108 protein-coding genes, 1 tRNA gene and 2 pseudogenes (1 of these 111 cut by a window edge) are annotated in these 114,520 nt (G+C 66.2%); 61 read left to right on the plus strand and 50 right to left on the minus strand.

What is annotated here, in order from left to right; genetic code table 11:
• Positions 1-123 precede the first annotated feature (123 nt).
• Positions 124-261: pseudogene (locus H7J93_RS21980) on the plus strand (DUF427 domain-containing protein); the annotation flags it as partial.
• Here H7J93_RS21980 and H7J93_RS21985 read toward each other — a convergent pair.
• Entirely contained in the window at positions 254-784 is a 531-nt protein-coding gene (locus H7J93_RS21985; RefSeq protein ID WP_267308420.1) for a PadR family transcriptional regulator, read from the minus strand. The pseudogene H7J93_RS21980 and the gene H7J93_RS21985 overlap by 8 nt on opposite strands.
• A gap of 90 nt (positions 785-874) precedes the next feature.
• Here H7J93_RS21985 and H7J93_RS21990 point away from each other — a divergent pair, with 90 nt between their 5' ends.
• A complete protein-coding gene (locus H7J93_RS21990; RefSeq protein ID WP_267308421.1) occupies positions 875-1,702 on the plus strand; it encodes a DUF3159 domain-containing protein in 828 nt (275 codons plus the stop codon).
• A 12-nt stretch (positions 1,703-1,714) separates the two neighbouring features.
• On the opposite strand, the gene H7J93_RS21995 is transcribed toward H7J93_RS21990, so the two are convergent.
• Positions 1,715-2,134, minus strand: coding sequence for a hypothetical protein (locus tag H7J93_RS21995; RefSeq protein ID WP_267308422.1), 420 nt, complete (start codon positions 2,132-2,134; stop codon positions 1,715-1,717).
• Between the two features lie 172 nt (positions 2,135-2,306).
• On the opposite strand from H7J93_RS21995, the gene H7J93_RS22000 reads away from it, so the two are divergent.
• Positions 2,307-3,764 (plus strand): serine hydrolase domain-containing protein, encoded by a 1,458-nt coding sequence (locus H7J93_RS22000; protein WP_267308423.1) that lies wholly within the window; start codon positions 2,307-2,309, stop codon positions 3,762-3,764.
• A gap of 66 nt (positions 3,765-3,830) precedes the next feature.
• On the opposite strand, the gene H7J93_RS22005 is transcribed toward H7J93_RS22000, so the two are convergent.
• Positions 3,831-4,232 (minus strand): hypothetical protein, encoded by a 402-nt coding sequence (locus H7J93_RS22005; RefSeq protein WP_267308424.1) that lies wholly within the window; start codon positions 4,230-4,232, stop codon positions 3,831-3,833.
• Positions 4,233-4,439: 207 nt separating this feature from the next.
• Here H7J93_RS22005 and H7J93_RS22010 point away from each other — a divergent pair, with 207 nt between their 5' ends.
• Both H7J93_RS22010 and H7J93_RS22015 read left to right on the plus strand, forming a co-directional pair.
• A complete protein-coding gene (locus H7J93_RS22010; RefSeq protein WP_267308425.1) occupies positions 4,440-5,636 on the plus strand; it encodes a glycosyltransferase family 4 protein in 1,197 nt (398 codons plus the stop codon).
• Positions 5,633-7,753: an amylo-alpha-1,6-glucosidase gene (locus tag H7J93_RS22015; RefSeq protein WP_267308426.1), complete on the plus strand. Its 2,121-nt coding sequence runs from the start codon at positions 5,633-5,635 to the stop codon at positions 7,751-7,753. Before H7J93_RS22010 ends, H7J93_RS22015 begins: the two co-directional genes overlap by 4 nt.
• Positions 7,754-7,768: 15 nt before the next feature.
• Here the strand turns inward: H7J93_RS22015 and H7J93_RS22020 are convergent, their stop codons facing one another.
• Complete coding sequence (locus H7J93_RS22020; RefSeq protein WP_267308427.1) at positions 7,769-8,785, minus strand: AbrB family transcriptional regulator; 1,017 nt, start codon at positions 8,783-8,785, stop codon at positions 7,769-7,771.
• Positions 8,786-8,960: 175 nt separating this feature from the next.
• Between H7J93_RS22020 and H7J93_RS22025 the strand changes: the two genes are divergently transcribed.
• Complete coding sequence (locus H7J93_RS22025) at positions 8,961-9,890, plus strand: TauD/TfdA family dioxygenase (protein ID WP_267308428.1); 930 nt, start codon at positions 8,961-8,963, stop codon at positions 9,888-9,890.
• Between the two features lie 59 nt (positions 9,891-9,949).
• Here the strand turns inward: H7J93_RS22025 and H7J93_RS22030 are convergent, their stop codons facing one another.
• From H7J93_RS22030 to H7J93_RS22050, 6 genes and pseudogenes are all read right to left on the minus strand, one after another.
• Entirely contained in the window at positions 9,950-10,342 is a 393-nt protein-coding gene (locus H7J93_RS22030; protein WP_267308429.1) for a hypothetical protein, read from the minus strand.
• A gap of 67 nt (positions 10,343-10,409) precedes the next feature.
• Positions 10,410-11,549: a BTAD domain-containing putative transcriptional regulator gene (locus H7J93_RS22035; protein ID WP_276022297.1), complete on the minus strand. Its 1,140-nt coding sequence runs from the start codon at positions 11,547-11,549 to the stop codon at positions 10,410-10,412.
• Between the two features lie 13 nt (positions 11,550-11,562).
• Complete coding sequence (locus H7J93_RS22040; protein ID WP_372507997.1) at positions 11,563-13,068, minus strand: serine/threonine-protein kinase PknD; 1,506 nt, start codon at positions 13,066-13,068, stop codon at positions 11,563-11,565.
• 113 nt (positions 13,069-13,181) lie between these two features.
• Positions 13,182-13,511, minus strand: a pseudogene (locus H7J93_RS29475) (protein kinase domain-containing protein); the annotation flags it as partial.
• A gap of 242 nt (positions 13,512-13,753) precedes the next feature.
• A complete protein-coding gene (locus H7J93_RS22045) occupies positions 13,754-14,296 on the minus strand; it encodes a cupin domain-containing protein (RefSeq protein WP_267308431.1) in 543 nt (180 codons plus the stop codon).
• A 21-nt stretch (positions 14,297-14,317) separates the two neighbouring features.
• Positions 14,318-14,968, minus strand: a complete 651-nt coding sequence (locus H7J93_RS22050; RefSeq protein WP_267308432.1) for an HD domain-containing protein — start codon at positions 14,966-14,968, stop codon at positions 14,318-14,320.
• 86 nt (positions 14,969-15,054) lie between these two features.
• Between H7J93_RS22050 and H7J93_RS22055 the strand changes: the two genes are divergently transcribed.
• The gene (locus tag H7J93_RS22055; RefSeq protein ID WP_267308433.1) at positions 15,055-16,047 is read left to right on the plus strand and encodes a GlxA family transcriptional regulator; all 993 of its coding nucleotides are present in this window, start codon (positions 15,055-15,057) and stop codon (positions 16,045-16,047) included.
• Between the two features lie 55 nt (positions 16,048-16,102).
• Entirely contained in the window at positions 16,103-17,323 is a 1,221-nt protein-coding gene (locus tag H7J93_RS22060; RefSeq protein WP_267308519.1) for a peptidoglycan DD-metalloendopeptidase family protein, read from the plus strand.
• Here H7J93_RS22060 and H7J93_RS22065 read toward each other — a convergent pair.
• Positions 17,313-18,344 (minus strand): hypothetical protein, encoded by a 1,032-nt coding sequence (locus H7J93_RS22065; RefSeq protein WP_267308434.1) that lies wholly within the window; start codon positions 18,342-18,344, stop codon positions 17,313-17,315. The genes H7J93_RS22060 and H7J93_RS22065 overlap by 11 nt on opposite strands.
• A gap of 120 nt (positions 18,345-18,464) precedes the next feature.
• Here H7J93_RS22065 and H7J93_RS22070 point away from each other — a divergent pair, with 120 nt between their 5' ends.
• Positions 18,465-19,415, plus strand: coding sequence for a dTDP-glucose 4,6-dehydratase (locus tag H7J93_RS22070; RefSeq protein ID WP_267308435.1), 951 nt, complete (start codon positions 18,465-18,467; stop codon positions 19,413-19,415).
• A 10-nt stretch (positions 19,416-19,425) separates the two neighbouring features.
• On the opposite strand, the gene H7J93_RS22075 is transcribed toward H7J93_RS22070, so the two are convergent.
• From H7J93_RS22075 to H7J93_RS22090, 4 genes are all read right to left on the minus strand, one after another.
• Positions 19,426-20,190, minus strand: coding sequence for a class I SAM-dependent methyltransferase (locus H7J93_RS22075; RefSeq protein ID WP_267308436.1), 765 nt, complete (start codon positions 20,188-20,190; stop codon positions 19,426-19,428).
• A gap of 5 nt (positions 20,191-20,195) precedes the next feature.
• Positions 20,196-21,422, minus strand: coding sequence for an MFS transporter (locus H7J93_RS22080; RefSeq protein WP_267308437.1), 1,227 nt, complete (start codon positions 21,420-21,422; stop codon positions 20,196-20,198).
• Between the two features lie 186 nt (positions 21,423-21,608).
• Entirely contained in the window at positions 21,609-22,634 is a 1,026-nt protein-coding gene (locus H7J93_RS22085) for an ABC transporter substrate-binding protein (RefSeq protein WP_267308438.1), read from the minus strand.
• A 173-nt stretch (positions 22,635-22,807) separates the two neighbouring features.
• A tRNA-Gly gene (locus H7J93_RS22090) sits at positions 22,808-22,878 on the minus strand.
• A 58-nt stretch (positions 22,879-22,936) separates the two neighbouring features.
• Here H7J93_RS22090 and dcd point away from each other — a divergent pair.
• The 4 genes from dcd (at position 22,937) to H7J93_RS22110 (ending at position 28,292) form a co-directional block, all read left to right on the plus strand.
• Entirely contained in the window at positions 22,937-23,509 is a 573-nt protein-coding gene (gene dcd / locus H7J93_RS22095) for a dCTP deaminase (RefSeq protein WP_267308439.1), read from the plus strand.
• 130 nt (positions 23,510-23,639) lie between these two features.
• Entirely contained in the window at positions 23,640-24,956 is a 1,317-nt protein-coding gene (locus tag H7J93_RS22100) for an ammonium transporter (RefSeq protein ID WP_267308440.1), read from the plus strand.
• Between the two features lie 247 nt (positions 24,957-25,203).
• Entirely contained in the window at positions 25,204-26,844 is a 1,641-nt protein-coding gene (locus H7J93_RS22105; RefSeq protein ID WP_267308441.1) for a DUF7159 family protein, read from the plus strand.
• 98 nt (positions 26,845-26,942) lie between these two features.
• Entirely contained in the window at positions 26,943-28,292 is a 1,350-nt protein-coding gene (locus H7J93_RS22110) for a UDP-glucose dehydrogenase family protein (RefSeq protein ID WP_267308442.1), read from the plus strand.
• Here H7J93_RS22110 and H7J93_RS22115 read toward each other — a convergent pair.
• Positions 28,270-28,890, minus strand: a complete 621-nt coding sequence (locus H7J93_RS22115) for a TetR/AcrR family transcriptional regulator (RefSeq protein ID WP_267308443.1) — start codon at positions 28,888-28,890, stop codon at positions 28,270-28,272. The two genes, H7J93_RS22110 and H7J93_RS22115, sit on opposite strands and share 23 nt — an antisense overlap.
• 87 nt (positions 28,891-28,977) lie before the next feature.
• Between H7J93_RS22115 and H7J93_RS22120 the strand changes: the two genes are divergently transcribed.
• From H7J93_RS22120 to rfbA, 4 genes are read left to right on the plus strand one after another with little or no spacing between them, the layout of a single operon-like run.
• The gene (locus H7J93_RS22120) at positions 28,978-30,300 is read left to right on the plus strand and encodes a cytochrome P450 (RefSeq protein ID WP_276022302.1); all 1,323 of its coding nucleotides are present in this window, start codon (positions 28,978-28,980) and stop codon (positions 30,298-30,300) included.
• 4 nt (positions 30,301-30,304) lie between these two features.
• Positions 30,305-31,057, plus strand: a complete 753-nt coding sequence (locus H7J93_RS22125) for a maleylpyruvate isomerase family mycothiol-dependent enzyme (protein WP_267308444.1) — start codon at positions 30,305-30,307, stop codon at positions 31,055-31,057.
• 35 nt (positions 31,058-31,092) lie between these two features.
• The gene (locus tag H7J93_RS22130) at positions 31,093-31,440 is read left to right on the plus strand and encodes a nuclear transport factor 2 family protein (RefSeq protein WP_267308445.1); all 348 of its coding nucleotides are present in this window, start codon (positions 31,093-31,095) and stop codon (positions 31,438-31,440) included.
• Positions 31,440-32,303, plus strand: coding sequence for a glucose-1-phosphate thymidylyltransferase RfbA (rfbA, locus tag H7J93_RS22135; protein ID WP_267308446.1), 864 nt, complete (start codon positions 31,440-31,442; stop codon positions 32,301-32,303). The genes H7J93_RS22130 and rfbA overlap by 1 nt, the downstream gene beginning before the upstream one ends.
• Here rfbA and H7J93_RS22140 read toward each other — a convergent pair.
• Both H7J93_RS22140 and H7J93_RS22145 read right to left on the minus strand, forming a co-directional pair.
• Positions 32,257-33,513 (minus strand): YibE/F family protein, encoded by a 1,257-nt coding sequence (locus H7J93_RS22140; protein WP_267308447.1) that lies wholly within the window; start codon positions 33,511-33,513, stop codon positions 32,257-32,259. The genes rfbA and H7J93_RS22140 overlap by 47 nt on opposite strands.
• 21 nt (positions 33,514-33,534) lie before the next feature.
• Positions 33,535-34,029, minus strand: a complete 495-nt coding sequence (locus tag H7J93_RS22145) for a DUF4383 domain-containing protein (protein ID WP_267308448.1) — start codon at positions 34,027-34,029, stop codon at positions 33,535-33,537.
• Between the two features lie 163 nt (positions 34,030-34,192).
• On the opposite strand from H7J93_RS22145, the gene H7J93_RS22150 reads away from it, so the two are divergent.
• Positions 34,193-35,134 (plus strand): NAD(P)/FAD-dependent oxidoreductase, encoded by a 942-nt coding sequence (locus tag H7J93_RS22150; protein WP_267308449.1) that lies wholly within the window; start codon positions 34,193-34,195, stop codon positions 35,132-35,134.
• Here the strand turns inward: H7J93_RS22150 and H7J93_RS22155 are convergent.
• From H7J93_RS22155 to H7J93_RS22180, 6 genes are all read right to left on the minus strand, one after another.
• Entirely contained in the window at positions 35,122-35,796 is a 675-nt protein-coding gene (locus tag H7J93_RS22155; RefSeq protein ID WP_267308450.1) for an IF2 family translation initiation factor, read from the minus strand. The genes H7J93_RS22150 and H7J93_RS22155 overlap by 13 nt on opposite strands.
• Positions 35,797-35,822: 26 nt before the next feature.
• Entirely contained in the window at positions 35,823-36,380 is a 558-nt protein-coding gene (locus H7J93_RS22160) for a CsbD family protein (protein ID WP_267308451.1), read from the minus strand.
• 188 nt (positions 36,381-36,568) lie between these two features.
• Entirely contained in the window at positions 36,569-37,843 is a 1,275-nt protein-coding gene (locus H7J93_RS22165) for a pyridoxal phosphate-dependent aminotransferase (protein ID WP_372507998.1), read from the minus strand.
• A 39-nt stretch (positions 37,844-37,882) separates the two neighbouring features.
• Positions 37,883-40,864: a (Fe-S)-binding protein gene (locus tag H7J93_RS22170; protein ID WP_267308452.1), complete on the minus strand. Its 2,982-nt coding sequence runs from the start codon at positions 40,862-40,864 to the stop codon at positions 37,883-37,885.
• Between the two features lie 148 nt (positions 40,865-41,012).
• The gene (gene iniR, locus H7J93_RS22175) at positions 41,013-43,556 is read right to left on the minus strand and encodes an isoniazid response ATPase/transcriptional regulator IniR (protein WP_267308453.1); all 2,544 of its coding nucleotides are present in this window, start codon (positions 43,554-43,556) and stop codon (positions 41,013-41,015) included.
• A 3-nt stretch (positions 43,557-43,559) separates the two neighbouring features.
• Positions 43,560-45,353, minus strand: coding sequence for an Hsp70 family protein (locus H7J93_RS22180; protein WP_267308454.1), 1,794 nt, complete (start codon positions 45,351-45,353; stop codon positions 43,560-43,562).
• A 231-nt stretch (positions 45,354-45,584) separates the two neighbouring features.
• On the opposite strand from H7J93_RS22180, the gene H7J93_RS22185 reads away from it, so the two are divergent.
• The 4 genes from H7J93_RS22185 (at position 45,585) to H7J93_RS22200 (ending at position 50,836) form a co-directional block, all read left to right on the plus strand.
• Positions 45,585-46,106 (plus strand): Rv0340 family IniB-related protein, encoded by a 522-nt coding sequence (locus H7J93_RS22185; RefSeq protein ID WP_267308455.1) that lies wholly within the window; start codon positions 45,585-45,587, stop codon positions 46,104-46,106.
• Positions 46,107-46,355: 249 nt separating this feature from the next.
• Positions 46,356-47,342, plus strand: a complete 987-nt coding sequence (locus H7J93_RS22190; protein WP_267308456.1) for an IniB N-terminal domain-containing protein — start codon at positions 46,356-46,358, stop codon at positions 47,340-47,342.
• A gap of 110 nt (positions 47,343-47,452) precedes the next feature.
• Complete coding sequence (locus H7J93_RS22195) at positions 47,453-49,315, plus strand: dynamin family protein (protein WP_267308457.1); 1,863 nt, start codon at positions 47,453-47,455, stop codon at positions 49,313-49,315.
• A 27-nt stretch (positions 49,316-49,342) separates the two neighbouring features.
• Entirely contained in the window at positions 49,343-50,836 is a 1,494-nt protein-coding gene (locus H7J93_RS22200; RefSeq protein WP_267308458.1) for a dynamin family protein, read from the plus strand.
• A 27-nt stretch (positions 50,837-50,863) separates the two neighbouring features.
• Here H7J93_RS22200 and H7J93_RS22205 read toward each other — a convergent pair whose 3' ends face one another.
• From H7J93_RS22205 to H7J93_RS22230, 6 genes are read right to left on the minus strand one after another with little or no spacing between them, the layout of a single operon-like run.
• Entirely contained in the window at positions 50,864-51,337 is a 474-nt protein-coding gene (locus H7J93_RS22205; protein WP_267308459.1) for a hypothetical protein, read from the minus strand.
• 19 nt (positions 51,338-51,356) lie between these two features.
• On the minus strand, positions 51,357-51,788 hold the full coding sequence (locus tag H7J93_RS22210) for a hypothetical protein (protein ID WP_308204943.1): 432 nt from the start codon (positions 51,786-51,788) through the stop codon (positions 51,357-51,359).
• Between the two features lie 40 nt (positions 51,789-51,828).
• Positions 51,829-52,773, minus strand: coding sequence for an LLM class F420-dependent oxidoreductase (locus H7J93_RS22215; RefSeq protein ID WP_267308461.1), 945 nt, complete (start codon positions 52,771-52,773; stop codon positions 51,829-51,831).
• Positions 52,774-52,802: 29 nt separating this feature from the next.
• Positions 52,803-53,342 carry a hypothetical protein gene (locus tag H7J93_RS22220; RefSeq protein WP_267308462.1) on the minus strand — a complete coding sequence of 180 codons (540 nt, stop codon included), beginning with the start codon at positions 53,340-53,342 and terminating at the stop codon, positions 52,803-52,805.
• Between the two features lie 23 nt (positions 53,343-53,365).
• Complete coding sequence (locus H7J93_RS22225) at positions 53,366-53,986, minus strand: TIGR03085 family metal-binding protein (RefSeq protein WP_267308463.1); 621 nt, start codon at positions 53,984-53,986, stop codon at positions 53,366-53,368.
• Positions 53,987-54,029: 43 nt separating this feature from the next.
• The gene (locus H7J93_RS22230) at positions 54,030-54,347 is read right to left on the minus strand and encodes a hypothetical protein (protein WP_267308464.1); all 318 of its coding nucleotides are present in this window, start codon (positions 54,345-54,347) and stop codon (positions 54,030-54,032) included.
• 277 nt (positions 54,348-54,624) lie between these two features.
• On the opposite strand from H7J93_RS22230, the gene dnaK reads away from it, so the two are divergent.
• The 4 genes from dnaK to H7J93_RS22250 are packed head-to-tail and all read left to right on the plus strand — an operon-like array spanning position 54,625 to position 58,684.
• Entirely contained in the window at positions 54,625-56,487 is a 1,863-nt protein-coding gene (gene dnaK / locus H7J93_RS22235) for a molecular chaperone DnaK (protein WP_267308465.1), read from the plus strand.
• Positions 56,484-57,089: a nucleotide exchange factor GrpE gene (gene grpE, locus H7J93_RS22240; protein ID WP_267308466.1), complete on the plus strand. Its 606-nt coding sequence runs from the start codon at positions 56,484-56,486 to the stop codon at positions 57,087-57,089. Before dnaK ends, grpE begins: the two co-directional genes overlap by 4 nt.
• 26 nt (positions 57,090-57,115) lie before the next feature.
• Positions 57,116-58,294: a molecular chaperone DnaJ gene (gene dnaJ / locus H7J93_RS22245; protein WP_267308467.1), complete on the plus strand. Its 1,179-nt coding sequence runs from the start codon at positions 57,116-57,118 to the stop codon at positions 58,292-58,294.
• Between the two features lie 6 nt (positions 58,295-58,300).
• Positions 58,301-58,684 (plus strand): heat shock protein transcriptional repressor HspR, encoded by a 384-nt coding sequence (locus tag H7J93_RS22250; protein ID WP_267308468.1) that lies wholly within the window; start codon positions 58,301-58,303, stop codon positions 58,682-58,684.
• 5 nt (positions 58,685-58,689) lie between these two features.
• Here the strand turns inward: H7J93_RS22250 and H7J93_RS22255 are convergent, their stop codons facing one another.
• Positions 58,690-59,592, minus strand: coding sequence for an aldose 1-epimerase (locus H7J93_RS22255; protein WP_267308469.1), 903 nt, complete (start codon positions 59,590-59,592; stop codon positions 58,690-58,692).
• 39 nt (positions 59,593-59,631) lie between these two features.
• Between H7J93_RS22255 and H7J93_RS22260 the strand changes: the two genes are divergently transcribed.
• The gene (locus H7J93_RS22260; RefSeq protein ID WP_267308470.1) at positions 59,632-60,069 is read left to right on the plus strand and encodes a nuclear transport factor 2 family protein; all 438 of its coding nucleotides are present in this window, start codon (positions 59,632-59,634) and stop codon (positions 60,067-60,069) included.
• On the opposite strand, the gene H7J93_RS22265 is transcribed toward H7J93_RS22260, so the two are convergent.
• Genes H7J93_RS22265 through H7J93_RS22275 form a run of 3 tightly spaced genes read right to left on the minus strand, consistent with a single transcriptional unit; the run spans position 60,060 to position 63,362 of the window.
• The gene (locus H7J93_RS22265) at positions 60,060-61,121 is read right to left on the minus strand and encodes an NAD(P)-dependent alcohol dehydrogenase (RefSeq protein ID WP_267308471.1); all 1,062 of its coding nucleotides are present in this window, start codon (positions 61,119-61,121) and stop codon (positions 60,060-60,062) included. The genes H7J93_RS22260 and H7J93_RS22265 overlap by 10 nt on opposite strands.
• A gap of 50 nt (positions 61,122-61,171) precedes the next feature.
• The gene (locus H7J93_RS22270; protein ID WP_267308472.1) at positions 61,172-62,338 is read right to left on the minus strand and encodes an FAD-binding oxidoreductase; all 1,167 of its coding nucleotides are present in this window, start codon (positions 62,336-62,338) and stop codon (positions 61,172-61,174) included.
• A 16-nt stretch (positions 62,339-62,354) separates the two neighbouring features.
• Positions 62,355-63,362: an ABC transporter permease gene (locus H7J93_RS22275; protein WP_267308473.1), complete on the minus strand. Its 1,008-nt coding sequence runs from the start codon at positions 63,360-63,362 to the stop codon at positions 62,355-62,357.
• A gap of 152 nt (positions 63,363-63,514) precedes the next feature.
• Between H7J93_RS22275 and H7J93_RS22280 the strand changes: the two genes are divergently transcribed.
• Positions 63,515-64,093, plus strand: coding sequence for a TetR/AcrR family transcriptional regulator (locus tag H7J93_RS22280; RefSeq protein ID WP_267308474.1), 579 nt, complete (start codon positions 63,515-63,517; stop codon positions 64,091-64,093).
• Positions 64,094-64,096: 3 nt separating this feature from the next.
• On the opposite strand, the gene H7J93_RS22285 is transcribed toward H7J93_RS22280, so the two are convergent.
• Positions 64,097-64,768, minus strand: coding sequence for a GAP family protein (locus H7J93_RS22285; protein WP_267308475.1), 672 nt, complete (start codon positions 64,766-64,768; stop codon positions 64,097-64,099).
• Between the two features lie 69 nt (positions 64,769-64,837).
• Between H7J93_RS22285 and H7J93_RS22290 the strand changes: the two genes are divergently transcribed.
• Together H7J93_RS22290 and H7J93_RS22295 are read left to right on the plus strand one after the other, a co-directional pair.
• Complete coding sequence (locus tag H7J93_RS22290) at positions 64,838-65,329, plus strand: nuclear transport factor 2 family protein (RefSeq protein ID WP_267308476.1); 492 nt, start codon at positions 64,838-64,840, stop codon at positions 65,327-65,329.
• Between the two features lie 110 nt (positions 65,330-65,439).
• A complete protein-coding gene (locus tag H7J93_RS22295; RefSeq protein ID WP_267308477.1) occupies positions 65,440-68,616 on the plus strand; it encodes a multicopper oxidase family protein in 3,177 nt (1,058 codons plus the stop codon).
• On the opposite strand, the gene H7J93_RS22300 is transcribed toward H7J93_RS22295, so the two are convergent.
• The 4 genes from H7J93_RS22300 to H7J93_RS22315 form a co-directional block, all read right to left on the minus strand.
• Positions 68,613-69,587, minus strand: coding sequence for an antibiotic biosynthesis monooxygenase (locus H7J93_RS22300; protein ID WP_267308478.1), 975 nt, complete (start codon positions 69,585-69,587; stop codon positions 68,613-68,615). The genes H7J93_RS22295 and H7J93_RS22300 overlap by 4 nt on opposite strands.
• 10 nt (positions 69,588-69,597) lie before the next feature.
• The gene (locus H7J93_RS22305) at positions 69,598-72,315 is read right to left on the minus strand and encodes a molybdopterin-dependent oxidoreductase (RefSeq protein WP_267308479.1); all 2,718 of its coding nucleotides are present in this window, start codon (positions 72,313-72,315) and stop codon (positions 69,598-69,600) included.
• Positions 72,312-73,127, minus strand: coding sequence for an FAD binding domain-containing protein (locus H7J93_RS22310; RefSeq protein WP_267308480.1), 816 nt, complete (start codon positions 73,125-73,127; stop codon positions 72,312-72,314). The genes H7J93_RS22305 and H7J93_RS22310 overlap by 4 nt, the downstream gene beginning before the upstream one ends.
• 90 nt (positions 73,128-73,217) lie before the next feature.
• Positions 73,218-73,619 carry an Rv0361 family membrane protein gene (locus H7J93_RS22315; RefSeq protein WP_267308481.1) on the minus strand — a complete coding sequence of 134 codons (402 nt, stop codon included), beginning with the start codon at positions 73,617-73,619 and terminating at the stop codon, positions 73,218-73,220.
• A gap of 171 nt (positions 73,620-73,790) precedes the next feature.
• Between H7J93_RS22315 and clpB the strand changes: the two genes are divergently transcribed.
• The 8 genes from clpB to nhaA all read left to right on the plus strand — a co-directional run bounded on the left by clpB (position 73,791) and on the right by nhaA (position 84,017).
• The gene (clpB, locus tag H7J93_RS22320; RefSeq protein WP_267308482.1) at positions 73,791-76,337 is read left to right on the plus strand and encodes an ATP-dependent chaperone ClpB; all 2,547 of its coding nucleotides are present in this window, start codon (positions 73,791-73,793) and stop codon (positions 76,335-76,337) included.
• A gap of 66 nt (positions 76,338-76,403) precedes the next feature.
• Positions 76,404-77,738, plus strand: a complete 1,335-nt coding sequence (locus H7J93_RS22325; RefSeq protein WP_267308483.1) for an alpha/beta hydrolase domain-containing protein — start codon at positions 76,404-76,406, stop codon at positions 77,736-77,738.
• Between the two features lie 169 nt (positions 77,739-77,907).
• Positions 77,908-78,729 carry a trehalose monomycolate transport factor TtfA gene (gene ttfA, locus H7J93_RS22330; protein WP_267308484.1) on the plus strand — a complete coding sequence of 274 codons (822 nt, stop codon included), beginning with the start codon at positions 77,908-77,910 and terminating at the stop codon, positions 78,727-78,729.
• Positions 78,730-78,743: 14 nt separating this feature from the next.
• Positions 78,744-79,520 (plus strand): SDR family NAD(P)-dependent oxidoreductase, encoded by a 777-nt coding sequence (locus H7J93_RS22335; RefSeq protein WP_267308485.1) that lies wholly within the window; start codon positions 78,744-78,746, stop codon positions 79,518-79,520.
• Positions 79,521-79,532: 12 nt separating this feature from the next.
• Positions 79,533-80,432: a hypothetical protein gene (locus tag H7J93_RS22340; protein WP_267308486.1), complete on the plus strand. Its 900-nt coding sequence runs from the start codon at positions 79,533-79,535 to the stop codon at positions 80,430-80,432.
• Complete coding sequence (locus tag H7J93_RS22345) at positions 80,425-81,066, plus strand: TrmH family RNA methyltransferase (protein ID WP_267308487.1); 642 nt, start codon at positions 80,425-80,427, stop codon at positions 81,064-81,066. Before H7J93_RS22340 ends, H7J93_RS22345 begins: the two co-directional genes overlap by 8 nt.
• A 15-nt stretch (positions 81,067-81,081) precedes the next feature.
• Positions 81,082-82,182 carry a glycoside hydrolase family 76 protein gene (locus H7J93_RS22350; RefSeq protein ID WP_267308488.1) on the plus strand — a complete coding sequence of 367 codons (1,101 nt, stop codon included), beginning with the start codon at positions 81,082-81,084 and terminating at the stop codon, positions 82,180-82,182.
• Between the two features lie 56 nt (positions 82,183-82,238).
• On the plus strand, positions 82,239-84,017 hold the full coding sequence (nhaA, locus tag H7J93_RS22355; RefSeq protein WP_267308522.1) for a Na+/H+ antiporter NhaA: 1,779 nt from the start codon (positions 82,239-82,241) through the stop codon (positions 84,015-84,017).
• Here the strand turns inward: nhaA and H7J93_RS22360 are convergent.
• On the minus strand, positions 84,014-84,985 hold the full coding sequence (locus H7J93_RS22360; protein ID WP_267308489.1) for a LysR family transcriptional regulator: 972 nt from the start codon (positions 84,983-84,985) through the stop codon (positions 84,014-84,016). The two genes, nhaA and H7J93_RS22360, sit on opposite strands and share 4 nt — an antisense overlap.
• A gap of 34 nt (positions 84,986-85,019) precedes the next feature.
• Here H7J93_RS22360 and H7J93_RS22365 point away from each other — a divergent pair, with 34 nt between their 5' ends.
• From H7J93_RS22365 to H7J93_RS22410, 10 genes are read left to right on the plus strand one after another with little or no spacing between them, the layout of a single operon-like run.
• On the plus strand, positions 85,020-86,213 hold the full coding sequence (locus tag H7J93_RS22365; RefSeq protein ID WP_267308490.1) for an XdhC family protein: 1,194 nt from the start codon (positions 85,020-85,022) through the stop codon (positions 86,211-86,213).
• Between the two features lie 58 nt (positions 86,214-86,271).
• The gene (locus H7J93_RS22370; RefSeq protein ID WP_267308491.1) at positions 86,272-87,177 is read left to right on the plus strand and encodes an FAD binding domain-containing protein; all 906 of its coding nucleotides are present in this window, start codon (positions 86,272-86,274) and stop codon (positions 87,175-87,177) included.
• A gap of 3 nt (positions 87,178-87,180) precedes the next feature.
• Complete coding sequence (locus H7J93_RS22375) at positions 87,181-87,669, plus strand: (2Fe-2S)-binding protein (RefSeq protein WP_267308492.1); 489 nt, start codon at positions 87,181-87,183, stop codon at positions 87,667-87,669.
• Positions 87,666-90,059: an aerobic carbon-monoxide dehydrogenase large subunit gene (locus H7J93_RS22380; protein ID WP_267308493.1), complete on the plus strand. Its 2,394-nt coding sequence runs from the start codon at positions 87,666-87,668 to the stop codon at positions 90,057-90,059. Before H7J93_RS22375 ends, H7J93_RS22380 begins: the two co-directional genes overlap by 4 nt.
• Before the next feature lie 11 nt (positions 90,060-90,070).
• Positions 90,071-90,844, plus strand: a complete 774-nt coding sequence (locus H7J93_RS22385) for an XdhC family protein (protein ID WP_267308494.1) — start codon at positions 90,071-90,073, stop codon at positions 90,842-90,844.
• The gene (locus H7J93_RS22390; protein WP_267308495.1) at positions 90,826-91,419 is read left to right on the plus strand and encodes a nucleotidyltransferase family protein; all 594 of its coding nucleotides are present in this window, start codon (positions 90,826-90,828) and stop codon (positions 91,417-91,419) included. The genes H7J93_RS22385 and H7J93_RS22390 overlap by 19 nt, the downstream gene beginning before the upstream one ends.
• Positions 91,416-92,312: an AAA family ATPase gene (locus H7J93_RS22395; protein WP_267308496.1), complete on the plus strand. Its 897-nt coding sequence runs from the start codon at positions 91,416-91,418 to the stop codon at positions 92,310-92,312. The genes H7J93_RS22390 and H7J93_RS22395 overlap by 4 nt, the downstream gene beginning before the upstream one ends.
• Positions 92,309-92,977, plus strand: coding sequence for an SRPBCC family protein (locus tag H7J93_RS22400; RefSeq protein WP_267308497.1), 669 nt, complete (start codon positions 92,309-92,311; stop codon positions 92,975-92,977). Before H7J93_RS22395 ends, H7J93_RS22400 begins: the two co-directional genes overlap by 4 nt.
• Positions 92,974-94,185 carry a vWA domain-containing protein gene (locus H7J93_RS22405; RefSeq protein WP_267308498.1) on the plus strand — a complete coding sequence of 404 codons (1,212 nt, stop codon included), beginning with the start codon at positions 92,974-92,976 and terminating at the stop codon, positions 94,183-94,185. The genes H7J93_RS22400 and H7J93_RS22405 overlap by 4 nt, the downstream gene beginning before the upstream one ends.
• 28 nt (positions 94,186-94,213) lie before the next feature.
• Positions 94,214-95,002, plus strand: coding sequence for an SDR family NAD(P)-dependent oxidoreductase (locus tag H7J93_RS22410; RefSeq protein WP_267308523.1), 789 nt, complete (start codon positions 94,214-94,216; stop codon positions 95,000-95,002).
• Between the two features lie 3 nt (positions 95,003-95,005).
• Here the strand turns inward: H7J93_RS22410 and H7J93_RS22415 are convergent, their stop codons facing one another.
• Positions 95,006-95,662 (minus strand): VTT domain-containing protein, encoded by a 657-nt coding sequence (locus H7J93_RS22415; RefSeq protein WP_267308524.1) that lies wholly within the window; start codon positions 95,660-95,662, stop codon positions 95,006-95,008.
• Between the two features lie 142 nt (positions 95,663-95,804).
• Here H7J93_RS22415 and H7J93_RS22420 point away from each other — a divergent pair, with 142 nt between their 5' ends.
• Positions 95,805-96,818, plus strand: a complete 1,014-nt coding sequence (locus H7J93_RS22420) for an alcohol dehydrogenase catalytic domain-containing protein (protein WP_267308499.1) — start codon at positions 95,805-95,807, stop codon at positions 96,816-96,818.
• Between the two features lie 56 nt (positions 96,819-96,874).
• Complete coding sequence (fbaA, locus tag H7J93_RS22425; protein WP_267308500.1) at positions 96,875-97,912, plus strand: class II fructose-bisphosphate aldolase; 1,038 nt, start codon at positions 96,875-96,877, stop codon at positions 97,910-97,912.
• A gap of 23 nt (positions 97,913-97,935) precedes the next feature.
• Here fbaA and H7J93_RS22430 read toward each other — a convergent pair whose 3' ends face one another.
• Complete coding sequence (locus tag H7J93_RS22430) at positions 97,936-98,724, minus strand: Rv0361 family membrane protein (protein ID WP_267308501.1); 789 nt, start codon at positions 98,722-98,724, stop codon at positions 97,936-97,938.
• A 91-nt stretch (positions 98,725-98,815) separates the two neighbouring features.
• Here H7J93_RS22430 and H7J93_RS22435 point away from each other — a divergent pair, with 91 nt between their 5' ends.
• Entirely contained in the window at positions 98,816-99,232 is a 417-nt protein-coding gene (locus tag H7J93_RS22435) for a DUF3151 domain-containing protein (protein ID WP_267308502.1), read from the plus strand.
• A gap of 10 nt (positions 99,233-99,242) precedes the next feature.
• On the opposite strand, the gene H7J93_RS22440 is transcribed toward H7J93_RS22435, so the two are convergent.
• From H7J93_RS22440 to H7J93_RS22450, 3 genes are read right to left on the minus strand one after another with little or no spacing between them, the layout of a single operon-like run.
• The gene (locus H7J93_RS22440) at positions 99,243-100,136 is read right to left on the minus strand and encodes a cation diffusion facilitator family transporter (RefSeq protein ID WP_267308503.1); all 894 of its coding nucleotides are present in this window, start codon (positions 100,134-100,136) and stop codon (positions 99,243-99,245) included.
• Positions 100,137-100,183: 47 nt separating this feature from the next.
• Positions 100,184-100,969 carry a site-2 protease family protein gene (locus H7J93_RS22445; RefSeq protein WP_267308504.1) on the minus strand — a complete coding sequence of 262 codons (786 nt, stop codon included), beginning with the start codon at positions 100,967-100,969 and terminating at the stop codon, positions 100,184-100,186.
• The gene (locus tag H7J93_RS22450; RefSeq protein ID WP_372508002.1) at positions 100,966-101,526 is read right to left on the minus strand and encodes a peptidase M50; all 561 of its coding nucleotides are present in this window, start codon (positions 101,524-101,526) and stop codon (positions 100,966-100,968) included. The genes H7J93_RS22445 and H7J93_RS22450 overlap by 4 nt, the downstream gene beginning before the upstream one ends.
• A gap of 126 nt (positions 101,527-101,652) precedes the next feature.
• Here H7J93_RS22450 and H7J93_RS22455 point away from each other — a divergent pair, with 126 nt between their 5' ends.
• From H7J93_RS22455 to H7J93_RS22465, 3 genes are read left to right on the plus strand one after another with little or no spacing between them, the layout of a single operon-like run.
• Positions 101,653-102,951, plus strand: coding sequence for an adenylosuccinate synthase (locus H7J93_RS22455; RefSeq protein ID WP_267308506.1), 1,299 nt, complete (start codon positions 101,653-101,655; stop codon positions 102,949-102,951).
• Positions 102,948-103,583 (plus strand): PaaI family thioesterase, encoded by a 636-nt coding sequence (locus H7J93_RS22460; protein ID WP_267308507.1) that lies wholly within the window; start codon positions 102,948-102,950, stop codon positions 103,581-103,583. The genes H7J93_RS22455 and H7J93_RS22460 overlap by 4 nt, the downstream gene beginning before the upstream one ends.
• An 18-nt stretch (positions 103,584-103,601) precedes the next feature.
• Positions 103,602-104,246: a hypothetical protein gene (locus H7J93_RS22465; RefSeq protein ID WP_267308508.1), complete on the plus strand. Its 645-nt coding sequence runs from the start codon at positions 103,602-103,604 to the stop codon at positions 104,244-104,246.
• Here H7J93_RS22465 and H7J93_RS22470 read toward each other — a convergent pair.
• Genes H7J93_RS22470 through H7J93_RS22485 form a run of 4 tightly spaced genes read right to left on the minus strand, consistent with a single transcriptional unit; the run spans position 104,243 to position 108,469 of the window.
• On the minus strand, positions 104,243-104,434 hold the full coding sequence (locus H7J93_RS22470) for a ferredoxin (RefSeq protein WP_267308509.1): 192 nt from the start codon (positions 104,432-104,434) through the stop codon (positions 104,243-104,245). The genes H7J93_RS22465 and H7J93_RS22470 overlap by 4 nt on opposite strands.
• Positions 104,434-105,651: a cytochrome P450 gene (locus H7J93_RS22475; RefSeq protein ID WP_267308510.1), complete on the minus strand. Its 1,218-nt coding sequence runs from the start codon at positions 105,649-105,651 to the stop codon at positions 104,434-104,436. Before H7J93_RS22475 ends, H7J93_RS22470 begins: the two co-directional genes overlap by 1 nt.
• Positions 105,652-105,660: 9 nt before the next feature.
• A complete protein-coding gene (locus H7J93_RS22480; RefSeq protein ID WP_267308511.1) occupies positions 105,661-106,467 on the minus strand; it encodes an alpha/beta fold hydrolase in 807 nt (268 codons plus the stop codon).
• Positions 106,415-108,469 (minus strand): MMPL family transporter, encoded by a 2,055-nt coding sequence (locus tag H7J93_RS22485; protein ID WP_267308512.1) that lies wholly within the window; start codon positions 108,467-108,469, stop codon positions 106,415-106,417. Before H7J93_RS22485 ends, H7J93_RS22480 begins: the two co-directional genes overlap by 53 nt.
• 108 nt (positions 108,470-108,577) lie before the next feature.
• On the opposite strand from H7J93_RS22485, the gene H7J93_RS22490 reads away from it, so the two are divergent.
• Positions 108,578-109,012 carry a MarR family winged helix-turn-helix transcriptional regulator gene (locus tag H7J93_RS22490; protein ID WP_267308525.1) on the plus strand — a complete coding sequence of 145 codons (435 nt, stop codon included), beginning with the start codon at positions 108,578-108,580 and terminating at the stop codon, positions 109,010-109,012.
• Here H7J93_RS22490 and H7J93_RS22495 read toward each other — a convergent pair.
• Positions 108,999-110,591: a Na+/H+ antiporter gene (locus tag H7J93_RS22495; RefSeq protein ID WP_267308513.1), complete on the minus strand. Its 1,593-nt coding sequence runs from the start codon at positions 110,589-110,591 to the stop codon at positions 108,999-109,001. The two genes, H7J93_RS22490 and H7J93_RS22495, sit on opposite strands and share 14 nt — an antisense overlap.
• A gap of 42 nt (positions 110,592-110,633) precedes the next feature.
• Between H7J93_RS22495 and H7J93_RS22500 the strand changes: the two genes are divergently transcribed.
• The 6 genes in view from H7J93_RS22500 to H7J93_RS22525 are tightly spaced (at most 42 nt apart) and all read left to right on the plus strand, a layout consistent with a single transcriptional unit that may run on beyond the window.
• Entirely contained in the window at positions 110,634-110,957 is a 324-nt protein-coding gene (locus tag H7J93_RS22500) for a UBP-type zinc finger domain-containing protein (protein WP_267308514.1), read from the plus strand.
• Between the two features lie 22 nt (positions 110,958-110,979).
• The gene (purT, locus tag H7J93_RS22505) at positions 110,980-112,200 is read left to right on the plus strand and encodes a formate-dependent phosphoribosylglycinamide formyltransferase (RefSeq protein ID WP_267308515.1); all 1,221 of its coding nucleotides are present in this window, start codon (positions 110,980-110,982) and stop codon (positions 112,198-112,200) included.
• A gap of 42 nt (positions 112,201-112,242) precedes the next feature.
• Positions 112,243-112,647: an Rv0361 family membrane protein gene (locus H7J93_RS22510; RefSeq protein ID WP_372508000.1), complete on the plus strand. Its 405-nt coding sequence runs from the start codon at positions 112,243-112,245 to the stop codon at positions 112,645-112,647.
• Positions 112,648-112,666: 19 nt separating this feature from the next.
• Complete coding sequence (locus tag H7J93_RS22515) at positions 112,667-113,080, plus strand: rhodanese-like domain-containing protein (RefSeq protein WP_267308516.1); 414 nt, start codon at positions 112,667-112,669, stop codon at positions 113,078-113,080.
• Positions 113,077-114,294, plus strand: a complete 1,218-nt coding sequence (locus H7J93_RS22520) for an O-succinylhomoserine sulfhydrylase (RefSeq protein WP_267308517.1) — start codon at positions 113,077-113,079, stop codon at positions 114,292-114,294. Before H7J93_RS22515 ends, H7J93_RS22520 begins: the two co-directional genes overlap by 4 nt.
• 9 nt (positions 114,295-114,303) lie before the next feature.
• Positions 114,304-114,520, plus strand: the 5' portion of a protein-coding gene (locus H7J93_RS22525) for a hypothetical protein (protein WP_267308518.1). It continues 197 nt past the right edge of the window; 217 of the gene's 414 nt are visible here — the first part of the coding sequence; it begins with the start codon at positions 114,304-114,306; its stop codon lies beyond the right edge, outside the window.

Consider the following 114,520-nt stretch of genomic DNA (forward strand, 5'->3'; position numbering starts at 1 on the left):
GACGCCAGGCTCCCGCCCCTCAACACACGCACGCCAACTGCTACAACATCCAAACGCCCCCGCACGGGACGTAGACCCCCTATGGCCGCTGAAACACTTGACTCGACCTACAGCCAGCTAGTTCCTGATCTCGCCTGGACGTACGAGACGCCGCTGCCCGCGGTCGCGCCGATCGCCAATCTCATCGCGTTCTACAACGAGAAGGTCGACATCACCGTCGATGGGGTGGAACTGGCCCGGCCCAGCACACATTTCAGCTAGTGCCGGCGCGGCGGTCCATGGCATTGATGACCCAGCTCGCCCATTCCGCCTTGCCCTTGCTCCAGCGCAACCCGTTCTCCAGCACGGCGTTGGCGAAGAAGTCGTCGTCACTGTCGGTCCACTCGTGGGAATCGCGGATCTGTTCGTAGTGTGCGAGGTCGCGCTCGGCGGTTTCCCGCATCCGCTCCATGTACTCGCGCTGTTGGCTGGGGGTGAGCTCGCCGAGCATCAGCACGCGGAGCAGGGCCGCGTTGCGGATCGGCGGGTCCTCTTGCGGGGAGAGCATCCAGCGCTGCAACTCGGCACGCCCCTCGTCGGTGATCGCGTACTCCTTGCGACCCCGCGGTCCCAGGTTGGACACCTTGATGAGTCCTTCGGAGGCCATCTTGTTGAGTTCGCCGTAGAGCTGACTCTGAGTGGCCGGCCAGACCATGTCCATCGATAGCTGGAAGAGTTTCAGCAGGTCATAGCCGCTGGCGGGCTGTTCGGCGAGTAGTCCCAGCGCAGCGTGTCGCAAGCTCATCCTCCGATCATAACCTCCACCATTGACATGTCGCTAACGACGTGTCATTCTCGACATGTCAAATATGGAGTGTCATAGAAGGAACCTGTCATGAACCAAGAAGTCCGCGACCTGCCGCCCACTCGCCGTGGCCCCATGGGCGCCATCGACTCATTCCTCAAATCGCCATTCGCCGGCATCGCGCCGTGGGCGTTGTTGGCGGTCCTGTCCGGGCCGGGCCATTTCGCCCAGGCCGTGCTCGCTGCTGTCGGCCTCTCGGTGGCGGTACTACTGATCAGCCTGGGCCGCGGCATCAAGGTTCACGCGCTTGAAGTGTTCGGCCTGGTCTTCTTCGCCGGGCTGGCCGCGGTTGGAGTGTTCGCCAACGACAACGTGATTCGCTTTCTCGAGGTGTGGGCGGGGGAGCTGACCAATATCTCGCTGGCCTGCTTCGCCTGGCTCACCCTGCTGGTCCGCAGACCGTTCACCATCGGCTACGCGAAAGACACCACGCCGCAGGAATACTGGGACAGCCCGCTGTTCAAGCGGACCAACAACGTGATCACGGCGGTCTGGGCGGGCGCCTTCACCTTCGCCGCGGCCGCTGGATTCGTCGGTGACTTCTTCCTCCATGACGCGGGGAATTTCTGGACCGGATGGATCCTGCAGCTGGTTGCGATCTTCTTCGCGATCTCCTTCAGCGAGTTCTACCCGGAATACGCCGCCGCCCGATTCGATATTGCCAACGGGGAAGCTGCGCAACTGCCGTCGATACTGAAGGCCGTCGAGTGGTTGCCCACCTTTGTGACCGTCACAGGCATCGCGGGATTGATCACGGGTGCAATCGATTTCGGCGTCGGGATCGCTGTGATAGTGGCAGGCAGCGTGGCATCAGCCATGTTGGCCAAGGCCAACAGTTCGGCCCGGCAACAGGGGTGACGCATGACGGCTTCAGCCGATCTTCTGCAGCTGGAATGGGCTCTGGGTCACGACTCCGCCTGCGCACCCGTAGTTGGAGTCAGACGACAACACGCCGGCCAGCGTCGTCGGGTCGACCGCCATCGACACCACCGCAGGCTCGTAGTGCCCGTCTTCACAAGTGAGCCCGCCGGGCTTCGAGACGGTGAAGACCCAGCGCCCGCCGGACAGCGTGGTCGGAACCTGCCAGCCCTGGTTACTCGTGACTGTGCCGGTGCAACCGGCGGCGCCACACTTCGTCGCGAAGGTCCAGATGTTGTAGGGGTCCCCGTCGGCTGAGCCGTAGGTGCCGTTGAGCAGCGGTGGGTCGGCGACCGCGGGGGCTGCGAGCGCGAGTCCCGCGATCGCCGGCGCGGCGACCGCAGTAGCCAGTGTGAGCAGGACGTTTGTCATAGTGATCCGAAATTTAACGGTCATGTCAGGCTGGCCCGCTTCGGCGAGACACGCGAATTCCGGTTTGTGTCCATCACGTCGCCGAATCGATATCTGCGGCTCGATCAATGCGGCACGCCGTGCGGATTTTGGGTTCACCACGCCCACGGTGGATCCGCTATATCGTGCGCGGATGGTGCTTTCGGAGCCCCCCGCCGCCATTCCGGTCGGCGAGCACAGAGCGACCGATCTCGGTGCAGCGTTCGACGAACTCGACGCCAAGATCGAAGCGGGTATGAAGGCCTACGGAATACCGGGTGTCGCCGCCGCTGTCTGGGTGGGGGGCCGGGAACACGTAAAGGGCTACGGAGTCACCAATATCGACCATCCGACCCCGGTGGACGGCGACACCGTCTTCCGGATCGGATCCACCACCAAGACGTTCACCGGAACAGTGCTGATGCGGTTGGTGGAGCAGGGCAAGGTTGACTTGGACGCACCTGTGCGCCGCTATCTTCCGGACTTCTCGGTCGCCGACCCTGCCGTCAGCGCCGCCGTCACCGTCCGCCAGCTGCTCAATCACACGTCGGGCTGGATGGGCGATGACGTCCAGGACTTCGGGCGGGGTGAGGACGCGGTCGCCCGCTACGTAGCGTCGATGACGCAGCTGCCGCAGGTGAGCGCGCCGGGATCCGTCTTCGCCTACAACAATGCAGCTCTGGTGGTGGCCGGCCGGATCATCGAGGTCGTCACAGACATGGCCTACGAAACCGCGGTGCAGAACCTGCTCCTCGATCCGCTGCAACTGAGCTCAAGCCGCTACTTCACCGACCAGATAATCGGATTGAACGTGGCGGCTGCGCACGATGTCGTTGACGGCAAACCGGTGGTCGATACCAGTTTCTGGGGCTTCCCGCGTAGCTGCAATCCCACCGGTGGACTGCTCTCGACCGCACGGGACCAGTTGCGCTACGCGCGGTTTCACCTCGACGACGGCACGGCCGATGACGGTTCCCGCGTGCTGACCCCAGAATCGTTGGTGGCCATGCGGTCCGGTCCGGGCGCCGGCGGAACGCTGCTCGTCGAACTCACCGGCATGGGGGTGACCTGGATGCTGCGCCCCTCCGCAGAGGACGTGACGATCGTCCAACACGGTGGGTCCTGGGCGGGTCAGCACTCGGGGTTCCTCATGGTGCCCGAGCGCGACTTCGCCATGACCGTCCTCACCAACTCCCAGGGCGGAACCCATTTGCACAGTGACCTTTTCGCCGATGACTGGGCGCTGCGCCTTTTCCTCGGGATTTCGAACACACCCGCCGTACCCCAGCAGCTGGACGAGAGGGATCTGCAGGCTTACGCGGGGCGTTACGCCGTCGAGGACATCGCGGTATCGGGAGTCCGCGGGCGGACGATCATCGACTTCCGGGCCGGTGACGGCCAGCTCGACGGCACTGTGGTCACCGTCGATACCGACGGCCGTCCGGACGAGAAGTCCCGCACCCGAATCGGTCTCGTCTTCTACCGGCACGATTACGGCATCGATCTCGGGCCCGACGCCAAGCCCCTGAACACGCGCTCCGATTTCGTCCGCGGCCCAGACGGTGCGATCGCGTGGTTCCGCAGCCACGGCCGCCTGTTCCGGCGCTTGTAGAAGCAAAGGACCAGCCCGATCGACGGATCGATCGGGCTGGGGCTCTTCGGCCGGAGCGCCGCTCGGTCAGCGCCTCCCGTGGCTGCGACCGCGGATGGGCTGGGGGACGAAGACGTTGGCGTCGGGGCGGTGGGCGTGGGGCAGTTCGTTGGAGCCCTTGTGTCCCTGGCCGTTGTGCTCACTGTGCGGGGCGGCACTGTATGGGAACGTGACGTGCAATTGAGTGGCCGCACTGCCCGGGGCGCGCACCCGCGCCACGTCTGGGCCCCTGGTCGCGGCCGCCAGCTCCTCGGCGACCGCGCGGGCGTCGTCGACGGCTTGGCCGGCGGTGCCTGCCATCGCGGTGCCGTCCACCGTGGTGCTGGCGTCGGCGTTGGCCGGTGTGGCGATGGCGATGAGGATTCCGCTGAGGGCGGCCAGGGCGAAGGTGATCAGGGCTGCGGTGGTGGCGATGCGGGTCTTGATCATCGGAGTTCCTTTTCTCGTATAGAACCTCAATGCGCCGATGACGGCCTCAGGCCGGCCCCGGCACGGCTGGACAGGTACGACCGGAACCGACTGTCGGACAACCACTTGCGGCGTCGCCCGTGGGTTGCGGCTTTTCGCGACATCGCCATAATTAGCACTTGATGGGTGAGAGTGCTAACGCTGCTTGCTTGGTGGGAAGGAGAGACTGTGAGCGGCACCGATTACGTGAAGAACGCCGGTTACGTAACGAATTCAGAGCTGGAACCCCTGCGCATCGCCCTCGTTGCGCCCCCGTATTTCGATGTGCCGCCCCTGGGATACGGCGGGACGGAAGCCGTCGTCGCTGATCTGGCCGACGCCCTGGTCGCCCGAGGCCACCGAGTGACCCTGATCGCTGCAGGTAAGCCGGGCACCGCCGCCCACTTCGTCCCGGTCTGGGACGACATCATGAGCGACCGCCTCGGTCAGCCCTATCCCGAGGTCATGCACGCGCTGAAGACGCGCCGGGCGATCGAAGACCTCGCGAACACCGACGGCCTCGACATCGTCCACGAACACACCATGGCCGGACCCCTCAATGCCGCGATCTACGCCGAACTCGGTCTGCCCACGGTCGTCACAGTGCACGGCCCGCTCGACGATGACCTGCTGCCCTTCTACCAGGCGCTCGGCAGCGATGCCGGACTGATCGCGATCAGTGACCGCCAGCGTGAACTGGCCCCCGACCTCAACTGGGTCGGCCGGGTGCACAACGCCCTGCGAATCGAGGACTGGCCGTTCCAGCAGGAGAAGCAGGACTATGCGCTGTTCCTCGGCCGCTATGCCCCCTACAAAGGAGCGCACCTTGCGTTGGAAGCGGCCCACCGCGCCGGCGTGCCGCTGGTGTTGGCGGGCAAGTGTGACGAACCGGCCGAGAAGGCCTACTTCGAGCAACAGGTCGCACCGCTGCTGACCGACTCCGACACGGTCTTCGGCGAAGCCGACGCCACCAGCAAGCGCCGCCTGCTGGCCAACGCCCGCTGCGTGCTGTTCCCCGTGCAGTGGGAGGAGCCGTTCGGAATGGTGATGATCGAGGCCATGGCCTGTGGCACTCCGGTGGTCGCCCTGCGCGGCGGCGCCGTGCCGGAGGTGATCGACGACGGCGTCACCGGCATCATCTGCGACCATCCCGACGAACTGCCCGCCGCAACCGAAGCGTCCAGCGCCATCGATCCGGCCGCATGCCGGCACCACGTCGCATCGAATTTCACTGTGGCGCAGTTCGGTTCGGGGTATGAGCAGATCTACTACGAGGTGGCCGGTCGCCATCCGGCCCGCCGGTCCGCCTCCTGGTTGCGCCGCCGCACCGCCCCGGCGTCACCTGCCATCACGAAGCCCGTCACGCGTTCGAAGGCGTCGGCATGATCCCTGGCTCGGGTGTGCTCAACGCCGGCGAGCCGGCGCATGCGGCGGCGGGTGACACCGTCACGCTGGTCGAGGGCGGCACGTTCTGCCTCTCCGACCGGCACGGGGACATCACCCCGGCTCGCTCCCATGGCCTGTTCTTCCGGGATGCGCGGATACTGTCGCGCTGGGAGCTGACCGTCGACGGTGTCACACCCGAGCCGCTGTCCGCGCAGACACCGGAAGCCTTTACCGGGCAGTTCGTCTCACGACGAGCTCCAGGAGCGGGCCGCGCCGACAGCACGCTGCTGCTGACCCGCGAGCGGTTGGTCGCCGACGGAATGCGGGAGATCGTCACCCTGCACAACCTGGACCGGGAGTCGACCGTCGTCACCCTGGTGCTGCACGTCGACGGCGACTTCGCCGACTTGTTCGCCGTCAAGGAGGGCAGGGCCGTGGCCAGCAATGCCGAAATCGCGGTGATCGAAGGTGAATTGGTGCTGCGTGAGCGCAGCGAGTCGGTCCGCGGTGTGACGATCTCCGCGTCCGGCGACCCCATCGTCGCGGCGGGTGCTCTGACATGGCGGGTGGTCATCGAACCCCGTCAGCAGTGGCAGACGGAGATCGTCGCACAGCCGACATGGGGTAATCGCAAGCTGTCCACGCGCTTTCAGCGTGGGCAGCGCCCCGAGAGCAGCGGTCCCGGCCGCAAGATCGCGCGGTGGCGCAAGAGCTCGACCAACATCGACACCGACCTGCCCGCGCTCACCGCGGTGCTACGGCAGACCGAAAGCGATATCGGTGCGCTGCTGATGCACGACGAGCGTCGGTCGGGACGCTCCTTCGTCGCAGCTGGTGCGCCGTGGTTCATGACATTGTTCGGCCGCGACAGCCTGCTCACCGCGTGGATGGCGTTGCCGTTGGAGGTCGCGCTGTCGCTGGGCACCCTTCAGCAGCTGGCGGAGACACAGGGCAGACGCGTCGACCCGATCACCGAAGAGCAACCCGGCCGCATCATGCACGAGATCCGGCGCGGCCCCGACAGCGGCGATGTCCTCGGCGGCAACGTCTATTACGGCTCAATCGACGCCACGCCGCTGTTCGTCATGCTGCTTGCCGAGAGCTGGCGGTGGGGCGCCCCGAAGGACAAGATCGTTGCGCTGCTGCCGGCTGCCGACGCCGCGCTGCAGTGGGCGCGCGAGTACGGCGACCGCGACGGCGACGGCTTCATCGAGTACCAGCGGGCCACTGACCGAGGTCTGGTCAACCAGGGCTGGAAGGACAGCTTCGACGGCATCAACGATACTGCGGGCCGACTCGCCGGCCCGCCCATTGCGCTGTGCGAGGTGCAGGCGTATCACTACGCCGCGCTTCGGGCGCGCGCAGATCTCGCCGAGGGGTTCGGCGACAGCGCCACCGCAGGGCGACTTCGCGAGGAGTCAGAGTCCTTCCGCGACAGGTTCAGCCAGCGGTTCTGGCTGCCCGACCGCGGCTACTACGCCGTCGCCCTCGACGGCGACAAGCGGGTCGTGGACGCGCTCACCAGCAACGTGGGGCACTGTCTGTGGGCCGGCATCGCCACCGACGAACATGCCGCGTCGATCATCGAGCGCCTCGCCGACTCGACGATGGACACCGGCTTCGGGCTGCGAACGCTGGCCAGCGACATGGGTGCCTACAACCCGATGAGCTACCACAACGGATCGGTCTGGCCGCACGACACCGCGATCGCGGTCGCGGGCCTGCTGCGGTACCGGCACCTGCCCGGCGCGGTGGAGCTCGCCGAACGCCTGGCCAACGGAATCATCGACGCCGCGGCCGCTTTCGGTGGTCGGCTGCCCGAGCTGTATTGCGGCTTTCCGCGCACACAGTTCGGTACTCCGCTGCCGTACCCGACGTCGTGTTCACCGCAGGCGTGGGCGAGCGCGGCGCCCCTGCTGTTGGTGCGTAGTTTCCTGGGATTGCAACTGGATGTACCGCATCGGCGGCTCAGCGTTTCACCGCGTCTGCCCAGTAACTGGGGGCGGATCACGTTGACCGACTTGACCTTCGGCGATACCACCGTCTGTATCGACGCAGAAGGTGAGTCCGCCAAGGTGACGGGTCTACCCGATACGTGGTCGTTGACCGTGGACTGACAGCGATTTCGGCGTTCAGGCGACCGCGTCGGCAAGCGCGTGCTTCACCTCGACGCTTCGCGGTGTGAACCGCAGGAACAACTTTGCGACGAACGGCGCGGCGAACAGCATCAGCACCACCCGGACCACCTGCGACGTCATGACGAACGCGACGTTGGACTCGGAGCCGAGCGTCGTGCCGAGCACCGCGTAGATGCCGCCGGGGCTGGTCGCGAGGTATCCGTCGAGCTGGCTGAGGCCGGCTGCATTGGCCAGCAGCACACCGAAGCCCGCCACGACGAGGTTGAGCACCACGATCAACGTCAACGCGGTGGGCAGGATCCGGCGGATCGCGCGGATCGATTCACGATTGAGGTCCAGCACGGTCTGCCACACGATCAGCAGCGCGGCGGCCTGGACCAACAGCACCGGGACGTCGAGACCCGCCAGCAGTCCGCTCAATTCCAGGGCGACGGTGATCGCCATGGGGCCCAGCAGCCCCGCTGCGGGCAGCCGCACCGCGTGGCCGAGCACCGCGCCGGCGACGACGATCACCGCGATCAACGGCAGACCGAAGAACAACGGCGGGGAGGTAGCAGCGTCGGGGGATGGGTCGGCGGCGGTGCCGCCGTAGACGACCGCGACGACGAAGGGCATGGCCGCGGTGATGAGGGCTACACGCAGATACTGCACGGCCGCGACGACACGATCGTCGCCACCGAGCTCACGGGCGATGGACACCACCCCTGAGGATCCACCTGCGACCAGTGACAGCGCTCCCGTCAGCGGGCTGATGCCGCGGTGCATGCTCAGCAGCGCGCCGCCGGCAACGCAGATGGCCAGTGTGCCCACGGCGACCGCGAGGACCGCCGCCCAGTCCGATGCGTCGAGCGCGGACGACGAGATTTCGCGGACCAGCAGTCCGGTGGCCACGCCGAGCACACCCTGGGCGGCGAGGGTCGACGCACGTACCGCCCTCGGTGCGTGACGCGCCAGGCTCCAGGCCAGGATGCCGCTGGCCAGGGCTACTGCGACCAGCTCGATGGTGTTCATGGCGCCTAGGGTGCGACATCGTTCTTGGCGATTCCTAAAAGCCGCCGTGTCGTCGGCTCCAAGAAAGTTCAAAGAATCGGTCGCCAATCTCATGTCACGCATCACGGCGACACGAGAAAGGAGACCGCAGATGCCGACGTTGACGACAACACAAGAGATCCGTACGCGCCGGCCCATGACCGGACCCCAGGTATGGAACCGCGCCGCCCTCGGCGGCGCGTACTACCTGACCACGATTGCCCCGCATCAGGCCGACGCCTTCCTGCGAATCCGCGCGGACCTGCGACGACGTGGTAAGCGGATCGACACCGTCGAGGCAGCCGACTTCATCGACCCCGCGCTGGCCGAGGTGGCCGACGCCATCAGCGCGCAGGTGCACTCCGGCCTCGGGTTCATCGTGCTGCGCGGGCTGCCGTTCGACGGCTGGACCGATGAGGAAGCCTCGATGCTGTACTGGGGTCTCGGTACCTATCTGGGCCGGCCGCTGCCGCAGAACCGCGCCGGGGAACGCGTCTATCTGGTTCAGGACACCGGCGCGACTCTGATGGAGGCCCGTGGGTCGAAGACCAACCTCGGAATGATCTACCACACCGACTCGGCGGCGGCCTTCGTCGGCAGCCGTCCCGACATCCTCGCCCTGATGTGCCTACGCAAGGCGGTGTCCGGTGGTGAGTCGTTGATGGTCAGCGGCCACACCGCCTACAACACCCTGCTGGCCACTCGGCCGGATCTGGTGGAGGTGCTCTACGGAGAGTTCCTCTTCGACCGGTCGAAGGACACGGCCGAAGGGGAGGATCCGGTGTCGCGCGGTGCGGTGTTCACCGACAGCGCAGCAGGCGTGCACATCCGCTACAACCGCCTGCATATTGAACTGGGCCACCATCTTTCGGGCAATCCGATGACGACTCTGCAGCGCGAGGCGCTCGATGCATTCGACGCGATCCTCAACGATCCGACGAACTCGATCGACTTCACGATGGAGCCCGGCGATGTGTTCTTCGCCGACAACGCCACCATGCTCCACAACCGGAATGCGTTCACCGACGCACACGAGGTCGAGAAGCGGCGTTGCCTGGTGCGGCTCTGGCTCGCAACCGATCGCTAGACGTTCCCAGCCCGATCGACGGATCGATCGGGCTGGGCCTTCGGTCGGTGTGGGCTTGGTCAGCGGTGGCCGCGCTTGCCGCGGATGGGGGCGGGGACAGGGACGCTGGCGTGGGGGCGATGGGCGTGGGGCTGGTCGTTGCTGCCCTTGTGGCCGTGGCCTGCGTGGGTGTTGGGCAGTGGGGAGTAGCGGAACGCGGTGTGGTTACCGGTGGAGGTGCTGCCGGGGGCGGCGACGGAATGGACGGTGCCGCGGATGGCGGCCGCGATCTCGGCGGGGATCTCGCGGGCGTCGTTGACGGCTTGGCCGGCGGTCTCGGTCATGGCGGTGCCGTCGACGGTAATGGTGGCGTCGGCGTTGGCCGGTGTGGCGATGGCGATGAGGATTCCGCTGAGGGCGGCCAGGGCGAAGGTGATCAGGGCTGCGGTGGTGGCGATGCGGGTCTTGATCATCGGAGTTCCTTTTCTCGTAGCCGGGTCCTCAATAGAACCTCAATGCCGAATATGCGCTGCTAACCGGTTACGGGGCGGGCGGAATCTCGAACGTGAACTGGTAGCCGGCGATGGAGATGACATCCCCGTCAGTGAGTGTCGTGCTGCCGCGAATGCGCTGACCGGCCACCTTCACGCCGTTGGCCGAGCGCAGGTCGTTGATCACGAAGTTGGCGCCGGTGTCGATGATCGTGGCGTGGTACCGGCTCACCTTGGGGTCATCGATCACCACGCCGTTGTCTTCGCGGCGACCGATGCCGGTGGTCACCGTCTCCAGTGGGTAGCAGCGGCCAGCGGCGTCGCGCAGCTGTGCTCGGCTCGCGCCTGCCGCGGTGAAACTCATCGTGTGCTGCGTGAGCATGGTGACGATGCCGGTCGCGTCGTTCTGCGCGATCTGCTGGACGTCCAACCGCTCTTGGCGCAGGATCCGTTGTTCGAGTGTGCGTAGTGTCGGCCCGGGGTCGATGCCCAGCTCGTCGGACAGCACGGATCTCACCCGTCGGAATGCGTCCAACGCGTCGGTCTGCCGATCGGCCACGTAGTACGCGGTGATCAACTGGGCCCATAGGGGCTCTCGATAGGGGTGCTCGCCGACGAGTTTCTCCAGCTCGCCGATCACTGAATCGCCACGGCCGCAGGCGATTTCAGACTCCGCACGCACCACGTGGGCCATCACTTTGTCCTCGATGAGCGCCGTGGCGAACGATTCGACGAAGCGGAACTCGCGCAGGTCCTCGAGAATCGGGGCGCGCCATTGCGCGAGGGCGGCAGCGAGTCGGTCGCTGGCTTGTTTGAACCGGCCGGCGGCAGCCGCCTGGACTCCGGCGGCCTTTTCCGCGGCGAACCGTCCGAGGTCACAGGCGGCGTCGGGAACGTTGAGCTGGTAGCCGGGCCTGGCACTGGCCAGAACCGTTTTCGGGTCGACTCCGGCAGAGCCGAGAATTTTTCGGAGGTTCGCGATGTAGACGTGCAGGTTGTGGATCGCGTCTGCTTCCGGGGAATCCTCGTCCCATATTGCGGTGATGATCGAGTCTCGCGGAACGGGACGGTTACGGTTGATCAGCAGCAGCGCCAACACTGCGCATTGCTTCGGAGTGCCCAAGGGCACCGGCTGGCCGTTCACGGCGACCTGTAGCGGACCGAGCACGCCGAAATCCAGACCCTGCAGGACCACTTCGCCCCTAGTCGACTCGGAGTTTCACGACCGGCGTGACCCCGGCATCGGTGACGTACACGTCGCCCGTCGCGTCGACGGCCACACCCTGCGGATCGTTGAGCCCGGTGAAGGGCAGCGGTATCGCCGCTGTCGCACCCGACCGCAACTGAAGCACGCTGGCGTTACCCCGGTCGGTGATGTAGATGTGGTGGTCCGCGTCAACCGCGATCCCATGGGGATCGTTGAGTCCGGTGACAGGTAGCTCGGTCGCGGCAGGTGCACCGACCTCCAGCTTGAGCACCCGGTCGTTGTACCCGTCGGTGATGAAGACGTCACCGTGTGGGTCGACGGCCACGCCTCGGGGATCGTTGAGACCGGTCAATGGGACCGGCGTCGCCGCAGGTGCGCCCACCGGGAGGTGAAGCACTCGATCGTTGCCGCGGTCGATGACGTACACGTCGCCTGCTGCTCCGACGCCCACCCCGCGTGGATCGTTGAGACCGCTGAACGGCAGCGGGATCGCTGCGGGGGCGCCCGCAGGCAGCCGCAGCACCCGATCGTTACCCGAGTCGGCGACGTACACGTCACCCTTGGCGTCGACCGCCACATCTCGGGGGTTCTTCAGGCCGCTGAAGGGCAACGTGGTCGGGGTATCCCCGCCCGCAGGCAGAACCAGCACCTGATCGGTACCGATGTCGGTGACGTACGTGTTGCCTGCGGCATCCACCGCAACCCCGGTGGCGAGTCGCACATCTGGGAACGGCAGCGGAATCTGGTTTGAGTAGCCTTGCCCCCCGGCGACGGAGCCACTGTCATCTTCCGATGACTGCCGCCCGATGATCACGACTGCCGCTACGGCGACTACCACCATTGCGACCACTGCGGTAGTCACACCGATAGCCGTCCGCGACAACCGAACTCGTTTGCCACGACGGGCTACTGCGATTTCGGCGGTGGGATCCGTCGGATTCCCCAACGCAGCGCGGGCCGCCACGGCCAGCTCCTGAACGCTCGAGTAGCGATCGTCGGGATTCTTCGCCATACCTTTGGCGATGACCGCATCGAACGCCACCGGAACATTGGCCTCGCTGGCGCTGGGTTGTGGCGGCGGGGTGTGTAGGTGGTGGGCGATCAAACCCTGCACGCCCATGTCACTGCTGAACGGTGGCGTACCGGTAAGGCACTCGTACAGCACGCATGCCAGCGCGTATACGTCCACGCGCGAATGAGTTTTCACGGCGGCGCCGATCGCTTCCGGAGCCATGTAGGCCGCGGTGCCAATGGTTTCACCGGCCTTGGTCAGCGTGGCATCTCCGGACGCATGGGCGATGCCGAAGTCGATCAGATAGGCGAAGTCGTTGGCGCACACCAGGATGTTGGAGGGCTTGACATCGCGATGCACCAGGCCGACATCGTGGGCCGCCTGCAGCGCGCCGGCCACCTGGGTGATGATCGCCACCGCACGCCCCGGCGACAGCGCACCTTCCTGTTTGATCAGCGAGCGCAGGTCCGTGCCGTCGACCAGTCGCATGTTGTTACCGCAAAAATTCTGATCTTGGCCGCTAATGTTCGCGCATGCGCACATGGGTGGCCGCCGTGGCGGCCGTCGTCCTGCTCGTGGCCGGCTGCGGAGGTGGCGCCAAAAAACAGCCGGCCGTCCACGTCGCCGAAGTCGTGGATGGGAATGATGTGCGGTTCGGTCAGCTGTGCCACCGCTTCGCACTCCCGCCGGAACCGTTCGCGCGACTCGTCGTCGTCGGCGGAGTGTTCGGGCAGCACCTTCAGCGCGACCACCCGATTGGTCTGCGAGTCGCGTGCCCGCCATACCTGACCCATGCCACCGGCGCCCAGCATTGAGAGCAGCCCATAGCGTCCGAAGGTCTTTTCCGGCTGTTGGCCCTCCGTGGCGTCCCCACCGTCTCCGCCTGATGCTGAGCCGTCGGCGTCCTCGCCGTCGATGACCGTGTCATCCATGCTGCTGATAGCCCTGTCGCTGAGTGGCTGACGCCAATTTGCATTCATTCAACCAGGCGATACGTCAATTGGCCGGAGGGGGCGTCGACGTCGCGGTGTGGGGCCGCCGTGGTGCTGGTCATCGAGAAAGCTAGGGCTGGGGCGTGGGATTTGCATCCTGCGAACGGTGCATCTTCGTGAGTGCATCTGGTGCAAAAGATGTAGACAGCCCTGGCTCGGGCTGACAGGACGGTCCTAAACCGTCAGTGCGTCGCGGGGGACAAACCGTATCGCCGCGCAACATCGTCGAGCCAGTCGGGCGTTCCGTAGGTCAGGCCGTACTTATTCGCCAGCTCGGTGAATTCAACCGAGTCATGGAGTGGTGCATCGGGTTTCGTCACTGCTGATCCGGACATCAGGAGCTCGCCCAGCTCGCGGAAGTAGTTCTCGAAGCCGTTGCCGGGAGCGATGATCTCGATGATCCGCCCCGGCTCGGTCCCTGCGTTCCACATGGCGTGCATCTGGCCGCGGGGTTTGGTGATGTAGCCGCCGGGCCCCAGCACCACCTCGCTGTCGTCGGACCGGAAGCCGATTTCGCCGGCGAGCACATACGAGTGCTCGTCCTCGTGGGTATGGCGATGCGCCGCGGTGAGCGTGCCGACGGGGAACGGATGCTCGACGATCGACACCAGGCCGCCGGTGGTTCGGCTGATGAGCTTGAACACCGCACCAAACCCCGGGATGGTGATGACGTCGCCTTCGCCGGGCTGCACCACGGTCAACTCCGCACCGTTTGTCACGGACATGGTGGTCTCCTCTTTATCCCGCTACTCGGGCCAGGTGTTGTTCAGGATGAGGTCGACGAAGTCGTGTCGCCGAAACGTCGGGTCGAAGTGGGCCAGCACGTCGTCGTTCATGGTTCCGAAGGTGCTGTCCGGCCGGTGCTTCATACCGTCGTTGAACGCCGCGAGTATGCGGTTCTTGAAATCGGGTCGAGGGTGCGCGGCGGTCACCGCGTCGACGGCTTCCGGGGAGAGCGCGTCACGACCGATACCCAGCACGTCGGTCTCGACGCCGGCGATGACCAGAGCGGTCTCGGGTTCGAGGAACTGCGGCACACCGGGCGTGGTGTGCAATGCGATGCCCAGCCACACCTTTCGCGCGTCGGCGGCATCGACGCCGCGCTCCAGCAGGAAGTCCTGCGCCGCATTGGCGCCGTCGACCTCGAAGCGCAGGTTCGAGGTGCGGTAGCGCTCGGTGAGTCCCAAATCGTGGAACATCGCAGCGACATAGAGCAGTTCGAGATCCGGCTGCAGTCCAACGCGGCGACCCTGCAGCGCGGCGAACAGAAACACCCTGCGTGAATGGTCGAAGAGCAGGTCGTCTTCGGCCTCGCGAATGAAATCGGTCGTCTCGCGCACCAATGCGGTGTCGGGGATGGTGATGCCGGCGATCGATTGAAGCGACTGCGTTCCCATGGTCTTCTCCTTCGTTGGCTTACTAATCGAGTCAACGCAGGCGATGGGCCGTTCACATACGGCCTTTGAGCCGTTCGTCGCACAGAATGCGACACAATGGCGCGGTGGTGGCAGCGAGTGCTCGCTCCCGGGTGGTGGTGATCGTCGTCTTCGATGACGTGACGACGCTGGATGTCGCCGGGGCGGGCGAGGTCTTCGCCGAGGCCAACCGATTCGGCGGCGACTATCAGATCAAGATCGCCTCGGTGGACGGGCGCGACGTGACCACCTCGATCGGAATCCGCCTGGGAGTGACCGACAGCGTCGCGTCCATCGAATCCGCCGATACCGTCCTGGTCGCCGGCAGCGACAACATTCCGGCGCGGCCGATTGACCCCGCACTCGTCGAGGCCGTGAAGTCGGTGGCGGGTCGCACTCGCCGGCTGGGGTCCATCTGCACCGGGTCGTTCATACTCGCGCAGGCAGGCCTGCTCGGCGGTCGGCGCGCGACCACGCACTGGCACAACATCCGATCCTTCGCCCGCGCCTTTCCCGACGTCACCGTGGAGCCTGACGCGATCTTCGTCCGTGACGGCGACGTCTTCACGTCAGCCGGGGTGTCGGCGGGCATCGACCTCGCGCTCGCGCTGGTCGAGCAGGACTACGGTGCCGACCTCGTCCGCGACGTGGCCCGCTGGTTGGTCGTCTATCTCAAGCGCGCAGGCGGGCAGTCACAATTCTCATCGCTGATCGAAGCGAACCCACCACCGCAGTCCGCCCTGCGCGTGGTGACCGACGCGATTGCCGCAGAGCCGGATGCGGACCACAGCGTGAAAACCCTTGCGGCGCGCGCCTCCCTGAGCACGCGACAGCTCACCCGGTTGTTCCGATCCGAACTCGGGACGACTCCGGCCGACTACGTGGAGATGGTCCGAGTCGACGTCGCCCGCGCCGCCCTCGATGCCGGCCGCACCGTGACCGACACCGCGCGCCTGGCGGGTTTCGGTAGCACGGAAACGCTCCGGCGTGCATTCGCCGAACACTTAGGCGTCTCACCGAAGGCCTATCGAGACAGGTTCCGCACGGCGATCCGCGGCTGAGGTCGGCACCGATGACATATTCGAAGAAATGACGACCCTGCTGAAGGAGAAGACGATGCGCGTCCTGGCCATGTTCCGCGTGCACAACGGCGAGGACGTGCTGCCCCGGGTGCTGGAATCCCTCGCCGGCTGGTGTGACGACATCTACGCGATCGACGACCGCAGCACAGACGGTAGCGCGAAGATCCTGCAGGAGCACCCCGCGATCACCAATGTCGTGCGCGCCCGCTCCGATCTCCCGCAAACGCCGTGGCTGATACCCGAACCGCCGGGCCTCGAATTGCTGTATCGCATGGCGGATTTCTGCCGCCCCGACTGGATTTTCATGATCGACTCCGATCAGGTGGTCGAGTCCGACGTCGACATCCGCGAAATGCTCGCCGGAGTCCCCGACGATGTTGCGGCGCTGATGTGTCCGATGATCCCGCACTGGGACGATCCGCAATACCCCGAGATGATCCCCGTCATGGGCACCGCCGAATCGATGCGAGGGCCGTTCTGGCGGTGGAGCCCCGGTCTGCGTGCCGGGACACGCGAAATCCACAACCCGCACTGGCCGGCGAACATCACCGAACGCGGACGCATCGGCGTGGTCAACGACGTCCGGTTGTTGCACACCGGGTGGTCGACCCTGGCTGAACGGATCGGCAAAGTCGAGCACTACCGGAAGCTCGACCCCGACTCCGAGTTGAACTACGGCGTGCCTTACGACCGTGCGCTGCTGTTCGGATACGCCTACGAGGAGATCGACCTACTCCAGTCGGATTACGAGCGGCGCGTGCGCGGCGACTTCGAACCCGCCGAGCCGGGCACCCGGCTACCCGTCGACCGCGATCGGCTCGCGCTCGCATCCGGCTACGGCCAACGGGCCACCGGGTTCCACCCCGGCGTCGACTTCGCCGCCGCGCCCGGAACCCCCGTCTACGCCGTGAACTCCGGGATCGTCAGCCACGTCGATGACCTGGACGACGACGGTCTTCGATCGGTGACGATCGCGGGAGCCAACGGCGAAACCGTCTACGTCTTCCGACCGGGTGACGGCCGCCAGATCGACATCGACGCCCGAGTCGACGCGGGCGCCGAGCTCGGAGTCCTGCGGGTGCAGAGCGGATCTGCCGACGGCTTCGTGCATTTCGAGGTGCGCGTCGACGGCGAGCACATCAACCCCGTGCGCTACCTCGCCAACATGGGCCTGAAGCCGTGGCCCCCGGCAGGACGGCCACGTCCGGTATCGGGTACCTACCCGCCGTCATCGCCGTGCACGATCATCGTCTGAGCTGATCCTCCAGCGCCCGCGCAGAACGGATCGTGGAGCGCACCTCCTGCAGCAATTTGGCCGGATGCTGTTGATCCAGAGTGCTCAGCCGGTTGTACCTCTCTACGCCGAAACCCGCTGACTCCAACCGTATCTCGTATGGCAGCGCCAGCGTCCGCAGCGCCTCGAAGTGCAGGTACGGCACCAACGGCTGACCCGTCACCATGAGACACGACGAACCGTGCATGTTCGCGTTCCTCGCCGCGAACGTATAGGTATCCGCGGAATTGGCCCGACGGCGTTCCGGGTCAGGCGATGGTGTCTCGAGCAACATGATGGGCAATCCCAATTCATTGCTGTCAGGTGGGAAACGCCAAACCGTCTCGTTGCGCTGCACCTGATCGACGCGGCGCGTCACATGTTCGACGACCTCGCCGACGTCGATCCCGAACACGTCGCGGGCGGCGGCGATCATCAACTCGAACTCGGTGTTGGCGCCCGGTGCACACACGGCGACGGCGTCCTGTTCGGACTCCAGCAACCGGCGAGACGCCGCCGCCAGGACGACATTGCCGATCCGACGACCGGTAGCCATCTCGCGCGCGTAGCGGGTTCGAAGCAGGTTTGTGTAGCGCCCGCCACCGATGACCACGACATGATCGAAATCACCTGCAATCGGGCGTAATTCGTCGATCAGCCCCAGTTCACCCGCCAAGTGCTCGATCCGTTCGAGCTGCGCGACAGCCAGGTCGAGACGTCGGATGAGCCACCTGACCGCCCCGCCCGCGTCCTGATTGGTGAGCCGACCGGCACTTTGCTCTCGCGCCTTGCCGCGGTAATCCCACACCTCGCTGAACTCGTCCAGGAAACTCAGTCGATCACTCAGCGTGAGCCCCGGCGGGATGCTGCCGCCGAACATGCCGACCAGTTCGGCGAGGGCGGGATGGGTGCACCACGCCTCGATCTGGCCGAGATAGTCAGCGGCGATGCCGCTTTCGATTCGGTGGACTGCGGGCCGACCACCGCCGGGCACAACACTCATGCGCCATTCCTCTGTCTGGACCGCTCGAAAACCATTCGATGACACGCTTTCGTGTACTGCCAGCCGCAATAGGTGGTAATCATATTGCTGCAAATGTCGTAGGACGGGAGCACTTTTGCGGTGAGGATTCTCGTTACCGGCGGCGCCGGCTTTCAAGGGAGCCACCTGTGCGAGGCTCTTCTCGCCAGAGGGCACCACGTGACGGCCCTCAACACTTTCTCGCTCGCCTGCAAGCAGAACCTGTCAGAAGTCATCGGTAACAACCGAGCCGACATCGTGTTCGGTTCGGTCACCGACTGGGAATGCGTCAGCAAGACGGTGCGCGATCACAGCGTGATCTTCCATCTGGCGGCGAACGTCAATGTCGACAAATCGCTACACGATCCGAGGAGCTTCGTCGACACCAACGTGGTGGGCACTCAAAACGTGCTCGAGGCCGCGCGCGAGCACGGGGTGCGGGTGATTCTCGCGTCGACCTGTGAGGTGTACGGCGACGGACATCGCCTCAGTGGGGCAATGCTTCTGGATGAAACGGCCGAACTGAGACCCAACAGCCCGTATGCCGCGTCGAAGGCTGCCGCCGATCGTCTCGCGTACTCCTACTACCGGTCCTATGGCATGGACATCACAATCGTCCGTCCGTTCAACATCTTCGGTGAGCGCCAGAAGAGTGGCGCGTACGGTGCCCTCATCCCGATCCTCGTCCGCAAGGCCCTGAAAGGTGAGGATCTCGTCGTGTTCGGCGACGGGAGCGCCACCCGGGACTATCTCCACGTCAGCGATGTTGTGGACGCGTACGGACTGGTGCTGGATACGCCCGATCTCGCGGGCCAGGCCATCAATTTCGCCAGCGGCACGAACACCCGCGTGCGCGATATCGCCGACTACATAGCGGACAAACTCGGCACAAAAGTGGTGAACGGATCCCCGCGGCCAGGGGAGGTGACCCGCTTCCCGGCATCCATCGAGCGCGCGCGAAGTATCGGATTCGAACCGAAGGTGAAGATTTGGGAAGGGATCGATCGCTACATCGAGTGGGCGCGACGGCAGCCCCTCGAACCACCTCAGTGAGGTGAGCTCCTCAGCCCCGCAACGGTTTGCGGGCCTCGACCAGGACGCGCGTGGGATAGGTCACGAACCGTCCCTCCTCCTCGATCTGCTCGTGGATCGCGCGCAGCCGCGTGAGAAAGGGCTCCGCCGTGAAATCCGGTACATCCCAGATCAACTTGCGCAGAAAGTAGACGACTGCACCGATGTCGAAGTACTCCGCGGCGAGCTTCTCGATGCGGATATCCAGTACCTGCAACCCGGCAGCCTGAGCCTGCGCCTCCTGAACCGACGGCTCCATGTGCGCGCCCAGGTCTGGCATGGGTCCCAAGACCGCTTCGATCAGCTCGATCGCGGTCGCCGGGCCGGGATGCTGGGCGAGATAGGTGCCCCCTGGCCGCAGAACCCGCGCGATCTCACTCCACCACACCGCAATGGGGTGCCGGCTGGTGACAAGGTCGAACGCTTCGTCGGCGAACGGCAGCGGGGGTTCGTTGCGGATCAGTAGGACGGCGACGCCGCGGGGATTGAGCCGGTGCGCCGCCCGGGCCGCATTGGGTGGCCATGACTCGGTGGCCGCCATGGTCGGCGGGAACTTCTCCACGCCGGAGAGCACCTCTCCGCCGCCGGTCTGCAGGTCCAGCGCGGCTGACACGCCGGCCAACCGTCGGCTCATCATTCGCTGAAAACCCCACGACGGCCGCTCTTCCGTGGCGCGCCCGTCGAGCCAGGAGAAGTCCCAGCCGTCGACAGGAGCGGCCACCGCCTCCGCGAGCAATTGCTCGAACGTCCCGCCCACCGAGATCACCCAGCCACCGGTGTCCGGCCGGGCGCGCGCGCTGCCACGAGGGCGGCCAGTGCGCAGAGCACCAGGATGATGAGCACCGGCCAGATCGCGGTGACGAGGGCGAGCTGTCCGAAGACCGCGCCCAGGATCCCGGTGGCCACGGCGACGAGCGTAGCGGCGAAGCTGATCAATACCGCACGTTCTTCCTCGGCGGCGTAGGCGCTGATCCACGAAACCATCCCGGCCGCAACGGCGGCGTTGGCCAGCACGACGAGGAAGAAGACGACACCGTACGCCCAAAGGCGTGGTTCGGTCGTGACGAGTTCGTTGGCCGCGCAGACCACGGTTGCGACACCCCCGACGATCGCACTCGACATGAGTATGCCGCGGACTCCGAACCTGCCGAACACCCTGCGCCACACGAACGAGCCGGCGACCAGACCCGCCGCCGAACTGATCACGATCAGGTGCAGGCTCTCCGCCGTGTCGACGTGGGCGAGCGCGGTGCGAAGCGAGAAGAACGTCTCGCTCACGAGGATCGGCACGAAGACGAGCTGGGCCGCCAGGAACACCCGGTACCAACGGGTTTCGCGGACCACGGCGATACCTTCGCGAAAGTCCTCGATCATCCGACGCGTTACGCCGACAGTCGGTGACGTTGACGGCCCGACCATCATCGCGGCCACGAAGGCGATCCCCATCGCTGCGGCGCTGAGCCAGAGGACATCGAGGTGTCCGTCCGCGGCGTCGCGGTGGGGCAGCAGCGGTATGAGCCCCAGCGTCCCGATGACGGTCAGGATGGCACCCAACGCCTGCTGGTTGAGCACCAAGTCGTTGCGTCGCGTTTCGGTCAGCGCGCGCGAGATGATGCCGGCGTAGGCATTGTTGGCCACGCCCATGGCGCCGCCGATGAGCACCGACGACGACAGGAAGGCGAATACAACCAGCGTGTTGTACAGCGCCGCCACAGCGACGAAGACGGTCAGGACGGCGATGGTGGCCGAGGCGACGGCGATGATCATGTTCTGGTGGCGCCCTGACCACTTCACCGCCAGCGGAGACAGCGCGTTTCCGACGACGAAGCCGACACTGAAGCTCGGGACGACGAGACCGGCCGCCCGACTCATGCCCTCGGATGCCATGAGAAACGGCAGGACGGCGAGCACGCTGCCCAACTGGGCGCCCATGAAATAGAAGGCGCCAAACCCCATCAGCGCCTGATACCGGCTCTCGGCGATGGCCACCGCGTGCCCGTCTCCTCCCGGTGTCGATCGACGCGATGGCGTCGCCCTGACCGTCGATGGTGTCAGGTCGAAAGAGAACGTGCTGATGATTCAGGGTGTTAACCGCCGACCGGTATTCGTGCGCCGGTGAGAGGAGCCGAAACCCCCGCCTTGTCGGCTTGAAAGTGGGTCGGACCGTGTCGGTGACTATCGCGTGGGCATGTTCGCGAGTTCGACGGCCCGACTTAGCGTCTCACGATCGACGATGTCGGCAGCATTCATCGGTTCGGTGAGGACGCCCGACTCGGTCGCGATGTCGATCATGAATTTCACGCTCTCCTCTGAAAGACCGCCGTCGTCCGTCCAGAACGGATATCGCAGGATGAGGTCGAACAGCTCTCTGAGGGATTCTTCGGACGGCGGGGATTCGACGTAATCGTGGACCGCGGTTCGGAATAGGGCGAAGTCCGTCTTGAGTGCTTTCATGGCGCGTAGCGTGGTGGCGCAGTACCTGGCGGCGAGTTCGCGGTTCTGTGCGAGCCAATCCGCTCGGGCGGCCTGCGCTACCTTGATGAATCCGGGGGCGTTCTCGTACAGGGTCGCGATCAGCACCGGTCTGTTCACCGTTGCTTTGGCGCCGTCGTATTGCGTGTCGTGAATCACCGTGGCATCGAGCTCGCCAGCGGCCCACGCGGCCGTTCGAGCGTTTGCGGTTTCGATGATCTGCTCATTCGGAATTTCGTGGATGTCGCGGGGCTCGCCGATACCGCTCAGCAGGGCGTTGAGCACGATGGCTCCAGCGCCGCCCGGGCTGTCGATACCCACCCGGGTCGACGGATCGAACAGCTGGCTGGCGGTGTTCACACCGTTGGCGCCTGCCAGGACGAAGTCGTCCATGCTGACGTAGGGGCAGAACATCTTGACGTTCTCGCCGTGCTCGCGTGCATCCAAGATTGCGGAGACCGACGTCGCCAAGACCTCCGTCTTTCCGTCGAGCAAGGTCTGTACCGCGTTGGTGTGGTCATCGAATTTCGTGACGTTCTGCTCGACGCTCATCGTCAACCCGAAGTCGCCACCGTAATTGGCGATGCCGAAGACCAGCGGGATCTGCGACGCCTGTGGTTGCGAACCCAGCACGACGCGCAGCGAATCCCCGCCTGGCTCGGCCGGTTGGGCTGAGACGGAGCCGCAACCTGCGAGCGTGAGCGCGGCGACAATGCTGACGGTCGTCAAGCAGGCCGCTCGCGTTCGATGACTCTTTGTTGACACGGCTCTCCCTGATTCTCATTCGTCGTCGGCTTGTCGAGCACGCGGCAGAGCGACAAACGACTCGCTGCGTGTAGTGCGATTGCGATCAGTCGACGGAGCCCGACGTGAGCGCTACGGGATGAACTTCCGATTCTCGGAGCCGGTGACGGGAATCGAACCCGCGTTCTCAGCTTGGGAAGCTGATGTTCTGCCATTGAACTACACCGGCACGCCTGGCATGAGCCAGTGATCAGGAAGGCTAACACCCGAGCGGCTACGCTCGTCGCGTGCTGCTCTCCGATCGCGACATCAGGTCCGAAATCGCCGCCGGTCGGTTGGGCATCGACCCGTTCGAAGAATCACTGATCCAGCCGTCGAGCGTCGACGTGCGGCTGGACAACCTGTTCCGGGTGTTCAACAACACCCGCTACACCCACATCGACCCGGCACTGCGCCAGGACGACCTCACCACGCTGGTCGAGCCCAAGGAGGGCGAGCCGTTCGTCCTTCACCCCGGCGAGTTCGTCCTCGGCTCGACGCTGGAACGGTGCTCGCTGCCCAACGACCTCGCCGGCCGGCTCGAAGGCAAGTCGTCGCTCGGCAGGCTCGGCCTGCTGACCCACTCCACCGCGGGCTTCATCGACCCGGGTTTCAGCGGGCACATCACGCTGGAACTGTCCAACGTCGCGAATCTGCCGATCACGCTGTGGCCGGGCATGAAGATCGGTCAGCTGTGCCTGCTGCGGCTGACCAGCCCCGCCGAACATCCTTATGGCAGTTCGCAGGCGGGCTCCAAGTACCAGGGCCAGCGCGGGCCCACGCCCTCGCGCTCGTATCTGAACTTCGTCAAGTCCAGCTGAGCTCGCTCGGCAGAAGACTGTGAGGTTTCGGTAATCGCGCCGAAACACGAAACATGCCGGAAACATCGCCGCCGCGTGGCTGAAACCTACGGTCGAAATGCTTCGTCGGAACTTCGCCGAAGGAGCCGACGTGCCAGAGATCGATCCCACCGCGACCGCTTGGTTGTTGGCCGCCACCGCGATGGTCCTGCTGATGACCCCGGGACTCGCCATCTTCTACGGCGGCATGGTCCGCACCACCGGCGTGCTCAACATGATCATGATGTGCTTCATCTCGATCCCGGCCTGCACGGTGGCGTGGCTATTGCTCGGCTACACCGTCGCGTTCTCCGACGACGCCGGTAAGGGACTGATCGGGAACCTCTCGCACTTCGGCATGCTCGGCATCGATCCGACGACCGTGCGCGGAGCCGTGCCCGAACTCCTCTTCGCCACCTTCCAACTGACCTTCGCGATCGTCACCGCCGCGCTCGTCAGCGGCGCGATCGCCGACCGCGCGCGATTCTCGGCGTGGGTGGTCTTCGTGCCCGTGTGGACCGTCGCGGTCTACGCCGTCGTGGCGCATTGGGTCTGGGGACCCGACGGCTGGCTGTTCAACCTCGGGGTGCTGGACTATGCCGGCGGCCTGGTGGTCGAGATCGTCTCGGGCGCTTCGGCGTTGGCGCTGGCATTGGTGCTGGGCCCACGCATCGGCTTCAAGAAGGACGCCATGCGCCCGCACAACCTACCGTTCGTTCTGCTCGGTGCGGGCCTGCTGTGGTTCGGCTGGTTCGGGTTCAACGCCGGCTCGGCCCTGGCGGCCAACGGCACAGCGGCAGCCGTCTTCCTCAACACCTTGGTGGCGGGTTGTCTGGGCATGCTGGGCTGGATCACCGTCGAGCGCTTCCGCGACGGTAAACCGACGACGTTCGGCGCCGCCTCCGGTGTGGTGGCCGGCCTGGTCGCGATCACACCGTCGTGCGGGACGGTCAACACTCTCGGCGCGTTCGTCGTGGGCTTGGCCGCCGGCGTCATCTGCTCCTACGCGGTCGGCTTGAAGTTCCGGTGGAACTACGACGACTCGCTGGACGTGGTCGGCGTGCACTACGTCGGCGGTCTCGTCGGTGTACTACTCATCGGATTCCTCGCAACCGAGGTGATGACCGCCGGTCCCGAGGGCCTGTTCTACGGCGGCGGACTCACCCAGCTCGGCAAGCAGGCGATGGCGGCAGTGGTGGTCAGTGTCTATGCGTTCGCCATGTCGTTCGCCTTGGCCAAGATCATCGACCGCGTTCTCGGGTTCCGGGTCAGCGCCGAGGACGAGACGACCGGCGTCGACTTCACCCAGCACGCCGAGACCGCCTACGCCGAGGGTGTGCACGGCCATCAGCCGGTGCGCCGGCCGACCCTGGGCGGTCCGGCTACCTTGCAGCAGCGCGCCGACGCCGCCGAGGACACCGCGGACTGAACGCGGCTACCGGCGGAATTTGAACGGCCTGAGGCGTTCGGCCGTTGACCCGAGTAGGGTCGAGGTACCGGCGTCGTCGGGGCGCCGGAGCTGCCCAATGTCGGATCGGACTTGATCGGCTGCAGCAAATGCGTTCGGGATGTAACGCCCATGCTGAGCAAGTCGATTAAGTACTAGTTGTCGGCCGGTGCGGAGTGCGAGGCCCATCAGCGAACTTGATAGCGTAGCAAACTTTTTGGAGGGGTCAGTGGACATCGTGCTGGGTGTGTCGACCACACCTACGACGGTCCGCATGGTGCTGGTCGAGGGGGAGATGGCCGACGGGGTGACCGTCGATCACGACTCGTTCGACGTCACCACGAACGAAGGCTCGGCAAACTCGGCAGCGGAGCAGGTCGTCGAGGCCATCCTGGGCACCCAGGAGAGCGCCGCCGCGGGTGGCCATCACCTGAGGTCGGTCGGCATCACCTGGAGTGATCATTCCCAGGGCGCGGCACTGCGTGACGCCCTCGCGGCCAGGGGCCTGGACGACGTGATGCTGGTGTCCGCGGGCCACGCCGCCGCGGAGCTTGCCCAGGCCGCGGGTCGCGCGGTCGGGTACGACACCACCGCACTGTTGTTCGTCGATCGCGACACAGCGACCCTTTCGGTCGTGCAGTCCGACGACGGGTCGGTGGTCAAGGTGCTCAGCCGCAGTCTGCACGGCGGCGATGCGATGGGGATCCTGACCGAGATGGCGGCCGCCGTCGACGCGCAGGATTCGCCGCCGCAGGGCATGTTCGTCGTCGGCTCGGGCGTCGACGTGTCGTCGGTGAGGGAACACCTTCAGCATCTGGTCAGCCTCCCTGTCAGCGCGCCCGATGAACCCGAACTGGCACTGGCTCGCGGCGCCGCATTGGCCGCCGCCAACGCGCCGGCGCTGGAGTCGTCCACCGTGGGGCTCGCCTATTCGCAGGATCCCGACGGCCCGACCGCGGGTTCGGCTCTCGCGGGCCTGGCCGGCGCCGAGACGCAGCTGGCTGCGGTCGGCTCCGATGGGGCATCCCTCGACGACTACGACCCCCAGACCGAACTGCAGCTGTCTGACGGGGAGCGTAAGCCGTTCCTGCTCGTGGGTAGTGCGCTGACGTCCATCTTCGTCGTCGGCGTTGTGGCGCTGGTCATTTCGTTGGCGGTGAGTATCCGCCCGACGGCCGACCAACGGCCCAGCCCCGGCCAGAACGCGCTCGTTCCGACCGTCGTGCCGGCGGCCCCGGCGCCGGCGCCGGCTCCGGAAGCGAAGCCGGCCGAGGTGCCGCCGCCTGCGCCGCCACCGGCCGCACAGACCATCAAGCCGCCGGTACCCGTTGCGCAGCAGGTTCCGCAGGCGCCGCCTCGGACCGTGTACGTGGAGGCTCCGCCGCCCGCGGCGCCGCCGCCCGCCGCCCCGGCGCCCGCACCTGCCGCGCCGCCGCCTGCCCCGGCGCCGGTGCCGGTGTACATCCCGCCGCCCGTGTACAACCCGCCGCCGATCTACCGGCCGTGGAACCCGCCGTGGCGGCCGCCGTATCTGAATCCGAAGCCGTGGAATCCGCCGAAGTGGAATCCACCGTGGGACGACGAACCGGAGGAGCAGCCGGAGCTGCCACAGACTCCGCAGCTCCCGCAGGTCCCGCAGCAGCCGCAGCAGCCGCAGGTCCCGCAGCAACCCCAGGTTCCGCAGCAACCCCAGGTTCCGCAGGTGCCGCAGTCGCCGTCCCAGGGCTCAGGGGGCTCGGGCTCCGGGTCTAACGGCTCCGGCTCAAGTCGTAGCCCCTACAACCCGGGTTCGCAATACCCCGGAGCGGGATCCTCGCGCCGTGGTGGTGGCGGAGGCGGGTGCTTCCTGATCTTCTGCAGCGGAGGCTGAGCCCGCCGGGGCTAGCCGCGTTCATTCGTAACCCACCGTTGGTGTGCTGCTAAGTGTCGCGTAGCGATGCGCTCATCGCGGCTGCCTAGAGAGGTGGTATGCGATGCTCTGTTTTCGGCACGGGTTATCTCGGTGCGACGCACGCCGCCGGAATGGCCGAACTCGGGCACGAGGTAATAGGGGTCGACATCGACCCTGGGAAGGTCGCCAAGCTCGCCTCCGGCGACATCCCGTTCTACGAACCTGGTCTACGGAAGATGTTGAGCGACAACATCGCTGCGGGCCGGCTGAGCTTCACCACCGACTACGACGCGGCGGCCGAATTCGCCGATGTGCACTTCCTCGGGGTCGGAACTCCACAGAAGAAGGGCGAATACGGCGCGGATCTCCGCCATGTGCACGCCGTCATCGACAGATTGGTGCCGCTGCTCACCCGGGCGGCGGTCATCGTCGGCAAGTCCACGGTCCCCGTCGGGACCGCAGCCGAACTCGGCGAGCGGGCGCGGGCGTTGGCAGCAGGCGGCATCGACGTCGAGGTGGCGTGGAACCCCGAATTCCTGCGTGAGGGCTTCGCCGTGCACGACACGCTGCATCCGGACCGGATCGTGCTTGGCGTACCGGGGAATTCGGTGTCAGCCGAAGCGGCGGTCCGCGAGCTGTACGCACCGCTTCTCGCCGAAGGCGTGCCCTTCCTCGTTACCGACCTGCAGACCGCCGAGCTCGTCAAGGTGTCCGCCAACGCGTTTCTCGCCACGAAGATCTCGTTCATCAACGCGATCTCGGAGGTGTGTGAGGCGGTCGATGCCGACGTCACGATGCTCGCCGACGCGCTGGGGCATGACCCACGCATCGGGCGGCGATTCCTCAACGCGGGCCTCGGATTCGGCGGCGGCTGCCTGCCCAAGGACATCCGTGCATTCATGGCCCGTGCCGGCGAGCTCGGTGCCAACCACGCGCTGACGTTTCTTCGCGAGGTGGACAGCATCAACATGCGCCGTCGCACCCGAATGGTGGAGTTGGCCACAACCGCTTGCGGCGGCTCACTTCTCGGCGCGAACATCGCGGTTCTCGGCGCGGCGTTCAAACCCGAGTCCGACGACGTGCGTGACTCACCCGCACTCAACGTCGCGGGCATGCTGCAGCTCAACGGCGCCACCGTCAACGTGTACGATCCCAAGGCGATCGAGAACTCGCAGCGGCTCTTCCCCACGCTGAACTACTCGACATCGGCGGTGGAGGCCTGCGAACGTGCCGATGCGGTGCTGGTGCTGACCGAGTGGCGCGAGTTCGTCGAACTCGAACCCGGCGATCTCGCCGAGACCGTACGCGCCAAAGTCGTTGTGGACGGCCGTAACTGCCTCGATGCCGACCGCTGGTTCAACGCGGGCTGGCGGGTGTACTGCCTGGGCAAGAGCCCGCGTGGGGTCAGTCCGCCGTCGCTTGTCTGAGCATCCCGTCGAAGCCCTGCCACAACAGCCTGACGACGAGTTCGACGACACGTTCCCGCGGCGCGTCGCGGTTCTCATACCACCATCGGGCCACGCCGTCGGCCGCCGATTGGGTTGCGCGGGCGAGGATCCACGCGGCCTCGTCGAGGGTGATGCCGTTCAGCTGGGTCCGATCTCCGGCGCCGAACCGGATCAGATCGGCGATGCTGGCGGTCCCGCGATCGGCGATCTCCCGACACGCCGCGGCGATCTCCGGATCGGCGTGCATGTCCTGGTGCAGCACGCGCCAGAAGAACGGGTCCTCCTCGATGAACGCGAAGTAGCTCGAAATGCTGGCACGGACCATCTCCTCGACCGAACCTCCCTCGAGGCGGCGCAGTGAACGCTCCCGCAACTGTTCGGAGTGCGCTTCGAGAAGCGTGATGTGTAGTTCGCGCTTGGAGCCGAAGTGGTCGTAGAGAACCGAGGGGACGACTCCGGCGCGGGCGGCGATGTCGGCCATCTTGGTGGCGGTGTACCCGTGCTCGGCAAACACCTCCACGGCCGCATCGAGGATGCGGACCCGGCGCTCCTCGGCGGACATCCGCTTCCTTGCCATACCGAATGATAATTCGGTAAGCTCGTATCCCATAACCGAATTACAATTCGGTTGATGGCGCAGGCACCGTTTCAGGGCGGGAGGGGCATGACTCAAGGCCCGATCAAGCAGCGGATTCACTGGCTTGCCGTGCACGGCGGAATCCGCGGATTCTCCAAGTTCGTCGCCCGTAAGGGCGATCCGCAGGGCCGCCTGCTCGCCGACCCCGCCGTGCGGGCGAACCCCGTCGCATTCATCGAGGAAGTGCGGGCGATGGGTCCGATCGTCAGGTGTCGTGCGGCGTACCTGACCGTCGACTACAAGGTCGCCAACGACCTACTGCGTGCCGATGACTTCGAGGTCTTCGGGATGGGTTCCAATCTGCCGAAACCGGTGCAGTGGGTGGCCGACCGCACCCGGTCCGATCTGATGCACCCGATTCGACCGCCGTCGATGTTGTCCGTGGAGCCGCCGCAGCACACGCGCTACCGCAAGCTGGTGTCGTCGGTGTTCACGCCGCGTGCGGTCGCCGCACTGCGTGACCGCGTCCAGGAGTCGGCCAACGCGCTTCTCGACGGGCTAACAGACGCCCGTACCACAGATATTGTCGACCGGTACTGCTCACAACTTCCCGTCACGGTCATCGGCGACATCCTCGGGGTGCCGGAGGACGCGCGGCCGCGCATCCTCGAGTTCGGTGAACTCGGGGCACCGAGCCTCGACATCGGATTGACGTGGCGGCAGTACCAGACGGTCAACCGAGGTATCGAGGGTTTCAGCGGCTGGCTGACGAACCACCTGCGGGCCCTGCGCCGCAATCCCGGTGATGACCTGATGAGCCAGATCATCGTGGCCTCGGAAGGGGCCGAAGGGGGTCCGCTGACGGAGCGGGAGCTGCTGGCGACCGCGGGGCTGGTGCTGGCGGCCGGGTTCGAGACGACGGTCAACCTGCTTGGCAACGGAATTCGGATGCTGCTGGAGACCTCTGAGCATCTCGGCACCCTGGCGTCCCGTCCCGAGCTGTGGCCCACCGCGGTCGAGGAGATCCTGCGGCTGGACTCGCCGGTGCAACTCAGTGCGCGCATCGCGACCAAGGACAGTGACGTGGCCGGCATGACGGTGCCGCGCAACAAGGCCGTGATCATCTATCTCGCGGGCGCCAACCGCGATCCCAAGGTCTTCGACGATCCGCACCGGTTCGACATCGAACGCCCCAATGCGGGCAAGCATCTGTCGTTCTCCGGCGGCAGGCACTTCTGTCTCGGCGCGGCGCTGGCGCGCGCCGAAGGTGAAGTCGGGCTGCGCACGTTCTTCGAGCGCTTCCCGGACGCACGGCTCGCCGGTGAGGGCAGCCGTCGCCAAACGCGGGTGCTGCGTGGCTGGTCGTCGCTTCCGATCACGCTCGGAAAGGCCCGCGCCGCTGTAGGTTAGTGATGTGGACTTGCGAGCGGCGCTGCTCGACCAAACCCAGGCATTCGGCGAATTGGTCCGCGGCGCAGACCCTTTGACGCCGATCCCGACCTGCCCCGACTGGACGCTCAAGCAGTTGTTCCGCCATGTCGGCCGGGGCACCCGGTGGGCCGCGCAGATCATCTCCGAGCGCCGCAACGAGCCGGTCAACCCGCGCGAAGTGCGCAACGGCAAGCCGCCGGATGATCTCGACGCCGCGATCGACTGGCTCAACGCCGGGCCCCATGCAGTGATCACTGCAATAGATCAGGTCGGCTCCGACGCCCGGGTCTGGACCGCTGCGGGCATGCGGCCCGCGGGATGGTGGATCCGCAGGCTCCTGCACGAGGTGGCGGTGCACCGCGCCGACGCGGCCTTAGCGCTCGGCGCCGACTACGACGTGTCGCCGGACCTGGCGGCCGACGCTATCAGCGAGTGGATCGAGCTGATGGTGCTCCAGGCGACTCGACAGACCACCCCGCCGCTGGAGCGCGGCCGCACACTGCACCTCCACGCGACCGACGCCGGGCTCGGACCGACCGGCGAGTGGACCATCGCGCACGACGATGGAGGCCTGTCCTGGACTCACGATCACGGCAAGGGAGACGTCGCGCTGCGCGGACCGGCCAAAGATCTGCTGCTCGCGGTCGTGCGCAGACGCCCGGTGACCGAGCTCGATATCGAGGTCTTCGGTGACTCCGACGTGTGGGACGGGTGGCTCGAGCGCACCCCGTTCTGATCGGCACCTGCGCGGCAGTTGGTACCTTCACGACCATGACCACATCGGAGATCGCGACCGTGCTGGCGTGGCATGACGCGCTCAAAGACCAGGACCTCGACACCCTGATCCAGGTCTCCAGCGATGACATCGAGTTCGGCGAGGCCGGCGGCGCAGGCCAGGGACACGCCGCCCTGCGCGAGTGGGCCACAACGGTGGCCCCCGCAGCGGCGATACCGGGGCGGATGTATGTGCGCGACGGCGTGGTGGTCGCGGAGGAGGAGGACGGCAAGGCGTCGGCGTTCCGGGTGGTCCGCGATCACGTCACATCGGTGTTCCGCCACGACGACCTGGCATCGGCCTTGGCCGCCACCGAGATGTCCGAGAAAGATCTGGTGAGCTGATGAAGGGGATCATTCTCGCCGGCGGATCGGGAACCCGGCTCTATCCGATCACCATGGGCGTCAGCAAGCAGCTGGTGCCGGTCTTCGACAAGCCGATGATCTACTACCCGCTGTCCACTCTGATCATGGCGGGCATCCGCGACATCCAGGTGATCACCACCGCGGAGGACGCGCCCGCGTTCCACCGGTTGCTGGGCGACGGCTCGCATTTCGGGATCAACCTCACCTACGCCGTACAGGACAGGCCGGACGGTCTGGCGCAGGCGTTCATCATCGGCGCCGACCACATCGGCAATGACTCAGTGGCATTGGTGCTGGGCGACAACATCTTCTACGGCCCGAGCCTGGGCACCAGCCTGACGCGGTTCCAAAATATCGATGGCGGTGCGATTTTCGCGTACTGGGTGGCCAACCCGTCCGCCTACGGTGTGGTGGAGTTCAGCGATGACGGTATCGCGCTGTCCTTGGAGGAGAAGCCCGCAACCCCGAAGTCGCACTACGCGGTTCCCGGCCTGTACTTCTACGACAACGACGTCATCGAGATCGCGCGCTCGATAGAGCCCTCATCGCGAGGCGAATACGAGATCACCGACATCAACCGGATCTACCTGAACCAGGGCCGCCTTGCGGTCGAGGTGCTGGCGCGCGGAACCGCGTGGCTGGACACCGGAACATTCGACTCGCTGCTGGACGCCAGCGATTACGTGCGCACCATCGAACGCCGGCAGGGCCTGAAGATCGGTGCTCCCGAGGAAGTGGCCTGGCGGGCCGGTTTCATCGATGACGACCAATTGGCCGCGCGCGCAAAGGAATTGCTCAAGTCCGGCTACGGTGCGTATCTGCTGGGGTTACTGGAGCGGTAGGCGTCGCGAGCATTGCGGCGATCGCCGTCGTCAACGGCACCGACAGCGCCAGCGCGATCCCGCCGACCGCTGAGCGCGCAATTTCGATTGCCACACTCTCACTGGTCAGGACGTCACCCAGCGACCGGTTGGCGACGCTGAACAACAACAGCAGCGGTAACGCGCTGCCCGCGTACGCGAGCACCAGCGTGTAGACGGTGCTGGCGATATGGTCGCGGCCCACCCGCATCGCGCCGACGAACACCGCCCGGCGGGAGGCGCCCTCCATCCCGGCCAGCTCGAACGCCGTCGACGCCTGCGTGACGGTGACGTCGTTGAGCACACCGAGCGAGCCGACGATGAACCCGGCCAGCAGCAGGCCGGTGATCGACACATTGCCCAAATACGTTGCGACGGCGTTGTTCTCTTCCTCAGAGAGGCCGGTCAAGTGGGTCAACTCGATTGCAGCCCAGGACAATAGGGCCGCCAACAACAAAGAGGCCAGCGTGCCGAGCAACGCCGCGCTGGTGCGCAGGCTCACGCCGTGTGCCAGGTAGATGACCGCGTAGAGGATCATCGACGACGCCACCAACGCGACGGGGATGGCTGCGGCGCCGTCACGCAGGGCAGGCAGCATGAACACGACCAGCACCACGAACGCGACGACGATGCCGATCAGCGCCCGGAATCCGCGCCACCGAGCCACCGCGACGACCACTACCGCGAACACCACGGCCAGCCCGATCAACGGCCACGCCCGCTCGTAGTCGTAGAACGAGTACGTGGTGGTGCCGGTCGGATCGACCTGACGGGTTATTCGGATCTGGTCACCGACCGCGAGCTGAGGCTGCCCGGCTCCGCCGCTGAATTCCAGCAGCGTGTTCGCGCCCTCGTTCGGGCCGGAGTCGATGGCGACGAACGCCTGCACACAGTTGGGGTCACCCTGCGCGGGCGCCGGAGGGGCGGTCAGCACCGCACCCACCGACTGGTACCCGCACGGCGCGGCACTGGTCGACACCACATGGCCCGCCTCAGTGGTGACCGCACCACCCGCCGCGTTCTGGAACGGCAGCGGGATGTCGACCTTCTGCTTACTCGGCCACAGCCAGGCGGCGCCGGCCAGCGTCACCACACCAATGGCGATCAACAGGCCGACGACAACCTTGGCGGCGAGCGGTCCGAAGGGCGTTGGACCCTGGAGGGAATGCGAATGCGCGTGCGAGTGCGTCACCCGCAACAGGGTAGAGGTTGTTTATCGGGGTCCAGGGCGACCGGGATCGACACTGGTGCCGACTGGCCTGTCGGTGACACCGCGGGTACGGCCCAATGCGGCGCCGAGGGCGACCATCCCGACTCCGAGCACGAGATGCAGCCAGTTGTCGGCCTCGTTGACAGGCACGAAGTTCGCCGCGCTGTGGTGATCGATCACGAGCCCGTAGACGAAGAGCACCAGGTACACGATGCCGCCGCCGATGAGGAACATGCGCGCGCCGTTGAAGGTGCGGGCCAGGACAACACCGGCGATGCCGAATGCCAAGTGCACCAAGTTGTGCAGCACCGACACGTTGAAGATTCCGAGCAGTGCCGCTTCCGAGTGATGGCCCGCGAAGCTGAGCTGGTCGTAGTTCGTCGTGATGCCCGGGATGAAACCGAGTACGCCGACGGCCAGGAAGACCACGCCGACAACAAGGGCGGCCTTCTGCACTGGTGTCGCGAAGGTGGTGCGGGCTGGATGAGATGTAGTCATATAAATCGCCTCACTTAGTGGTTACCGGTACGGACTCCCTCGGCTGGAAGCGAACGCCCCCGTGAGATACCCGGGCATCTCCGCGGCAAACGCCTTGCGGAGGTTCGTTGTCAGCTAGGTGTCGAAGTGTTTGGACGCGCGTCAGATCGGGGAACGATGCGGCATGGACGATGTCTGGGAGTGTGTCGTCGTCGGTGCCGGCGCAGCCGGCTTGAGCGCCGCACTCGTACTCGGCCGCGCACGTCGTCGTACCTTGGTTGTCGACGTGGGGCTGCCGAGCAACGCGGCGGCCGCCGCCATCGGCGGACTGCTGGGCCATGATCAACGCCCGCCTGCCGAGTTGTATGCGAAGGGCCGTCAGGAACTGGCGGCCTATCCCACTGTCGAGTACCGCCACGCCGAAATCGTCGACGGCTCCGTCGTCGATGCCGGCGATCAGATTTTGCGACTGGTGCTCGACAGCGATGCGGAGATAACCGCCCGCCGCGTACTACTGGCCTCCGGGATGCAGTACTGCCCACCGAAGATCATGGGAATCGACGAGCTTTGGGGCAGAACGGTTTTCCAGTGCCCGTTCTGCCACGGCTGGGAGATGCGCGACAAGCGACTGGCGACACTGGCCACCGGTGAGGACGCCGTGCACTCGGCGTTGATGCTGCGCGGGTGGAGCGACGATGTCGTGCTACTCACCGACGGTCCATCGGATCTCGACGCCGGTGGACGACGACTATTGGAAGCCGCCAACGTCGGAATCGTCGAACGGAGCATCGTGCGCCTCGTGGGTCATGACGCCCAACTGTGCGCCATCGTCTTCGACAACGGCCGCCGCCTTGAACGTGACGGGCTGCTCGTCGAGGCGCCCCTGCGGCAGCGGTCCCGGCTCGCGGAGCGGCTGGGCGCGACCTGTGCGCCCGGACCGCTCGCCGCCGACTCCGTCGAAGTGGATTCGCTGCACAGGACCAGTGTTCCCACCGTTTTCGCAGCCGGGGACATCTGTACCGAGCATTCCGATGTCGCCGGTGCCATCGCGGGCGGCGCGCAGGCTGCCATGATCATCGTGCAGAGCCTGCTGGCCGACGAGTTCGGCCTGCCCTACCCGCCCTGAGGCGAGGTCTGACGCTTGCGCTTCTCGGCGTCGGCCAGGTCCTCGATCTGATCGGCCTGCGCGCGCTTGGCATCGGCTTCTGCGCGTTCCTCTGCCGCATCCTCGAGCTTCGATGCCGCAGCCTTGGCGGCCGCCTGCTCGTCGGCGCGAATTTTGGCGTGCTCCTCGCGCTTTGCCGCTTCCGCTGCCTTGGTGCGCTGTGCCGCCACTACGTCGGCCTGCCGCTTCGCGGCTGTCGTGCGTTGTGCGCTCGCCACTGACGCCTCGCGCTTCTGCTCATTGGCCGAGGCGCGCGCATCGTCGATCTTGCCCTGCGCCGCGGAGCGTGCGTCTTGTTGCTCTTTGACGGCCTTGTTGCTCTTGGCTTTCAGGTCGGCCCGTGACTGCTGCTGTGCCTTTTCGGCCGCCGCATCCAGTCGGGCTGCTCTGCCCAGCGCATCGCTACGCTTGGCGAGCGCAGTGCCGCTCTCCGCAAGTTCCTTGTCGCCCAATGCATTCCCGACTGTGGCATCAAGCATGCCCAGCGACCGTTCGTAAAGCAACCGAGCGGGTGCCTCCGAGTCCATGCGGCTGACGACGCGCTGCTCGATCAACTCGAGCGGGAATCGCGCGATTCGGTATTGAAGGCGCAAGACGGCCAGTGGGGCCTCGACGATTTTCATTGGAACTCCTCTAGGTGTGCCGGTGCTCAGGGCAGGTCGGCTTGGTTGGTCATCTGGTCCGCTTGCCGTCTGATGCGGTCGGCCTCGGCCTTCGCGGTGGACGCGGCTCGCGTCGTAGAGAGATGGTCATCGACTGCGTCGGCCACTTCTTCAGCGGCGGATTCGACGTGCGCACGCTCCTCTGCTTTGGCCTGCGCGATGTTGGCCTGCGCATCGAGCTCGGCCTGAGTCTTCTCGCGGGCAGCCCGCTGCTGCTCGGACTTCTCCGCTGCGCGTTTCAGGCTCTCCTGCTGGTCGCGCGCCGACTTCTGCGCCGCAGCGGTTTCCGCGTTCACCGCGACTCTCTCCTGTGCGCCTTCGGCCCTGGCTTCAGCTGCTTGTTCACGGGCCTTCGCGGCCTCGGCGTCCGCGACAGCCTCGACATTGTTGGCCTCTTTACGCTCCTTGGCCTGCGCCTGTTCAAGCTGGCCCTCCGCGGTCAACGAATCGTTGCCGGTCACAGCGCCGGCGACCTCCTTGACCTTTCCCTTGACGGAGTCGAGCAGCCCCTTGCGGGCTTCGTCGGCCTTCTTGTGCTCAGTCATCTGGCCCTTTCCTGGCGGGTCGACGCCGAATAAACGGCGGTTGCGCAGTAATCCGCGCCATGTATTTCGTGATTTGGACTGCGCTCCAACGAATCGGAATCAATGCATTCCGACCGTGAATTCGCGGACCGGGTGCTCCGTCCGCAGGGCAGTGGTTACCCGACGCTGGTGGCGATAAACCTGAGCGGCTACTGCCGGTAGCTGGCCAAGAAGTTGCCCAGCCGCTCGATCGCGCTGGCCAGATCACGGGCCCACGGCAGCGTCACGATGCGTAGATGATCGGGTGTCGGCCAGTTGAAGCCGGTGCCCTGGGTGACCAGGATCTTCTCCTGCAGCAGCAGGTCGAGAACCAGCTGTTCATCGTCGACGATGTCGTACACCTCGGGGTCCAGCCGAGGGAAGGCATAAAGGGCGCCTTGGGGTTTCACACACGAGACCCCGGGGATCTCGTTGAGCTTCGACCATGCGACGTCGCGCTGTTCGAGCAGGCGCCCGCCCGGCAGCACGAGGTCTTCGATGCTCTGATGTCCGCCCAGCGCAACCTGAATGGCGTACTGCGCCGGCACATTCGGGCACAGACGCATGTTGGCCAGCAGGCTGATGCCCTCCAGGAAACTGGCCGCATGCTCCTTGGGGCCGGTGATCACCAGCCAGCCCGAGCGGTATCCGGCCACGCGATAGGCCTTGGACAAACCGTTGAACGTCAGTGTGAGCAGATCCGGCGCCAGCGTCGCCAGGCTGATGTGCTGGGCGTCGTCGTAGAGAATCTTGTCATAGATCTCGTCGGCGAGCAGCAGCAGTTGATGCTTGCGCGCCAATTCGACCATCTGCTCGAGGATTTCGGCGCTGTACACGGCGCCGGTGGGGTTGTTCGGGTTGATCACCACCAATGCCTTGGTGCGGTCGGTGATCTTGGCTTCCAGGTCGGCGATATCGGGCTGCCAACCCTGGGTCTCGTCGCACAGGTAGTGCACCGGCGTCCCGCCGGCCAGCGAGGTCGACGCGGTCCAGAGGGGATAGTCCGGCGCTGGGATGAGCACTTGGTCGCCGTTGTCCAGCAGCGCCTGCAGTGTCATCGTGATCAGTTCGGAGACGCCGTTGCCGAGGTAGACGTCGTCGATGTCGAACTTCGGAAAGCCCTCGATCAGTTCGTAGCGGGTGAAGACCGCGCGCCGGGCGGGCTGGATGCCCTTCGAGTCCGAATAGCCCTGTGCGTACGGGAGCGCCTGGATCATGTCGCGCATGATGACGTCGGGCGCCTCGAAGCCGAACGGGGCGGGATTGCCGATGTTCAGCTTGAGGATGCGGTGACCTTCGGCCTCCAGTCGTGACGCATGCTCGTGTACCGGTCCGCGGATCTCGTACAGGACGTCCTGCAGCTTGGACGACTGCGTGAACGTGCGCTGGCGCGGATGATGTCCCGCGGTATGCAGGTTCACGTGGTGCGTGGTCACGCCCACCATCGTCTCATTACCGTCCAGCAAATATCGAAAAACGCCGGTTCAGCGTTTGCCGGGCGGCCGGGCACCCTTGGCGATACCTAGGCCTTTGACCGGTGGCGCCGCTGTTTCGCCGTTGCTGTCGCCGGCCGGCTCGGGCTCGGGTTGGGCTGCCGCAGGCTCCGGTGCCGATTTGGGTGCCGCCGCAGGTGCCGCCTTCTTGGCTCCTGGCCGCCGCGCGCCGGGGGCGATCCCCAGGCCCTTGACCTCGGGTTCAGGCGTCGCGGGCGCTTCAGCCGCGGGCGCTTCAGCTTCGGGTTTGGCCTCCGGTTCAGCCGCCGGTGCCGCAGCGGCAGGCGCTGCCTTCTTGGCTCCGGGCCGCCGTGCACCCGCCGCAATGCCGAGGCCCTTGACCTCGGGCTCGGGCTTCGCGGGCGCTTCGGGCTCGGCCTTGGCCTCGGGCGCGGCTGCGGCGGCCTGCGGGGCTGCCTTCTTGGCACCGGGACGCTTGGCGCCTGTGGCGATGCCGAGGCCCTTGACCTCGGGCTCCGCTTTCGCCGGAGCTTCGGCGGCAGGAGCGGCGGACGCGGCTGGTGCCTTCTTCGCGCCCGGACGCTTCGCCCCGCCTGCGATTCCCAGGCCCGTGACGGGCTTGGTGTCGGCGGTGGCTGCGGAAACAGCTGGGGCAGCCGGTTCCGGCTTGGCCTCCTCGGCCTCTGCCGGTGCCGCTTCTTCGGTGGGTGCCGCCGCCGCGATGCTTGCAGCGCGCTCCTCGGCCTCCTTGGCCGCGGTTCCCTTTTCGGGCAGCTTCACGCCGGTCGTGTCGAGCGACTCGAGAAGCAGCTGCGCCACGTCCTTCACTTCGGCCTTCGGCACATCCTTGGCCGCGGCGACGTCGTCGACGCCGTCGGTGATCATCACGCGGCAGAACGGGCAGCCGGTGGCGATCGTCGACGCTGTGTCCATCGCCTCCTCGGTGCGCTCCACGTTGACGCGCTTGCCGATGTGCTCTTCCATCCACATGCGGGCGCCGCCTGCGCCACAGCACAGACCGCGATCGGCGTGACGCGGCATCTCGGTGAGCTTCGCGCCGGATGCCCCGATGAGCTCACGCGGCGCCTCGTAGACCTTGTTGTGCCGGCCGAGGTAGCACGGATCGTGGTAGGTGACATCGACCCCACCGTCGGCAGGCTTCACCGGCACCAGCTTCTTGTCGCGGATCAGCCGGTTCAGCAGCTGGGTGTGGTGCAGCACGGTGTAGTTGCCGCCCACCTGCGGATACTCCCGGCCGAGCGTGTTGAAGCAGTGCGGGCAGGTGACGACAACCTTGCGGTCCACGCGTTCGACGCCCTCGAAGAGCTCGTTGAGCGTCTCGACGTTCTGGGCGGCCAGCTGCTGGAAAAGGAACTCGTTACCCGAGCGGCGGGCCGAGTCGCCGTTGCAGGTCTCACCCTCGCCGAGCACCAGATACTTCACGCCCGCGGTCGCCAGCAGTTCGGCGACGGCCTTGGTGGTCTTCTTGGCCCGGTCCTCGTAGGCGCCCGCGCACCCGACCCAGAACAGGTACTCGTACCCGTCGAACGACTCGACGTCCTTGCCGTAGACCGGCACGTCGAAGTCGACCTCGTCGATCCAGTTGGTGCGGTCCTTGGCGTTCTGTCCCCACGGATTGCCCTTGGCCTCAAGGTTTTTGAACAGCACGCCGAGTTCGCCGGGGAACTCCGACTCCATCATCACCTGGTAGCGGCGCATGTCGACGATGTGGTCGATGTGCTCGATGTCGACCGGGCACTGCTCGACGCACGCACCGCATGTCGTGCACGACCACAGCACGTCGGGGTCGATGACGCCGCCCTGCTCTTCGGTGCCGACCAGCGGCCTGGTCGCCTGTGCGGGGCCCGAGCCCAGAATCCGTTCGAAACCGGATTCGGGGACGTGCTCGTGGGAATGCTTCTCCGACTGCTTCTCGCCGCGCAGTTCCTCGCCGAGGCCACCCTCAGGGGTGTTCTCCAGCGGGCTCTCTTTGTCGCCGAGGATGTAGGGCGCCTTCGCGAACAGGTGATCGCGAAGGTTCATGATCACGAGCTTGGGAGACAGCGGCTTACCGGTGTTCCACGCGGGGCACTGCGACTGGCACCGGCCGCATTCGGTGCACGTGGTCATGTCGAGGTAGGCCTTCCACGTGAAGTCCTCGATCTTGCCGCGGCCCAGGATCGCGTCCTCCGGCGGATCCTCGAAGTCGATGCGCTCCCCGTTGTACTCGACGGGCAGCAGCGGACCCAGCGCGTTGGGCATGCGCTTGAACGTGACGTTGACCGGCGCCAGACCGATGTGCAGGTGCTTGGAGTGCAACACGATCAGCAGGAAGATCAGCATGACTGCGATGTGCCCGATCAGTGCCAGCGTCTCGATCCACTCGTTGGCCGTCTCGCCGAAGGGCTCCAGCGCCTTGCCCATGATTTGAGAGAAGAACGCCCCGTTGCCGTAGGGCAGGGCGTGGGTGTTGGCGCCGGCGCCACGGACCAGGGCGTAGGTCCAGATGACGTTGAAGATCATGAAGAGGATCAGCCAGGCGCCGCCGGTGTGGGAGCCGTAGAAGCGGGAGTCGCGGCCGTGCTTCTTGGGCTCGCGGACGATGCGGATGATCGCGAACGTGATGATGCCGAGCAGCACGGCGACGGCGAAGAAGTCCTGGAGGAAGCCGAGGGCGTCCCAGCGACCGATCAACGGGATGTGGAAGTCGTGGTCGACGACCTGACCGAACGCCTCGAGATAGACGGTGGCGAGGATGAAGAAGCCCCACATCGTGAAGAAGTGGGCGATGCCGGGGATCGACCAGCGAAGCAGTCGGGTTTGCCCGAAGACCTCCTCGATCTGCGTGGTGATGCGCTTGCCGAGATTGTCCTTGCGGTTGTTCTCGACGCTGGTCTTCGCGCCGGAGCGGATGAGGTTCGTGAGGAACAGGACGCGCTTCAGGGCGAAGACACCGACGATCGCGACCATCAGGGCCACCACGACGATCCTGATCAGCATCTGGGTTTCCATCGCACGCCTCCCGTTCCAAGTTACTCAAGGGTAACTTAATGAATGTTACCCACCAGTAACTTTCGCACTGTGCCTGTTCAGCCCGGGCTCATAGTTGCACCCCAGGACGAAACGGCGCTACGCAGGCTTACCTAACTAGCCCTGGGCGTCAGTTCTGGGGGCCGATCATCGCGCGCAGCATCGACAACATCTCCGACCGTGATTCGGCGCCCAACCGCCGGCGAATCCGCGCGACGTGATGCTCGACGGTCTTTGCCGAGATGAACAGTTGCGTGCCGATATCGCGGTACGGCATGCCGAGCAACAGCAGTTCGGCGACCTCGCGCTCACGATCGGACAATCGTGTCGAGACAGGGCGGGTGGCACCCGGATGCGGCGCCTCGTTGGCCGTGGACGCGTCGACGTCCGGCGCGGCATCGAGCGCGCTGGTCTGCTTGAGGTCGCGAGCGAGTTGAAGCATCGCGCCGGAGACGCGTCCGTCGGGTGTGTGCAGTGCGGCCTGGCTGGCCAGCCGGGTGGCATCCCATGTCAGGCCGAACTGCGACAGCGCGCGGGCCGCGGCGCTGACCTCTTCTGTGTCGACATGGTTGGCGAGCACCCGCAACCACGTCCGGCCGGCCTGCGCCAGTGCCTTCGCGAACGCGCTCTTGGCGGCCGCTGCGGTCAGCGCCTGACCATGGGGCGCCACCGCCTCCGGAGAATTGGCCAGGATCCCCGCGTGCACACCGGACCAGTGCAGCGGCACCGACCACAGCAGCGGGTTGCCCAGCGACTCCAGCAGGGTGAACGCCTCATCGATGGTGTGCTGCAGTCGATCGACCTGCCGCATGCGGGCCGCGGCCACCCACAACTCGCCCAGCGGTAGCAGTGAGAAGAGGTCCATCGAATACTCGGCGAGCACCTCCATCGCCGTATACCAATGCTTCTGCACCGCGCCGCTGTCGCCGCTGCGGCGGGCGATCGCGGTCTGCAACGCCGCCGCCCACAGCGCGTCGCGCCGATGCAGCGGGGTTTCGGCATGGGCGGTCGCGGCCATCACGTCGGCAGTCGCCGCGGTCAGCTGGCCGTCGAGCATCCTCACCCAGCCGAGCAGCAGCCGGTGCCTGCGTGCGACGAACGTCATGCTTTCCGGGTCATCCTGGGGTGCCGTGCGTACGGCGCGGCTGATCACACTGCGAGCGCGGACCGGGTCGCCGCCGTGCAACGCGGCCAATGTGACGAGCGCGGCGGGTGTATCGGGCGCCACCACGGTCGGCTGCGGTTCGGCGACGATCGACTGTCCCAGCCGTGCAACCGCTGAGGGATACGGCGCCTCGAGGGACAACAGCAGACCCTCGGCGAGACTGCGGGCGGCGCGCGACGTCGACGTCGGCGGTCCTGCGTTCTCGGCACTGAGCGCCGCGCGCGCCGTGGGCAGATCCCCGACGGCGAGCGACGCGATGGCACCCGCCGCGCTGACGAACGCGTCGGGATAGGGCCCGAGCCAACGGAAAAGGTCGGCGGCCTGGGCGGAACTTCCGTCGTGCGCGGCGATGCTCGCCGCGATGCGGACCGCCGCCGCGCGTTCGGCCGGATCATCGGAGCCCAGCAGATCGTCGGCGATTCGGCCGGCGGCCGTGCAGTCCCCGGTCAGTGCCAGGGCATCCGCCAGTTGCGAGTTCAGCTTCGTCGCCCCCGCATTCGTGGCTGCCCGGTAGAGCCGCGCGGCCCGTGCGGGTCGGCCGTGGTTCTCCGAGGCGAGCTCTGCCAAGGCGTTGGCCAGCCGGTCGTCACGCAGCCCGTGCTCGGCCAGCCGCAGAGCGAGATCAGTTGACAGTGTTGATGATTCGATCTGCGAGACGAGCAACGCGGTCTCGATGTCGTGATGCCGTGCCGCACCGATGATCTGCGCGATACAGCTGTGCACCGAACGTAGGAACGTATCGCTGTACGACGGCTCGAGCAGTCCGCTGGCGCGGGCGCGGTCCACCAGAGACTGGGCATGGTGAGCCTCGATCCGCAGCGTCGCCGCGACGTCGTCCGGACCGAGGTCGGGGCTCAGCGACATCACCAGCACGGTGTCCAGTACCGGTTCCTCCAGTCGGCGCAGTCGTTCGATCAGTGCGAAGCTGGCGGCATCTGCGAGCGTCGCGGCCGGTGCTTCCGCTTCGCGGGACGACGCGGCGGCGATCGCCGGTTGCACCAGAAAGGGCAACCCGGCCGTCGCCGCCATGAGTGCCCGGACGAACTCGGATGTCGGTGGGGCGTCGAAGGTTTCGGTGCAGATACGGGTGACGTCGGCGGGGCTCAACGCGCCGACCGAGACGGCGGGGTTCTCGCGTTCGATTGCGGTCGCCAGGGCGCGGAGAGCCGGGCGGTGTACGAGGGGTTCGGTCGCGACGACGACGGTGGAGGCGGGATCGGCGACGAGGTCGACGAGTTGTGCGAGTTCGCCGTCGTCGAGCAGATGCGCGTCGTCGATCACCACCGCGGCGTTGCGATCGTCACCGCTGCGGGGTGGCCGGGTGAGCACCGGCACGCCCGCGGTCCGTAGCGCGGCACGCACCGCGGCGAGTACGGAACTCTTACCGCTACCGATGCCGCCGGACACCAGGATCTTCACCGGGTCGCCCGGCGCAGCCGTCAGCGCGGCGACGGCGTCACGCGCGGGCGGCGGGATCTCGGCCGCTTGCTCGGGCGCCGGCTTCGGCATGGATCACGAACCGTCGTCAGGAATCACCACGTCAGGTGTGGTGGTGATCGGCTCTTCGGTTGTCGTCGGCTCTTCGGTGGTGGGTTGTGTGGTGGTGGGCTGAGTGGTCGTGGGTTGCGTCGTCGTCGTAGTTGTCGGTGTGGTCGTCGTTGTCGTGGTGGTGGTTGTCGTTGTCGTGGTGGTTGTCGTACTCGAGGTCGTCGACGGCGTGGTGGTCGTCGTCGTGGTCGTCGACGGAGGCGGCACCACCGTGGTGCTCGGGCGACCGTCGGATCCCGTGACGGTGATGGTCTCGGACGTAGCGGGCGGACCCGCGGGCGACGGACCGGTCTCGACGGTCGTCGCCGTCTCGGTCACCGGCCCCGTACTGCCCGTCGTGCTCGTCAGCGTGACTGCGAGGCCGCCGATGGCCAACAGCACCGCTGCGGCCGCCGCGCCGAAGAGGATGGTCGGCCGCTTGTACCAGGGCAGCGGCCCGGGTTCCGGGGTGAAGCCTTCCTCTTCATGGCTGAACTCCATCGGCGGGCGGGCCGCGCCGGTGGTCGACGGATCGAACGTGTAGTCCTCGCCGGTGTAGGGCACCGGCTCGCCCGCGGGGGCGTCGTCCTGCGACCACGCGAGCGCGCGGAACGTCGACGACGCCGGGGCGTCGGAAGCCGCATCGGCGGCTGCTGCACCCGCTGCTGCCGCACCGGCCCACCCCATGGTCGGGGCCAGTCCCGTTGGGGCGTCGGCAGCGGTCGCCATTCCGGTTGCGGCGTCGGCACCGGCGGCCAGCACCGCCGCGCCCGCCGCCACATTCAGTTGAGATTGCGGCGTCGTGATGACGGGAGCGCGGAACCGGGTCGACAGCTGCTGGGTGACGAGCGGGATGTTCGCTCCTCCGCCGACGGTGGCGACCGCCGAGATATCCGAGATCCCAACGTTGTTGCGCTGCAACGTTTCTTCGACCGTGTCGAGCAGACCGTTCAGGGGTCCGGCGATCAGCTGTTCCAGCTCGGTGCGTGTCACGCGGACGTCGGAAGCGAATCCGGGCAATTCGGCGTGCACGGCTGCGGCCGTCTCGGCGGACAGCCGCTCCTTGGCCACCCGGCAGTCGTTGCGCAACCGGGCCAACGAGCCGACCGCCGCCGTACTCGCAGGATCGGAGGCGTTGGCCTCCGCGATGCCGGTCAGCACATGATTGAGCAGCGCCTGGTCGATCTGGTCACCGGAGAAGTCCGGGTAACGGACCGTCTCGCCGATGGTGTCGAAGTTGGCGCCCGCATTGGCCAGCGTGATGCTGGTGCCGCTGCCACCGAAGTCGCACAGCACCACGACACCACTGGACGGCAGCCCTGGCGCCGATTGCAGTGCCGAGAGTGCGGCGACGGAATCGGGGACCAGCGCGGGAATCACTCCGTCGGGTGCCAGGCTGGGCCTGCCGCGCAACGCATTGCGCAGCGCACCCACGGTGGCGGCGCTCCAGTGCGCGGGCACCGCGATCGCGATGGGTGCCCCACCTCCGACCGTGCGGGCCATCGCATCGAGGGCTTCGACCAGCACCTGCTCCCCGCGGTGCGCCGAACCGTCGGCCGCCACCAGCGGCACCGGGTCGCCGACTCGCTCGACGAACCCGGTCAGCACCATGCCCTGCTGGGGCACGGACGGGTCCGCCGCGAATTCCGACGGCAGGCCCACTTCCGGCGGGCGATCGTCGAACACGGTGAGCACTGATCGCCGCATGACTGGGGGCCGGCCCATGCGAGCCGCCACTAGATTGGTCATCCCAATCGACAACCCGAGAGAGTCGCTCATCTTTTCCTTCGCGTTTCGGCCGAACCTCACGATAGCGGCTCGGTGCGCCAATCCACGGCATTCCCCCTATGCCGCAAAAACCCCTAACGCCGGGCCCCCTAATACTCCGGCTCTAGAGGTGGGTTTCACACCGATCTCTGCGGCATCGGCCGTCGATAGCATCGTTCTCAAGCCATCCGGCTCGCATATCTGTACTGCCGCATATATCTCAATCGGGAGGGAGGGTGTTTCATGGCCAACGAGTTGCTCGACTTCGTGCTGTCTCTGGTGCGCGATCCGGACGCCGCGGCGCGATTCGCCGAAAACCCGGACCAGGCCATCCTCGACGCCAACCTCACCAACGTGACCAGTGCCGACGTCAACAATCTGATCCCGGTCGTCACTGAGTCGTTGGGGGCAGCCGTGCCGGCCGTAGGGGCTGAGGGCGTCACCGACGTCACAGAAAACATCTGGGCCAGCGGTGCCGCCACGGCCGCTTTCGACGCATTCGACGATCAAGTGCCAGTTCAGGCCGTCGACGGCGGGCACGCGGCGATCGTCGACTACGTCGATACGCCCGACCAGCTGCTGGACGCGCTCGACGACTCCGGCGTACCTGGCGTCGTCGGCTCCGAGGACGGCGGGCTGCAGTTCGATCAGCCCACGCTCGATGATCTGCCGGAAGTCGACCTGCCGACCGGCGGCGATGTGAGCGCCACCGTCATCGAGGTCGCCGACATGGATTCCGACCCGTCCGGATTCGACATCTTCTAACGACCCAGCACCACCACGACTGCGCGGCCCCGAAAAGGGCCGCGCAGTTTCGTTTATTGCGCCCTTTGACGACCATCCCCTAACAACCCCCTAATCCCCTAACGCAAGCGCGATCGCAACCCGAGTTGTACCGCCCAATCGAGGGGATTCGGCCCCGTTTCCGGGGGGTCGTGGCGTCCATAACGTGGTCTTCAGTTCGCCGGACAGCCGGTGACCAGCTCCCGACAAACACGACCAAAGGACAGAGAAATGACGAACATCATCGACTGGATCCTGGACCTCTTCCGTGACCCGGTGCGCGCCCAGGAGTTCATCACCGACCCGAGCCGCTCCATGGCCGCGGCCAACCTCTCCAATGTGAGTGCGGCCCAGATGCAGGCTGTCGCAGCCACGGTGGCACCCGCCGCGGTCCTGCACGGCGGCGGCGACCCGGTCGTCGGGCTCCAGCAGGCGGTGGCGCAGACCCACGGCATCGCGTTTGCGCCGCAGCGTCAGACCGAGGCGCTGTCGAACAACGACACGCTGAGCCACAACGACACTCGCTTCATGAGCCCCGAGACCCACGTCGCCAACACGGCGGGTGAGGATCAGCAGCAGGGTGTCGGCAACTTCAGCCTGGACTTCGGCGACATCACCTTCGGCGACAAGACCACCAACACCGCCAACAACGGCGGTGTCGTGAACACCGGTACCGCAGGCGATATCGATGCGACCAACGTCGACGGTGACGGAAACGTGGTCGGCGACGACAACGAGAACGTCAACACCGGCGACATCGACGACTCCAACGTCAACATCGGTGAGGACAACGAGATCGACGACAGCGGGGACCAGACCGCGGGCGGCGACATCATCTCCGACAACGACGGTCCCGTCATCAACGACGTCGACATGAGCGGCGGCGACGGCGGCGGCGCTGTTGGCGGAGACGGCGGTGGTGGGCTGATCGGCATCGGCAACGACGGTGGCAACGCCTCCGGCGGTGCGGGCGGATCGGGCGGCGGGATCGTCATCAACGACACCACCACTGTCGGCGGGAACCAGACCACGGTCAGCGACGTCGACGCCGACGTGCTGGGTGGTGTCTCTGGCGGCGTCAGCTCCGGGGACAGCTCGGTGGACAACTCCATCGATGACTCGGTGGACAACTCCGGCCAGGACCTGTCGGTCGACAACTCGAATCAGGTCACCACGGTCGTCGACGTCGACAACACGGTCGACGCCGGCCTGTTCTGAGCCGCAGCACGAAAAACGCCACTGGCGGGGATCGAAAAGCGATCCCCGCCAGTCGGCACATCTACCGTTGGTACGAAGCGTCTCGCGGCGCCGCCGACAAGAGGGACTTCATGACGCAACCGAGCGAGGGCACGGCCGGCGGGCCGGCCAGACCCGTAAAGGTCATCGTCGAGCTGATCGACCACACCAGCAAGATCGCCGAGGCGAACGAGCGCGGTGATCTGGTCGACCGGCTGGCCAGGGCCAAGTCCCGGATCACCGATCCGCAGATCCGGGTGGTGATCGCCGGACAACTCAAGCAGGGCAAGAGCCAACTGCTCAATTCGCTGCTGAATGTGCCGGTCTCGCGCGTGGGCGACGACGAGAGCACCGTGCTGCCGACGGTGGTGTCCTACGGCGAAACCGCCACGGCCAAGCTGATCGTCGCGCGGCCGGACGGTGCCGAGCCGGAGGTCGTCGACATCGCGATGGACGACATCAAGAGCGATCTGCGCCGTGCGCCGCAGGCCGGTGGGCGCGAGGTGCTGCGGGTCGAGGTCACCGCCGCCAGTCCACTGCTCAAGAACGGCTTGACATTCGTGGACACGCCGGGGGTCGGTGGTCACGGCCAGCCGCACCTGTCGGCGACGCTGGGCCTGTTGCCCGACGCGGCCGCGGTGTTGATGTGCAGTGATACCAGCCAGGAGTTCACCGAACCGGAGCTGACCTTCATGCGGCAGGCATTCGAAATCTGCCCGGTCGCAACGGTCGTCGCCACCAAGACCGATCTGTACCCGCACTGGCGCAAGATCGTCGAGACGAACAAGGGCCACCTGGACCGGGCGGGCCTGTCGATACCGGTCATCCCGTCGTCGGCGCTGCTGCGCAGTCACGCGATCCAGCTCAACGACAAGGAACTCAACGAGGAGTCCAACTTCCCGGCGATCGTCAAGTTCCTCAGCGAGCAGGTACTGTCGCGACAGAACGACCATATTCGTGATCAGGTTGTTGCCGAGATCCGTTCTGCGGCTGAGCATCTGGCGATGAAGGTGAACACCGAGCTGGCGGCGCTGAACGATCCGGACGTCCGCGACCGGCTGCAGGACGACCTCGAACGGCGGAAAAGGGAGGCGGCCGACGCGCTGGAGCAGACCGCACTGTGGCAGCAGGTCCTCAACGACGGAATCGCTGATCTCACAGCGGATGTCGACCATGACCTGCGTGGCCGCTTCCGCGTCATCGGTCAGCACATCGAGAAGGAGATCGACTCCTGCGACCCGACACAGCACTGGGCCGAGATCGGCACCGAGCTGGAGAACGCGATCGCCACCGCGGTCGGGGACAACTTCGTGTGGGCGTACCAGCGTGCCCAGGCGCTCGCCGAGGAGGTGGCCCGCACGTTCAGGGAGGCCGGGCTCGAGGCGGTCAAGATGCCGCGGATCGACGCCCGTGAGATGGGCGCCAGCCTCGGCGAGATCAAGTCGCTGTCCAACCTGGAGGCCAAGCCGGTCGGTAAGGGGCGCAAGGTCACCATGGGTATGCAGGGGTCCTACGGCGGCGTGCTGATGTTCGGGATGATGACGTCGTTCGCCGGCCTCGGCATGTTCAATCCGCTGTCGATCGGGGCGGGCCTGTTGATGGGGCGCAGCGCTTACCGGGAGAACATGGACAACCGGATGATGCGGGTCCGCAACGAGGCGAAGCTGAATGTCCGCCGCTTCATCGACGACGTGTCGTTCGTCGTGAACAAGGAATCCCGCGATCGGCTCAAGGGTATTCAGCGGCAACTGCGCGACCATTACCGCGCCATCGCCAACCAGACGACCCGTTCGCTCAACGAATCGCTGCAGGCGACGATCGCCGCGGCGAAACTCGAGGAGAACGAACGCAATACCCGCGTCAAGGAGCTCGAACGTCAGCTCAACATTCTCAACCAGGTGCTCGATCACGCAGGCAAGCTGGCGGGCGAGGCACACCCTTCGGGGGCCACCTGACGTCGAGGTGCCTAAGCTGGACTGTCGATGAGCACAAGTGATCAGGTGCGCGCGATCCTGGACGGAACCATCCAGGCGTACCGATCCGACCCCGCTTACGCGCAACGGCCCGATGTCCACAACGAACTGGACCGGATTGGCCGCCGACTCAACCAGCCGATCCGCATCGCGCTGGCGGGCACACTCAAGGCCGGCAAGTCGACGCTGGTGAATGCCCTTGTGGGAGAGGACATTGCACCGACGGATGCCACTGAAGCCACTCGGATCGTGACCTGGTTCCGGCACGGGCCGACGCCCAAGGTGACCGCAAACCACAGGGGCGGCAGGCGATCCAACGTGCCGATCGGTCGCGACCCCGTCGGGGGCGGGCTCACGTTCGACTTCGCCGCGCTCGATCCCGAGGATGTCGTCGACCTGGACGTGGAGTGGCCCGCCGCGGAACTGATCGACACGACGATCGTCGACACCCCCGGTACGTCGTCGTTGTCCCGGGACGTCTCCCAGCGCACGTTGCAGCTGCTGGTACCGGAGGACGGCGTCCCCAGGGTCGACGCCGTGGTGTTCCTGCTGCGCACCCTGAACGCCGCTGATATCGCGCTGCTCAAGCAGATCGGCGAGTTGGTGGGGGGATCCACCGGAGCGCTCGGCGTGATCGGGGTCGCCTCCCGGGCCGACGAGATCGGCGCGGGCCGCATCGATGCGATGCTGTCGGCCAAGGATGTTGCGGCCCGGTTCACCACCGAGTTGGAGCGCACCGGAATCTGCCAGGCGGTGGTGCCGGTCTCGGGGCTGCTCGCGCTCACGGCGCGCACCCTGAGGCAGAGCGAGTTCGTCGCGCTGGAGAAGTTGGCCGGGGTCGACGCGGCGGAGTTGACGAAGGCGATGCTGTCGGTGGACCGATTCGTCCGCGAGGACAGCCAACTGCCCGTCGACGCCGCCACCCGGGCCGCATTGCTCGATCGGTTCGGCATGTTCGGGATCAGGATCTCGATCGCCGTGCTGCGCGCCGGAGTCAGCGATTCCCTCGCCCTCGCCGACGAGCTGCTGGAACGTAGCGGCCTGGTTGCGCTGCGCGACGTGATCGATCAGCAGTTCGCGCAGCGCTCGGACCTTCTCAAGGCGCACACCGCACTGATGTCACTGCGACGATTCGTGCAGAACAACCCCATCTACGCAAGCAACTACATCATCGCCGACATCGACCCGTTGCTCGCCGACACCCATGCGTTCGAGGAGCTCCGGCTGCTCAGTCAATTGCGTTCTCGTCCAACGACATTGAACGACGACGAGATCGCTTCACTGCGGCGCATCATCGGCGGCTCCGGCACCGACGCCGCCAGCAGGCTCGGGCTGCAACCCGATGCCCCGTACGACGGTCCGCGCGCCGCGTTCGCCGCCGCCCAGCGGTGGCGTCGACGCGCCGAACACCCGCTCAACGATCCGTTCACGACGCGCGCGTGCCGGGCCGCGGTGCGGAGCGCGGAGGCGCTGGTGGCGCAGTACGCGGCTCAGGGCCGCTGAGCGGCCAATTCAGCCGGGGCCGTTAGCTCAAGGGGCGGGCTCGGTCACCGTTTCGGTTTCGGTGACGGTGCTGGTCTCCGTGCTCGTACTCACACTCGGCGACGTCGTGGTGGTAGTGGTGGTCGTCGTCGGGGGCGTTGTGGTTGTGGTTGTTGTCGTCGTGGTCGGCTCGGTGGTCGTCGGAGTGTAGGTCTCCGTGACGGTCTGGGGCGCCGACGTCGTCGTCGTGGTCGGCACCACCGACCTGGAAGTCGTGGTGAGCGGAGTCAACGGGGTCTGTTCGGCGGGCTCGTCGCCGCCGGTGATGAGTTTGGCGAGCCCGAAGACGATGAGCGCGAACACCACTGCGCCGAGGGCGCCGAATCCGACCAGCGCGGCGGGCCGGCGGTACCACGGTCCGGGATCGCCGGGCGGCTGACCCGGCGGCTGGTTGTAGTTCGCGTAGACGGTCGGGTCGTCGTCGGGGTAGTTAGGGTCGTCGGGAGATCCGTATCGCGCCACGGGCACCGATAGTAGGCGCTCAGGGGTAGGGATTGAGCGTGCGCGTCACATTGGTGCGCGGTCGTTGCCGTGTTGTTCTCGTGGGTTCCTCTTCGCGGGTTGCGGTTCGGGCGGTCGTCGGTTCGGTCGACGGCGTACTACTCGATGTGGTCGACGTTGACTCGCTCCCCGATGTGGTCGATGAGGGATTGATGTCGGTGGTCTCCGGGGGACTGGTACTCGTGATCGTCTGAGTGGTGGTGGCCGCCGACTCCGACGCGGTCGCGGAGAACGTCGGTTCGACGAAGTCGATGGGGGCTTGGTCGGGTTGACCGAACTGACGGGACAACGTCATCGCCGCAACGATCAGGATGCCGACCACCACGAGAGCCAGAAAGCTAGCCCCGACCACCGCCGGGGTGCGGTTGTGCCAGGGCTGTCCGTTTTCATCCTCGTCAAACCGGCCGGCCACGGGCACCGATAGTAGCCGCGACCTGCATCTCCACGCCTGTTCAAGTGAGCTGGGGGAGCACCTCTGCGGCGAAGAAATCCAGGTGGTCGAGGTCGGACATGTCCAGTAGCTGCAGGTAGACCCGCTGCACACCGATCTCCAGGTAGGGGCCGAGCTTGTCGACGATCTCCGTGGGCGTCCCCACCAGCGGGGAGTTGCCGCGCATCTCGTCGACCTCGCGACCGATCGCCGCGGCCCGCCGCGCGATCTCCTGCTCGTCGCGCCCAGCGCACACCACGAAGGCCGCGGAGTACGTCAGCGAGTCCGCCGCGCGTCCCGCGTCCGCCAGCGCCGAGGCGACCCGTCCGTACTGGGTCTTGGCCACGTCGACCGGTGCGAACGGAATGTTGAACTCGGAGGCGAATGCCGCGGTCAGCGCCGGCGTGCGCTTGGCACCCCCACCCCCGATGATGATCGGCGGATGGGGCTCCTGAACAGGTTTGGGCAGGGCGGGGGAGTCCGCAACCGTGTAGTGGGTCCCCGAGAAGTCGAACGTCTCACCCGGCGGGGTGGTCCAGAGTCCCGTGATGATGCTGAGTTGCTCAGTCAACCGGTCGAACCGCTCACCCAACGACGGGAACGGGATGGCATACGCCTTGTGCTCGGCCTCGAACCAGCCGGCGCCCAGACCCAATTCGACGCGGCCGCGACTCATCTCGTCGACCTGTGCGACGGCGATCGCCAATGGGCCCGGATAGCGGAACGTGGCCGAGGTGACCAGCGTGCCGAGGCGGATCGAGGCTGTCTCCCGCGCGATCGCACCCAGCGTGACCCAGGAGTCGGTCGGCCCGGGCAGGCCGTCGCCGCTCATCGCGGTGTAGTGGTCAGAGCGGAAGAACGCCGAGTATCCGGCGGCCTCGGCCGCACGCGCGACCGCCAGTTGGTCGCCATAGGTGGCGCCTTGCTGCGGTTCGACGAAGACCCTGAAGTCGAGTGGCGAATTCATGGGGGCCAGCGTAGGCGTCCCGCCTTGGCTCAGAAGACCTCGACTCCTGAGGTGTTGATGAACATGCCGTGGCCGGTGCTGTCGTTGGTGAACCGGGTGCCGTCGCTGCTCGCCTCGATCGTCCAGCCGAGCGCGTGATAGATCTGGTAGTCCAGCGTGACGGCGGGGATGTTGCCCAGATTGCCCACCACCCAGCGCATGCCGCCGTCGGCGGTGACGCTCACCCCGTTGGCGGGCATGCCGTTCACCTCGATCGCATTGTTGAAGTCCGATTCGCAGCCGACCTCCTCCCGGGAGATCTGGCAGCGCGTCTTGCCGGACTTCGTTTCGATGAACACATAGCCGGACTCGTCGGGCGGCAGCGTCTGTCCGCCGGTCGGCGGTGCGGACGGCGTTGTGCCGGTCGGTGGGGGCGTTCTGGTCGGTCGTGTGGTCGGGAAGCTGGGCTCGCTCGCCGAGGTGTCGGATGCGACCGGATTGCCGTCGATGGTCGTGGAGCAGCCGGCGGCCGTCAGGGTGAGGGACAGCAGAAGCCCAACGGCGAGGCCGACTTTCGCCCGGTGCGACATGGGGTCAGGCTACGCGCCCGACGTCACAAACCCCGGCGCGCAGCGCGGACGGCCTGCGCAACCTGCGCGTCGGAGAAGGTCAATCGGGCTTCATCGCGGCCCGCGACGAACATGGTGAGCTCCCCGATGTCGCCGGTGACCGTGAGCTCGGGACCACGTCCGACCGTCGCCACCGTCTGACCGTCGGGCGTGGACAGGGTTACGCGGGCAGGCACCTTGCCCATCGTCAGCCGCGACATCACGGCAAGCGGACGTCGCAGTGCGGCGATCGTGTCGGCATCGAGAGCGCGTGGCTCCCAGCCGGTTTGGGCCCGACGCACATCCTCGTGGTGGATGAACATTTCATCCATGTTCGCGACGGCGTCGACGAGTTTGAACGGCGACAGCAGCGGCGGACCCGATGCGATCTTGTCCACCAACTCATCCCAACCCGTGGATGCGGCGGTCTGACGCTGCACCCGGTCGGTGTAGCCGGCGAGAAACGGGATCGCGATGCCGGGCGCGGCGTCGAGCCTGCGCTCGCGCACGACGAGATGGGCCGCGAGATCTCGGGTGGTCCATCCCTCGCACAAGGTCGGCAAGTCGGGTCCGATCTCGCTCATCGTCGCCACCAGGGCCGCGCGCTCGCGCTGGGCTGCAGTCATGCCTCACCCTAGGCATGTCCCAGCGGGGCGTACATACCTGCAGCTACGGCGTGGGCGTTGGAGCCGGCGGGTTGGGCGCCCGTGAGGTTGGACCCATCGGCCCATGTGGCCAGGGGCTGTTCGGCCCCATCATGCCGGAGCCAGGTTCCCCAGGTCCCCCGTGGTGCCGGCCCGGAAAGTCGGCACCATCGGTGCTGCGGCCGATGAAGAATCCCGAAAAGAACACCACCGCAACGATGAACACGGTCGCGGCGGCGATTCCCGCCCAAACCAGGAGCTGGACCGCGGTGCTGCCCTCGCGGCGTGCGGGGACAGGCGTCAGCGGCGACTCCACTCGATCAGCCGTTGTTTGATCAGTCATCGTGCGGCCTCCTTCACGAGCCGAACAGCGGCCCAGGTCGAGGATGCGCTTCGGAAACCTCGCCGAGTAGGGCCGATGGTCCACGGCGCGAGGTTCCAAAGCCCGTTCCGGACAAAGTTGTGCGCACTCGGGAACAAACCGGGTGAACCTGCCGTTGTCCCGTCTGACAGTTGAGCGCACAAGACTCAAGTCTGGGTTGACAGGATAAGGTCGACCGGAGCAGTCTTGAGTGCGGTGCACTCAGATCCATCGCAGGACTAATTCAGGAGGAAAAACCATGGCTCGTGCGGTCGGAATCGACCTCGGGACCACCAACTCCGTCGTCGCAGTACTGGAGGGTGGCGACCCAGTCGTCGTAGCCAATTCCGAAGGCTCCCGCACCACGCCGTCCGTCGTCGCGTTCGCGCGTAACGGCGAGGTGCTGGTCGGTCAGCCCGCCAAGAACCAGGCGGTGACCAACGTCGACCGGACCATCCGTTCGGTCAAGCGTGAAATGGGCAGCGACTGGTCCGTCGAGATCGACGGCAAGAAGTACACCCCCCAGGAGATCAGCGCGCGCGTGCTGATGAAGCTGAAGCGCGACGCGGAGTCGTACCTCGGCGAGGACATCACCGACGCGGTGATCACGGTGCCCGCGTACTTCAACGACGCGCAGCGCCAGGCCACCAAGGAGGCCGGCCAGATCGCCGGTCTGAACGTGTTGCGCATCGTCAACGAACCGACCGCTGCCGCGCTGGCCTACGGCCTGGACAAGGGCGAGAAGGAACAGACCATTCTGGTGTTCGACCTCGGTGGCGGCACCTTCGACGTCTCCCTGCTGGAGATCGGCGAGGGCGTTGTCGAGGTTCGCGCCACCTCGGGTGACAACCACCTGGGCGGCGACGACTGGGATGACCGAATCGTCGAATGGCTCGTCGACAAGTTCAAGGGCACGTCGGGTATCGACCTGACGAAGGACAAGATGGCCATGCAACGGCTGCGTGAAGCCGCCGAGAAGGCCAAGATCGAGCTCTCGAGCTCGCAGAGCACCTCGATCAACCTGCCCTACATCACGGTCGACGCGGACAAGAACCCGCTGTTCCTCGACGAGCAGCTGACGCGTGCCGAATTCCAGCGCATCACACAGGATCTGCTGGATCGCACCCGCAAGCCGTTCCAGTCGGTGATCGCCGACGCAGGAATCTCGGTGTCCGACATCGACCACGTCGTGCTGGTCGGCGGCTCCACCCGGATGCCCGCGGTGACCGACCTGGTCAAGGAACTGACCGGCGGCAAGGAGCCCAACAAGGGCGTCAACCCGGACGAGGTTGTCGCGGTGGGCGCCGCGCTGCAGGCCGGTGTGCTCAAGGGTGAGGTGAAAGACGTTCTGCTGCTTGACGTCACACCGCTGTCCCTCGGTATCGAGACCAAGGGTGGCGTGATGACCAAGCTGATCGAGCGCAACACCACGATCCCGACCAAGAGGTCCGAGACCTTCACCACGGCCGACGACAACCAGCCGTCGGTGCAGATCCAGGTCTATCAGGGTGAGCGTGAAATCGCCGCGCACAACAAGCTGCTCGGCAGCTTCGAGCTGACCGGTATCCCGCCGGCTCCGCGCGGTGTGCCCCAGATCGAGGTCACCTTCGACATCGACGCCAACGGCATCGTGCACGTGACCGCGAAGGACAAGGGCACCGGCAAGGAGAACACGATCCGAATCCAGGAGGGCTCAGGCCTTTCCAAGGAGGAGATCGACCGGATGATCAAGGACGCCGAGGCACACGCCGAGGAGGACCGCAAGCGTCGCGAGGAGGCCGACGTCCGCAACCAGGCGGAGTCGCTGGTCTACCAGACCGAGAAGATCGTCTCCGAACAGCGCGAAGCCGAAGGCGGATCGAAGATCCCCACGGAGACGCTGGACAAGGTCGACGCCGCGGTCGCCGAGGCCAAGTCGGCGCTCGAGGGCACCGACATCGCGGCCATCAAGTCGGCGATGGAGAAGCTCGGTGTGGAAGCACAGGGCTTGGGCCAGGCGATCTACGAGGCCACCCAGGCTGAGCAGGGCGCCGGCGATGCCGCAGGCGCCTCGCCGAACGGTTCGGCCGACGACAACGTCGTGGACGCCGAGGTCGTTGATGAGGACGAGGAGCGCAAGTGAGCCAGAACGATTCGCACGAGCCGGTGACTGTCACCGACAAACGGCGCATCGATCCGGACACCGGCGAACTCCGTGAGCCCGCGACCGGGCCGGCCCCAAGCGGGTCGGCGCCGGCCGCGGGCCCGGAAAACAACGAAGAGGTCGATGAGCTGAAGGCCACCCTGCAGCGGGTGAAGGCGGAGTACGACAACTACCGCAGGCGCGCGCTGCGCGATCAGCAACTCATCGCTGACCGCACGAAGGCCACCGTGGTCACCCAGTTGCTTCCGGTGCTCGACGATCTCGACCGGGCCCGCAGCCACGGTGACCTGGAGTCCGGGCCGCTGAAGTCGGTGGCCGACAAACTGGCGACCGTCCTTGAGGGCCTCGGTCTTTCGGCCTTCGGTGATGAGGGTGACGACTTCGACCCCGAACTGCACGAAGCCGTGCAGCACGAGGGCGACGGCACGCACCCGGTCATCGGGACCGTCATGCGCCGCGGCTACAAGGTCGGCGATCAGGTGGTGCGTCACGCCCTGGTCGGCGTGGTCGACACGGTGCCCGATGCCGCCGATAACACCGGCTCCGACGCGCAAGAGACCGCAGAATCAGAAGACAATTAGAGACTCAGGTAAGGAGGTGACGCGGTATGGCCCAGCGTGAATGGGTCGAAAAGGACTTCTACAAGGAGCTCGGCGTCTCCTCCGACGCCAGCGAGCAGGAGATCAAGCGGGCCGCCCGAAAGCTGCTCGCGGAGAACCATCCCGACCGCAATCCCGGAAATCAGGCGGCCGAAGAGCGGTACAAAGCCGTGTCGGAGGCCAAGGAAGTACTGTCGGATCCCGCCAAGCGCAAGGAATACGACGAAACGCGAAGGCTTTTCGCCAACGGCGGGTTCGGTCGTGGTCGCTTCGGCGGCGGAGGCGGCAACTTCGGTGGATTCGGTGGCGACGGCGTCGAATTCAACCTGAACGATCTGTTCGACGCCGCCGGCCAGACCGGCGGCGCCAACATCGGCGATCTGTTCGGCGGCCTCTTCGGGCGTGGAGCCCAGCAGCCACGGCCGTCTCGGCCGCGGCGGGGCAACGACCTCGAGACCGAGACCGAGTTGTCCTTCCTCGAGGCCACCAAGGGCGTGATGATGCCGCTGCGGCTCACCAGCCCCGCTCCGTGCACGAACTGTCACGGCAGCGGCGCCCGGCCCGGTACCAGTCCGAAGGTGTGCCCGAATTGCAACGGCTCCGGTGTGATCAACCGCAATCAAGGGGCCTTCGGGTTCTCCGAACCGTGCACCGAGTGCCGGGGCAGCGGTTCGATCATCGAGAACCCGTGCGAGGAATGTAAGGGCACGGGCGTGACCACCAGGACACGCACCATCAACGTGCGGATCCCGCCCGGCGTCGAGGACGGTCAGCGTATCCGGCTGCCCGGTCAGGGTGAGGCCGGGCTACGTGGTGCCCCGTCGGGTGATCTGTACGTGACCGTGCATGTCAAGCCGGACAAGGTGTTCGGGCGCAGCGGTGATGACCTCACGGTCACCGTTCCGGTCAGCTTCCACGAGTTGGCGCTCGGCACAACGCTTTCGGTGCCCACCCTGGAGGGAAAGGTCGGAGTTCGGGTGCCCAAGGGCACCTCCGACGGCCGGATCCTGCGCGTGCGTGGCCGAGGTGTGCCGAAGCGGTCGGGCGGACACGGCGACCTGCTCGTCACCGTCAAGGTGGCGGTGCCGCCGAACCTGGAGGGTGAGGCCGCAGAAGCGCTGGAGGCCTACGCGAAAGCCGAACGGGCCAGCGGGTTCGACCCGCGGGCGAATTGGGCAGGAGCGTGATGAGCTATGGCCAAGCGATCCAACAACGACGCGCGTACCTTACTGATCTCGGTCGCTGCTGAGCTGGCCGGGATGCATGCGCAGACGCTGCGCACGTACGACCGGCTCGGTCTGGTCAGCCCGCAGCGGACCTCCGGCGGGGGCAGGCGCTACTCGCAGCACGATGTCGAACTGCTTCGCGAGGTCCAGCGGCTGTCGCAAGACGAAGGTGTCAACCTCGCGGGCATCAAGCGGATCATCGAGCTGACCAATCAGGTTGAGGCGCTGCAGAACCGTGTCCAGGAATTGACGCGCGAGATCGAAGAGTTGCGGTCGGCGCCGAGGTCCAAGAGCACCGCGTTGGTGGTCTGGCAGCCCGGTGCCGCCCGGCGGCGGCGTCAGGCCGAGTAACCGGCCTAGGTCACGGTGATCGAGAACCGTGCGGTCGCCGGCCGCCCGGGAACCGCACTGCGATAGTCACCGCGGCGCAGCGAGTCCGTCGGCGCGGCCATGGGCTCGATCGCGATGATGTCGTCAGAGTCCGGAGCGAAGAGTTGCGCTGCGGGATAACCCGTTTCGAACGTTACGTCGATACGACGGTCGCCACCGGCGAGGGTGAACAATGCCCCGTCGGGAACGTCGTCGAAGCCGTCGTCGTAGGTTACCGATGCCAGCGGCTCGCTGGTCCCGGGCCACGGCTCATGCTCTCCGGTCGGGATGCCCCGGCCGTCCAGCGAAAGATGCCGCATCGCGGGGGTGGTGAGCCGCCACTGGTCGCGCGGTACGCCGGGGATCGTGAAGTACGGGTGATAGCCGAAGCACAACGGCACCGGGCTTTCGGCCGTCGGTGTCACGGTGGTCTCGATGGTGAGCGTGCGCGCATTGAGCGCGACGCTCTGAGTGAGCACATGGGGGAACGGAAACGACGCGAGCAGCGCTGGTGCCGCCCCGAAGTCCAGTGTGGCGGTGAGGGTGTTCTCGGAGCGCGCCGCCACCTGCCAGCCCGGGTAGGCGGCCAGCACGCCGTGGATGGGTAACCCGTTCTCGTCCGTGCGGACTCCACGTGTTCCGGAAGTCAACGTGACCACGGTGCCATTGCTCTCGTACTCGCTGGCGCTCAACCGGTTTGCCCACGGATACAGGATCGGGATGCCCATCGTCTTGCCATTGGTCACATACGCGTCCAGTCCGCGGCGCTGGCCGAGGAACTCGTCATCACCGTCCGCCAGCGACGTGCCGATCATCCCGGCGGACGGGACGAACGTCGCCGTCAGTGAGGACAACGGATCCACGAGGGTGACGCTTTCGAAGTCAACCATGTCTATCGATCCTGCCACCGCTGCGATTAGATGAAGCCCATGACGGCATCTTCGGGGCAGTACAACGACATCGAGGCGCGAAATCTCGAGACTGTTCGCGCGGGATTCGACGCCTGGGTCAACGGGACCGGAAGCCCGCTGGAAGCGATCGCAGACGACGTCACGTGGGAGATCACAGGGAACTCGGTGGCGGCCCGGGTGTACACCAGCAAGGAAGACTTCATGAGCAACGTCATCCGGGCCTTCAACGCGCGGATGACCGTTCCTCTGAAGCCGACGATCCGTGAGATCTACGCTGACGGCGACACGGTGATCGTGTTCTTCGACGGCGAAGCGACGGCCCGCGACGGGGTGCCCTATCGCAACACGTATTCGTGGTTCCTGACGTTCTCCGGGGACCGAATCGTCAAGGGGACAGCGTTTTTCGACAGCATCGCATTCGACGATCTCTGGCAGCGGGTTTCCGCTCAGGCGTAGACGATCACCGCGCGTCCGACGAAGTCGCCACGGCCGAGCGCATCGATGTGGTCGTTGACGTCCTCGAAGTTGACCTGCGTCACCGAGTCCTTGATCTTGCCTGCCTCGGCCAGTGCGACCACCTCGGTGAGGTCGTTGTAGTTGCCCCAGAACGACCCGAACAGGGTGTACTCGCGGCTCACCAACGGAAACAGGGAGATGTCCACCCGGTTTCCGACGAGGCCGACCGAGGCGACAGCGCCTTCGGTCGCCAGCAGTGAGAAGGCCAGGCGGATGCTTTCCTCGGCGCCCGCGCATTCGATCACGGCGTCGAACTCGCGTCGGCCAGTCGCCTCCTCTAGCGCATCGCGGACCTCGTCGTCGCTCTTGTTTCCGATGTTGATGGTGTGGTCGGCGCCGTTTTCGGTTGCCAGCGCCAGCTTTTCGGGGTTCCGGGCCAGCGCCACCACGGTCGCCCCGCCACCGAGCAACTTGGCGTATTGCACGCCGTACGCGCCGAGGCCGCCGATGCCCATCACCGCGAGCGTCGTTCCCGGGCCCAGCGCCCCGGCGGCCTGCAGCTTCTTCAGCCCGCGGTACGGGGTGAGGCCCGCATCGGTCAGCGGTGCCAGCGAAAGCGGCGACAGGTTTCCGCTGACCTTGATCAGCTGTTGGTAGGCGACGGGGACGTACTCCTGATAGCCACCGTGCGGACCGAAGCCGATCCAGTGTCCCTGGTTGCAGATGTGTTCGTTGCCGCGGTGGCATTGCCGGCATGAGCCGTCGCCGAGTGGTCCGAATACCACCACCGGATCCCCTTCGGACAGACCCGCCGCGGCGGGAACGCCCGCACCGATCCTGTCGATGGTCCCGGCGATCTCATGTCCGGGTGTGGCCGGTAGCGGCATATCGGTGCCGAAGTAGCCGTCGATGAGTTGAAAGTCCGTGCGGCACATGCCCGCGCCGCCGACCTTCACCAACGCCTCGGTGGGTCCGATATCGGGGATCGGCACCTCTTCGAGTCTCAGCGGCTGCTTGTAGGCATGCATGCGTGCGGCGCGCATCGTCGACATGGCGGCTCCTCGCCGGAGGGAATGATCTTGATGAGTCTAGGGCGAGAACCTCAGCCCGTCAGTGGATCATGCTGAATCCGTTCGGCCGGAGCACCTTTCGTGAGCAACGCCGCTTTGGTGGCCTCGACCATTTTCGGCCCGCCGCAGATCAGAATCTGGCGGTCACCCCAGTTGCCGTAACTTGTCACGACATCGGCGAGTATCCCGGTCTGACGGACGTGCAGACCACGCGGCGGTGACACGTCGGGGTAGTCGGCGGCCCACGGCGGATCGGTGTTGAATTCCGATACCGGCGTCACCGACAGCCATGGGTTCTGCGAGGCGATCTGCCACAGGGTGCGCAGATCGTAGAGCTCACACGGATAACGTGCCCCGAAGAACAGGTGCACCCGGGGGTTGACGGCTTTTCGGGTGAGATCCATGATCAGCGTCCGCAGCGGAGCCAGGCCGGTGCTGCCTGCGACCATCAGCACGTCGCCGCCGTCACGGTCGACGTGCATGCCGCCGTGCGGATTGGACACCCGCCACCTGTCGCCCAATTTCGTCTCGGCGACGATGGCCGGGCTCACCATGCCGCCGGGCACCGAACGGACGTGGAACTCGATGCCCCCACCGCGCTCGGCGGGGATCGACGGGCTCAGGTAGCGCCACCGCCGCGGCCACTGCGGCACCTGGACGGTGACGTACTGACCGGGGTGGTAGAACAGCGGACGGTCGAGCTGCAGTCGGATTACCGAGACGTCGCGGGTGGCGCGGATGTGTTCGATCACCGTGCCGTCGCAGTAGGGCGGCCCCTTCTCCGCGTCCGCGGCGCCGCGCATCACCCCGACCAGCAGGGCAACCGCGTCATGGGCCGCCTCCGCGAGCCGGTCGTCCCATCGTTCGATCAGCTGCGAGCGCAAGGTGGTCAGCAGCGCATCCTGCATGCTGTCGTAATGTCGTTGCGTCACACCGTATTTGCGATGGTCACGACCGAGCTGCGCGAGGAAGGCCACCGGCTCCTGCGCCCGTTGATCGGCGAGTTGACCGAACAGCCAGGTCACGGCCTGCGCGAATGCGTGCCGCTGCGCAGCCATCTCCGGCGGGAACAGATCGCGGACCGACATATCGATGGCAAACCATCGGGTGTAGAACCGCCGGATCAGTTCGTCGGAACCGCGCGCGGGATCGACGGTGTCGCGCAGTATGCGCAGCGCCTCACTGTCGTCGAGTCCCACGCCGTTCGATGGTAAGTCACCCGGCTGAGAGCCTTCGCTGCCGCAGCGCCGCCGTGACGATCAGCGCTACGCCGAGCAGCGACCAGCAGGTCAGCACCGCAATCGGCATCATTCCGCCGGCGCCGTCGAAGAACGCCGTCGAGCGGAGCAGCGTGGCGGTCGCGCCCTGCGGCAGCCACTGCCCGAATTGACCCCAGCCGGCGGGCAACATCTCTGGAGCGCTGGTCAATCCCGACAGCGGATTGCCGATCAACAGCGCGGCGGCCGCGCCCAATGCCAGGCCGACGCGGCCGAACAGCGAACCGAGACCCAGCATGGTCAGTCCGGCGGCCAGTACGCCCAGCGTCAGACCGCCCGTGACGCCCCAGAAGTTGCTCTCGATCGACCCGAGGACGAAGCGCATCAGCGCGGCGATGGACACGCCCGTCACGCCGGCGAACACGACCACCGCGGTGAAGCGGGTCCAGACTTCGCGCTTGAGCGCGAACACCAGGATGATTGCCGGCAACAGTCCGGCCAGCGTGATCGGCAGCGCGGATGCGGCCAGCCCGGCGCCGCGCGGGTCATGCGTGGTGGGTGGGGCGAGGTCCTCGATGTCGAGCGGCGTGCCTGTCCGCTCGGCGATACCGTTTCCGATCTGCGTGAGCATCTGCGCCACCATCGGGCTTGCGCCTGTGGCGATCAGCAGCCGGGGCCCGTTGGGGCCAAATGCAATTCCGCCGTAGACCTCCCGGTTGAGGATCGCATCGCGCAGCGCGGGCTCGGCCGGGTAGTAGGTGATCGCGAACGCGCCCGGCGCCTGTTTCTCCAGGGTCTCGGCCACCTGACCGCTGGCCGACTGTGGACCCGCCGCGCCGATCGGTACGTCGTGCGGTGCGCTGCGCGACGCGGGGAGCGCGAACGCGATCGCGACCAGGGCCAGCACGACGGTGAGGATGGCGACGATCCCGGTCGCCTTTACCGCCGCAGGGGGCTCGTGCACGGGTGTGGAGTGGGTGTGCCGCGGCACTGTGTCCGTGACCATGTCGGCCTCTTTTCATTCATCGTTGAATTAATCGGCAGCCCGAGCGTATCGCTGTGCCGGATAAATTTCAACAACCATTGAAATGCTACTGTCGATAGATGCCTTCACCAGCGAAGACATCGAAGCGACGGGGTTGACGGCAGGGCGACCCGGTGTCGCGGGATGCCGTACTGGCCGCGGCCAAGGCCCGGTTCGCCACGGAGGGCTACGAGAGGACGACGCTGCGCGCGATCGCCGACGACGCACATGTCGATCCGTCGATGGTGCTGTATCTCTTCGGGTCGAAGGCCGATCTGTTCCGCGAGGCACTGCGTCTGATCGTCGATCCTGACGTTCTTATCGGCGCTATGGCGGGTGGACCGGACGAGGAGCCCGATATCGGCATCCGCTTGGTCCGGACGTATCTGCGGATCTGGGATTCTCCGGAGACCGGTCACAGCATGGTGGCGATGCTGCAGTCGGCGACGTCCAACTCCGACGCCCACGAAGCGTTCCGCACCTTCATGCAGGACTACGTGTTGACCGCAGTGTCCGGGGTTCTGGGTGGAGGGGAACAGGCCAAGTTGCGGGCGATGCTCGCCGCGAGCCAGCTCGTCGGGGTGGCCATGCTGCGCTTCGTGATGAAGATTCCGCCGCTGGCGGCCTTGTCCGACGACGAGCTGGTGCGGGTGATCGCGCCGACGGTGACGCGCTACCTGACCGCCGACGCGGAGGAACTCGGCCTGCCCTGATGGCTAGACGCCGTGAATTCCCTTGTACAACACCATAAGACCGATCACGACCAGGATGGCCGCGACGAGGACGGCGTGCTGGCGATCCATCCAGTCCTTCAGCCGCGCCAGCGGCTCGTCGAGCCGGTCGCCTGATGCGGTGTAGGCCAGGATCGGCAGCGCGACGGTCGAGCCGGCGGCCAGCACGTACCACAGCCCGGCGAGCCAGACCTGGGACGAACTGAGCCCGCCGGTGCCGATCGCCAAACCCGCTGCGGCACAAATGAACAGCACCTTGGGATTGACAATGGTGAGCGCAAACCCCGCAGCGCCTCCCCGTACGGGAGTGAGTTTCGACAGGCTCTGCATCCACTTGGGGGCGTGTTCCGACTTGTTGCGGTTCAGCCATCGGTAGATGCCGAAGACGATGAGCGCCGCACCGACGACGATGCGCAGCCATGATGCCCAGCCCGGCGGCTTCTCCCGGAGGCCGCCGCCAAGGCTCGACAACTCGATGAAGATCAGCGTCACCACCGCCAGTCCGACGAACCAGCCGGCCAGGAACGCCAGCCCGGTCGGCCGTGGCCGCGGCGTGTGCAATACGAGAACCGCCGGAATGATCGACAATGGAGAGAGCGCGACAACCAGTGCCAGCGGTATGAGCTCGATCAGCACCGATCCCCAATCAGCCGACAATTCTCCCCCTTTCGACACATCATTCGACTAGCAACCTAGCAATCATCGTCAACCGAGAGGACCGATCGTATGAACCGCTGGACCCCCATGGCGGGCGTCACCCTCGCGTCCGTCCTCTCGGCCGTGGCGGTATACACGCCCGCGCAGGCCGTTGCCGACACGTGCACCGATGCGGCGACGAGCGCTGCGCTGCCGCTCGACATCGGGCCGTGTGCGGACGTCCTCGCCCAGGAGAGGCGCTGGCTTGCGGCGATCACCGCCGGAGACGTCCCCACGGTCGAGGCGATCCTGAGTCCGACGTTCAAGCACATCAACTCCGAAGGCCGGCTGCTCACCCGCGCTGAGGAGATCGCGAGCATGGAACCGTTGCCGTTCACGATGAACCCGTCCGATCAGATCGTCGACATCGCGGGCAACACCGCGGTGATCCACGGCATCAACACGCTGATTCAACCGGGAGCCGACGGTGAGAGCGTGATCGGCGTCGAGAGATTCACCGATGTGTTCGAGTTGCAGAACGGTCAGTGGATGGCGCTGTCCGCACAAGAGACAGCCACCTGATCGCGCGCGAAACCCTTTGCTAGGAATGCCAGCACCGGCGCTTCACCTACTGTAAGCTCCCCATCACTTCCCGCCGCTTTGTTGCCACTTCAGTGGAGAATGGAGAGGCCATGCGGCTTCCTCAGTCACGCGTTCTCGTCGTGCTGCTGGTCGTGCTGTCCATGACCGCCGCATTGACGAGTGCCTGTTCGCGCGACAAAGAAGCACCTGTACCGCAGGCGGGTGTCAACGCGGGTCCCGACGGCAAGCCTGCCCCGTTCAAGGAACCGGTGCGGCTCTCCAGCAAGGACGGGGTGCTCGAGGTGCGGCTCTCGGCGCATCAGGGCGTCGTCAACCTCGACACCGTCAAGGAGCCGGTGACCAACTTCCTGGTGTACGGCTATGACCTCATCAAGGGAACGGCGTCGGACGGATCGACCAAGGGCGACAATCTCTATCCCGCGCCGACGCTGCGCGTGGACCCCGGCGAGAAGCTGATCATCCACTACGACAACGACCTTCAGAATCTGACGATCCCGGATTTCTACGACCCCGCGATGACGCCCAAGGGCGGCGAGGTGCCGCTGTATCCGCCCCAACTCACCGAAGCGCCGCTGAACCTGCACACCCACGGCTTGCACGTGAGTCCGTCGGGCAACGCCGACAACGTGCTGCTGTCGATTCCCGCGGGGATGGGCAACACCTACTCGTATGACGTGCCAACGAACATGCCGAACGGCCTGTACTGGTACCACAGCCACCGTCACACGATGACGTCGCAACAGACCTACGCGGGATTGGCGGGTCTGTTGGAAATCGGCCGCCCCGACGGCAATCTGCCGATGGTCACGCAGAACAACATCCCTATTCGCAACATGGCGATCCAGTACAACTACGTGTTCGACCGCAAGGGCAACGGCCATCAGCTCAACAACTACAGCTGGCCGCAGTGGGTGAGCACCCTCAAACCGCCCGAGGGATCCGAGCTTGCCGACGGCACCTATCAGCCGAGCCTGGCTCCGGTGAACATCGCCGACACCACCATGGGTTCGCAGTATCTGACGCCGTGGTGGTCGGGACCGCTGTCGCCGCTCAACAACCGCGGCCAGACGCAGTTCATCCCCTCGAACCTGATGAGCTTCGACAGCCCGACGACGAAGATCGACGAGGATCCCACGCTGCCGGAGAACCAGCGCGACGTCCAGTTCACGGTCAACGGCCAGTTCCAGCCTGAGCTGAAGATCAAGCCCGGCCAGACGGAGATCTGGGTGGTGGCCAACATCAGTGACATCGCATATATGACAGTCAGATTGACCGAGACGGCGACCGGTAACCATCCGAAGTTCGCGATCGTCGGCCAGGACGGCAATCCCTACACGCAGGTGGGCCGGCCGGTCTACGGCGACGGAACGACGCTGAGTGTGCCGCCCGGGTCGCGTTACGCCATCGCGGTGACGATGCCGAAGGAAGGCGATCTCGTCCTCGAGTTCCCGCCGGACCCCAAGGCAAAGCCGATCGTGAATCCCGGTGTGTTGTATACCAACAACGGCACCAAGAACACGCCCGCGGTGCTCGGCACCCTCACGGTGGATCCGAAGTTCGTCAGCTTCGCCGACGGGTTCTTCTTGTTCCCCACCCAAACCCTGATCCGCGCCACGCCGGACACCAGCGGCGAAGGACAGACCACGGCGTTCGAGCAGGGCCAGAACCTCGACGCGTACACGTCGTTCGTCGACACATCGGTGATGACACCCGACGTGACCCGGGAGATGACGATCACCGACACCATCGGCGGCGGACTCGCGAGCAACAACGACCCCAAGGCCGTCATCTACATGTTCGAGCCCAGTGGGTTCCCGAACACCACGCTGATCCAGCCACGGCTCAATTCGGTTGAGGAGTGGAAGATCATCAACATGAACAACGATGCGCATCCGATGCACATCCACGTCAACGACTTTCAGGTGATGGAGATCGACGACCCGCACCGAGGTAAGACGGGTGTGGAACCGTGGGGGCTCGACAACGTCAACGTTCCCGCGCCGATCTTCAACGATATGCACGTCGTGAGCACCCCGGCGACGCTGACCCTTCGCCAGGAATTCGTGGAGTACGCGGGCGCCTATGTGATCCACTGCCATCGGCTCAACCATGAAGACAACGGGCTGATGGCGACCATCAACGTGATTCCCGAAGTGTCGACGTACGCCGTGGCGGTACCGGGATCGGGCGGAAAGCCTGCCTCAGTTCAGGTTCGAGATGGTGACGGTGACGAAGTGGTGCAGACCGTGGTGCCGTTCCCCGACTTCGAGGGCACCCCGTCGGTGGCGATGGCCGACGTGAACGGAGACATGATCCTCGATCTGCTCGTCGGCACGGGCAAGGGGCCCACTGCCGAGGTCGTCGCATACGACGGTAACGACACGAATCTGGGACTGTTCAAATCGGAGATCATCCGGTTCGAGCCGTTTGGCTCCGACTTCACCGGCGGAGCGACGGTGGCCGGCGCCGACATCGACGGAAACGCGATGGCCGACAACATCATCGTGGGTACCGGACCGGGAACGGAGTCACAGGTCAAGGTGTTCTCGTCGACGCTGCCGTCCGAGGCGGGTAAAGCGCCCGACGTGTTCTCCACGTTCACGCCGTACCCCGGATCACAAGCCGGTGTCACGTTGGCCACCGGGCTGGTCGAATTCGAGTCAGGGCGCGAGAGCATCGTGACCGCACCAGGCCCCGGCGAACCGCCGCTGATCAAGACGTTCCGGTGGGATCTCTACAAGCCGACCGCGCGTGCCCAGGCCAATGGCACGGCGACACAGGAACATTCGGGTAAGCCGAGCGACCCAAGGATGACATCGCAGTTCATGGCGTACGACGAAAACTATAAGGACGGCGTCGCGGTGTCCGCAGGATGGGTCGCCGGCGGCGAAGGTGGCGCGATGAGCATCATCACCAGCCAGCTCGCCGACAAGGGCACCGTCCGCGTGTGGTCGTCGGGTTCGAAGCTCGACGGACAACCGAAGATGTACCTGGAAAGTCCGAACCACCATGCGGACAACGTCGAGTACGACGAGATCGCCTCGTTCGCACCGTTCGGCGGGGCCACCGCGGGAGCCACGATTGCGACGACCAGCACCGTGTACGGAGCCGATCTGCTGGTGGCCGGGATGACACCCGGCGGGCCGGAGGTCCGCAAGTACTCATTTGATCGCTCGGCGCCCGACGCGACCACCCTGGTACCGAAATTGCTGACCACGCTTCCGCGGATGGCGGCCGGGCCGACACCGCCGTTGGCCGGCCGCTAGGGGAGCTGCCAGAAGACCCGCGTCACGAGATAGAAGAGCACGGTCCAGAAGGTCAGCGCCACAGCGGCGATACCGATACCGCGCCAATTCGTCTTCGCGGCAGGAACTCCCGGTGGAGGCTGCATCCACTGCTTGAGTAGCGGATTGACGTAGTAGGGCATCGTCACGAAGCTCATCAAGAGGCTGGACAGCAGGTTGCCGATCAGCAGGCCCAGCCATAGCGGCATGTGCAGCGGCGACAGTGCCAAGGTGAGGATCACAACCGTCGGGTACAGCCCCACCCACACCGCGATCGACGTCTTGAGTTCCGAAGGCGGGGGAGTGTCGGACCGTTGGTCGTCGAAGGCGAACCAGCTGCCGAACGAGTTGTCGATCGTGCGGGCATGATAGTCCGCGAACCTCGCACCCTCGGCGAGAAGCTGTTTGCGTTCGTCTGACACCAACCAACGGTCGAGATCGTCTGCGCTCTGATAACGATACAGCGCCGTCCACTCCTCCTGGACGCCCTCGACGGGTCGGAACAGCTCGGATCCTCGGAATCCCGGAAAGCTGCTCTCCGCCACCCGAAGCCGCTCTTGCCAGGCGAGAAACTCGTCGACATGGGCAGGGTCGACGCGATGAGTCACCACCACGGTCACCAGCGGGTCCGACTGCCGTGCGGCGCCGCCGATGACCTGTTGTGTGCCTGGGCCGTCGAAGTACTGCTGCGCTTTGGTGAGCAGTTCCTGACGGGTAGCGCTGTTGAGCCAGGCCTGAACATGCGCGATGGAGTCGAAGCGGTAGACGATCACCCAGTCATGCTGCAGTTCGGTGGGATGGTTGATCTCGGCGCCAATGAAGCCGGGGTATTTGGCGGCCTCACGGTTCATGTTCAACTGCCACGCCTCGAACGCCTGCTCCTGTCCCTCCCGAATACGCTGACCGATGATGACCGTCGCTGCAGTGTCGGTGGTGGCGCCTGTCGTGTCCATATGCTGCCAATCAGGTTGCGGGCGTGAGGCTGTGCTCGTTGAGGCGGGCGTAGATGCGTTCCGGTGTGAACGGCAACTCCCGATACCGAACCCCGGTGGCGTCGTGCAGCGCGTTCGCAAGTGCGGGGGCCACCGGGTTGACGTTCGACTCGGCGATGCCCTTCGACTTCATCGGGCCGACCGAGTCATGGGTTTCGACGAGGAGGACCTCGGTGCGCGGCACGTCGGCGTAGGTGGGGATGCGGTAGTTGCGCAGGTTGGGATTGACCATCACCCCGTTGGCGTCGAGGCGGAAGTTCTCGGTGAGTGCGAAGCCGATCGCCTGTGCGACCCCGCCCTCGATCTGGCCGCGCACCTGCTGCGGGTTGATCACGACACCGGGGTCGGTGGCATGCACGCTGTACAGGATGCGGATCTCGCCGGTGATGCGGTGCACGGCGATCCGGAAGCCGTGCGCGTTGGAGGTCACGCTGCGCGGTGAACCATAAGCCTTGCGCGCCACGGTGAACCGCGTGCCGCGTGCCCGAGCGGCCTCCAATACCTGCGCCAGCGTCAACCGGATATCGGCGCACTGCACTCCGTCGTCATCCATCGCGCACGCCGCGACATCGACGCCGGTGTGCCGCGCGGCGAAGTGCAGAATGCTGTCCCGCAGTGCGGTCGCGGCCTTCTGCACGGCGTTGCCGGAGACGAAGAGGCCTGCGCTCGCGAACGCGCCGGTGTCGAATCCCGTCCGGTCGGTGTCCGACTGGACGAGGTGAACACGTGTTGGTGTAGTACCCAGTACGCTTGCCGCGATCTGGACGTGTGCCGTCGATGTGCCCTCACCGAATTCGACTGTTCCCACCGCGATCTCGTAGCTGCCGTCATCGCGCAGGGTGGCCCACGCCTCGGACACATGGTCGGTGGGCGGAGCGGTCTCGTGGATGGAACTCGCGGTGCCTGTGCCGACCGACCACTCGGGTCCCAGGTCCTGCTCGGCCGGCCGGTTGCGCAGCGCGTCGTCGACCATGTCGATGCAGGCGGTCAGGCCGTCCTCGGTGAACGTCACATCCTCGGGGTGTTCACCGATGGCCACCAGCGCGTCGCCGGGTGCTATGACGTTGCGGCGGCGCAACTCCATCGGGTCGAGGTCGAGGGCGAGCGCGAGTTCGGTCATCGCCGACTCCACCGCGAAGGTCGGCTGGGTCATGCCGTAGCCCCGTATCGCCCCGCTGGGCACCGTGTTGGTGTACACCGAGTAGCCGTCGAATCTCTTGTTTGGGCAACGGTATTGCATGATCGCGGCGCCTCCGGCGAACAGCGTCTCACCGCCGTGGTTGCCGTAGGCGCCGGTGTTGGCCACGTTGCGGAATTGAAACGCGGTCAACGTGCCGTCGGCCTTCGCGCCGAGCTTCACGGTGACCTTCATCGGGTGCCGCGGCGAGGCCGTCGTGAACTCCTCCGCCCTGGTGTATTCCCAGCAGACGGGCCGACCGGTGTCCAATGCCGCCAGTGCCACCAGGTCTTCGGCGATGACTTCCTGCTTGCCGCCGAACCCGCCGCCGACCCGCATGCAGAACACCCGCAGCTGATCAGGCCGAAGGCTGAACAGATGGGAGAGTTTGAGTTTGGCGACCGAGGGCGACTGCGAACTGGTTCGCACGTGCAACCGGCCCTCCTCCATCCACGCGATCGACCCGTGCGTCTCGAGGTGGGCGTGCTGGACGCGCGGCGTGTAGTACGTGCCCTCGTGGATCACATCGGCTTCGGCGAATCCGGCGCCGACATCACCCACCTCGCCGTGCAGTTCGAGCAGGATGTTGCGCTCCTTGTCGTGCGGGAACGGGTCGTCATAGCTGTGCAGTTGCGGCGCCCCGTCGGCCATCGCCTCCTCGGGGTCGAAGACCGCTGGCAGGATCTCGTATTCCACGGCGACCTTGCGACAACCTTCTTCGGCGGCGGCCACCGAGTCGGCGACGACGGCCACCACCCGCTGACCCGCGAACCGCATGACGTTGTCCAGCATGTAGGTGTCGTCCGGATCCACCAGATGGTCGGTGTGAATCGCTGTGCTGTACCGCTTTCTGGGCACGTCCTCCCACGTGTACACGCGGTGCACGCCCGGCACCGCGAGGGCAGCCGATTTGTCGATGGACACGACGCGTGCGTGCGCGTGCGGCGAATGCAGCACCTTGAGGTGCAGCATGGCGGGCACTTCGGTGTCCATGGTGAACTCGACGGTCCCGGTCACGACCCCGGCCGCCGCGGGCGCGGCGACACTCGCGCCGACGGCCTCACCGGGGGCGGCGTCCTCGACGGCCCGAACGCCGTGCACGGCGTCCTCGATGGCGCGATATCCGGTGCAGCGGCAGAGGTTTCCCTTCAGCGCCCGAGGAAGGTCCTGCTTCTGCTCATCGGTCAGCGCCGCCGACGTCATGATCATCCCCGCGGTGCAGAAGCCGCATTGAAAGCCAGGCGCTTCGAGGAACTGTTTCTGCATCGGATGCAGATCGTCCGGCGTGCCCAGGCCCTCGATGGTGGTGACCTCGCGGCCTTCGGCGCGGAAGGCCGGCGTGATGCAGCTGTGCACCGGATCCCCGTCGAGCCACACCGTACAGGCACCGCAATCACCTGCGTCACAACCCTTTTTGACGCCGTGACAGCCCAGCGAGCGGACAAAGGTGCGCAGACACTGACCCGGCGCCGGCTCCTCGTCGAAGGTCTTACCGTTCACGGTGTAGGTCATGCCGCCAGCTCCGCCCGAATCTGTTCTGCGTAGTACAGGGCAAGATGGCGTCGGTGACCGGGACTGCCGTTGGGATCGTCGAACCACAGTTCGTCGGGCAGTTCGCCGATGCGGCCCGCCAGCGCATCGGCGTCGGGCGCCGAATCGAAGGCCAGCCGAACAGGACGCGTCGTGCCCGCGGTGATGGTCAGCAGGAGGTCGTCGGCGTCCTGGCCCTGTGTGGCGATCATGAAGATCGTCGAGCGGCCGAGCTTGGTGAGGGTGAAGCGTCTGTGCGCGTGCCGTTTCCGCAACGCGGACGCAGGGATGTCGATCTTTCTCAGTACCTCGCCCGGTCTGAGGATGTTGGCGTTGTTTCCGGTGACGAAATCCGCTGCGTCGACGACGCGCTCGGATCCGTCGGGTGAGCGGAGGGTGTAGGTGGCCTCGAGGGCCACCGTCATGGTGATCATCGGACCCGCGGGCAGCGACATGCAGATGTTGCCCCCGACCGTCGCGGTGTTCCACACCTTGAACGACGACAGGAACGCTTCGCAGCTGATGGTGAACAGCGGGGCCGCGGTCCAGTCGGCGGGCGGGGCGAATGCGTAGAGGTCGCGGATCGTGCACATCGCGCCGATCTCGAGCCCGGATTCACTGGCCGACAAGGTGTCCCAGCCCAGCGGCATCAGGTCGATGAGCCGCCGTAGATGTGGTTGCTGGTCCGAGAACAGCCACGTGCCGCCCGCGAGAAACGCGTCGCCATCGCGCCATTGCGCCCCCGGTGGGTCCGCAGGCTGCCTGACCACCTCGGTGACGGTGTTGAGGTCCATCTTTTCCCCCTTTGGGGATCAGGGTTTTCGCGCGTCGCGGCCACCTGGGCCACCTGAGCCTAGGCCAACTAGGCAATTGTCGCCGAGTAGCTAGATAGTCCGGGCGCGGCTGTAGCGGCAGGCTTTCCACTCGGTGCTCTCGCGGACGAAGTCGACCTCCACGATCGTGGGGTCGGCCTGGTTGGCGGCGGCGAACCGGACGTTGGCGATCGCACTGGACGGCGGATCGCCCGCGACGTCCACCGATATGACGGTGATGCGGGTCGGCCCGTCGGCCTTCCTGCTGTGGTACCAGCCCGCCTCGAAACCGGGGGCCCGGCGCATTGCGGCACACAGGTGTGAGGCGAAGGCGCCGAAGTCCGCGCCGTTGTACGAGGCGTTCATACCGTCGAGCACGGCGCGCACCTGGTCCTCGTCGGTGGACGCGTGCGCAGGGACGGCTGACAGGATCATCAGCGCCGCCGCGACGGACGGCAGGACCGCATGCCGCATTCGTCCAGCGTGACGGACGACGACGGCGCCGATGGGTACGCGTGGACGGCGTGTTGCCCAAATAAGTTAAAGTTGAGCGGAACAGACTCAATCTTGACGGCGTTGAACAACCCGACAAGCATTTCAAGGGTCGTTCGTGCGGCCCTCTGTACACACGGAAGGGGAGGTGTCGTGGACTCGTTCAATCCGACGACCAAGACCCAGGCGGCCCTGACTTCGGCGCTGCAGGCGGCCACTGCCGCAGGCAACCCGCAGATCACGCCCGCCCATTTGTTGATGGCACTGCTCACTCAGAACGATGGCATTGCCGCACCTCTGCTGGAGGCCGTCGGTGTCGAGCCCGCGACAGTGCGCGCCGAGACACAGCGGCTGCTCGACCGGTTGCCCAGCGCAACCGGGTCGAACGCGCAGCCGCAGCTGGCGCCCCAGTCGATCGCTGCGATCACCGCGGCCACCAACCTGGCCACCGAGATGGACGACGAGTACGTCTCGACCGAGCACCTGCTCGTCGGCCTCGCCACCGGCGACTCGGACACCGCCAAGCTGCTCACCGGCCACGGTGCGTCGCCGCAGGCGCTGCGCGAGGCGTTCGTCAAGGTGCGTGGCAGCGCCCGCGTCACCAGCCCGGACCCGGAGGGCACCTACCAGGCGCTGGAGAAGTACTCCACCGACCTGACCGCGCGCGCCCGCGAAGGCAAGCTCGACCCGGTCATCGGCCGGGACAACGAGATCCGGCGCGTCGTGCAGGTGCTGTCCCGTCGCACCAAGAACAACCCGGTGCTCATCGGTGAGCCCGGTGTCGGTAAGACGGCGATCGTCGAGGGCCTGGCCCAGCGCATCGTCGCCGGCGACGTGCCGGAGAGCCTGCGCGACAAGACCGTCGTCTCACTGGATCTCGGTTCGATGGTTGCCGGGTCGAAGTACCGCGGTGAGTTCGAGGAACGGCTCAAGGCCGTGCTCGACGACATCAAGAACTCGGCCGGTCAGATCATCACGTTCATCGACGAGCTCCACACCATCGTGGGTGCGGGCGCCACCGGCGAAGGGTCGATGGACGCGGGCAACATGATCAAGCCGATGCTGGCTCGCGGCGAGCTGCGCCTTGTCGGTGCCACCACGCTCGACGAGTACCGCAAGTACATCGAGAAGGACGCCGCGTTGGAGCGCCGCTTCCAGCAAGTGTTCGTCGGTGAGCCGTCGGTCGAGGACACCGTCGGCATCCTGCGCGGGCTCAAGGACCGCTACGAGGTGCACCACGGTGTGCGCATCACCGACTCGGCGCTGGTCGCGGCCGCGACGCTGTCCGACCGCTACATCACCAGCCGCTTCCTGCCGGACAAGGCCATCGACCTCGTCGATGAGGCCGCGTCCCGGCTGCGGATGGAGATCGACTCCCGGCCCGTCGAGATCGACGAGGTCGAGCGCCTGGTGCGCCGGCTGGAGATCGAGGAGATGGCGCTGGCCAAAGAAGAAGACGAGGCCAGCAAGGAGCGGTTGGAGAAGCTGCGCGCCGAACTCGCGGACTACAAGGAGAAGCTGTCCGAACTGACCACCCGGTGGCAGAACGAGAAGAACGCCATCGACGTCGTCCGCGAACTGAAGGAACAGCTCGAGACGCTGCGTGGTGAGGCCGACCGGGCCGAGCGCGACGGCGACCTGGCCAAGGCGTCCGAACTTCGGTATGGGCGGATCCCCGAGGTCGAGAAGAAGCTCGACGCCGCCATCCCGCAGGCCGAGGCCCGCGAGGACGTGATGCTCAAGGAGGAGGTCGGGCCCGACGACATCGCGGACGTGGTGTCGGCGTGGACCGGTATCCCGGCGGGCCGGATGCTCGAGGGTGAGACGGCCAAGCTGCTGCGCATGGAGGACGAGCTCGGCAAGCGCGTCGTCGGCCAGAAGAAGGCCGTCCAGGCCGTCTCCGATGCGGTTCGCAGAAGCCGTGCCGGTGTCGCCGACCCGAATCGGCCGACCGGGTCGTTCATGTTCCTCGGCCCGACCGGTGTCGGTAAGACGGAGCTCGCAAAGGCGTTGGCGGAGTTCCTGTTCGACGACGAACGGGCGATGGTCCGTATCGACATGAGCGAGTACGGCGAGAAGCACTCGGTGGCCCGCCTTGTCGGTGCGCCTCCCGGCTACATCGGCTACGACCAGGGCGGTCAGCTGACCGAGGCGGTGCGGCGGCGTCCGTACACGGTGATCCTGTTCGACGAGATCGAGAAGGCGCACCCGGACGTGTTCGACGTGCTGCTGCAGGTACTCGACGAGGGCCGGTTGACCGACGGCCAGGGCCGCACGGTCGACTTCCGCAACACGATCCTGATCCTGACGTCCAACCTGGGTGCCGGTGGCTCCGAGGAGCAGGTGATGGCCGCGGTGCGGGCGGCGTTCAAGCCCGAGTTCATCAACCGGCTCGACGACGTGATCATCTTCGACGGGCTGGAGCCCGGCGAGTTGGTCCAGATCGTCGACATCCAGTTGGAGCAGCTGCAGAAGCGGCTGGCGCAGCGTCGCCTCACCCTCGAGGTGTCGCTGCCGGCCAAGCAGTGGCTGGCCCAGCGTGGTTTCGATCCGCTCTATGGGGCGCGGCCGCTGCGGCGGCTGATCCAGCAGGCGATCGGCGACCAGCTGGCCAAGTTGCTGCTGGCCGGTGAGGTGCACGACGGCGACGTCGTGCCGGTGAACGTCAGCGCGGACGGCGACTCGCTGGTTTTGGGTTAACAGCGATTTCGGCGTGCTCGGTCACGTTTAGCGTGACTGAGCACGCCGAAGTCGCAAGATAGGGGTGTGATCACACCCGTTTCCGGTACCCCCAACCTGCTCCTCGGCGCCTACGACCTGGCCACGCTGGGTTACGGCGCCGAGGAGTTCTTCGTCTCAGGCACCGCAGAGTCGTATGCGTCCGACGACACGGCGGACTACACCACCCGCATCGTGGTGCTGCAGCCGATCGATAGCACGGCGTTCAACGGAACCGTCATCGTCGAATGGCTCAACGTCAGCGGCGGGATGGATGCACCGGCGGTGTGGTCCATGGCGCATCGTGAGATCGCCCGCTCGAGTTATGCGTACGTCGGGGTGTCGGCCCAGCACGTCGGCATCGAGGGCGGCACGAGTCTGGTCGGTATCGACATGTCGCTGAAAACCCAGAACGCCGAACGTTATTCGCAGCTGCACCATCCGGGAGACGCATTCTCCTATGACATCTACACCCAGGTCGGACGCCTGATCCGCGGCGGCGCCGTCGACGGGCTCAGTCCGGAAACCGTGCTGGGGGTGGGCGAGTCGCAGTCCGCTGCGTTCCTGTCGACCTACATCAACGTGGTCGATCCGGAAGCCGCCACGTACGACGGGTTCCTCGTGCACTCCCGATTCGGCAATACCGCGCCGCTCGACGGTGTGAGCCTTTTCGAAGAGCACGAATCCACCATGGAGGCTGTCCCGTTTCGGTCCGACCCCCGCGTTCCTGTCCTGGCGTTCATCACCGAGACCGACCTGATCGGCGGCTTCCGGGTCGGGTATCACGCTGTGCGGCAACCGGATAGCGACCGACTGCGGACGTGGGAGTTACCCGGTGCGGCGCACGCCGACAACTACACGATCATCGGGGGTTTCATGGACAGCGGCTCCGTACCGCTGGCCGACCTCGCGGCGACATACACGCCGACCAACGAGCTCATGGGCGAGAAGCTCTCGTACCAGATCAACTTCGGGCCCCAACACCACTACGTCCTGCAGGCCGCCGTCGCGCACCTCAACGACTGGGTGCGCACCGGTAAACCCGCGCCCGCGGCCCCGCCGATCGCGTTGACCGGGTCCGAACCCGTGGTGCCCGAACTCGACGCCAATGGCCTCGCCGTGGGTGGTGTCCGCACGCCCTGGGTGGACGTGCCGACCGCGCGGCTTTCCGGCCTCGCCCCGAACGAGAGCCTGATGTCGTTCATCTTCGGCTCGGGCGAGGTGTTCGACGCCGACACCCTGAGCAGGCTTTATCCCGGCGGTAAGGCCGACTACCTGGAACGTTTCACCGCGGCCCTCGACGAAACGATCGAGGCGGGCTTCATCCTGGCGGCGGACCGCGTCGAGATCCTCGAACTGGCCGAGGCGACCTACCCGGCCTGACCCAGGCGGCCTGACCCCGGGCATCGAAACTGCGGGCAGATCGGGATTTCGCGCCAGTACGCGATCTGTCCGCAGTTTCGGCGGACTCGGGGCTGACAGGACGCTGTGACGCGGCTGTGATCCCCTCGAGTTCGGATTTGAGGGCTACCTGCAAGTAGGCTAGGACGCAATGGTCCCGCTTTGGTTCACGCTGTCCGCGCTCTGTTTCGTGGGTGCGGCGGTTCTTCTATATGTCGACATCGACCGTCGACGTGGGCTGGGACGTCGCCGCAAGTCGTGGGCCAAGTCCCACGGGTTCGACTACGAGCACGAATCGCGTGACATCGTGTCGCGCTGGAAGCGTGGCGTCATGTCGACGGTCGGCGACGTCACCGCCAAGAACGTGGTGCTCGGGCAGATCCGCGGCGAGGCGGTCTTCATCTTCGACCTCGAGGACGTGGCGACCGTCATCGCCCTGCACCGCAAGGTCGGCACCAACGTCGTCGTCGACCTGCGCCTCAAGGGAATCAAAGAGCCGCGCGAGAACGACATCTGGCTGCTCGGCGCCATCGGCCCGCGCATGGTGTACTCGACCAACCTCGACGCGGCGCGGCGCGCGTGCGACCGGCGGATGGTGACGTTCGCCCACACCGCGCCGGATTGCGCGGAGATCATGTGGAACGAGCAGCACTGGACGCTGGTGTCGATGCCGGTCACCAGCACGCGGGCGCAGTGGGATGAGGGTCTGCGTACCGTGCGCCAGTTCAACGACCTGTTGCGGGTGCTGCCGCCGACACCACAGGCCTCCGCCGGCCAGGGCGTCGTGCGCCGCAGCGGATCGCCCAGCCGTCCGATCCAGCCGGCACCGCCGCGTGCCGAAGCCCCCGCCGGCCGCACCGGCGGCACCAACGTCCAGGCACCGCCGCGCCCCGAACCGCACGGCCGTCCCGCGGCGCCGCCCCCGCCGCCGCAGGCGCGCAATGGACGGCAGTCACCGCACTATCAGCGGTAAGTACTCTCTACGGCATGGCACGCCCTGTCGCACTGATCACCGGACCGACATCTGGGCTGGGCGCAGGATTCGCCCGCAGGTACGCCGTCGACGGCTATGACCTCGTGCTGGTCGCGCGCGATGCCGAGCGGCTCGAGCGGCTCGCCGCCGAACTGCACGACGAGGCGGGTGCGAACGTCGAGGTGTTGGTCGCCGATCTCGCTGAGGCCTCCGACCGCGCGAAGGTCGCCGATCGCCTCGCCGCCGGCGTGCGGGTGCTGGTCAACAACGCCGGGTTCGCGACCTCCGGTGAGTTCTGGACATCGGATTTCGCAGTCCTGCAGTCACAACTGGACGTCAACGTCACGGCGGTCATGCAGCTGACGCACGCGGCCCTGCCGCCGATGATCGCCGCGGGCGAAGGCACCATCATCAATGTTGCGAGCGTCGCCGGACTGCTGCCGGGTCGAGGCTCGACCTACTCGGCGTCCAAGGCGTGGGTCGTCTCCTTCTCCGAGGGATTGGCCAACGGTCTCGACGGCACCGGCGTCGGTGTGCATGCGCTGTGCCCGGGCTTCATCCACACCGAATTCCACGAGCGGGCGGGCATCGACATGGCGGGCACACCGTCGATCCTCTGGCTGGAGGTCGACGAGGTCGTTCGCGAGACGATGGCCGACGTCGCACGGGACAAGGTCGTAATCGTGCCCGGCCTGCAGTACAAGGCGCTCACCACCGGCGGCCGCATGGTCCCGCGAAACCTGGTGCGGGCCGTCACGAAAGTCGTCGGCCGCGGCCGCGACAGAACCTGAGTCGCACCTGACGTGTCCGTCCGTTCGGTCCTTGCGGCCCTCACCGCGGTCGTCCTGGCGGCCTCGGCCTGCTCCGGCGACGACGACACCGGCGACATCTACGCCGCGCAGACCGTCGCGATCGGGGAATCACTGGCGATTCTGGGCTGGAACATGTCGGTGTCGAACATGCGGTTCGACGGCGACTACGTCCTGGTCGACGTCGATGCGTCGCCGTCGGGGGACGGTACCAACGCCGATCCGAAGAACCTGCGCTTCGGGCTGTACGGCGCGTTGGCGCACCCGCTCGAGGCCCCCGCGATCGGCGGCTGCCGTGACGTGACCGACCTGGATGTGCAGCCGCTGTCGTCGTCGACACCCGACCGGTTGTCCGGCACGGTGTGCCTGGGGCCGCAGCGCGATCAGACCCAGGTGCGCGGGGTGTACGTGTACTCGACCGCAGACCGGATGCCCGGCACGACGACCGCCTTCCCCGCGGCGTTTCCTGTCGGGCTGCCGCTGACCACCAACGACGACACCGGGCTCACCCTCAAGACCACCAGCGTCGACGCTTTCCGCGAGGACGGCACGATGCTCGACGCCGCCGACCTCGGCGACGTGAATGCGTTCACCGGCGGCGGCTACATGCTGCTGGGTCTCGAGATCACCGGCCCGGCAACGCAATATCGCGATGCGGCACAGCGTCGCGGCGGACCCACGATGGTGCTGATGTCCCCGACGCTGCCGGTGCCGGGGCTGAGCCACCAATGCGACGTCTACGGCGCCTCGGTGTTGGTGCTGCCCGAACGCAGCCGTGGCGCCGTGCAGGTGCGCGTCTCCCTGTGCACGCAGGGCGAGATCAACGAGGCGCTGCTCTACCCGACGTTGTCATTGGTCGGCACCCACGCGGCGTTGTGGACGACCGATGAGTGACGCGGGCCCGACCGAATGGGGCGAGGCCCCCGGCGTCGGTCCGTGGCAGGGACCGCTGCCCGACGATCCGCGCTACGACCCGGTGCTGCTCCGCGACGGTGACACCCGGAATGTCGTTGACGCGTACCGCTATTGGACGCGCGAGGCCATCGTCGCCGACATCGACAAGCGCAGGCATCCGCTGCACATCGCGATCGAGAACTTCGGCAACGACGCCAACATCGGCGCCGTTGTCCGCACGGCCAACGCCTTCGCGGTGGACACCGTCCACATTGTCGGACGGCGCCGCTGGAACCGTCGTGGCGCGATGGTCACCGACCGCTACCAACGGCTGCGGCATCACGACACCACCGCCGAGTTGCTGGAGTTCGCCGCCGACGCGGGGCTGACGGTCGTCGCCGTCGACAACGTGCCCGGCGCCGCCCGCCTCGAGTCGACGCCCCTGCCCCGCGAGTGCCTGTTGATCTTCGGCCAGGAGGGGCCCGGCATCACCGACGAGGCCAGGGCCGGTGCCGCCATGACGGTGTCGATCGCCCAATTCGGCTCGACCCGCAGCATCAACGCCGGCGTCGCGGCCGGCATCGCGATGCATGCCTGGATCGTTCGACATGGGGACATTTCGGCGGCCTGGTAGGGCAGGATCGATCCCATGGATCAGCTATGGGCCAATCGCGCCGGCACTGCCGAGGCGGCGATCACCAAGCGCCATCTGAAGAAGCTCTGGGCCATACCGGGAACCCAGCTCGGTGTCGTCGCCTGGCCCTCTGAACGCAAGTACCGGATGTTCGGCACCTGGCACTACTGGTGGCAGGCCCATCTGCTGGACTGCCTCGTCGACGCCCAGCTGCGCGACCCGCAGCCCGCCCGGAAGGTCAAGATCGCCCGGCAGATTCGGGGGCACCGGTTCCGCAACAACCTGCGCTGGACCAACGACTACTACGACGACATGGCGTGGCTGGCGCTGGCCCTCGAGCGCGCCGGTCGACTCGCGGGTGTCGAGCGAGCCAAGGCGCTCGACACGCTGGCCGAACAGTTCCTCACCGCATGGGTGCCCGAAGACGGCGGCGGCATTCCGTGGCGTAAGCAGGACCAGTTCTTCAACGCCCCCGCGAACGGTCCCGCGGCCATCTTCCTGGCGCGCCACGACCGGCTGCGGCGGGCTCAGCAGATGTCGGACTGGCTCGACGAAACACTGATCGATCCCGAGACCCATCTGGTGTTCGACGGGATCAAGGGCGGGTCGCTGGTACGGGCGCAATACACCTATTGTCAGGGAGTGGTGCTTGGCCTGGAAACCGAACTCGCACAGCGCACCGACGACCCCGACCACGCCAAGCGGGTGCACCGCCTCGTCGCCGCGGTGCGCGACCACATGGCGCCCGACGGCATCATCAAAGGTGCGGGCGGCGGCGACGGCGGACTGTTCAACGGCATCCTGGCGCGGTATCTGGCGCTGGTGGCCACCTCGCTGCCCCAGAACGACTCTGACGACGAGGCCGCCCGCGACACCGCACGCAAGCTGGTGCTGACCTCCGCCGAGGCGGCATGGGAGAACCGGCAGACCGTCGAGGACCTACCGCTGTTTCCCGCGTTTTGGGACCGTATCGCCGAGATCCCCACTGCCGCAGGCAAGAAGGCCGAATTCGTCGAAGGCGCCGTCAACGCATCCGAAATTCCCGAACGCGACCTGTCCGTGCAGTTGTCGGGCTGGATGCTGATGGAAGCAGCCCACGCGGTATCCGACACGTGACAACCGAGCCCACACCGCGAATCGTTCGCCTCTCCGCGCCGCAGTACCTCAAGGCGATGAAGCCTGGCGAAAACGCAGCTGCGGCGTTGCTTCTCGCCTTCACGCTGATCGCCATCCTGTGGGCGAATTCACCGTGGTCACAAACCTATTGGGCGCTTCTGGACACCCATGTGGGAGTCGCCCTAGGCGAACGTCACTTCGACATGACCGTCAAGCACCTGATCAACGACGGCTTGATGACGTTCTTCTTCTTCATCGTCGGACTCGAGGTGACGCGGGAGTTCAAGATCGGCGAGCTGACCGATCGGTCCAGGGCGGCAGTACCCGTCGTCGCGGCGTTCGCGGGCCTCGCGGTCCCCGCCGTCATCTTCCTGCTGCTCAACCCGTCCGGGGAGAACGTCCAGGCCTGGGGTGTGGTGATCTCCACCGACACCGCCTTCCTCGTCGGTGCGCTCGCGATCATCAAGCCGAAATTCCCTGGCCGCCTACGGATCTTCCTGCTGACGCTCGCGGTGGTCGACGACGTCGGCGCGCTGATCGTGATCGCGGTCTTCTACTCCGACGCGCTGCAGGTGGTGCCGCTGATCGTGTCGGCGGTGCTGCTCGTCGTGATCGCGCTGGTGCGGTTTCTGCCCGCCGCACGCGGTCCCGCCTACGCGGTGCTCGGCTTCGCACTGTGGATCGCGCTGTACCTGGCGGGTATTCATCCGACCCTCGCCGGTGTCGCGCTCGCGCTGCTCATTCCGGTGTTCGCCCCTGAGCGCAGGCAGGTCGAAGACGCTGTCGATGTGATCAGAGCGTTTCGGCAGTCGCCGAACTCGCAGTATGCACGGACGGCCACTCGCCGTCTGCGCCAGTCGATTTCCATCAACGAGCGCTTGCAGACCGATGTCGGGCCGTATGTGTCGTTCCTCGTGTTGCCGCTGTTCGCGTTGGTCAACGCCGGGGTTCGACTCGATTCGGCGAGCCTGAATGCGGCGGTTCGCTCGCCGCTGACGTGGGGCATCGTCGCCGGCTTGGTGCTCGGGAAGTTCGTCGGGATCACCGGGGCGACCTGGTTCATGAGCCGCACCGGGCTGGGGCAGCTGGCACCCGGTCTTCGACTGCGCCGCGTTGCCGGCGGCGCGGCACTGTCCGGAATCGGTTTCACCATTTCGCTTTTCATCGTCGACATCGCGATCAGTGAACCGGCCCGGCAGGACCAGGCACGCATCGGCGTCATCGCCGCATCGCTCATCGCATTCGTCGCCGGCTGGGCGATTTTCCACATCACCGATCTGGTCAGTCCGCCCGAACCCATCGGGATGAAGCTCATCCGGCCCATCGATCCCGAACGCGACCACATCAAGGGCAACCCCAACGCTCAGCTCACGTTGGTCGAGTACGGCGATTACGAATGCCCCTTCTGCGGCCGTGCCACCGGCGGAATCGATGAGGTAGGAGCTTATTTCGGCGACGAGCTCTGTTATGTGTGGCGGCACCTGCCGCTGGAACGGGTGCATCCCCGTTCCTTCGACGCGGCGCGCGCCGCCGAGGCCGCCGGCCTGCAGGGCAAGTACTTCGAAATGGGTGCGCAGTTGTTCGCCCACCAGGACGATCTCGAGTGGTCCGATATCTACCGGTACGCCAACGCCATTGGACTGGATCTCGAACAGTTCGATCAGGACGTGCGCGTGCATCCGTCGAAGGTGCTGCACCGTGTTCAGGACGACGCGCAGGACGCCGAGGCGATGGACCTGAACTCGACGCCGACGTTCTTCGTCAACGGCAAGCGGCACAAGGGCCCGTGGGATTCGGCAAGTCTGATCAGGGCACTAGAGGAGGGACGTTCCTAGCTCCAGAGCGTCACATGGATCTTGGGACGGAACCGGGTCACGCCCACTCCGGCGCCACGGATCATGGCCTGGGTGCATCGGGGCGTGGTGATGAAGCGCACCAGTTCGGAGACCGCAGGCTGGCGGGCCGGAGGCGCCAGGGTGAGAGCACACCACTCGCCGGGTACCTGCAGTCCGTCACCTTTAACGTGGACAAGTCGACCCGCCGCGAGATCCTTATTGACCGCGAATCCGATCGCCAGCGTGACGCCGCCGACTCTTCGCACCTCTTCCAGTGCGGCGGCATCGCTCTGGAAGATCCGCTGCGCGGACTCCGGAATCGCCAAATCTTTCAGCATCGAAGCGATCTCGCCGTCAGCGCTTCCCGCCGAGGGGCCGAGCATCCACTTCTGTTCGTGCAGCATCGGCCGCGACGGCCCCGATGCCTGCGCGGATGCCAGCGGACTGTCGGGCACTGTCACGGTGAGGATTTGGTAATTCAGAAACGGCCGCACGACTATCGCGTCGTCCGAACCGCCGTCGGTGGCTGCAGGTCCGAGTGCGATGTCGACCGCGCGCGAGGTGATCAGTTCCCGGAATCTGCTCGCCGGGTGAACGCTCAGCTCGACCGACAAATCCTTGGCACGCGACGAGAACAACTCGATCAGCCCTGGCGCTGCATGCTCGGCGAAGCCGCTCGATGCAGCAATGCGCAACAGGCGCCGACCATGCGCTGCCTCGGTGACCTCGATTGCCGTTTGCTGTTGCAGGCCGAGGATCTCGACGGCGCGGCTGGCCAGCCGCAATCCACCCGGTGTGAATGCGAGGCCGGCAGCAGTCCGGGAGAACAGCGGGTCGTCGAGCTCCTTGCGCAGCTGTGCGACGTGCATCGAGATCCCGGCGTCGGACATGCCGAGTTCCTCCGCGGCCGCCCGTACCGAACCCAGGCGGACGACGGCCGAAAAGGCCCGAAGCTGAGCCGGTGTCACGAATCGAGCTTACGTTGGGCATACATTGGGCAGTGTGCGAGACGTCTTGGGCGATCTCCTGAGAGTATGGCGAACTGGCGGTACAGCCGGCGTCGGCACAGTGGTGCGCACATTTCGCTCGGCACCGCGGCCACCCGGTGCTGCCATGGTGGTGGCGCCGGACGGGACGGTCAGCGGTTCGGTCTCCGGCGGCTGTGTGGAGGGCGCCGTTTACGAGCTGGCCGCCGAGGTGATCCAGACCGGCATTCCGGTACTCGAGCGGTACGGCGTCAGCGATGACGACGCGTTCGCGGTAGGTCTCACGTGTGGCGGCATCCTCGATGTCTTTGTGGAGCCGATCTCGCGTACGACGTTTCCACAACTCGACACGGTGGCCGAAGACATCGAGAGCCATCGTCCGGCCGCCATCGCCACCGTGATCGCGCACCCAGATCCGCGCCGGGTCGGCGGCCGGATCGTCGTGCGGCCGGAGGCGGTCGAGGGATCTCTGGGCTCGAAACGCGCCGATGCCGCCGTCACCGACGATGCACGCGGATTTCTCGCGAACGGACGGGACGGTGTGCTGACGTACGGGCCCGACGGACAGCGCCGCGGCGAGGGCATGGAGGTGTTCATCGCCAGCTTCGCTCCGCGGCCGCGAATGCTGGTTTTCGGTGCCATCGACTTTGCCGCCGCCGTCGCGCGGCAGGGGTCGTTTCTGGGCTATCACGTCACCGTTTGCGACGCTCGGCCGATGTTCGCGACCAGGACCAGATTCCCTACCGCGGACGAGGTGGTCGTCGACTGGCCGCACCGCTATCTGGCGGCGCAGGTCGACACCGGAACAATCGACCGTCACACGGTGATCTGTGTGCTGACCCACGATCCGAAGTTCGATGTGCCGTTGCTGGAGGTCGCACTGCGGCTGCCGGATGTTGCGTACATCGGCGCGATGGGGTCGCGTCGCACCCATGCTGACCGTCTTGCACGCCTGCGGGAGGCGGGGCTGGCCGAGTCGGAACTGGCCCGGCTGGCCAGTCCGATCGGACTCGACCTCGGCGCACGAACACCGGCGGAAACCGCGGTGTCGATCGCCGCGGAGATCGTCGCCCGGCGGTGGGGCGGCGGTGGACGCCCGCTGGGTGACATCCAGGGGCGAATCCACCATGAGCAGGGGTTTGACGATGGCGAAGGCGGTCCTGACGGCGATGCGGACACCGAGTTAAGCGATTCCTTAACCGGCTATTGACGGTGCCGCAAGGACGGCTGACACTGGCAATCTCAGCCCATCCTGTGAGGTGAGTCACATGCAGGTTCCCGGACCTTTTGAGTACGAACGCGCCACCAGCGTCGACCACGCGATTGGGCTTCTCGACCGGCTCGGTGATGCGGCGAAGATCGTGGCAGGCGGCCACAGCCTGCTGCCGATGATGAAGCTGCGCATCGCCAACCCGGAGTATCTGGTCGATATCAACGATCTGGTCGGCGAGCTCGGGTACATCGTGATCCAGGGCGGAGGGCAGACCGGGGCCCGTGCGCGCATCGGGGCGATGACCCGGCATCGGGAAGCTCTCGACTCGGACGAGTTGGCCGCCGTGTGCCCGATCTTCCGTGACGCCGAGCGGGTGATCGCCGATCCCGTCGTGCGCAATCGCGGGACGGTGGGCGGATCGCTGTGTCAGGCTGACCCGGCCGAAGACCTCACGACGGTATGCACTGTGCTGAACGCCCTGTGCGTAGCTCGCGGCCCGTCAGGGGAGCGACAGATTCCAATCGACGAGTTCCTCGTGGGCCCGTATGAGACATCACTCGCGCCCAACGAGATTCTCGTCGAGGTACAGATCCCGTTGCAGCAGAACACTTCCAGTGCTTATACCAAAGTGGAGCGCCGCGTGGGTGACTGGGCTGTTGTAGCGGCAGGCGCGGCGGTGACTCTGGACGGCGAAACTGTTGCGGCGGCCCGGGTGGGCCTGACGGCCGTCAACGCCGACGCGGATGCGTTGGCCGCGGTCTGTCAGGACCTTGTTGGTAGGCCCGCCACCGAAGAGAGTTTCGCCGACGTCGGCCGTGGTGCCGCATTGGCCTGTGAGCCGACCACCGACATGCGGGGCAGTGCGGAGTACAAGCGCCATCTCGCATCCGAACTGACGATCCGGACTCTCCGCACCGCCGTCGAGCGGGTGCGCAACGCGTCGACAGCCGGAGGGAACTAGGCCATGCAGGTAACGATGACGGTCAACGGTGAGAAAGTGACCGCAGAAGTCGAACCCCGCACGCTGCTCGTGCACTTCTTGCGGGATCAGTTGCGGCTCACCGGCACTCACTGGGGATGCGATACCAGCAACTGCGGTACGTGTGTGGTGGAGATGGATGGCGAGCCGGTGAAGTCCTGCACGGTGCTCGCGGCAATGGCGAACGGCCGGAGCATCGGCACCGTGGAGGGTATGGCCGTCAACGGTGAACTCGACCCTGTGCAGGAGGGTTTCATGCAGTGTCACGGGTTGCAATGTGGTTTCTGCACCCCGGGAATGATGATCACCGCCCGGGCCCTTCTCGACCGCGTTCCCGACCCCGACGAGGACACCATCCGCGAGGCCATCTCTGGCCAGATCTGCCGCTGCACCGGCTATACGACGATTGTGCGTTCCATCCAGTGGGCCGCAGAAGCGCGCCGCGCTGCGCGCGAGGAGGTGTCCAACGCATGACCGCGACAGAAGTACGCCTCGAAGAGCAGGCTGTCGACAACGACCAGAAGCCATGCGGGCACGGCCGGATGCTACGCAAGGAGGATCCGCGCTTCATCCGCGGCCGCGGTAACTACGTCGACGATGTGCAGTTGCCGGGGATGCTCCACCTTGCGATCCTGCGCTCCCCGTACGCGCACGCCCGCATCTCCAGCGTCGATACCAGTGCGGCACAGGCACATCCGAAGGTCAAGGCGGTGGTCACCGGCGCCGACCTGGCGGAAAAGGGCCTGGCGTGGATGCCAACCCTATCCAACGATGTACAGGCGGTGCTCGCTACTGACAAGGTTCGATTCCAGGGTCAGGAGGTGGCGTTCGTCGTCGCCGAGGACCGTTACTCGGCCCGGGATGCTTTGGAACTGATCGACATCGAATACGAGCCATTGGACCCCGTCATCGACGCGCGCAAAGCCCTCGACCCCGATGCGCCGGTGATTCGCACCGATCTGGATGGCAAAGCCGACAACCACTGCTTCGACTGGGAGACCGGTGACGCAGCGGCCACCGAGGCCGCGTTCGCCAAGGCAGATGTCGTCGTCAAGCAGGAGATCGTCTATCCGCGTGTGCATCCTGCGCCGATGGAAACCTGTGGCGCCGTTGCCGATCTGGATCCGGTGACCGGCAAGCTGACGCTTTGGTCGACCACGCAGGCTCCCCACGCGCACCGCACCCTGTACGCATTGGTAGCCGGCCTGCCCGAACACAAGATCCGGGTGATCTCACCCGATATCGGCGGCGGGTTCGGCAACAAGGTGCCGATCTACCCCGGGTATGTGTGCGCGATCGTCGGATCGCTCCTGCTCGGTAAACCGGTCAAATGGATGGAGGACCGCAGCGAGAACCTCACGTCCACCGGATTCGCCCGCGACTACATCATGGTCGGCGAGATCGCCGCCACGTCCGACGGCAGGATCCTGGCGATCCGTTCGAACGTGTTGGCCGACCACGGCGCATTCAACGGCACCGCCGCGCCGGTCAAGTACCCGGCCGGCTTCTTCGGGGTGTTCACCGGCAGTTACGACATCGAGGCGGCGTACTGTCACATGACGGCGGTGTACACGAACAAGGCGCCCGGCGGGGTTGCGTATGCCTGCTCGTTCCGCATCACCGAAGCGGTCTATTTCGTCGAACGGCTGGTGGACTGCCTGGCCTTCGAATTGAAGGTGGATCCCGCTGAGCTCAGGTTGCGAAACCTGTTGAAACCAGACCAGTTTCCCTACAAGTCCAAGACCGGCTGGGTGTACGACTCGGGCGACTACGAGAAGACCATGCGACTGGCCATGGACATGATCGGCTACGACGCGCTCCGCGAGGAGCAGAAGCGAAAAAGAGAAAACGGCGAGTTGATGGGCATCGGCATGTCGTTCTTCACCGAAGCCGTCGGCGCCGGTCCACGAAAGGACATGGACATCCTCGGCCTCGGCATGGCCGACGGCTGTGAGCTGCGGGTGCACCCGACGGGCAAAGCTGTGGTGCGGCTATCGGTTCAGAGTCAGGGACAGGGTCACGAGACGACGTTCGCCCAGATCGTCGCCGAGGAACTCGGCATTCCACCGGACGACATCGACGTCGTGCACGGCGACACAGACCAGACGCCGTTCGGGCTGGGTACCTACGGCAGTCGCTCCACGCCTGTATCGGGGGCGGCGGCCGCGCTGGTGGCGCGCAAGGTCAGGGACAAGGCCAAGATAATCGCCGCTGGCATGCTGGAGGCCTCGATCGCCGACCTGGAGTGGACCAAGGGGTCTTTCCGTGTCAAGGGTGATCCGTCGGCATCGGTGACGATCGCCGACATCGCGATGCGCGCCCACGGTGCGGGCGATCTGCCTGACGGTTTGGAGGGTGGGCTGGACGCCCAGATCTGCTACAACCCGGAGAATCTCACCTATCCGTACGGTGCGTACTTCTGTGTCGTCGACATCGACCCGGGAACCGCGGTGGTCAAGGTGCGGCGGTTCTTGGCAGTCGACGACTGCGGCACCCGCATCAATCCGATGATCATCGAGGGCCAGGTGCACGGCGGCATCACCGACGGTATCGGGATGGCGTTGATGGAGTTCATCGCCTTCGACGAGGAAGGCAACTGCCTGGGTGGTTCGCTGATGGACTATCTGATCCCGACCGCGATGGAGGTACCGCACTTCGAGACGGGATTCACCGTGACACCGTCGCCGCACCATCCCATCGGAGCCAAAGGAGTTGGTGAATCCGCCACTGTCGGATCACCTCCCGCGGTCGTCAACGCGGTGGTAGATGCGCTGGCGCCGTTCGGAGTTCGGCATGCCGACATGCCACTGACCCCGTCGCGGGTGTGGGAAGCAATGCAGGGCAGAGCGACCCCCCCGATCTGATAGGAGCGACGATGAAAGTGAGTGAACGTGTCGCGCAGCTGCGGACTGCGCGGACACCCTTCGTGCACGCCACCGTCGTGCGTGCTCAGCACCCCACCTCTGCGCGCCCCGGTGACGAGGCCATCCTGCTCTCTGACGGCACGATCGAAGGCTTCGTGGGCGGCCAGTGCGCGCAGAACTCGGTCCGCAAGGCGGCTTTGGGTGTGCTTCAGACGAATGAGAGCGTGCTGCTGCGGGTGCTGCCCGACGGTGATGTGCACTTCCCCGAGGCGCCAGGCTCCTGTGTCGTGGTCAATCCGTGCCTGTCCGGCGGTGCGTTGGAGATTTTCCTGGCTCCAGAGCTCCCGGTTCCGTTGATCGGCATCTGCGGTGCCACCCCGATCGCGGACGCGCTGGCCGATATCTGCGGAGTGCTCGGTTACGAAGTACAACGCGACGATGACGGTGCGGTAGCTGGATCGCCGCCGACGGCAGTGGTGATCGCGACACACGGGGGACCGGAGGCCGAGACGATCATGGCGGCCCTGGAGGCGGGCATCGGGTACATCGGCCTGGTGGGAAGCAAGGTTCGTGGCCGCGCTATCCTCGACCAACTCGAGCTCGACGAAGCCGAGCGATCCCGGGTGCACACCCCAGTCGGTCTGCCTATCGGCGCCAAGACTCCGTCCGAGATCGCGATTTCCATTCTCGCCGAAGTCATCCGCGAGATCCGGATGGAGTCTTTAGCCACTGACTGCCAATCACTACACACGTCTGATGTGGAAGCATGCCACGGTCACAGGTGACCGGTGTCGTGCTGGCTGCGGGTGCATCGCGCAGGCTCGGGACACCTAAACAGCTACTGCCACTTGGTGAGACGACCGTGCTGGGTGCCACTCTCGAGGTTGCGCGCAGCTGTCCGTTCGACCAACTCATCGTCACCCTCGGTGCGGCGGAGGACGATATCCGGAAAGCGGTGCCGCTGGACGGTCTGGACGTCGTGATCGCCGACGACGCGGCATCGGGATGCTCGTCATCCTTACGCACTGCATTGCGTTCGGTTGATCCCCGGGCGAACGGGATCGTGCTGATGCTCGGCGATCAGCCTGGGGTGACACGATCGACGGTGACAAAACTGATCGCATCGGGACGAGACACACCGGTCGCGGTGTGTCGGTACTCCGACGGCATTGGTCACCCGTTCTGGCTGAGCCGTACGACGTTCGACGATCTCGCTCAGCTGCACGGAGACAAGGGCGTGTGGCGGGTGGTGGAATCTGGACGGTTCGATGTGCGACGTGTCGCCATCGACCACCCCATTCCCTCAGACGTCGACACATGGGACGACTACCGGCGGCTGCGGGCTTCGGTGGCCCCATGACCGAATCGTCACCGGTTCTGTTCGACGATGTCGATGACGTGGTCCGTCGTTTTGACGCGCACAACTATCTTCTCGACGACGGTACCGCCTCGGCGATCTACCTCGCCATCACGCTCGGTCGCCCGCTGCTGTTGGAGGGTGAGCCAGGTGTCGGCAAGACAACTGCAGCCAAAACTCTTGCTGCGGTGTTGGATACACCCCTCATACGCCTGCAGTGCTATGAAGGACTGACGGCAAGCGAGGCCTTGTACGACTGGAACTACCAGCGTCAGTTGCTGAGCATCCGACTGGCCGAGGCGCGCAGCGAAGGCCTTGCCGAGGCAGATCTGTATACCGAGAACTATTTGGTGGACCGGCCCATTCTGCAGTGTGTTCGTTACCGTGGCCCACGCACACCGGTGCTGCTCATCGACGAGATCGACCGCGCGGATGACGAATTCGAGGCTCTGCTGCTGGAATTCCTCGGTGAGGCGACGGTCACCGTACCCGAGTTGGGCACGTTTGCTGCCGCCCGCCCACCTGTCAGTGTGCTGACGTCCAACCGCAGTCGGGATCTTCACGATGCGTTGCGCAGGCGCTGCCTTTACCACTGGATCGACTACCCCGAGCCTGCGCGTTCGGTTGCAATTGTGCGCCGCACCGTGCCCGGCGCGACGTCTGCGCTGATAGAACAGGCCACCCAGTTCGTCGGCGATGCACGCGGTCTGGATCTGGACAAGCCGCCAGGTATCGCCGAGACGATCGATTGGGTGGCGGCACTGGTCGCCCTCGAGGTCGCCGACCTGGCCTGTGTCGAGGCCGTGGCCAGCCTCGGCGCGATAGCCAAGACGCCCGATGACCGTGATGCGATCTCGACCGCGTTCGAGGACTACACGAAAGGTTTGTGCCGATGAAGATTGCCAACGAGTTCACCGTCAGTGCACCTGTCGCACAGACCTGGGATGTGCTCACCGACCTCGAGCAGGTGGTTCCGTTGATGCCCGGCGCGCAATTGGTCGGCCAGGAAGGGGACGAATACCTCGGCAAGGTGAAAGTCAAGGTCGGACCGGTCACCAGCGAGTTCAGCGGTAAGGCGCGCTTCGTGGAGCGGGACGGCGACGCGCACCGGGCCGTTGTCAATGCGCGGGGCAAAGAGGCGCGCGGCACGGGCAACGCGGCCGCGACAATCACCCTGTCCGTGCACGATGCCGGTGAGCGCAGTCGTGTCAGCATTGACACCGATCTCAAGATCGTCGGCAAGCTGGCGCAATTCGGCAGCGGGATGCTGCAACAGGTGTCGGAGAAGCTGCTCGGCGAGTTCGTCGACTCGCTGGAGGCACGGTTGGCAGGCGGCCAGGAAAGCGGCGCCGACGCGATTGCGGCCGCACCCAAAGGCAATTCCGTACCGGCGCAGGCCCCACGGCCTGCACAACCGTCGGAACCGGAGCCCATCGATCTGGTGGCACTCGCGGGCGGGGGTGCGTTGAAGAAGTACGCGCCTGCGGTGTTTGGTGTGATCGCGCTGGCCGCAATCGCGTTCATTCTCGGGCGCCTACGGATCGCACGTAGGGGCCGGTGACCACCCCACTCGTGTTCCGCGGCGTCGACCTCGCCGCGTTCGCCGTAGCGTTGGTGGCACGGTTGCGCGCCGGTGGCGTCGTTGTGTCGGCCAGCGGCCCAGCACAATTCGTCGAAGCGCTACACCACCTCTGGCCGGCAACTCGGACACAGTTGTATTGGAATGCCCGCCTGACATTGGTGAACCGCGCCGAGGACCTGGAGGGCTTCGACGCGGTCTTCGAGTCGGTTTTTCTCAACGCGGTACTGGGACTCGACCCACCCGGGCTCAAAAGGAGCCTGGGTACCACGACGGCCGCCGACCCCGGCGTGCCGGGCCGCGATCACCCGATGGCCGAGGGTGGCCTGCCGTGGACCACCTTGCCCAAGTCGATCACCGCCGCCGCCCAGACCCATCGCAGCGACATCGGTGTCCCCGAGCAGTTGCCCAGTCGCATCGTTGCGCGCTCTGACGAACCGTTCGAGCGGTTCGACCCCAGCGATCTGCGGTTGATCGGGGTGTGGCTGGAGCGCGCGGCGGCTCGCTGGCCCCGCCGTCGCAGCCTGCGTAAGGAGTCGAATCCGCACGGCAAGCGGATCGATCTGCGTCGAACCATGAAGTCATCGAGATCGACCGGATGGGAGCCGGTTCGCCTCGCCAGAACGCGCTACCGCACGCGTCCGCGGCGGGTGGTGCTGCTGTGCGATGTCAGCAGGTCGATGCAGCCCTACGCCACGGTCTACCTGCATCTGATGCGCGCGGCGGCCTTGCGCCAGAAGGGGGTCCGGCCCGAAGTGTTCGCGTTCTCGACCTCGCTGACGAGGTTGACGCCGGCACTGTCCCATCGGTCGGCCGAAGTGGCGCTGGCCCGCGCCAACGCCAAGGTCGCCGACCGCTACGGAGGAACACATTTGGGACGCTGCGTCGTCGAATTGCTGTCAACGCGGCACGGCGACGACCTGCGCGGCGCGGTGGTGATCATCGCCTCCGACGGCTGGGACAGCGACCCTCCCGAGGTGTTGGGCGGGGCGATGGCACGGGTGCGCCGTCGGGCGGAAACGGTGGTGTGGCTCAACCCGCGCGCGGCGCACCGCGACTTTGAGCCGCTCGCCGCGTCGATGGCCGCCGCCCTCCCATACTGCGATTTGTTCCTTGCCGCTCATTCGCTGACCGGACTGCGCGACCTGTTTGCGGCGTTGTCCACCCCGAATTCGCGCCGGCTAGCCTGATCTTTGAGCGGACGCCATTACTGTTCTGCTGACGAACAGTCGCGCACTCGTCACAGGAGCGTCCACCGGCCTGGGTGAGCAATTCAGCCACCTTTTCGCCGCCGACGGTATCGATATCGCGATCACGTCGTCACCACGCAGCGCCGTTCGGCTCGAGAAGCTCGCCGAAACGCTACGCACGCGTTATGGCGTTGGTGTACAGACCATCTCGATCGATCTTGCGACTCCCGGCGCCGCTGCGCAGCTGTACGACGCGGTGACTGTCGAGGCGCCGATCGACTACCTGGTCAACAACGCGGCGTTCGGAATCGTCGGCATCCCGCTTCAGCAGTACGCGCAGGGTGACCTGTCGCGGATGGTTCAGGTCAATGTGACCGCACTGGCCGAGTTGACCGAAGCCTGCGTGCGCGACATGGTCGCCCGCGGCTCGGGCCGGATTCTGAATGTCAGCTCCATCTCGGGCTATGTCGTGCCGCATGGTGTCGAGTGCGGCTATGCCGCGTCGAAGGCGTTCGTCGTCAGCTTCTCCGAATGCCTGGCACAGGATCTCAGAGGCACTGGCGTCACGTGCACCCATCTCGCGCCAGGGCCGACGCGCACCGAGTTCTTCGACACCGCGGGCCTCACCGACACCCGTCGGTTGGAGCCGATGATGATGGACGCCGCACCGGTGGCACGAGCGGGATACGAGGCGATGATGGCCGGCAAACCGGCATGCATTCCCGGCGTGGCGAACAAGCTGATGCGGGCGATGATGCGGTTCGCGCCGTCGCGGCGGTTCACAGCTTTGGCGTCGGGTATGGCCGTACGCCGTTGAGGATCAGGCGGTTTCGCCCGCCTCGCGCTTGGCCGCCTTCCGCCGCCGGTACCACTCGATGAACATCGGCAGCACGGAGACCACCACGATCGCGATCACGATCGGCTCGAGGAGGTCCTGGATGATCTCGAACCGGCCGAGCCAGTAGCCGAGCAGTGTCAGCCCGACTCCCCACACGACTGCGCCGAGGACGTTGAAGAACGTGAATGCCGGGTAGCTCATCCGCGCCGCGCCCGCGGTGAGCGGGGCCAGCGTCCGCACAATCGGCACGAACCGCGCGACGACGATGGCGAACGGGCCGCGCTGTTCGAAGAAGGCATGCGCCTCGTCGAGGTAGCGCTGCTTGAGCACCTTGGCATCCGGTTTGAACATCGCCGTGCCGATGTTGCGGCCGATCCAGTAACCGACCTGGCCGCCGAGAATCGCGGCGATCGGGATGAACAACAACAGCTGCCAGAGCTGGAAGTTGATCGGGTCGCCCCCCTCGTCGGCCAGCGCCTGGGTGCCCGCGGCCAGCATGCCCGCCACGAACAGCAGCGAATCGCCAGGTAGGACCGGGAACAGCACACCCGATTCGACGAAGATCACCACCAGCAGGCCCACCAGCGCCCAGCCGCCGAAGTACCCGAGCAGTGTCATCGGGTCCAGGAAGTCCGGCATGAGTGCCAACTGGTCGGCAGCCGCCAGGGCGGAGGTGGTCACAAGGCCCCAAGATACCGGTCGGGCGGCCCCGCACCCGAAACGTCGATGCCAGACGCCCTTTTTGCCCAGCGGCGACGCACAGGCCTCGTTAGTGTCGGGTATGTCCACTCACAAGGCCGTTCAGGTCGCATCCGCAGGTGCATCGTTGACCCTCACGGATGTCGAGACCAGCTCACCGCCGCGGGACCACGTCCGCATCGCCGTCGCGGCCTGTGGCGTGTGCGGCACCGATCAGGGGGTCGTCCATGGCGGCTTCCCCGGTATGACCTGGCCGGTGACACCCGGCCACGAAGTGGCGGGTACGGTCGCCGAGCTCGGCGAGGGTGTCGACAACTTCGCGGTGGGGGACCGGGTCGCGGTGGGGTGGTTCGGGGGCAACTGCAACAAGTGCGTGCCGTGCCGCAAGGGCAAGTTCATGCAGTGCGTCAACTTCGAGGTGCCCAGCCTGGCGTACCCCGGCGGATACGCGGAGTCGCTCGTCGCGCCGGCCACCGCTCTGGCGCGAATCCCGGACGCGCTGTCCTTCGTCGAGGCGGCACCCATGGGCTGTGCGGGTGTGACGACGTTCAACGCGCTTCGGCAGACGGCCGCCGTGGCAGGCGACCTCGTCGCGGTGCTCGGAATCGGCGGGCTCGGCCATCTCGGCGTTCAGTGGGCCAGGGCAATGGGTTTCGAGACCGTCGCGATCGCCCGGGGCGCGGCCAAGGCCGAGGACGCCAAACAGCTTGGCGCACACCATTACATTGATTCGACGGCAGAAGATGTCGCCGGTGCGCTGCAGGACCTGGGCGGTGCGGCAGTCGTGCTTGCCACCGCGGCGAACTCGGCGGCCATCGGCCAGACTGTCGGTGGTCTCGGCCCGGAAGGCGAGCTCATGGTCGTCGGGGTGTCGGCCGACCCGCTGCCGATCAGTCCGGCGGACCTGATTCTGACGGGACGCCGGGTGACCGGCCATCCGTCCGGGACGTCGCGTGACGTCGAGGAGACCATGCACTTCGCCGTGCAATCCGGCGTGCGCGCCTGGGTCGAGGAGCGCCCACTCGTCGACGCCGCCGAGGTGTACGCCGCCATGGAACAGGGTCGGGCCCGTTATCGCGGCGTCTTGACCGTGTGAGGTCGCCGCGTTCCTGAGACAATCGCAGCACGCATTGATCGCCGAGAGGAATCCTCATGCCCATCGCAACACCCGAGGTCTACGCGGAGATGCTGAGCCGGGCCAAGGAGCATTCGTTCGCCTTTCCCGCCATCAACTGCGTGGGATCGGAATCGGTCAACGCGGCCATCAAGGGTTTCGCCGACGCGGGTAGCGACGGCATCATCCAGTTCTCCACCGGAGGCGCCGAGTTCGCCTCGGGTCTCGGCGTCAAGGACATGGTCACGGGAGCGGTCGCGCTCGCCGAGTTCACGCATGTCATCGCCGAGAAGTATCCGATCACGGTGGCCCTGCACACCGACCACTGTCCGAAGGACAAGCTGGACACCTACGTCAGGCCGCTGCTCGCGATCTCGCAGAAGCGGGTCGCCGACGGGGGTAACCCGCTGTTCCAGTCGCACATGTGGGACGGCTCGGCGGTCCCGATCGACGAGAACCTCGAGATCGCACGCGAGCTGCTCAAGGAGGCGTCGGCGGCCAAGATCATCCTCGAGATCGAGATCGGTGTGGTCGGCGGCGAGGAAGACGGTGTGGCCCACGAGATCAACGACAAGCTCTATACGACCCCAGAGGATTTCGAGAAGACCATCGAGGCGCTGGGGGCTGGCGAGCACGGCAAGTATCTGCTCGCCGCGACGTTCGGCAATGTGCACGGGGTCTACAAGCCGGGCAACGTCAAGCTGCGTCCCGAGGTGCTGGCGGAAGGGCAGAAGGTAGCCGCCGCAAAGCTCGGATTACCCAGTGACGCAAAGCCTTTCGACTTCGTCTTCCATGGTGGCTCGGGCTCGCTGAAGTCAGAGATCGAGGATTCGCTGCGGTACGGCGTGGTGAAGATGAACGTCGACACCGACACGCAGTACGCATTCACACGTCCCGTCGCCGGGCACATGTTCACCAACTACGACGGTGTGCTCAAGATCGACGGCGAGGTCGGCAACAAGAAGGCCTATGACCCGCGCAGCTATCTGAAGAAGGCCGAGGCGTCGATGACCGAACGTGTCATCGAGGCGTGCAGAGACCTGCACAGCGCGGGCCGGTCAGTCACAGCCGGCTGAGCCGGCAATTCAGCCTGAGCCGGCTAGCTGGTCGGCGCCTGGCAGATCTTCCACTGGTCGTCGCGGAACTCGAGATCAAGGCTGCGCGTCGACCGGGTCTGTGGGGCGTACGCCATGAAGGTCGTCACGTTGGCCTCGGCATGGTCCCCGTTGACGACCACCTGGTCGACGCTGGCGATGACGGGGTACCGCTTGGCTGCCGCGATGCGGGCGTGGGTATCGCTCCACACGCGGTCGTTGTAGCTGACGTAGGTGTCCCGAACACCGCCGCAGGTGATGGTGCGCAGCGTGGCCAGGTCGCCCTTGGCGATCGCGACGTCGTAGTCCTCGATGGTCTTACGGACCAGGTCCTCCTGAGACACCTTCGGCTCGGAATCGCGGGTCAGCAGGATGGTGCCCAGCACCGCGACGGCCACCAGCGCCGCGATCACCAACAGCACCGCGATCACCCAACCCCAGCTGCGACTCTTCGGCTTCGGAGGTTTGGGTGCATCGCCGCGTGGTGGAATGACTTGCGGTGTAACGCTTTTCACGGCGGGCGCGGCTGCCGTCTCCATCACCTCGGTCGGCGGGTCGAACGGAGTGTCGATGCGTGTCGTCGTGCCCGCGTCGAACGCGGAGGGTGCCGTGTACCGCCGCTCCGGTTCTTCCGGGGCCTCGGTGGAGATCACCTCGGTCACGGGGTCGTGGTCGTGCGCAGCCTCCCCGGCCTGCTCGACGGCCTCGGATTCGTCAGCGGGCTGGCGGTCTGCGGCGTCGGTCGCCTCACCGGTGACCTCATCCGGCTGGTCAGGCCCTTGGGGATTCGACATGGCAGCTGCAGCCCTCCGTTACAACGCTTCGGCCGCAAAGCTTAACCATCCGGGGGAACGGTCGCCGGTAGCCGCACGGCACAATGGGGCCATGACGCGGATGGGTGATCTTCTCGGACCGGATCCGGTCCTGCTTCCAGGTGACCCGGCGGCCGAGGCCGAACTGGCCGCCGACGAAAACCCCGCCATCGTCGCCGCCGCGCATCCGTCGGCATCGATCGCGTGGGCCGCGCTTGCCGAGGATGCACTGGCCGACGACATGGCCATCACGGCGTACGCGTACGCCAGGACGGGCTATCACCGCGGGCTCGATCAGCTGCGGCGCAACGGGTGGAAGGGATTCGGTCCGGTTCCGTACCGCCACGAGCCCAACCGCGGGTTCCTGCGGTGCGTGGCGGCACTGGCGCGCGCCGCGGATCAGATCGGCGAGACTGACGAGTATCAGCGCTGCTTGGATCTGCTTGACGACTGCGATCCCGAGGCCCGCTCGGCGCTCGGACTGAACTGACCGCGGAAGGTCAGGACTCCGCCTCGCACTTGCAGTCGGCGGCGCCCGCCGGCGGTTCGACCTGAACCGTGGCATGGTCCAGGCCGCGCGCCGTGAGCACTGCGCGCGCGTCGTCGAGCACCAGCGCGGCATCCCGCTCGCTGGTCAGGTGCGCGGTCACCATGTCCTTACCGGGTACCAGGGTCCACACGTGCAGGTCGTGGACCTCGGTCACGCCGTCGACCGCGCACAGCGCACTGCGAAGCTCGTCGACGTCGATGTGCGCAGGTGACGTCTCGGACAGGATCCGCAACGCCGCGCGGGCCAGCGTGATGGCGCGCGGCAGCACCCACAGCGCGACGAAGACCGCGACCACGACGTCGGCATAGGGCCACCCCGTCGTCACCGTCACGATGCCGGCGATCAACACCCCAATGCTGCCGACCGTGTCGGCGACGACCTCCATGTACGCGCCCTTGACGGCGAGGCTGCTCTCGGAGTGCGACCGCAGCAGGAGCACGACGACGGCGTTGGCGATCAGCCCGGCCACCGCCACGATGATCATCGGGACGCCCGGGATCTCGGGTGCACTGCCGAGTCGTTCGAAGGCCTCGTACAGGATGAACGCCGCGACCCCCAACAGCAGCACCGCGTTGGCGACGGCGGTGAACACCTCGGCGCGATGCCAGCCGTAGGTGCGCGACGGTGACGCGCTGCCGTGCCGGGCGAGCAGCACCGCGGTCAGACCCATGAACATGGCGACGAGGTCCGTCAGCATGTGGCCGGCGTCGGCCAGCAGTGCGATCGAGTTGATCAACAGTGCCGTCGTCAGTTCGACGATGAAGAACGCCGTCAGGATCGCCGCAGCGATGACCATCCGGCTGACCCGGGCATCCCGCGGGCCGTGATCGTGGCCAGCACCCATGGGGGCAATCTATGCGTAAGCACGCATATGTCGCAAGGGTCTCCTGCTCAGAACCAGGCCGACCAGAACCGGGTCAGGTTGAAGCCGACGCCGATCAACCCGCTGTTCACCCCGGACAGGTCGTAGAACCAACCGACGACCGCGAAGAAGTACTGGCTCAGCGGCGTGGCGATCAGCAGCAACAGGAACACGAAGAACGCCCACGACTTGGCCGGCTCGACTGCGCGCTGGGTCTCCGGGCTCAGGTGCGGTTCCAGTGCGCCGTAGCCGTCCAGACCCGGGATCGGCAGCAGGTTGAGCACCGCACCGGTGATCTGCAGGAATCCGAGGAACGCCACGGCGCCCCAGAACACCAGGTGCGCCGGGTCGTAGAACAGCCGGGCGACAACCAGCAGCACCACGGCAAGCAGCACGTTCATCGCCGGTCCGGCGAGACTGACGATCGACTTCTGCCGCACCGTCATGAACGACGTCCGCACCCACACCGCACCGCCGGGCAGGCCGATGCCGCCGAGCAGGGTGATCAGCACGGGGAAGCCGAGCGACAGCAGAGGGTTGGCGTATTTGAACGGGTTGAGCGTGAGATAGCCGCGCACCGCGATGTCGTGGTCGCCGTAGCGCCACGCCGTGAACGCATGCCCGAACTCGTGCAGGCTCAGCGACACGATCCAGCCCGCGATGACGAAGATGAAGACCCCGGCGTAGGCCAGCGGTGTGCGCTCAGAAGCCGACACCCAGGCCAGCGCACCGCCCACGGCGGTCAAAGCGACGATCGCCAGGAAGACCGGGCTGGGTCGCACCGATGCCCGAGGGTGCAGCGGACGGACGTTCACCTCACGAAAGTACCGCTCACGCGCAGCCAGCCCGTTGTGTGCCGGTAGAACGCCGACCGCCGAACCGGCCGCAGCGCAGGCACTCCGTCGCGGACCACGAGCGCCGAGGTGGTGCCCAGCTGGGCGGCCCGGCCCGCGACCCAGCGCTTCGGGCGCATCCGCGGTGACAGCGCTGTCGCCCGCAGGCCTGGCATGCTCGCGGTCGGCTCGATCCGCACGCCGGTCGCCTCGCCGTGAAACAGCACGGCGTCGTCGACGACGGCCTCACCGCGGATCGTCGTCGCCTCTTCGCCGGGCGGCAGCCAGTGCGCAGCCTTGGTGATCACCGCCCCGGTTTCGTCTCTGATCAGCGGAATCCGCTGCGCGACGCCGGTGCGGGCGCCGCGCGCCTGCCACCACCACCGCACGTGGGCAACCTCCACGTCCAGCCGGTCGGCCCGCAGCAACGTCGTCAGCACGGCAGCCAGATCGGCGTGCGAACCCACCACGATGACGCGACGGCATTCGGTCACCGCATCCGCCGCGATCGTGGGCAGGTCACGCAGTGGGCGGGGCATCCTTCGCCCGCCGACCAGCAACACCACAACGTCAGCTGCGGTCAAGGCGGCTCCTCGGGGTCAGCTGGGATAGGGTGGGTCACCGGCTGGGCTCAACTTTGGCCAGATCAAGCGGGAGAATATGCCATGCCGGCAATCGTGCTCATCGGAGCTCAATGGGGTGACGAGGGCAAAGGAAAGGCCACCGATCTACTCGGCGGCCGCGTGCAGTGGGTTGTGCGCTATCAGGGCGGCAACAACGCCGGCCACACCGTGGTCCTTCCATCGGGCGAGAACTTCGCCCTTCACCTGATCCCGTCGGGCATCCTCACGCCCGGCGTCACGAACGTCATCGGCAACGGCGTCGTCGTGGATCCGGGTGTGCTGCTCACCGAGCTCAAGGGTCTCGAGGAACGCGGGGTGGACACGGAGCGGCTGCTGATCTCGGCCGACGCCCATCTGCTGATGCCGTATCACGTCGCGATCGACAAGGTCGTCGAGCGATACGCGGGCAGCAAGAAGATCGGCACCACCGGCCGCGGCATCGGCCCGTGCTATCAGGACAAGATCGCCCGCATCGGTATCCGGGTGGCCGACGTGCTCGACGAGGGTCAGCTGGCCGAAAAGATCCAAGGCGCACTGGAATTCAAGAACCAGGTGCTGGTCAAGATCTACAACCGCAAGGCGCTCGATCCCGACGAGGTGGTCGAGAACCTGCTGACGCAGGCGGAGGGGTTCAAGCACCGCATCGCCGACGCGCGCTACCTGCTCAACACCGCGCTCGAAAAGGGCGAAACGGTGCTGCTGGAAGGTTCCCAGGGCACCCTGCTCGACGTCGACCACGGCACGTATCCCTTTGTGACGTCGTCGAATCCGACGGCGGGCGGTGCCGCGGTCGGGTCGGGCATCGGACCCACCCGCATCACCACCGTCCTCGGGATCCTCAAGGCCTACACCACCCGTGTCGGCTCGGGTCCGTTCCCCACGGAGCTGTTCGACGAACACGGCGAGTACCTGTCGAAGACGGGCGGCGAGTTCGGCGTGACGACCGGACGACGTCGCCGCTGCGGATGGTTCGACGCCGTCATCGCGCGCTACGCGACTCGGGTCAATGGCATCACCGACTACTTCCTCACCAAGCTGGACGTGCTGTCCAGCCTGGAGACCGTGCCGGTCTGCGTCGGCTACACCGTCGACGGGAAACGTGTTGACGACATGCCGATGACCCAGTCCGACCTGCACCGCGCGGAGCCCATCTACGAGGAATTGCCGGGCTGGTGGGAGGACATTTCCGACGCACGTGAGTTCGACGACCTGCCTGCCAAGGCTCGTGATTATGTGTTGCGGCTGGAAGAGCTTGCCGGAGCCCACGTTTCATGCATCGGGGTGGGTCCCGGCCGGGAGCAGACCATCGTGCGCCGCGACATCCTGGCGGCCAGTACGTGACCGACGATCCGCATCTCGTCGACCCGGAATACGACAAACACGGCGGGTTTCCCGACTACAAGCCCGCCGACCCCGGGCCGGGATTCGGTCGTTTCCTAGCGGCGATGCGGCGCGCGCAGGACCTGGCGATTTCCGCCGACCCCGACACCGACACCTGGGAACAGGCCGCCGACCGTGCCGAGGAACTGGTCAAGTTGCTGGACCCGTTCGAAGCACCGGAGGGTGTCGGTCCGGCCAACCGCGTGCCGTCGCTGCCCGGGGCGGGCAGCCTGCTGATGCCGCCGTACCGAGATGTGCAGCTGAACCCGAACGGGGTCGAGCTCAAGGTGCAGTTCAGCCGCTTCCACGTCGGCGGCAACTACGCCGTCCACGGCGGCGTGCTGCCACTGCTGTTCGACTCGGTGTTCGGCATGGTGATCCACGCCGCAGGCCGGCCGATCAGCCGCACCGCATTCCTGCATGTGGACTACCGCAACGTGACACCGATCGACACCCCGCTGGTGGCACGAGGCTGGCTGCGGGAAGCCGAGGGGCGCAAGGCCTTCGTCAACGCCGAACTGCATAACCATGACGGCACGCTCCTGGCGGAGGCACACGGGCTGATGATCCGATTGCTCCCCGGCCAGCCGTAGAGATGCCACCATGGCCGGGTGACTTCGGATCCGGTCAATCGCCACTTTCGTAATCTGTCGACGCCGCGGGCGGCCGCGGTGGCGGGGGTGTTGTTCGCGCTGTTGTTCGGTACGGCGCTCGTCCTGATCCGCATCTCTCTCCCCGAGGACGCCGCCGCCGGCTCGCAGTGGACCCAAACCGACCACAGCATCAGGATCGCGTCGCTGTTGATGCCGTTCGCGGGCATCGCGTTCCTGTGGTTCATCGGTGTCGTACGCGACGGCTTCGGCGGATATGAGGACAAGTTCTTCTCGTCGGTCTTCATCGGCAGCGGATTGCTGTTCCTGGCAATGGTCTTCGTCTCGTCGGCCGTGGGGACAGCGCTGACCCACAGCGGTGCTGAGGCCGCCGACTTCGGGCGCTGGCTGCTGTTGGCGCTGAGCAAGACCTATGCGCTGCGGATGGCCGCGGTGTTCATGATCTCGCTGGCCACGATCTGGTTGAAGACGGGACTGATGCCGAAGTGGTTGGTCGGAGTGACGTACGCGGTGGCCGTCGTACTCATACTCGCCAGTGAGATCACGATGTGGCTGACGCTGGCGTTTCCGATCTGGGTACTGGTGGTCAGCCTGCTGCTGTTGTCACGGGCGGGCGTCATCGACCTCGAACGCGATGGCCGCTAGTCGATCAACCGCAAAGCCTGTGAGGGGCAGAGCTTTACGGCCTCACGAGCATGGTCCAGCTGGTCGTCGGGTATCTCGTCGACGAGTACCACCACGATGCCGTCGTCGTCCTGATCGAACACCGCGTCGGCAGCCATGACGCAGTTGCCCGCCTGAATGCACACGTCGCGATCGGCTTGCACTCTCATCACCAAGTCACCGCCAATGACCGAAGGCCGTAGATGAAATGGAAGGACCTGAACTGGATGTCGTCGAAATCCTCGGCGAGCGCCAGTGTCGGGAAGCGGCGCAGCAGCGCGGGAAACGCGATCCGCATCTCCATGCGCGCCAGCGGGGCGCCGAGGCAATGGTGCACACCGTGGCCGAACCCCAGGTGTCCCGCCGCGCCGCGTTTGATGTCGAGTAGCTCCGGCGAGTCGATGAAGTCCGGATCTCGGTTGCCGGCAGGCAGCGACACGAACACCAACTCACCCGCCGGAATCCGTACGCCTGCGACCTCGACCTCGGTCGTGGTGATCCGCGGAATGGCGCTGTGCACGATCGACAGCCAGCGCATCAACTCCTCGACAGCCGGCCCGACGGCGTCGGGATCGTCGCGGACCGCCGCGAGCTGATCGGGGTGCCGCAGCAGCGCAAGGGTGCCGAGGCCGAGCATGTTCGACGTGGTCTCATGCCCGGCGAGTAGCAGGAGCCCGGCGATGCCGATGAGGTCGTCGTCGGTGCATTCGACACCGTGCTCGCGGACCAGCATTCCGAGGATGTCATCGCCGGGATGCCTGCGCGCGCGTTCGACCAGCGATGCCATGTAGGCACGACCCTGCCGCTGCAGGTCCATGCGTTCGGCGATCGGCGCCGACAGGTCCAGCTGTCGTGCGCTGCGGCGCTGGAAGTCGTCGCGGTCGTCGTAGGGCACCCCGAGTAACTCGCAGATGACCAGCGACGGGATCGGCAACGCGAAGCTCTCCACCAGATCGACCGGCGGCCCGGCACTTTCCATCGCGTCGAGGTGCTGATCGACGATCTCGACGATGCGTGGTTCCAACCGCTTGATCCGGCGGATGGTGAATTCGGGAGTCAGCATGCGACGCAACCGCTGATGCTCGGGCGGGTCGAGCCCGAGCAGATTGCCGGCCCGCGCGCTCGCCTGCTCCTCCTCGGTCAGTGCGGGAGCTCCGGGCAGGACGAACCCCGGTGGGCGGCCGTTGGAGAACCGCTCGTGGTCCGACAGCACGGCTTTGACGTCTTCGTACCGGGTGACGAGGTAGACGGTCATACCGAACGAGTTGGTGGCGGTGCGGACCCCGTCGGTCTCCCGGATCTCCCGCAGCTCCGGGGTCGGGTCGAACGCGTTGCGCCGCATGTGCAGCGGCAACTGCGGGGCTTGTGTTCCGGAGGCGCCGGTCATCTTTCGAAGCTACCCGCGTCCGACGAACTCCTCGATGAGCTTGGCGACCAGAGGCGGATTCTCCAGCCCGGCGAGATGTGCGACTCCGTCGAGCACCACGAGCTGCGCACCCGGGATGGCCTCGGCCATTGCGGTCGTCTCCGGCAGCGGAAACGTCGCGTCCTCGGCACCAGCCACCACGAGAACGGGCGCGGAGATGTTCGCGAACAGCGAACGCTGGTCGGGCCGGGCAGGCACGACGCTGCGCACCGCCCATGAACATGACGCGATGTCGACGTTCTTGACAGCGTTCCTCACGAACGCGACGACGTCGGGGCGGGTGGCGAAGGTGGTCGGTCCGACGAACGCGTTGAGCACCGACCGCGTCAGCGGGCCACGGATCCCGCCAAGCAGCTTGGCGAGGCGCAGCAGCGCTCCGTACTCGACCTTCTGCCGGGTTCCTGCGGCGGACGCGGTGCAGTTCATCAGCACGGCGCGGCCGATGCGGTCGGGATAGGTGGCGGCGAACGTGCCGCCGATCATGCCGCCCCACGAGTTGCCGATGAAGTGGGTGCGCTGCAATCCGAGGCTGTCGAGGATATCGACGATCACGCGGGCGCAGTCGTCGAAAGTGAATGGCGCAGAAAGCTTCTGGCTGCCTCCGTGGCCGGGCGGATCGACCAGGATGACCTGGTGCGATCCGCTGAAGTGGTCGGCCTGCGCCAACCACATGTCACCGGTCATCAGCAGGCTCGGCCAGAACATCATGGCCTCGCCGGTTCCGCTAGTCCGGATCCGCACCTGTCCGAGCGCGGTGTCGACCGCCTGAGACTGCATTGCGTGCACGGTAGTCCTCGCTCCTTAGAGCGGGCCACCAGATCACCGGACCGATGAGCGTGAACAGTGCCGGGATGATCACCGTCCGCACGACGAACGTGTCCAGCAGGATGCCGAGGCCGACGATGATGCCCACCTGGGTGAGCACGATCAGCGGCAGCACGCCGAGTACGCAGAACACCGCGGCCAGCACGATGCCGGCACTGGTGATGACGGCACCGGTCGCCGACACCGCGCGGATGATGCCGTCGCGGGCGCCGTGTTCGGGAGTCTCCTCGCGGGCGCGGGTGACCAGGAAGATCGTGTAGTCCACCCCGAGCGCCACCAGGAACAGGAACGCGAACAGCGGTGCGGTGTTGTCCAGCGCCGGGAAACCGAACAGGTGCACGCTGGCCCAGCCGCCCAGTCCCAACGCAGCCAGCGCGCTCAGCACCGTCACCGCCACCAGGATCACCGGTGCGAGCGCAGAGCGGAGCAGCACGTAGAGCACCGCCAGCACCACGACCAGGATCGCGGGAATGACGACCAGCCGGTCGTGTTCGGCCGCGGCGCCCGCATCGCGCGCCGATGCGTCGGACCCGCCGACCAACGCGTCCTGGTCGACCGAATGAACCGAAACCCGCAGGGCATCAATGATTTCGAACGCCTTGTCAGACGCTGGCTCGGCGTCGAGGACGACAGACCATTGCGACAGTCCGTCGGGACTCTGCCCCGCAGGAGTCGCCGACACCACGCCTGCGGTGTCGGTGATGGCCGTCTGGATCTCCGCGGCCCTGTTCGTCGGCGCGATGACGCGGGTGGGGTCGGTGAGACCGCCGGGGAAATGCGCGGACAGGGTTTCGTATCCGCTGACAGATTCGGCTTGTACCCGGAACTGTTCGGTCTGCGAGAGACCGATCGGTGTGGTCAGCAGGCCGGTGCACAACAGCGCAAGGCCTGCGATCGATACGACTGCGACGCGGCCCGGTCGCTTCGCCACCGCCGCGGCGATGCGATGCCACACTCCGCTGTCGGTAAGGGGTTTCGCGCCGACCTGGGGGATGAACGGCCAGAACAAGCGCTTGCCGAACAGTGCCAGCAGCGGGGGCAGGACCAGCAGGACGAACACCGCGGCGACCACCAACCCCGATGCGGCCTGCACACCGAGGCTGCGCACGCTCGGCGACGACGCGAACAGCAGCGTCAGCAGCGCGAGCACCACCGTCGCGTTGCTCGCCAGTATCGCCGGGCCCGCCCGCCGCACGGCGAGATTGAGCGCTTCGCGTGGGTCTTCGCCAATGCCGTTGCGGCCCAACTCCTCCCGATATCGCGAGATCAACAGCAGGGCGTAGTTGGTCCCCGCACCGAACACCAGCACGCTGGTGATACCGGATGTCGAGCCGTCGGGGTTGAGTCCGAGCCCGCTGGCGACGGCGGTACCGAGCACCGCGGCGACCCGGTCGGCGAAGCCGATGACCGCCAGCGGCACCAGCCACAACACGGGGGATCGGTACGTGGCGATCAGCAACAGCGCCACCACGGCGGCGGTGACCGCGAGCAGCGTGATGTTGGCCCCCGAGAACGAGTTCGCGATGTCGGCGCCGAACGCGGGCCCGCCGGTGACCTCCGTGCGCAGATCGGCGGGCAACCCCTCGGCGGCGGATTTACGAAGGTCCATCACCGCGTCGGTGAGGGCGAACCCGGACAGATTCGCGTCCAGGGGCACCACCGTCAGCGCGGCCTTACCGTCGGCGGAGACCTGCGTGCGCCATTTCTGCTCGATCGCGGCCAGGTCGGAAGGGGCAAGCTCTGCGCCGTCGTCGCGGGTGATCACGATGATCGCGGGCACCTCGTCACCGCCGGGGAACTGGGCACGGACGGCGTCGGCACGTGCGGATTCGGCGGTATCGGGAACTGGAACGGGGGAACGCTGGCTCGATTCGTCGCCACCCAGCAGCCCCATCAGCGCACCGGACACGGCGACGACCACCAGTGCCAGAACCCAGGAGAGGCGCTTCGACATGACTCCAATATTTCAGATACTTAAATTTTAACCAAATGAAACTTCGCGCCTTATGCTCTACCCGTGCCCGGAGACCGCGAAACCCTGGAGTCGACGATCGCGGCCGACATGCGGGCGATGAACGCCGAGTCCGATCAGATCGGCAGGCACTTCGCGGGCCGACACGATGTCGCGGCCAACGACTTTCGCGCCCTACTGCACGTCATGGTCGCCGAGTCCGCGGGAACCCCGTTGACCGCGGGTGAACTGCGGAAACAGATGGGCATGTCGGGCGCGGCGATCACCTACCTTGTCGAGCGGATGATCGCGTCCGACCATGTGCGACGCGAGTCCGACCCCAGCGACCGACGCAAGGTGATCCTGCGTGTCGCCGATCACGGAATGGCCGTCGCGCGTAGCTTTTTCACACCGTTGGCCGAACAGACTCACCTGGCCCTGGCCGGGCTGTCCGATGACGAGTTGCGGGCCGCACACCGCACCTTCACCGCACTCATCGACGCGATGTCGCAGTTCCGCAGCCAGCTCGACGCTACTTCCGGTTGAGCGTGGCCTCCTCGAGGTCGAGTCCGCGCAGCAACGAGCGCAGCGCCTCGTCGCCGATGTGGCCGGCGTCGCGTTCCTCGATGAACGTTTTGCGTTCGGCGGCAAGCATTTCCAGTCGCAGTCGCCGAAACGCGGCGGTGGGGCTTTCCCCGATCTCCTCGTCATCACGGCCGAGCTGTTCCCACGCGCTGTTGAGCCGCCGGGTATTCCAGGCGCGCAGCACCGCGGCCGCTCGCTCCGGAACGTCGTCGGTCTGCCGGGATTCCGCCAACAGCTCGTCAAGGCGGTCGGAAGCGGCGCGCACCGCACGGTCCTGAGCCCGCACAACGGCGAGCTGATCGCGATACGGATCATCACCCTGTACGTCAAGCACCCGGATCACCCAGGGCAATGTCAATCCATGCAGCAGAAGTGTGCCGACGACTACGACGAACGTGAGGAAAATGAGGTGCGGCCGGCCGGGAAACGCCTCGCCCGACAGTGTCACCAACGGGACACCCGCGGCGGCGGCCAGTGACACCACACCCCGCATCCCCGCCCAGGCCACGACGAACACCTGGGCCGGCGACGGCGCCGATTCGCGTTCCTTCACGCGCCGGGACAACAGGGGCGGCACGTAGGCGAACAGGAAGACCCACACGATCCGGACGCCTATCACCGTCGCGAACACCGCCAGTGACGACCAGATCAGCACCGACGCGGGGATCCCCTCGAGCTCACTGATCACGTCCGGAAGTTGGAGCCCGATCAACATGAACGCGAACGATTCGAGGACCAGCACAACGGCCTGCCACAGCGCGAAGTCCTGCAGCCGGGTCGCATAACCCGCATGCGCCGAGCGTTGGCCCAGGATCAGGGCGGCAACCACCACAGCGATCACCCCGGAACCGTGGATCATTTCCGCGACGAAGAAGATGACGAACGGTGCCACCAGACCGATCGCGCTCTCCACCACGGGATCGTTGAGCCGGGAGCGGATGTAGGCGATCAGGGCGCCGAACCCCATGCCGGCCGCTACGCCGCCGACCGCGGCGAGCGCGAAGGTGTCGACGGCGGAATCCCATGTCGCCGCCGTCCCGACCGCCGCGGCGAGTGCCACCTTGTAGGCGGTCAGCGCCGTCGCGTCATTGAGCAGGCTTTCACCGCCGAGCAGGGTCATGATCCGTCGCGGTAGGCCCAGCCGCCTGCCGATCGCCGTCGCCGACACCGCGTCGGGCGGCGCCACGATCGCTCCGAGGGTCAGTGCGGCCGCGATGGTGAGCTCGGGGACGGTCTTGTATGCGACGAACCCGACCGCGAAGGTCGTCGCGAGCGGAAGCCCGACCGCCAGAAGGCCGATCGGCCGGAGGTTCTTTAGCAGCGCGACATAGCTGCTTTCGTTGCCCGCCGACCACAGCAGCGGGGGCAGGATGACATAAAGCACCAGTTCGGGGTCGAGCTCGACGTCATGCAACAGGGGCAGAGTGCTGGCGACCAGACCCGCGATGACCAGAGCCAGTGGGGCGGAGACGTCGAAGTGGCGGGCGATTGCGGCCAGCAGGATCGACAGCACCAGAACTGCGAGCAGTGATGCACCCACGTCGGAAAGCCTCCTAGGTCGCGATCCGTATCCTTGATCAGCATGCTGAGGAGATCACGTGCGCGCACTGCGAGATCGTCGAGATCGTCCGTGGTCCCCGATACGTGTGAACACCTCGCGGCCACGGTCGATGCCGTCGACCCGGCTCCGCACACGCCCGGACATTGCGAGGACTGCCAGGCGGAGGGTACGGACACCTGGGCACACCTGCGCATGTGCCTCACATGTGGACACATCGGATGCTGCGATTCCAGTCCGCACCAGCACGCCAGTGAACATTTCGCCAGGACCGGCCACCCCGTCATGAGATCGGTGGAGCCGGGCGAGAACTGGCGGTGGTGCTACATCGATGCCCGGCTCGGCTGACGTCTGGCAGGCTGGACGCGCCATGAGTGAAACGACGGACGACGCGACGATCTCCGACGAGTCCTCGCAACCGACGGTGATGCTGCTCGGCTCGGGTGAATTGAGCCGGGAGTTGACCCTGGCCTTCCAGCGACTCGGCGCGGTCGTCATCGCGGTGGATCGCTACGCCGATGCGCCTGCGCAAGGAGTGGCCGATCGGACCGCCGTCGTCAAGATGAACGACGCCGACGCGGTGACCGCACTGATCGAGAAGGAACGGCCGCGCTACGTGGTGTCCGAGGCGAACGTGATCGCCGCCGACGCGCTGATCGCGGTTGCCGAGCGGGGCGACATCGAGGTGTTCCCGACCCCGCGCAGTACCCGGCTGTCGCTCGATCGGGAAGGGCTGCGGCGGCTCGCGGCCGACGAGCTCGGTCTGCCCACCGCTCCGTTCTGGTTCGCAAGCTCTGTCGACGAGCTGACCGCCGTCGCAAACCACGCCGGCTTCCCGCTGGTGGTGAAGCCGATCGCGGCGGCGCCGGGCGAAGGTGAGTCGGTGTTGGTGCGTTCCGAGGACGTCGAGCCGGCCTGGCACCGCGCCATCGCCGCCGGCCGGATTCCGCATAACCGGGTGATGGCCGAGACGGTCGTCGAGGTCGACTTCGAAGTGACGCTGCTGACCATCCGCACCGTAGGGCCGACCGGGCCCGTGGTGCACTTCTGCGAGCCCATCGGCCACCGCCAGCTGGGCGGCGACTCGCTGGAGTCCTGGCAGCCCCAGCAGCTGACACCCGCCGCGCTGGACGCCGCGAAATCCATCGGCGCGCGGATCGTCAATTCGCTGGGCGGACGCGGAGTCTTCGGTGTCGAGGTCCTGGTCCGCGGCGACGAGGTCTACTTCGACAACGTGCGGCCCCGTCCGTACGACAGCGGCTTGGTGACACTGCGCTCACAACGGCTGTCGCAGTTCGAGCTGCACGCGCGCGCGATCCTCGGGTTGGCGGTGGACACCATCATGATCTCGCCGGGTGCCGCGGAGGTCAGCTACGCCGGCGCCGACGCGACCGACAGCCGCGGCGCCGACGTGCGCGCCGTCGTGGCGGAGGCGCTCGCCGTCGCGGAAAGCGATGTCCGCCTGTTCGGCCGGCCGGATGAGACAGAGGCACGGCGTCGGCTCGGTGTGGCACTGGCGACGGCGCCCGACCCGATCATCGCCAGGGACCGGGCCCGCCGGGTATCCGCGGCGCTGCGCAAGCTCTGGTGACCCGTGTCCCTGCCTGAGCCTGGGTCCGACCGGCCCACCGCCATGCCGTTCCTGGCCGCGTTGGCAATCATTGTGATCGTCGTGATCGCAATCGGATTGGTGAATCTGCTCTCCGATGACGAGCTGACGCCAGAGCAGCAGGTCGCCCGTGCGGCGGTTGCGCAGAACGATGCGCTGCAGAAGGAGAATTACGCCGATTTCTGCAGTGCCACCTGCCGGGAGCAGCAGGGCACCGAGGCCGAAGTGATTGCCGGTCAACGTGATTCGAAGGAGAATCAAGGTGCCCGGCGCATCGACGACGTCACGGATGTGGTGATCGACGGCGACCGCGCCACGGCCAAGGTGACCTACACGTTCGACAAGTCGCCGGACGCCAAAACGGAGGTGGAAACGACGTTCGTACGCGAGGACGGGGCTTGGAAGGTCTGTACACCCGTCCCCAGCTAGCTGTGGGAGACTCACGTCCGTGAGCTATGCCGGAGACATCACGCCTGAGGAGGCATGGAAGCTGCTGACCAATGACCCCGAGGCCGTGCTCGTCGACTGTCGCACCGACGCCGAGTGGCGGTTCGTCGGTGTGCCTGACCTGTCGAGCCTCGATCGCGAGGTCGTGTATGTCGAGTGGAACAGTTCGGACGGCAAGCACAACGACAATTTCGTCGAGGAACTCAAGGCTGCCGGTGTCACTCCCGGGGAGCGGCCAGTGGTGTTCCTCTGCCGTTCCGGCAACCGCTCGATCGGGGCCGCCGAGGCCGCGACCGAGGCCGGTATCGCTCCGTCATACAACGTGCTCGACGGGTTCGAAGGACATCTCGACGAGCACAAACATCGTGGGGGCAGCGGTTGGAAAGCCGTCGGCCTGCCGTGGAAGCAGTCATGAGCGAGTCAGAGGTGCCGTCCGTCCGCCAGCCTGCGCAACTGCCTGATGGCGTGAGTCAGGCGACCATCGGCGTGCGCGGGGGCCTGCTGCGGTCGGGCTTCGAGGAGACCGCGGAGGCGATGTACCTGACGTCGGGGTACGTGTACGCCTCAGCTGCCGAGGCGGAGAAGGCCTTCACGGGTGACATCGACCGCTACGTGTACTCCCGCTACGGAAACCCGACGATCTCGATGTTCGAGGAGCGGCTGCGGCTGATCGAAGGCGCGCCCGCATGCTTCGCCACCGCGACCGGGATGGCGGCGGTGTTCACCTCGTTGGGCGCGCTGCTCGCAGCCGGTGACCGGCTGGTGGCGGCGCGCAGCCTGTTCGGGTCGTGCTTCGTGGTGTGCAACGAGATCCTGCCGCGCTGGGGGGTGGAGACGGTGTTCGTCGACGGAGACGACCTGTCGCAGTGGGAAGAGGCCCTCTCGGTCCCCACGAAGGCCGTCTTCTTCGAAACACCGTCGAATCCCATGCAGCAGCTGGTCGACATCTCCGCAGTATGCGAACTCGCCCATGCCGCCGGCGCAAAAGTGGTCCTGGACAACGTGTTTGCCACTCCGATACTGCAGCAGGGCATGCCCCTCGGCGCCGACGTGGTGGTGTATTCAGGCACCAAGCACATCGACGGGCAGGGTCGCGTGCTCGGCGGTGCCATCCTCGGTGACAAGCAGTACATCGACGAACCGGTGCAGAAGCTGATGCGGCACACCGGTCCGGCCCTGAGCCCGTTCAATGCGTGGACTTTGTTGAAGGGTCTGGAGACGCTGGCGATCCGGGTGGAGCACCAGAACGCCTCTGCGCACCGCATCGCGGAGTTCCTCGAAAACCACCCCGCGGTGAGCTGGGTGCGTTACCCGTACCTGGAGTCGCATCCGCAGTACGACCTCGCGAAGCGCCAGATGTCCGGGGGCGGAACGGTTGTCACGTTCGAGCTCAAGGGCGGCACCAAGGAGCGTGCGTTCGAGGTCCTCGACAAGCTGCGCATCGTCGACATCTCCAACAACCTCGGCGACTCCAAGTCGTTGATCACGCATCCGGCCACCACCACACACCGCGCGATGGGTCCGGAGGGCCGCGCGGCCATCGGACTCGGTGACGGCGTGGTGCGAATCTCGGTGGGGCTGGAGGGAACCGAGGACCTCATCGGCGATCTCGACCAGGCGCTGTCGTAGGTATCCCGGGTGTCGCGCAAGTCCCAGGCGAAGCAGGCCCGCCGCAAGAAGCGGCAGGCGGCCCAGAATTCGCGCTGGATTCCGGACCCGGTGCTCGACGCCATGTCGCACGACATCGAGTTGGCAGCCGTCCTGGAACGTCTCGACGAGCGAATCACCGAGCGGGGTTGGGTTTTCGACGAAGAGCTCTCCGATGAGGAGTCGGCGCTCTGGTACTTCATCCCGT

It is taken from the genome of Mycobacterium barrassiae, from assembly GCF_025822765.1.
Taxonomy (GTDB): Bacteria; Actinomycetota; Actinomycetes; order Mycobacteriales; family Mycobacteriaceae; genus Mycobacterium; species Mycobacterium barrassiae.

Excerpts from the sequence above, each read along its gene's own strand:
- H7J93_RS22335 (WP_267308485.1), top strand. The coding sequence starts at position 78,744 with ATGGCACGCCCTGTCGCACTGATCACCGGACCGACATCTGGGCTGGGC.
- H7J93_RS22470 (WP_267308509.1), bottom strand. The coding sequence starts at position 104,434 with ATGAGAGTGCAAGCCGATCGCGACGTGTGCATTCAGGCGGGCAACTGC.
- H7J93_RS22265 (WP_267308471.1), bottom strand. The coding sequence starts at position 61,121 with ATGTCGACGATGCGCGCCGCACGCATGCATGCCTACAAGCAGCCGCTG.
- H7J93_RS22275 (WP_267308473.1), bottom strand. The coding sequence starts at position 63,362 with ATGGTCACGGACACAGTGCCGCGGCACACCCACTCCACACCCGTGCAC.
- H7J93_RS22310 (WP_267308480.1), bottom strand. The coding sequence starts at position 73,127 with ATGGACCTCAACACCGTCACCGAGGTGGTCAGGCAGCCTGCGGACCCA.
- H7J93_RS22115 (WP_267308443.1), bottom strand. The coding sequence starts at position 28,890 with ATGGCAAGGAAGCGGATGTCCGCCGAGGAGCGCCGGGTCCGCATCCTC.
- H7J93_RS22030 (WP_267308429.1), bottom strand. The coding sequence starts at position 10,342 with ATGATCAAGACCCGCATCGCCACCACCGCAGCCCTGATCACCTTCGCC.
- nhaA (WP_267308522.1), top strand. The coding sequence starts at position 82,239 with ATGAAGCCTGGCGAAAACGCAGCTGCGGCGTTGCTTCTCGCCTTCACG.
- H7J93_RS22025 (WP_267308428.1), top strand. The coding sequence starts at position 8,961 with ATGACCGGACCCCAGGTATGGAACCGCGCCGCCCTCGGCGGCGCGTAC.
- H7J93_RS22350 (WP_267308488.1), top strand. The coding sequence starts at position 81,082 with ATGGATCAGCTATGGGCCAATCGCGCCGGCACTGCCGAGGCGGCGATC.
- H7J93_RS22170 (WP_267308452.1), bottom strand. The coding sequence starts at position 40,864 with ATGGAAACCCAGATGCTGATCAGGATCGTCGTGGTGGCCCTGATGGTC.
- H7J93_RS22315 (WP_267308481.1), bottom strand. The coding sequence starts at position 73,619 with ATGCGGCATGCGGTCCTGCCGTCCGTCGCGGCGGCGCTGATGATCCTG.
- H7J93_RS22420 (WP_267308499.1), top strand. The coding sequence starts at position 95,805 with ATGTCCACTCACAAGGCCGTTCAGGTCGCATCCGCAGGTGCATCGTTG.
- dnaJ (WP_267308467.1), top strand. The coding sequence starts at position 57,116 with ATGGCCCAGCGTGAATGGGTCGAAAAGGACTTCTACAAGGAGCTCGGC.
- H7J93_RS22390 (WP_267308495.1), top strand. The coding sequence starts at position 90,826 with ATGCCACGGTCACAGGTGACCGGTGTCGTGCTGGCTGCGGGTGCATCG.
- purT (WP_267308515.1), top strand. The coding sequence starts at position 110,980 with ATGAGTGAAACGACGGACGACGCGACGATCTCCGACGAGTCCTCGCAA.
- H7J93_RS22250 (WP_267308468.1), top strand. The coding sequence starts at position 58,301 with ATGGCCAAGCGATCCAACAACGACGCGCGTACCTTACTGATCTCGGTC.
- H7J93_RS22040 (WP_372507997.1), bottom strand. The coding sequence starts at position 13,068 with ATGCGACTGGTCGACGGCACGGACCTGCGCTCGCTGATCAAACAGGAA.
- H7J93_RS22230 (WP_267308464.1), bottom strand. The coding sequence starts at position 54,347 with ATGACTGATCAAACAACGGCTGATCGAGTGGAGTCGCCGCTGACGCCT.
- H7J93_RS22145 (WP_267308448.1), bottom strand. The coding sequence starts at position 34,029 with ATGACTACATCTCATCCAGCCCGCACCACCTTCGCGACACCAGTGCAG.
- H7J93_RS22120 (WP_276022302.1), top strand. The coding sequence starts at position 28,978 with ATGACTCAAGGCCCGATCAAGCAGCGGATTCACTGGCTTGCCGTGCAC.
- H7J93_RS22050 (WP_267308432.1), bottom strand. The coding sequence starts at position 14,968 with ATGGGAACGCAGTCGCTTCAATCGATCGCCGGCATCACCATCCCCGAC.
- H7J93_RS22015 (WP_267308426.1), top strand. The coding sequence starts at position 5,633 with ATGATCCCTGGCTCGGGTGTGCTCAACGCCGGCGAGCCGGCGCATGCG.
- H7J93_RS22520 (WP_267308517.1), top strand. The coding sequence starts at position 113,077 with ATGAGCGAGTCAGAGGTGCCGTCCGTCCGCCAGCCTGCGCAACTGCCT.
- H7J93_RS22305 (WP_267308479.1), bottom strand. The coding sequence starts at position 72,315 with ATGACCTACACCGTGAACGGTAAGACCTTCGACGAGGAGCCGGCGCCG.
- H7J93_RS22260 (WP_267308470.1), top strand. The coding sequence starts at position 59,632 with ATGACGGCATCTTCGGGGCAGTACAACGACATCGAGGCGCGAAATCTC.
- ttfA (WP_267308484.1), top strand. The coding sequence starts at position 77,908 with ATGGTCCCGCTTTGGTTCACGCTGTCCGCGCTCTGTTTCGTGGGTGCG.
- H7J93_RS22440 (WP_267308503.1), bottom strand. The coding sequence starts at position 100,136 with ATGGGTGCTGGCCACGATCACGGCCCGCGGGATGCCCGGGTCAGCCGG.
- H7J93_RS22055 (WP_267308433.1), top strand. The coding sequence starts at position 15,055 with ATGCGACACAATGGCGCGGTGGTGGCAGCGAGTGCTCGCTCCCGGGTG.
- H7J93_RS22225 (WP_267308463.1), bottom strand. The coding sequence starts at position 53,986 with ATGACTGCAGCCCAGCGCGAGCGCGCGGCCCTGGTGGCGACGATGAGC.
- H7J93_RS22005 (WP_267308424.1), bottom strand. The coding sequence starts at position 4,232 with ATGATCAAGACCCGCATCGCCACCACCGCAGCCCTGATCACCTTCGCC.
- H7J93_RS22415 (WP_267308524.1), bottom strand. The coding sequence starts at position 95,662 with ATGCCGGACTTCCTGGACCCGATGACACTGCTCGGGTACTTCGGCGGC.
- H7J93_RS22130 (WP_267308445.1), top strand. The coding sequence starts at position 31,093 with ATGACCACATCGGAGATCGCGACCGTGCTGGCGTGGCATGACGCGCTC.
- H7J93_RS21990 (WP_267308421.1), top strand. The coding sequence starts at position 875 with ATGAACCAAGAAGTCCGCGACCTGCCGCCCACTCGCCGTGGCCCCATG.
- H7J93_RS22385 (WP_267308494.1), top strand. The coding sequence starts at position 90,071 with ATGAAAGTGAGTGAACGTGTCGCGCAGCTGCGGACTGCGCGGACACCC.
- H7J93_RS22490 (WP_267308525.1), top strand. The coding sequence starts at position 108,578 with ATGCGGGCGATGAACGCCGAGTCCGATCAGATCGGCAGGCACTTCGCG.
- H7J93_RS22500 (WP_267308514.1), top strand. The coding sequence starts at position 110,634 with ATGCTGAGGAGATCACGTGCGCGCACTGCGAGATCGTCGAGATCGTCC.
- H7J93_RS22110 (WP_267308442.1), top strand. The coding sequence starts at position 26,943 with ATGCGATGCTCTGTTTTCGGCACGGGTTATCTCGGTGCGACGCACGCC.
- H7J93_RS22480 (WP_267308511.1), bottom strand. The coding sequence starts at position 106,467 with ATGCAGTCTCAGGCGGTCGACACCGCGCTCGGACAGGTGCGGATCCGG.
- H7J93_RS22400 (WP_267308497.1), top strand. The coding sequence starts at position 92,309 with ATGAAGATTGCCAACGAGTTCACCGTCAGTGCACCTGTCGCACAGACC.
- H7J93_RS22290 (WP_267308476.1), top strand. The coding sequence starts at position 64,838 with ATGAACCGCTGGACCCCCATGGCGGGCGTCACCCTCGCGTCCGTCCTC.
- H7J93_RS22300 (WP_267308478.1), bottom strand. The coding sequence starts at position 69,587 with ATGGACACGACAGGCGCCACCACCGACACTGCAGCGACGGTCATCATC.
- H7J93_RS22450 (WP_372508002.1), bottom strand. The coding sequence starts at position 101,526 with ATGCCCCGCCCACTGCGTGACCTGCCCACGATCGCGGCGGATGCGGTG.
- H7J93_RS22195 (WP_267308457.1), top strand. The coding sequence starts at position 47,453 with ATGACGCAACCGAGCGAGGGCACGGCCGGCGGGCCGGCCAGACCCGTA.
- H7J93_RS22150 (WP_267308449.1), top strand. The coding sequence starts at position 34,193 with ATGGACGATGTCTGGGAGTGTGTCGTCGTCGGTGCCGGCGCAGCCGGC.
- H7J93_RS22475 (WP_267308510.1), bottom strand. The coding sequence starts at position 105,651 with ATGACCGGCGCCTCCGGAACACAAGCCCCGCAGTTGCCGCTGCACATG.
- H7J93_RS22220 (WP_267308462.1), bottom strand. The coding sequence starts at position 53,342 with ATGTCGCACCGGGCGAAAGTCGGCCTCGCCGTTGGGCTTCTGCTGTCC.
- H7J93_RS22060 (WP_267308519.1), top strand. The coding sequence starts at position 16,103 with ATGCGCGTCCTGGCCATGTTCCGCGTGCACAACGGCGAGGACGTGCTG.
- H7J93_RS22020 (WP_267308427.1), bottom strand. The coding sequence starts at position 8,785 with ATGAACACCATCGAGCTGGTCGCAGTAGCCCTGGCCAGCGGCATCCTG.
- H7J93_RS22455 (WP_267308506.1), top strand. The coding sequence starts at position 101,653 with ATGCCGGCAATCGTGCTCATCGGAGCTCAATGGGGTGACGAGGGCAAA.
- H7J93_RS22155 (WP_267308450.1), bottom strand. The coding sequence starts at position 35,796 with ATGAAAATCGTCGAGGCCCCACTGGCCGTCTTGCGCCTTCAATACCGA.
- H7J93_RS22160 (WP_267308451.1), bottom strand. The coding sequence starts at position 36,380 with ATGACTGAGCACAAGAAGGCCGACGAAGCCCGCAAGGGGCTGCTCGAC.
- H7J93_RS22065 (WP_267308434.1), bottom strand. The coding sequence starts at position 18,344 with ATGAGTGTTGTGCCCGGCGGTGGTCGGCCCGCAGTCCACCGAATCGAA.
- H7J93_RS22165 (WP_372507998.1), bottom strand. The coding sequence starts at position 37,843 with ATGGTGGGCGTGACCACGCACCACGTGAACCTGCATACCGCGGGACAT.
- H7J93_RS22200 (WP_267308458.1), top strand. The coding sequence starts at position 49,343 with ATGAGCACAAGTGATCAGGTGCGCGCGATCCTGGACGGAACCATCCAG.
- H7J93_RS22000 (WP_267308423.1), top strand. The coding sequence starts at position 2,307 with ATGGTGCTTTCGGAGCCCCCCGCCGCCATTCCGGTCGGCGAGCACAGA.
- H7J93_RS22215 (WP_267308461.1), bottom strand. The coding sequence starts at position 52,773 with ATGAATTCGCCACTCGACTTCAGGGTCTTCGTCGAACCGCAGCAAGGC.
- H7J93_RS22370 (WP_267308491.1), top strand. The coding sequence starts at position 86,272 with ATGCAGGTTCCCGGACCTTTTGAGTACGAACGCGCCACCAGCGTCGAC.
- H7J93_RS21985 (WP_267308420.1), bottom strand. The coding sequence starts at position 784 with ATGAGCTTGCGACACGCTGCGCTGGGACTACTCGCCGAACAGCCCGCC.
- H7J93_RS22045 (WP_267308431.1), bottom strand. The coding sequence starts at position 14,296 with ATGTCCGTGACAAACGGTGCGGAGTTGACCGTGGTGCAGCCCGGCGAA.
- iniR (WP_267308453.1), bottom strand. The coding sequence starts at position 43,556 with ATGCCGAAGCCGGCGCCCGAGCAAGCGGCCGAGATCCCGCCGCCCGCG.
- H7J93_RS22380 (WP_267308493.1), top strand. The coding sequence starts at position 87,666 with ATGACCGCGACAGAAGTACGCCTCGAAGAGCAGGCTGTCGACAACGAC.
- dnaK (WP_267308465.1), top strand. The coding sequence starts at position 54,625 with ATGGCTCGTGCGGTCGGAATCGACCTCGGGACCACCAACTCCGTCGTC.
- H7J93_RS22485 (WP_267308512.1), bottom strand. The coding sequence starts at position 108,469 with ATGTCGAAGCGCCTCTCCTGGGTTCTGGCACTGGTGGTCGTCGCCGTG.
- H7J93_RS22430 (WP_267308501.1), bottom strand. The coding sequence starts at position 98,724 with ATGTCGAATCCCCAAGGGCCTGACCAGCCGGATGAGGTCACCGGTGAG.
- H7J93_RS22255 (WP_267308469.1), bottom strand. The coding sequence starts at position 59,592 with ATGGTTGACTTCGAAAGCGTCACCCTCGTGGATCCGTTGTCCTCACTG.
- rfbA (WP_267308446.1), top strand. The coding sequence starts at position 31,440 with ATGAAGGGGATCATTCTCGCCGGCGGATCGGGAACCCGGCTCTATCCG.
- H7J93_RS22345 (WP_267308487.1), top strand. The coding sequence starts at position 80,425 with ATGAGTGACGCGGGCCCGACCGAATGGGGCGAGGCCCCCGGCGTCGGT.
- H7J93_RS22395 (WP_267308496.1), top strand. The coding sequence starts at position 91,416 with ATGACCGAATCGTCACCGGTTCTGTTCGACGATGTCGATGACGTGGTC.
- H7J93_RS22180 (WP_267308454.1), bottom strand. The coding sequence starts at position 45,353 with ATGAGCGACTCTCTCGGGTTGTCGATTGGGATGACCAATCTAGTGGCG.
- fbaA (WP_267308500.1), top strand. The coding sequence starts at position 96,875 with ATGCCCATCGCAACACCCGAGGTCTACGCGGAGATGCTGAGCCGGGCC.
- H7J93_RS22295 (WP_267308477.1), top strand. The coding sequence starts at position 65,440 with ATGCGGCTTCCTCAGTCACGCGTTCTCGTCGTGCTGCTGGTCGTGCTG.
- H7J93_RS22375 (WP_267308492.1), top strand. The coding sequence starts at position 87,181 with ATGCAGGTAACGATGACGGTCAACGGTGAGAAAGTGACCGCAGAAGTC.
- H7J93_RS22185 (WP_267308455.1), top strand. The coding sequence starts at position 45,585 with ATGGCCAACGAGTTGCTCGACTTCGTGCTGTCTCTGGTGCGCGATCCG.
- H7J93_RS22435 (WP_267308502.1), top strand. The coding sequence starts at position 98,816 with ATGACGCGGATGGGTGATCTTCTCGGACCGGATCCGGTCCTGCTTCCA.
- H7J93_RS22190 (WP_267308456.1), top strand. The coding sequence starts at position 46,356 with ATGACGAACATCATCGACTGGATCCTGGACCTCTTCCGTGACCCGGTG.
- H7J93_RS22510 (WP_372508000.1), top strand. The coding sequence starts at position 112,243 with ATGCCGTTCCTGGCCGCGTTGGCAATCATTGTGATCGTCGTGATCGCA.
- H7J93_RS21995 (WP_267308422.1), bottom strand. The coding sequence starts at position 2,134 with ATGACAAACGTCCTGCTCACACTGGCTACTGCGGTCGCCGCGCCGGCG.